At 72.7% G+C, this 113,434-nt stretch carries 99 protein-coding genes and 1 pseudogene; 66 read left to right on the plus strand and 34 right to left on the minus strand.

Annotated elements, in window-relative coordinates; translation table 11 throughout:
* The first annotated feature begins 132 nt into the window (after positions 1 to 132).
* From thiE to ACFVZH_RS03800, 3 genes are all read left to right on the plus strand, one after another.
* Entirely contained in the window at positions 133 to 786 is a 654-nt protein-coding gene (gene thiE, locus ACFVZH_RS03790; protein WP_384892638.1) for a thiamine phosphate synthase, read from the plus strand.
* An 84-nt stretch (positions 787 to 870) separates the two neighbouring features.
* Positions 871 to 1,788, plus strand: a complete 918-nt coding sequence (gene metF, locus ACFVZH_RS03795; RefSeq protein ID WP_384892641.1) for a methylenetetrahydrofolate reductase [NAD(P)H] — start codon at positions 871 to 873, stop codon at positions 1,786 to 1,788.
* A 54-nt stretch (positions 1,789 to 1,842) separates the two neighbouring features.
* The gene (locus ACFVZH_RS03800; RefSeq protein WP_384892643.1) at positions 1,843 to 2,700 is read left to right on the plus strand and encodes a hypothetical protein; all 858 of its coding nucleotides are present in this window, start codon (positions 1,843 to 1,845) and stop codon (positions 2,698 to 2,700) included.
* Between the two features lie 15 nt (positions 2,701 to 2,715).
* On the opposite strand, the gene ACFVZH_RS03805 is transcribed toward ACFVZH_RS03800, so the two are convergent.
* The 5 genes from ACFVZH_RS03805 to ACFVZH_RS03825 all read right to left on the minus strand — a co-directional run bounded on the left by ACFVZH_RS03805 (position 2,716) and on the right by ACFVZH_RS03825 (position 8,879).
* On the minus strand, positions 2,716 to 4,149 hold the full coding sequence (locus tag ACFVZH_RS03805; protein WP_384892646.1) for a phytoene desaturase family protein: 1,434 nt from the start codon (positions 4,147 to 4,149) through the stop codon (positions 2,716 to 2,718).
* A gap of 78 nt (positions 4,150 to 4,227) precedes the next feature.
* The gene (locus ACFVZH_RS03810; protein ID WP_384892648.1) at positions 4,228 to 4,878 is read right to left on the minus strand and encodes a DUF4126 domain-containing protein; all 651 of its coding nucleotides are present in this window, start codon (positions 4,876 to 4,878) and stop codon (positions 4,228 to 4,230) included.
* Between the two features lie 315 nt (positions 4,879 to 5,193).
* Positions 5,194 to 5,802, minus strand: coding sequence for a TetR/AcrR family transcriptional regulator (locus ACFVZH_RS03815; protein ID WP_384892651.1), 609 nt, complete (start codon positions 5,800 to 5,802; stop codon positions 5,194 to 5,196).
* 43 nt (positions 5,803 to 5,845) lie between these two features.
* Positions 5,846 to 7,933: a YhgE/Pip family protein gene (locus ACFVZH_RS03820; protein ID WP_384892654.1), complete on the minus strand. Its 2,088-nt coding sequence runs from the start codon at positions 7,931 to 7,933 to the stop codon at positions 5,846 to 5,848.
* Positions 7,905 to 8,879, minus strand: coding sequence for an ATP-binding cassette domain-containing protein (locus ACFVZH_RS03825; protein ID WP_384892657.1), 975 nt, complete (start codon positions 8,877 to 8,879; stop codon positions 7,905 to 7,907). The genes ACFVZH_RS03820 and ACFVZH_RS03825 overlap by 29 nt, the downstream gene beginning before the upstream one ends.
* Positions 8,880 to 9,042: 163 nt before the next feature.
* Here ACFVZH_RS03825 and ACFVZH_RS03830 point away from each other — a divergent pair, with 163 nt between their 5' ends.
* The 3 genes from ACFVZH_RS03830 to ACFVZH_RS03840 all read left to right on the plus strand — a co-directional run bounded on the left by ACFVZH_RS03830 (position 9,043) and on the right by ACFVZH_RS03840 (position 11,109).
* Entirely contained in the window at positions 9,043 to 9,573 is a 531-nt protein-coding gene (locus ACFVZH_RS03830; protein WP_384892660.1) for an SAV_6107 family HEPN domain-containing protein, read from the plus strand.
* Between the two features lie 67 nt (positions 9,574 to 9,640).
* Complete coding sequence (locus ACFVZH_RS03835; protein ID WP_384892663.1) at positions 9,641 to 10,429, plus strand: class I SAM-dependent methyltransferase; 789 nt, start codon at positions 9,641 to 9,643, stop codon at positions 10,427 to 10,429.
* A 272-nt stretch (positions 10,430 to 10,701) separates the two neighbouring features.
* Positions 10,702 to 11,109: a DUF3040 domain-containing protein gene (locus tag ACFVZH_RS03840; RefSeq protein WP_384892665.1), complete on the plus strand. Its 408-nt coding sequence runs from the start codon at positions 10,702 to 10,704 to the stop codon at positions 11,107 to 11,109.
* A 225-nt stretch (positions 11,110 to 11,334) separates the two neighbouring features.
* Here ACFVZH_RS03840 and ACFVZH_RS03845 read toward each other — a convergent pair whose 3' ends face one another.
* The 4 genes from ACFVZH_RS03845 to ACFVZH_RS03860 all read right to left on the minus strand — a co-directional run bounded on the left by ACFVZH_RS03845 (position 11,335) and on the right by ACFVZH_RS03860 (position 16,815).
* The gene (locus ACFVZH_RS03845) at positions 11,335 to 13,767 is read right to left on the minus strand and encodes a DUF3488 and DUF4129 domain-containing transglutaminase family protein (RefSeq protein ID WP_384892668.1); all 2,433 of its coding nucleotides are present in this window, start codon (positions 13,765 to 13,767) and stop codon (positions 11,335 to 11,337) included.
* Positions 13,764 to 15,113 (minus strand): DUF58 domain-containing protein, encoded by a 1,350-nt coding sequence (locus ACFVZH_RS03850; protein ID WP_384892671.1) that lies wholly within the window; start codon positions 15,111 to 15,113, stop codon positions 13,764 to 13,766. The genes ACFVZH_RS03845 and ACFVZH_RS03850 overlap by 4 nt, the downstream gene beginning before the upstream one ends.
* Entirely contained in the window at positions 15,113 to 16,132 is a 1,020-nt protein-coding gene (locus ACFVZH_RS03855; protein WP_384892674.1) for an AAA family ATPase, read from the minus strand. The genes ACFVZH_RS03850 and ACFVZH_RS03855 overlap by 1 nt, the downstream gene beginning before the upstream one ends.
* A 143-nt stretch (positions 16,133 to 16,275) precedes the next feature.
* A complete protein-coding gene (locus ACFVZH_RS03860; RefSeq protein WP_384892676.1) occupies positions 16,276 to 16,815 on the minus strand; it encodes a beta-class carbonic anhydrase in 540 nt (179 codons plus the stop codon).
* A gap of 322 nt (positions 16,816 to 17,137) precedes the next feature.
* Between ACFVZH_RS03860 and rsmH the strand changes: the two genes are divergently transcribed.
* The 16 genes from rsmH to ACFVZH_RS03940 all read left to right on the plus strand — a co-directional run bounded on the left by rsmH (position 17,138) and on the right by ACFVZH_RS03940 (position 34,866).
* Positions 17,138 to 18,094 carry a 16S rRNA (cytosine(1402)-N(4))-methyltransferase RsmH gene (gene rsmH / locus ACFVZH_RS03865; protein WP_384892679.1) on the plus strand — a complete coding sequence of 319 codons (957 nt, stop codon included), beginning with the start codon at positions 17,138 to 17,140 and terminating at the stop codon, positions 18,092 to 18,094.
* Positions 18,091 to 18,645 (plus strand): septum formation initiator family protein, encoded by a 555-nt coding sequence (locus ACFVZH_RS03870; protein WP_384892682.1) that lies wholly within the window; start codon positions 18,091 to 18,093, stop codon positions 18,643 to 18,645. Before rsmH ends, ACFVZH_RS03870 begins: the two co-directional genes overlap by 4 nt.
* Before the next feature lie 7 nt (positions 18,646 to 18,652).
* Positions 18,653 to 20,635: a peptidoglycan D,D-transpeptidase FtsI family protein gene (locus ACFVZH_RS03875; protein WP_384892685.1), complete on the plus strand. Its 1,983-nt coding sequence runs from the start codon at positions 18,653 to 18,655 to the stop codon at positions 20,633 to 20,635.
* Positions 20,636 to 20,651: 16 nt separating this feature from the next.
* On the plus strand, positions 20,652 to 22,340 hold the full coding sequence (locus ACFVZH_RS03880; RefSeq protein WP_384892688.1) for a UDP-N-acetylmuramoyl-L-alanyl-D-glutamate--2,6-diaminopimelate ligase: 1,689 nt from the start codon (positions 20,652 to 20,654) through the stop codon (positions 22,338 to 22,340).
* Positions 22,341 to 22,344: 4 nt separating this feature from the next.
* A complete protein-coding gene (gene murF, locus ACFVZH_RS03885; protein ID WP_384892691.1) occupies positions 22,345 to 23,769 on the plus strand; it encodes a UDP-N-acetylmuramoyl-tripeptide--D-alanyl-D-alanine ligase in 1,425 nt (474 codons plus the stop codon).
* Positions 23,766 to 24,836, plus strand: coding sequence for a phospho-N-acetylmuramoyl-pentapeptide-transferase (gene mraY / locus ACFVZH_RS03890; RefSeq protein ID WP_266890863.1), 1,071 nt, complete (start codon positions 23,766 to 23,768; stop codon positions 24,834 to 24,836). Before murF ends, mraY begins: the two co-directional genes overlap by 4 nt.
* Positions 24,818 to 26,263: a UDP-N-acetylmuramoyl-L-alanine--D-glutamate ligase gene (murD, locus tag ACFVZH_RS03895; protein ID WP_384892694.1), complete on the plus strand. Its 1,446-nt coding sequence runs from the start codon at positions 24,818 to 24,820 to the stop codon at positions 26,261 to 26,263. The genes mraY and murD overlap by 19 nt, the downstream gene beginning before the upstream one ends.
* Positions 26,264 to 26,318: 55 nt before the next feature.
* Positions 26,319 to 27,653 (plus strand): putative lipid II flippase FtsW, encoded by a 1,335-nt coding sequence (gene ftsW / locus ACFVZH_RS03900; RefSeq protein WP_384892697.1) that lies wholly within the window; start codon positions 26,319 to 26,321, stop codon positions 27,651 to 27,653.
* A 6-nt stretch (positions 27,654 to 27,659) separates the two neighbouring features.
* Complete coding sequence (gene murG, locus ACFVZH_RS03905) at positions 27,660 to 28,754, plus strand: undecaprenyldiphospho-muramoylpentapeptide beta-N-acetylglucosaminyltransferase (protein ID WP_329856714.1); 1,095 nt, start codon at positions 27,660 to 27,662, stop codon at positions 28,752 to 28,754.
* A gap of 27 nt (positions 28,755 to 28,781) precedes the next feature.
* The gene (locus ACFVZH_RS03910) at positions 28,782 to 29,585 is read left to right on the plus strand and encodes a cell division protein FtsQ/DivIB (RefSeq protein ID WP_384892700.1); all 804 of its coding nucleotides are present in this window, start codon (positions 28,782 to 28,784) and stop codon (positions 29,583 to 29,585) included.
* 277 nt (positions 29,586 to 29,862) lie between these two features.
* Positions 29,863 to 31,077 (plus strand): cell division protein FtsZ, encoded by a 1,215-nt coding sequence (gene ftsZ / locus ACFVZH_RS03915; protein ID WP_384892704.1) that lies wholly within the window; start codon positions 29,863 to 29,865, stop codon positions 31,075 to 31,077.
* Positions 31,074 to 31,850, plus strand: a complete 777-nt coding sequence (pgeF, locus tag ACFVZH_RS03920) for a peptidoglycan editing factor PgeF (protein ID WP_384892707.1) — start codon at positions 31,074 to 31,076, stop codon at positions 31,848 to 31,850. The genes ftsZ and pgeF overlap by 4 nt, the downstream gene beginning before the upstream one ends.
* Positions 31,850 to 32,569: a YggS family pyridoxal phosphate-dependent enzyme gene (locus ACFVZH_RS03925; protein WP_384892710.1), complete on the plus strand. Its 720-nt coding sequence runs from the start codon at positions 31,850 to 31,852 to the stop codon at positions 32,567 to 32,569. Before pgeF ends, ACFVZH_RS03925 begins: the two co-directional genes overlap by 1 nt.
* Positions 32,570 to 32,691: 122 nt before the next feature.
* The gene (locus tag ACFVZH_RS03930; RefSeq protein WP_352019006.1) at positions 32,692 to 33,312 is read left to right on the plus strand and encodes a cell division protein SepF; all 621 of its coding nucleotides are present in this window, start codon (positions 32,692 to 32,694) and stop codon (positions 33,310 to 33,312) included.
* Between the two features lie 80 nt (positions 33,313 to 33,392).
* Positions 33,393 to 33,683: a YggT family protein gene (locus ACFVZH_RS03935; RefSeq protein ID WP_190102598.1), complete on the plus strand. Its 291-nt coding sequence runs from the start codon at positions 33,393 to 33,395 to the stop codon at positions 33,681 to 33,683.
* Between the two features lie 55 nt (positions 33,684 to 33,738).
* Positions 33,739 to 34,866 (plus strand): DivIVA domain-containing protein, encoded by a 1,128-nt coding sequence (locus ACFVZH_RS03940; protein WP_384892713.1) that lies wholly within the window; start codon positions 33,739 to 33,741, stop codon positions 34,864 to 34,866.
* 158 nt (positions 34,867 to 35,024) lie between these two features.
* Here ACFVZH_RS03940 and ileS read toward each other — a convergent pair whose 3' ends face one another.
* A complete protein-coding gene (gene ileS / locus ACFVZH_RS03945) occupies positions 35,025 to 38,168 on the minus strand; it encodes an isoleucine--tRNA ligase (RefSeq protein WP_384892716.1) in 3,144 nt (1,047 codons plus the stop codon).
* A gap of 541 nt (positions 38,169 to 38,709) precedes the next feature.
* On the opposite strand from ileS, the gene ACFVZH_RS03950 reads away from it, so the two are divergent.
* From ACFVZH_RS03950 to ACFVZH_RS03975, 6 genes are all read left to right on the plus strand, one after another.
* Complete coding sequence (locus ACFVZH_RS03950; RefSeq protein ID WP_384892719.1) at positions 38,710 to 39,504, plus strand: TraR/DksA C4-type zinc finger protein; 795 nt, start codon at positions 38,710 to 38,712, stop codon at positions 39,502 to 39,504.
* A gap of 80 nt (positions 39,505 to 39,584) precedes the next feature.
* Positions 39,585 to 40,199 (plus strand): signal peptidase II, encoded by a 615-nt coding sequence (gene lspA, locus ACFVZH_RS03955; protein ID WP_384892722.1) that lies wholly within the window; start codon positions 39,585 to 39,587, stop codon positions 40,197 to 40,199.
* 53 nt (positions 40,200 to 40,252) lie between these two features.
* Entirely contained in the window at positions 40,253 to 41,194 is a 942-nt protein-coding gene (locus ACFVZH_RS03960; RefSeq protein ID WP_384892725.1) for an RluA family pseudouridine synthase, read from the plus strand.
* Entirely contained in the window at positions 41,191 to 41,661 is a 471-nt protein-coding gene (locus ACFVZH_RS03965) for a GNAT family N-acetyltransferase (protein ID WP_384892728.1), read from the plus strand. Before ACFVZH_RS03960 ends, ACFVZH_RS03965 begins: the two co-directional genes overlap by 4 nt.
* Positions 41,662 to 41,764: 103 nt before the next feature.
* Positions 41,765 to 43,351 carry a Na+/H+ antiporter gene (locus ACFVZH_RS03970; RefSeq protein WP_384892731.1) on the plus strand — a complete coding sequence of 529 codons (1,587 nt, stop codon included), beginning with the start codon at positions 41,765 to 41,767 and terminating at the stop codon, positions 43,349 to 43,351.
* Between the two features lie 36 nt (positions 43,352 to 43,387).
* Positions 43,388 to 43,957 (plus strand): dienelactone hydrolase family protein, encoded by a 570-nt coding sequence (locus tag ACFVZH_RS03975; RefSeq protein ID WP_384892734.1) that lies wholly within the window; start codon positions 43,388 to 43,390, stop codon positions 43,955 to 43,957.
* An 85-nt stretch (positions 43,958 to 44,042) separates the two neighbouring features.
* Here ACFVZH_RS03975 and ACFVZH_RS03980 read toward each other — a convergent pair whose 3' ends face one another.
* From ACFVZH_RS03980 to ACFVZH_RS04000, 5 genes are all read right to left on the minus strand, one after another.
* Positions 44,043 to 45,008, minus strand: a complete 966-nt coding sequence (locus tag ACFVZH_RS03980) for a zinc metalloprotease (protein ID WP_384892934.1) — start codon at positions 45,006 to 45,008, stop codon at positions 44,043 to 44,045.
* A 339-nt stretch (positions 45,009 to 45,347) separates the two neighbouring features.
* Positions 45,348 to 46,997, minus strand: coding sequence for an alkaline phosphatase D family protein (locus tag ACFVZH_RS03985; protein WP_384892737.1), 1,650 nt, complete (start codon positions 46,995 to 46,997; stop codon positions 45,348 to 45,350).
* A 142-nt stretch (positions 46,998 to 47,139) separates the two neighbouring features.
* Positions 47,140 to 47,955 carry a DsbA family protein gene (locus ACFVZH_RS03990; protein WP_384892740.1) on the minus strand — a complete coding sequence of 272 codons (816 nt, stop codon included), beginning with the start codon at positions 47,953 to 47,955 and terminating at the stop codon, positions 47,140 to 47,142.
* Between the two features lie 52 nt (positions 47,956 to 48,007).
* Positions 48,008 to 48,694, minus strand: a complete 687-nt coding sequence (locus ACFVZH_RS03995) for a hypothetical protein (protein WP_384892743.1) — start codon at positions 48,692 to 48,694, stop codon at positions 48,008 to 48,010.
* 86 nt (positions 48,695 to 48,780) lie between these two features.
* Entirely contained in the window at positions 48,781 to 50,130 is a 1,350-nt protein-coding gene (locus tag ACFVZH_RS04000) for a DUF2252 domain-containing protein (protein ID WP_384892746.1), read from the minus strand.
* A 191-nt stretch (positions 50,131 to 50,321) separates the two neighbouring features.
* On the opposite strand from ACFVZH_RS04000, the gene dnaE reads away from it, so the two are divergent.
* Entirely contained in the window at positions 50,322 to 53,861 is a 3,540-nt protein-coding gene (gene dnaE, locus ACFVZH_RS04005) for a DNA polymerase III subunit alpha (protein WP_384892749.1), read from the plus strand.
* A gap of 152 nt (positions 53,862 to 54,013) precedes the next feature.
* Here dnaE and ACFVZH_RS04010 read toward each other — a convergent pair whose 3' ends face one another.
* Positions 54,014 to 54,187 carry a hypothetical protein gene (locus ACFVZH_RS04010; RefSeq protein ID WP_384892752.1) on the minus strand — a complete coding sequence of 58 codons (174 nt, stop codon included), beginning with the start codon at positions 54,185 to 54,187 and terminating at the stop codon, positions 54,014 to 54,016.
* 241 nt (positions 54,188 to 54,428) lie between these two features.
* On the opposite strand from ACFVZH_RS04010, the gene ACFVZH_RS04015 reads away from it, so the two are divergent.
* The 4 genes from ACFVZH_RS04015 (at position 54,429) to ACFVZH_RS04030 (ending at position 58,554) form a co-directional block, all read left to right on the plus strand.
* On the plus strand, positions 54,429 to 55,901 hold the full coding sequence (locus ACFVZH_RS04015) for an NYN domain-containing protein (RefSeq protein ID WP_384892755.1): 1,473 nt from the start codon (positions 54,429 to 54,431) through the stop codon (positions 55,899 to 55,901).
* A 20-nt stretch (positions 55,902 to 55,921) separates the two neighbouring features.
* On the plus strand, positions 55,922 to 56,893 hold the full coding sequence (locus tag ACFVZH_RS04020; RefSeq protein ID WP_384892937.1) for an ABC transporter ATP-binding protein: 972 nt from the start codon (positions 55,922 to 55,924) through the stop codon (positions 56,891 to 56,893).
* Between the two features lie 160 nt (positions 56,894 to 57,053).
* On the plus strand, positions 57,054 to 57,881 hold the full coding sequence (locus ACFVZH_RS04025) for an ABC transporter permease (protein WP_384892758.1): 828 nt from the start codon (positions 57,054 to 57,056) through the stop codon (positions 57,879 to 57,881).
* 34 nt (positions 57,882 to 57,915) lie between these two features.
* Positions 57,916 to 58,554, plus strand: coding sequence for a DUF2567 domain-containing protein (locus tag ACFVZH_RS04030; RefSeq protein WP_384892761.1), 639 nt, complete (start codon positions 57,916 to 57,918; stop codon positions 58,552 to 58,554).
* Positions 58,555 to 58,637: 83 nt separating this feature from the next.
* Here ACFVZH_RS04030 and ybaK read toward each other — a convergent pair whose 3' ends face one another.
* The 4 genes from ybaK to ACFVZH_RS04050 form a co-directional block, all read right to left on the minus strand.
* A complete protein-coding gene (ybaK, locus tag ACFVZH_RS04035) occupies positions 58,638 to 59,135 on the minus strand; it encodes a Cys-tRNA(Pro) deacylase (protein WP_384892764.1) in 498 nt (165 codons plus the stop codon).
* A 39-nt stretch (positions 59,136 to 59,174) separates the two neighbouring features.
* Positions 59,175 to 59,912: an LON peptidase substrate-binding domain-containing protein gene (locus ACFVZH_RS04040; protein WP_384892767.1), complete on the minus strand. Its 738-nt coding sequence runs from the start codon at positions 59,910 to 59,912 to the stop codon at positions 59,175 to 59,177.
* An 11-nt stretch (positions 59,913 to 59,923) separates the two neighbouring features.
* Positions 59,924 to 60,955: a hypothetical protein gene (locus tag ACFVZH_RS04045; RefSeq protein ID WP_384892770.1), complete on the minus strand. Its 1,032-nt coding sequence runs from the start codon at positions 60,953 to 60,955 to the stop codon at positions 59,924 to 59,926.
* Positions 60,956 to 61,040: 85 nt separating this feature from the next.
* Positions 61,041 to 62,645 (minus strand): oxidoreductase, encoded by a 1,605-nt coding sequence (locus ACFVZH_RS04050; protein ID WP_384892773.1) that lies wholly within the window; start codon positions 62,643 to 62,645, stop codon positions 61,041 to 61,043.
* 194 nt (positions 62,646 to 62,839) lie between these two features.
* Here ACFVZH_RS04050 and hisD point away from each other — a divergent pair, with 194 nt between their 5' ends.
* The 10 genes from hisD (at position 62,840) to ACFVZH_RS04100 (ending at position 70,506) form a co-directional block, all read left to right on the plus strand.
* Complete coding sequence (gene hisD, locus ACFVZH_RS04055; protein WP_384892776.1) at positions 62,840 to 64,180, plus strand: histidinol dehydrogenase; 1,341 nt, start codon at positions 62,840 to 62,842, stop codon at positions 64,178 to 64,180.
* On the plus strand, positions 64,177 to 65,289 hold the full coding sequence (locus ACFVZH_RS04060; RefSeq protein WP_384892779.1) for a histidinol-phosphate transaminase: 1,113 nt from the start codon (positions 64,177 to 64,179) through the stop codon (positions 65,287 to 65,289). The genes hisD and ACFVZH_RS04060 overlap by 4 nt, the downstream gene beginning before the upstream one ends.
* Entirely contained in the window at positions 65,286 to 65,879 is a 594-nt protein-coding gene (gene hisB, locus ACFVZH_RS04065; RefSeq protein WP_384892782.1) for an imidazoleglycerol-phosphate dehydratase HisB, read from the plus strand. Before ACFVZH_RS04060 ends, hisB begins: the two co-directional genes overlap by 4 nt.
* Positions 65,880 to 65,881: 2 nt before the next feature.
* Positions 65,882 to 66,046, plus strand: a complete 165-nt coding sequence (locus ACFVZH_RS04070; protein WP_384892785.1) for a hypothetical protein — start codon at positions 65,882 to 65,884, stop codon at positions 66,044 to 66,046.
* Positions 66,043 to 66,690, plus strand: a complete 648-nt coding sequence (gene hisH, locus ACFVZH_RS04075) for an imidazole glycerol phosphate synthase subunit HisH (RefSeq protein WP_384892788.1) — start codon at positions 66,043 to 66,045, stop codon at positions 66,688 to 66,690. The genes ACFVZH_RS04070 and hisH overlap by 4 nt, the downstream gene beginning before the upstream one ends.
* Before the next feature lie 2 nt (positions 66,691 to 66,692).
* Positions 66,693 to 67,430, plus strand: a complete 738-nt coding sequence (gene priA, locus ACFVZH_RS04080) for a bifunctional 1-(5-phosphoribosyl)-5-((5-phosphoribosylamino)methylideneamino)imidazole-4-carboxamide isomerase/phosphoribosylanthranilate isomerase PriA (RefSeq protein ID WP_384892791.1) — start codon at positions 66,693 to 66,695, stop codon at positions 67,428 to 67,430.
* Complete coding sequence (locus ACFVZH_RS04085; protein ID WP_384892794.1) at positions 67,427 to 67,825, plus strand: RidA family protein; 399 nt, start codon at positions 67,427 to 67,429, stop codon at positions 67,823 to 67,825. Before priA ends, ACFVZH_RS04085 begins: the two co-directional genes overlap by 4 nt.
* Positions 67,822 to 68,577 (plus strand): imidazole glycerol phosphate synthase subunit HisF, encoded by a 756-nt coding sequence (gene hisF, locus ACFVZH_RS04090; protein ID WP_384892797.1) that lies wholly within the window; start codon positions 67,822 to 67,824, stop codon positions 68,575 to 68,577. The genes ACFVZH_RS04085 and hisF overlap by 4 nt, the downstream gene beginning before the upstream one ends.
* A gap of 109 nt (positions 68,578 to 68,686) precedes the next feature.
* Entirely contained in the window at positions 68,687 to 69,274 is a 588-nt protein-coding gene (locus tag ACFVZH_RS04095) for an ArsR/SmtB family transcription factor (protein ID WP_384892800.1), read from the plus strand.
* Positions 69,271 to 70,506: an MFS transporter gene (locus tag ACFVZH_RS04100; RefSeq protein ID WP_384892803.1), complete on the plus strand. Its 1,236-nt coding sequence runs from the start codon at positions 69,271 to 69,273 to the stop codon at positions 70,504 to 70,506. Before ACFVZH_RS04095 ends, ACFVZH_RS04100 begins: the two co-directional genes overlap by 4 nt.
* Before the next feature lie 125 nt (positions 70,507 to 70,631).
* Here the strand turns inward: ACFVZH_RS04100 and ACFVZH_RS04105 are convergent, their stop codons facing one another.
* Positions 70,632 to 71,267, minus strand: a complete 636-nt coding sequence (locus tag ACFVZH_RS04105; RefSeq protein WP_384892806.1) for a TIGR03085 family metal-binding protein — start codon at positions 71,265 to 71,267, stop codon at positions 70,632 to 70,634.
* Between the two features lie 84 nt (positions 71,268 to 71,351).
* Between ACFVZH_RS04105 and hisI the strand changes: the two genes are divergently transcribed.
* From hisI to lgt, 11 genes are all read left to right on the plus strand, one after another.
* The gene (gene hisI, locus ACFVZH_RS04110; protein ID WP_384892809.1) at positions 71,352 to 71,702 is read left to right on the plus strand and encodes a phosphoribosyl-AMP cyclohydrolase; all 351 of its coding nucleotides are present in this window, start codon (positions 71,352 to 71,354) and stop codon (positions 71,700 to 71,702) included.
* 11 nt (positions 71,703 to 71,713) lie between these two features.
* A complete protein-coding gene (locus ACFVZH_RS04115) occupies positions 71,714 to 73,204 on the plus strand; it encodes an anthranilate synthase component I (protein ID WP_384892812.1) in 1,491 nt (496 codons plus the stop codon).
* 14 nt (positions 73,205 to 73,218) lie between these two features.
* Positions 73,219 to 73,869: a TIGR02234 family membrane protein gene (locus tag ACFVZH_RS04120; RefSeq protein WP_384892815.1), complete on the plus strand. Its 651-nt coding sequence runs from the start codon at positions 73,219 to 73,221 to the stop codon at positions 73,867 to 73,869.
* A gap of 136 nt (positions 73,870 to 74,005) precedes the next feature.
* Positions 74,006 to 74,254 carry an HGxxPAAW family protein gene (locus tag ACFVZH_RS04125; RefSeq protein ID WP_384892817.1) on the plus strand — a complete coding sequence of 83 codons (249 nt, stop codon included), beginning with the start codon at positions 74,006 to 74,008 and terminating at the stop codon, positions 74,252 to 74,254.
* Positions 74,255 to 74,331: 77 nt separating this feature from the next.
* Entirely contained in the window at positions 74,332 to 74,937 is a 606-nt protein-coding gene (locus ACFVZH_RS04130) for a DUF2752 domain-containing protein (protein WP_384892820.1), read from the plus strand.
* 154 nt (positions 74,938 to 75,091) lie between these two features.
* Positions 75,092 to 75,901 carry an indole-3-glycerol phosphate synthase TrpC gene (gene trpC / locus ACFVZH_RS04135; protein WP_384892823.1) on the plus strand — a complete coding sequence of 270 codons (810 nt, stop codon included), beginning with the start codon at positions 75,092 to 75,094 and terminating at the stop codon, positions 75,899 to 75,901.
* Between the two features lie 7 nt (positions 75,902 to 75,908).
* Entirely contained in the window at positions 75,909 to 76,196 is a 288-nt protein-coding gene (gene trpM, locus ACFVZH_RS04140) for a tryptophan biosynthesis modulator TrpM (protein ID WP_384892826.1), read from the plus strand.
* A gap of 384 nt (positions 76,197 to 76,580) precedes the next feature.
* Positions 76,581 to 77,819 carry a tryptophan synthase subunit beta gene (trpB, locus tag ACFVZH_RS04145; protein ID WP_384892829.1) on the plus strand — a complete coding sequence of 413 codons (1,239 nt, stop codon included), beginning with the start codon at positions 76,581 to 76,583 and terminating at the stop codon, positions 77,817 to 77,819.
* Entirely contained in the window at positions 77,816 to 78,637 is an 822-nt protein-coding gene (trpA, locus tag ACFVZH_RS04150) for a tryptophan synthase subunit alpha (protein ID WP_384892832.1), read from the plus strand. The genes trpB and trpA overlap by 4 nt, the downstream gene beginning before the upstream one ends.
* A 63-nt stretch (positions 78,638 to 78,700) precedes the next feature.
* Positions 78,701 to 79,522: a DsbA family protein gene (locus ACFVZH_RS04155; RefSeq protein WP_384892835.1), complete on the plus strand. Its 822-nt coding sequence runs from the start codon at positions 78,701 to 78,703 to the stop codon at positions 79,520 to 79,522.
* 84 nt (positions 79,523 to 79,606) lie between these two features.
* Positions 79,607 to 80,617 (plus strand): prolipoprotein diacylglyceryl transferase, encoded by a 1,011-nt coding sequence (lgt, locus tag ACFVZH_RS04160; protein ID WP_384892837.1) that lies wholly within the window; start codon positions 79,607 to 79,609, stop codon positions 80,615 to 80,617.
* A 64-nt stretch (positions 80,618 to 80,681) separates the two neighbouring features.
* On the opposite strand, the gene ACFVZH_RS04165 is transcribed toward lgt, so the two are convergent.
* The 7 genes from ACFVZH_RS04165 to ACFVZH_RS04195 form a co-directional block, all read right to left on the minus strand.
* Positions 80,682 to 81,524, minus strand: coding sequence for an HpcH/HpaI aldolase/citrate lyase family protein (locus tag ACFVZH_RS04165; RefSeq protein ID WP_384892840.1), 843 nt, complete (start codon positions 81,522 to 81,524; stop codon positions 80,682 to 80,684).
* A complete protein-coding gene (locus ACFVZH_RS04170; protein ID WP_384892843.1) occupies positions 81,521 to 82,744 on the minus strand; it encodes a CaiB/BaiF CoA transferase family protein in 1,224 nt (407 codons plus the stop codon). The genes ACFVZH_RS04165 and ACFVZH_RS04170 overlap by 4 nt, the downstream gene beginning before the upstream one ends.
* Positions 82,741 to 83,661: a ribokinase gene (rbsK, locus tag ACFVZH_RS04175; protein ID WP_384892846.1), complete on the minus strand. Its 921-nt coding sequence runs from the start codon at positions 83,659 to 83,661 to the stop codon at positions 82,741 to 82,743. Before rbsK ends, ACFVZH_RS04170 begins: the two co-directional genes overlap by 4 nt.
* Entirely contained in the window at positions 83,658 to 85,031 is a 1,374-nt protein-coding gene (locus ACFVZH_RS04180; protein ID WP_384892849.1) for an ADP-ribosylglycohydrolase family protein, read from the minus strand. Before ACFVZH_RS04180 ends, rbsK begins: the two co-directional genes overlap by 4 nt.
* A complete protein-coding gene (locus ACFVZH_RS04185; RefSeq protein WP_384892852.1) occupies positions 85,028 to 86,224 on the minus strand; it encodes an ADP-ribosylglycohydrolase family protein in 1,197 nt (398 codons plus the stop codon). The genes ACFVZH_RS04180 and ACFVZH_RS04185 overlap by 4 nt, the downstream gene beginning before the upstream one ends.
* The gene (locus tag ACFVZH_RS04190) at positions 86,160 to 87,488 is read right to left on the minus strand and encodes an ADP-ribosylglycohydrolase family protein (protein WP_384892855.1); all 1,329 of its coding nucleotides are present in this window, start codon (positions 87,486 to 87,488) and stop codon (positions 86,160 to 86,162) included. The genes ACFVZH_RS04185 and ACFVZH_RS04190 overlap by 65 nt, the downstream gene beginning before the upstream one ends.
* Positions 87,489 to 87,760: 272 nt before the next feature.
* Positions 87,761 to 88,759, minus strand: coding sequence for an ADP-ribosylglycohydrolase family protein (locus tag ACFVZH_RS04195; RefSeq protein ID WP_384892858.1), 999 nt, complete (start codon positions 88,757 to 88,759; stop codon positions 87,761 to 87,763).
* Between the two features lie 252 nt (positions 88,760 to 89,011).
* Between ACFVZH_RS04195 and ACFVZH_RS04200 the strand changes: the two genes are divergently transcribed.
* The 3 genes from ACFVZH_RS04200 to ACFVZH_RS04210 all read left to right on the plus strand — a co-directional run bounded on the left by ACFVZH_RS04200 (position 89,012) and on the right by ACFVZH_RS04210 (position 96,319).
* A complete protein-coding gene (locus tag ACFVZH_RS04200; protein WP_384892861.1) occupies positions 89,012 to 89,740 on the plus strand; it encodes a VIT1/CCC1 transporter family protein in 729 nt (242 codons plus the stop codon).
* Between the two features lie 563 nt (positions 89,741 to 90,303).
* The gene (gene gltB, locus ACFVZH_RS04205) at positions 90,304 to 94,866 is read left to right on the plus strand and encodes a glutamate synthase large subunit (RefSeq protein WP_384892864.1); all 4,563 of its coding nucleotides are present in this window, start codon (positions 90,304 to 90,306) and stop codon (positions 94,864 to 94,866) included.
* Positions 94,859 to 96,319, plus strand: a complete 1,461-nt coding sequence (locus ACFVZH_RS04210; protein ID WP_384892867.1) for a glutamate synthase subunit beta — start codon at positions 94,859 to 94,861, stop codon at positions 96,317 to 96,319. Before gltB ends, ACFVZH_RS04210 begins: the two co-directional genes overlap by 8 nt.
* Before the next feature lie 127 nt (positions 96,320 to 96,446).
* Here the strand turns inward: ACFVZH_RS04210 and ACFVZH_RS04215 are convergent, their stop codons facing one another.
* Genes ACFVZH_RS04215 through ACFVZH_RS04225 form a run of 3 tightly spaced genes read right to left on the minus strand, consistent with a single transcriptional unit; the run spans position 96,447 to position 102,381 of the window.
* Entirely contained in the window at positions 96,447 to 96,905 is a 459-nt protein-coding gene (locus ACFVZH_RS04215) for a hypothetical protein (protein ID WP_384892870.1), read from the minus strand.
* Entirely contained in the window at positions 96,902 to 97,225 is a 324-nt protein-coding gene (locus ACFVZH_RS04220) for a hypothetical protein (RefSeq protein WP_384892873.1), read from the minus strand. Before ACFVZH_RS04220 ends, ACFVZH_RS04215 begins: the two co-directional genes overlap by 4 nt.
* Complete coding sequence (locus tag ACFVZH_RS04225) at positions 97,222 to 102,381, minus strand: caspase family protein (RefSeq protein ID WP_384892876.1); 5,160 nt, start codon at positions 102,379 to 102,381, stop codon at positions 97,222 to 97,224. Before ACFVZH_RS04225 ends, ACFVZH_RS04220 begins: the two co-directional genes overlap by 4 nt.
* 87 nt (positions 102,382 to 102,468) lie before the next feature.
* On the opposite strand from ACFVZH_RS04225, the gene ACFVZH_RS04230 reads away from it, so the two are divergent.
* The gene (locus tag ACFVZH_RS04230; RefSeq protein WP_384892879.1) at positions 102,469 to 103,188 is read left to right on the plus strand and encodes a VWA domain-containing protein; all 720 of its coding nucleotides are present in this window, start codon (positions 102,469 to 102,471) and stop codon (positions 103,186 to 103,188) included.
* On the opposite strand, the gene ACFVZH_RS04235 is transcribed toward ACFVZH_RS04230, so the two are convergent.
* Positions 103,183 to 104,091, minus strand: coding sequence for an aldo/keto reductase (locus ACFVZH_RS04235; protein ID WP_384892882.1), 909 nt, complete (start codon positions 104,089 to 104,091; stop codon positions 103,183 to 103,185). The genes ACFVZH_RS04230 and ACFVZH_RS04235 overlap by 6 nt on opposite strands.
* Before the next feature lie 70 nt (positions 104,092 to 104,161).
* Here ACFVZH_RS04235 and ACFVZH_RS04240 point away from each other — a divergent pair, with 70 nt between their 5' ends.
* From ACFVZH_RS04240 to ACFVZH_RS04250, 3 genes and pseudogenes are all read left to right on the plus strand, one after another.
* Positions 104,162 to 104,527 carry a MerR family transcriptional regulator gene (locus ACFVZH_RS04240; RefSeq protein ID WP_384892885.1) on the plus strand — a complete coding sequence of 122 codons (366 nt, stop codon included), beginning with the start codon at positions 104,162 to 104,164 and terminating at the stop codon, positions 104,525 to 104,527.
* Between the two features lie 51 nt (positions 104,528 to 104,578).
* A pseudogene (locus tag ACFVZH_RS04245) lies at positions 104,579 to 104,950 on the plus strand (VOC family protein); the annotation flags it as partial.
* Positions 104,951 to 105,023: 73 nt separating this feature from the next.
* A complete protein-coding gene (locus ACFVZH_RS04250; RefSeq protein ID WP_384892888.1) occupies positions 105,024 to 105,536 on the plus strand; it encodes a pyridoxamine 5'-phosphate oxidase family protein in 513 nt (170 codons plus the stop codon).
* Positions 105,537 to 105,561: 25 nt separating this feature from the next.
* On the opposite strand, the gene ACFVZH_RS04255 is transcribed toward ACFVZH_RS04250, so the two are convergent.
* The gene (locus ACFVZH_RS04255; protein ID WP_384892891.1) at positions 105,562 to 106,683 is read right to left on the minus strand and encodes an acyl-CoA dehydrogenase family protein; all 1,122 of its coding nucleotides are present in this window, start codon (positions 106,681 to 106,683) and stop codon (positions 105,562 to 105,564) included.
* Positions 106,683 to 107,828: an acyl-CoA dehydrogenase family protein gene (locus ACFVZH_RS04260; protein ID WP_384892894.1), complete on the minus strand. Its 1,146-nt coding sequence runs from the start codon at positions 107,826 to 107,828 to the stop codon at positions 106,683 to 106,685. Before ACFVZH_RS04260 ends, ACFVZH_RS04255 begins: the two co-directional genes overlap by 1 nt.
* Before the next feature lie 57 nt (positions 107,829 to 107,885).
* Between ACFVZH_RS04260 and ACFVZH_RS04265 the strand changes: the two genes are divergently transcribed.
* The 5 genes from ACFVZH_RS04265 to ACFVZH_RS04285 form a co-directional block, all read left to right on the plus strand.
* On the plus strand, positions 107,886 to 109,022 hold the full coding sequence (locus ACFVZH_RS04265) for an acyl-CoA dehydrogenase family protein (protein ID WP_384892897.1): 1,137 nt from the start codon (positions 107,886 to 107,888) through the stop codon (positions 109,020 to 109,022).
* Positions 109,019 to 109,810, plus strand: a complete 792-nt coding sequence (locus tag ACFVZH_RS04270) for an SDR family oxidoreductase (RefSeq protein ID WP_384892900.1) — start codon at positions 109,019 to 109,021, stop codon at positions 109,808 to 109,810. The genes ACFVZH_RS04265 and ACFVZH_RS04270 overlap by 4 nt, the downstream gene beginning before the upstream one ends.
* Positions 109,811 to 109,825: 15 nt before the next feature.
* On the plus strand, positions 109,826 to 110,458 hold the full coding sequence (locus tag ACFVZH_RS04275; RefSeq protein WP_384892903.1) for a TetR/AcrR family transcriptional regulator: 633 nt from the start codon (positions 109,826 to 109,828) through the stop codon (positions 110,456 to 110,458).
* Positions 110,459 to 110,476: 18 nt separating this feature from the next.
* Positions 110,477 to 111,634, plus strand: coding sequence for an acetyl-CoA C-acetyltransferase (locus ACFVZH_RS04280; RefSeq protein ID WP_384892906.1), 1,158 nt, complete (start codon positions 110,477 to 110,479; stop codon positions 111,632 to 111,634).
* 254 nt (positions 111,635 to 111,888) lie between these two features.
* Positions 111,889 to 113,434: DEAD/DEAH box helicase (locus ACFVZH_RS04285; RefSeq protein WP_384892909.1), on the plus strand; the 1,546-nt coding region annotated here is incomplete at its 3' end.

Below are 113,434 nucleotides of genomic sequence, written 5' to 3' on the forward strand. Positions count from 1 at the left end.
CACCACCCCCCTCTGCGGCGGGGTGGGGTCGTCTTTTTTTTTCTCAGCCCCCCGCGCGGGGGGGGGGGGGCCCCCGCCCCCGCCCCGCCCCCCCCCCCGCGGCCCCGTGACACCTACGGGGGGAACCCACCCATGCCCACGCCTCGTGAGCGGCTCGCCGACGCCCGGCTCTACCTGTGCACCGACGCCCGGAAGCGCCAGGGCGACCTGCCGGCCTTCCTCGACGCCGTGCTCTCCTCCGGCGTGGACATCGTGCAGCTCCGCGACAAGGGCATGGAGGCCGGTGAGGAGCTGGAGCACCTCGCCGTCTTCGCCGAGGCCGCCCGCCGGCACGGCAGGCTCCTCGCGGTGAACGACCGGGCCGACGTCGCCCACGCCATCGGCTCCGACGTCCTCCACCTCGGCCAGGGCGACCTGCCGGTGCCAGCCGCCCGCGCGATCCTCGGCGACGAGGTCCTGATCGGCCGCTCCTGCCACGCCGAGGGCGAGGCGGCCGCGGCCGCCGCCGAACCGGGCGTGGACTACTTCTGCACCGGCCCCTGCTGGCCCACCCCCACCAAGCCCGGACGGTACGCGCCGGGGCTCGACCTCGTGCGGTACACGGCCGGCCTGGCCCAGGACCGGCCCTGGTTCGCCATCGGCGGCATCGACGAGACCAACCTCGACGAGGTCCTGGACGCGGGAGCCCGCCGCATCGTCGTCGTCCGGGCGATCACCGAGGCCGAGGATCCGGCCGCCGCGACCGCCTCCCTCGCCAAGCGCGTCCGCGAGCGCGCGGGGGCCTGACCCGACCCGATCGGGTGTCCGAAAAGGTGTCCACCACTCGGACGCCGTTTACGCGGCCCACCGCGCCCCGTCTAACCTGCCCGTATGGCCCTAGGTACCGCTTCCGTCCGATCGGACCGCGCACGCACGGTGCGCGAGATCCTCGCCTCCGGCGGCACGTCGTACTCCTTCGAGTTCTACGCGCCCCGGACCGAGAAGGGCGAGCAGGTCCTCTGGAACGCCATGCGCCGCGTCGAGGCGGTCGGTCCCAGCTTCGTCTCCGTGACCTACGGCGCCGGCGGCACCACCCGCGGCGGCACCGTCAAGGCCACCCAGAAGATCGCCTCCGACACCACGCTCACCCCCGTCGCGCACCTCACGGCCGTCGACCACTCCGTGGCCGAACTGCGCAACATCCTCGGCCAGTACGCCGACGCCGGCATCCGCAACATGCTCGCCGTCCGCGGCGACCCGCCGGGCGACCCGCTGGGGGAGTGGGTCGAGCACCCGGAGGGCGTGAAGTACGCCGCCGACCTGGTCCGGCTGATCAAGGAGTCGGGCGACTTCTGCGTCGGCGTCGCGGCCTTCCCCGAGATGCACCCCCGCTCCGAGGACTGGGACACGGACATCCGGCACTTCGTGGACAAGTGCCGCGCGGGTGCCGACTACGCCATCACCCAGATGTTCTTCGACCCGGAGAACTACCTGCGGCTGCGCGACAGCGTCGTGAAGGCGGGCTGCGAGACCCCGATCATCCCCGAGGTCATGCCCGTCGTGAACGTCAAGACCCTCGACCGGCTGCCCCAGCTGAGCAACGCCGCCTTCCCGGCGGATGTGAAAGACCGCATCCTCGCCGTCAAGGACGATCCCGCCGCTGTACGCTCCATCGGTATCGAGTTCGCGACGGAGTTCTGCGCGCGTCTGCTCTCCGAGGGTGTCCCCGGACTGCACTTCATCACGCTGAACAACTCCACCGCGACGCTCGAGATCTACGAGAATCTCGGACTGCACCAGCAGTCGTGACCGGTCGTACCCGCCCCGACCCGCGGCGGTGACCGTGGAGAGGGGCGGCGGGGCATGGGGTGGACGGTCCTCTACATCGCGTTCGGCGTGGTCGCACTGTGGCTGCTGGGGGAGGTGCTCCTCCAGTACAAGGCGCGGCTGCGCTGGCGCGTGCTCGCCTTCTGCGGCTTCCTGGGCGTGGTCCTGGGCGTGTTGCTGCCCTCGGTCGCGGTCATCGTCGCCGGAGCCGTCGCCTTCGCCGTCGGCCAGACCTATGTGACGCTCTCCTTCCGCCGCGGCTTCTCCACCGGCTGGGCGATCGGCGGGAACCCGGGGGCGAGCCGCCGCCGCAGGTCCGGATCCGCGGCCCAGGCGGGACCCACCCTCCAGGTCACCGACCTGTCCTACGGCGATGACGACACCGCCTTCGCCGCACACGGGACCGACGACGCGGCGGCCCACCCGGCCGACACCGGGGCCGCCGCGGTCTACGAGCCCGAGCCGCTCCCCGAGGACACCGGCCAGTACGGGATCTACGACGGCGGCCACACCGCCGCCGCCGGCTACGGGACGGGGTACGACCCCTACGCGCCCGGGTACGACCAGCCGTCCCACGACCAGCCCGCCTATGACCAGACCGGGTACCCGCAGCCCTCCTACGAGCAGCAGCCCGCCTACGACTACGGCGCCGCCGGACAGCAGCAGTACGCCACCTACTCCGACCCGTACATCGGCCCCGGCGCGGACGGCCAGCAGTACGCCCCGTACTACGCCGACCCCTACGCCCCCTCGTACACCTACGACACCCCGCCCGGCGGGGTGTGGGTCCCGCAGCAGCGCGACAACGAGCCGGACCCCCACCAGCAGCAGCAGGCCCCGAGCCCGTACGGCTACGAGCCGCACCCGGACGACCAGCAGCAGTACCGGTACTGAGGGCCCGGCGGCTCCTTACTGGGAGCCGCGGAAGCCGTCGCCCTCCACGATCAGGCCCGCCACCAGGGCGCCGGACATGCCCGCGTGGGCGAGCCCGCCGCCCGGGTGGGACCAGCCGCCGGCGAACCAGAGCCCCGGCAGCGGCGAGCGGTTGGCGGCCGGCAGCAGCAGCCCGCGGGCCCCGGCCAGCGCGGGCCCCGGCACCTCGGCGGACCCGGTGTCCCGCCGGACGTCCTCCGGGGTGCGCACGTGCCGCCACAGCAGCCGCTCCCGCAGCCCCGGCACCGCCTGCCCGGCGGCCTCGGTCATCCGCCCGGCGAAGGACTCCCACTCCTCCTGCCCGGACGTGCGGACGGTCGCCGTCACCGTCACCGACTCGTGGACCGCGTCCGGGCGCAGCGCCGGGTCGTCCGGCCGCAGCACCGTCACGGTCGGCCGCCCGTCGGCCGCGTGCACGACCGTGCGGTGCACCGCGTCGGCCTCGCGGGGCCCGCGCAGGGCCAGACAGACCGTCACCCGGCCCGTGCCGTTGACCTGGTGGTGCGGCCAGTCGTCGCCGTGCTCCCACTCGACGACGTGGTCGCGGTAGAGCGCCGGCACCGGCGCCCCGGAGACGACGTGATCGGCCTCGACGGTCCCGCCGTCGGCGAGCCGGACACCGACCGCCCGGCCGTCCTTCTCCAGGACGTCCTCCACCGGCGTGCCGAAGACGAACTCCACCCGCCGCTTCCGGCACCGCTCGTACACCGCGTCGGCGAGCGCCCGCAGCCCCCCGCCCACGTACCAGCTGCCGAACGTCTGCTCCATGTACGGCAGGACGGCGGCCGAGGCCGGGACGGTGGCCGGGTCGAAACCGTACGACCACGCGTACGCGTCGAGCAGGGCGGCGAGCCGGGGGTCGCGCAGCTCCCGCGCCCCGATCTGCGCGAGCGTCGTCGTCGGGCGGCGCAGCAGGCCCGCCTTCAGGGCCGGGTACGGCTCGCGGGCGAGCGGCGCCGGGTCGGCCGGCTGCGGCTCCTCCAGGAGTGGGCGGCGGGTGCGGTCCCACGCCTCGCGGGCCCGCACCAGGAAGTCGCCCCAGCGCTCGCCCGCGCCCGCGCCGAGCGCCGCGTCCAGGGCGGCGGCCGTACCGGCCCGGGAGGCGTTCGGCAGGTCCACGCGCGTGCCGTCGGCGAACACATGACGGCTCGCCGGATCGACCTGCGTCAGGGTGACGCACTCCTCCAGCGGCTCCTTGCCCGTCTTCACGAACAGGTCCCGGTAGACGGCGGGCAGATGCAGCAGCCCCGGCCCCGTGTCGAAGGCGAACCCGTCGCGCTCGAACCGGCCGACCGCGCCGCCGTACGTCGCCCCCCGCTCGTACACCGTCATCCGGTGGCCCGCCACGGCCAGCCGGGCCGCCGCCGCCATGGCGCCGAGTCCCGCGCCGATCACCACAATCCGTGCCATGTCGGGGAGCCTATCCGGCCCCTCGGACACCGGCGGAGGCCCGGTCGGCGTCCCCGTCGGCGTCCGGGCCGTCAGCAGTCAGAAGTGGGCCGACCCGTCGTCGTCGGGCGGCGGATGGGCCCGTGAGCGGGTGCCCAGGGCGGCCAGTCTCCTCTCCTCGCGGCGCTGGGACCTGCGACGCAGGAAGCGGCGGATCCGCTGGGCGAGGAAGACCAGTATCGCCAGGCCGAGCAGGAGCAGTACGGCCGCGATGACCGCGGCCGTCACCGGGTGGAAGAGCGCGAAGGTGACGATCCCCGCCACCGCGAGGTCCTCCGCCAGGCTCAGCCCGACGTTGGTGAACGGCTCCGGCGAGGTGTTGACCGCCATCCTCGTCCCCGCCTTGACGAAGTGGCTCAGCAGGGCCGTCGTGCCGCCGACGGCGCCCGCCGCCAGCTCGGGCAGCGAACCGTTCTGCCCGGCGAGCAGGGCTCCGACGACGGCCCCCGCGATCGGCCGGACGACGGTGTGGACGGAGTCCCATATCGAGTCGACGTACGGAATCTTGTCCGCCACCGCCTCGCACAGGAACAGCACGCCCGCGACGACGAGGACGTCGGTGCGCTGGAGGGACTCGGGCACCTCGTCGGTCAGCCCGGTCGCGCCGAAGATGCCGAACAGCAGGACCACCGCGTACGCGTTGATCCCGCTCGCCCAGCCGCTGGTGAACACCAGGGGGAGTACGGACACGCCCGCGATCGTAACCAGGACTGAGTACGCGTACCTAGAGGGCGAGATGAGTAGGTGCGCGGATGGGCCCGGGGCCCCGCGGAAGGGAGAGTGGAGTCCACGGAAGGGGCGCGGCTCCGGTACCGCCGGCACGGGGCTGCGGAACGGGGTCGTGCGCCTGACGGCACGGGGGTGCACCAGGAAAGAAGCCGGTGCGGTGAGGCTCGGGGGGATCGAGCCTCGCCGCACCGGCCTTTCCGTTTCGTCGTCTCTCCGCCTCTCAGCGGTGCCGTCGTGCCGCGGTCCCCGTCCGGGTCCCCGCGCGCGTGTCCGGCGTCAGCAGCCGCCGACCCGGCCGTGCAGCAGCCGGGAGAGCGCCGCGTGCACGTCGTCGAGGGACCGCTCGCTCTGGAACGCCTGCCAGTCGAGCGCGGCCACCAGGACCATGCCGACCAGCGCGGCCGCCGTCAGCTGCACGTCGATCTCCTCGTTCAGCTCGCCGGCCGCGACCCCCTCCCGCAGCACCCCCTCGACCACCGCGACGGCCTCCTGGCGGACCACCAGGAGCGTCGAGTTCCAGGCCCGGTTGGTGCGCCAGAGCTCGGCCACGTACAGCTGGGTGAAGGCCGGGTAGCGGTCGATGAAGACCAGCCCCGCCCGGATCATCGCGTCGAGGGCGTCGATGCGGCTCCCGCCGCGCTCGGCGGTCTCCTCGGCCGCCGAGCGCAGGGAGGCGGCGAGCAGCGACACCCCGTGGCGCAGCAGCTCCTCGAAGAGCTCGGTCTTGCTCTTGAAGTTGTAGTACACCGTGCCCTTGGCCACGCCGGCCCGCTCGGCGATCTCGTCCACCGTCGTCGCCGAGAAGCCCTGCTCCGCGATGAGAGTGACGGCGGCCTCGTAGAGCTTCGCGCGCGTGGCCTGGCGTCGGGTGCTGCTGCTGTCCATGGGGTCGATTCTCACAGGTGTCGCGGGTGTCACCGGCCCGGTCTCACAGGGTCAGTTCGGGGTGGAGCCGGTCGAGCGTCCAGACCTGCCGCTTGCGGGCCGAGACGGCGGTCAGGGTCAGGGCGCCCAGGGTGAAGGCGGTCAGGACCGCGCACGCCTGCCAGACGGGGCCCGTCCCGCCGCCCGTGATCAGCCGGCGCAGCGCCTCGACCACGTAGCTCATCGGCAGGAACGGGTGGACGGCGTTGAAGAAGCCCGGGCTGGTCTGGACGGGGTAGGTGCCGCCCGCCGAGGTCAGCTGGAGCATCAGGACCGCGAGGACCAGGATCCGGCCGGCCGCGCCGAAGCGGGCGTTGAGCCACTGGATGATCGCGGCGAAGCAGCAGGTGACCAGCGCGAGGAAACCGACCGTGCCGGCGGCCCTGGCCATCTGGAGGCCGAGGCCCCAGTGCAGGACCGACATCAGGGCGGCGACCTGGAGGACGCCGATCGCCGCCACCGGCAGCCAGCCCGCCAGCGCGATCCGCCAGGCCGAGCCGCCGGCGGCGAGGGCGCGCCGGTTCAGCGGCTGGATGATCATGTAGGCCACCATCGCGCCGACCCAGAGGGAGAGCGGGATGAAGTACGGGGCGAAACCGGTGCCGTAGTTGGGCGCCTTGTGCAGCGACTGGGAGGCGAGCCGCACCGGGTCGGCCATGACCTCCGTACGCCGGTCGCGGTCCTGCTTGTCGTAGTCCGGGATCTGCTCGACGCCGTCGTGCAGGCCGCCGGCCAGTTCGCCGGAGCCGTCGGCCAGCTTGAACAGGCCGCCGTCGAGCGCGCCCGCGCCCTTCTTGAGCTTGCCGACGCCGGTGTCGAGGCTGACGGAGCCGGCCTTGGCCTCGGTGATGCCGGTGTGCAGCCGGTCCGCGCCCGCCGCGACCTTCTTCGCGCCCGCGTTGAGGTCGTTGATCTTCCTGATGGCGCCCTCGACGTCCTCGTCGAGGTGCGGGGCGCGGGCGGCCAGCTCGTCGGCCTGCTTCGTGAGCTTGGCCAGGCGCGCGTCCAGGGTCTTCAGGTCGTCGGTGTCGTTCTTGGTGAGCTCGTGCACGTCGTCGGCGATCGTGGCCACGTCGCCCGCGGTGACCGTGGCCTCCTTCAGCACCTCGCAGACCTTGGCGTCGGGGGCGGGGTCGTCCACGCACGCCTCGCGGTGCAGCTTGGCCAGACCGTCGTCGGCCTTGTGGGCGGCGGAACGCACCAGGGGCGCGCGCCGGACCAGGTCGTCCAGGTTGTGCCGGACCGCCGTCGCGGAGTCGGAGACCAGGCGGGCGGTGTCGCGGATCGACTTGCCGTTGTTCGCCAGGTAGGGGCGGACCTTGTCGGCGGTGCCGTTCACCTTGTCGGCCAGGGCCTGCGTGCCGTTCGCGACCTTCCGTGAGCCGCTCTCCAGGTCCTTGGCGCCCTTGTCGAGCTTCTTCAGGCCGGCCGCCAGGTCACCGCTGCCGGTCTTGGCCGTCGTGAGCCCGTCCGACAGGTCCTTGGAGCCCTTCTTGGCCTTGTCCACGCCCTGCTTGAGGTCGGCGGCGCCCTTGGCGGCCTTCGCGGTGGCGTCGTGGATGTCGGAGAAGGAGATGAAGATCTTGTCGAGGAACGTGCGCGAGGACTTGGTGGAGGCCGCGGTGCGGACCTCGGAGAAGACCGTCCGGGAGATCTGCCCGACGATGTAGTTGTTCGCGTCGTTCGTCCGCACCCGGAGCGCCCCGGTCTCGGGGGACTCGCCGGAGCTGGAGGCGATGCGCGAGCTGAAGTCGGCGGGCATGGTCAGGGACAGGTAGTACGTCCCGTTCTCGACGCCCTCGCGCGCCTCGGCGTCGCTCACCTCGTGCCACGCGAAGGTGTTGCTGTCCAGGAGCCCCTTGGCGAGGTCGTCCCCCGCGTGGATCGGCTTGCCGTCGGCGGTGGCGCCCCGGTCCTCGTTCACCAGGGCCACGGGGATCCTGTCGAGCCTGCTGTACGGGTCCCAGAACGAGTACAGGTACAGGGCGCCGTACAGCAGCGGCAGCAGCAGGATCGCGACGAGCGCGGCGCGCGGCAGCTTTCCCCTGCCGAAGCGCCTCAGCTCAAGCGCGGCCAGTTTCGGCGAGCGCATCGGCCGCCCCCTCCTCGGTCGTGGATGCGGTGGTGGTGTCGGGTGCGGCGTCGGCGGGTGCGGCGTCGTCGGAGGGCTCCTCGGCGGCGGTCCCCGCTTCGGCGGCGCCGTCGGCGTCGGTGTCTGTGCCGGTGCCTGCGTCTGCGTCTGCGTCGGCGGGGTCAGCGGCGGTTTCCCTGGTGGCCGATTCCGCGGCGGCGGGTTGCCTGGCGGATTCCCCGGTGGGCTTCGCCGCGCCCGCGAGCGTGGTGAGGCGCAGGGCGTCCGCGGGGGCCTCGCTGCAGACCGCGAGGACGGTCGTCCCGGAGGCGGCCACGGAGCGCAGCAGCGCCCACGCCTCGGCCCGGTCGGCGTCCGAGAGCTTCAGGTCGGTGTCGTCGACGCCGAGCAGCAGGGGGCGGCCGATCAGGGCCAGGGCGATCGAGAGCCGCAGGGCTTCCAGCCGCTCCAGGTCCCGTACGGAGGTCCGCTCGCCCTTCGGCAGGGCGGCGAGGTCGAGACCCGCGGCCGCCACGGCCTCCTCGATCCGGGCGCGGGACGTCGCCGCGCGCTCGGCGGGACGCCGCAGGAGGGCCCGTACGGAACCGTCGTAACGGCGCTGGAGCAGGGCCCGCTCGCGCAGGTGCTCGGCGACCGTGAAGGCCGGGTCGAGCTCGCTGACGCCGGGGACCTGCCCGAGCGCGCTGATCCGGCGCACGGCGGCCATCCTCCGGGGCAGCGCGAGACCCCCGACCTCGGCGTCGCCCTCGTGGGACTTCATCCTGCCGGTGAGCGCGAGCAGCAGGCAGGTGCGGCCCGAACCCGACGGGCCCTCGATCGCCACCAGCGCCCCGGGCTCCGCCCGGAAGGACACCTCGCGGAAGGCCCAGCCGCGCGGGCCCTTCAGTCCGAAGCCGTCCGTGACGACGGCGGCGCCGTGCGGATGCTCCTCGGCTTCCGTGCCCACGGACTCACCCCCCAATTCCCCTTTTTGAACTGACCAGTCAGTTCAAAAGTTACCCCCGAGTTGGATTCCAGGCAAAACCCCAGGTCAGCGTGATTGTCAGTGGGGGCGGGCACGATGAACACAGACGGCCACAGAGCCGTCACGCGACGGCAGGAGGTTCGTCATGGCCAGCCCTTCCGCATCCGCAGCGCCCCGGCGCCACCCCGCAAGCCGTCCCGCACCCGCGCAGCCGGGACCCGCGTCCGACATCCACCCCGTCCCGCGCCGCGCCACCGCCCCGCCCGCCGCCCTCGAACTCCTCGCCAAGGCCCGGGCCGGCCTCGTCGAGGCCGCCTCCCTCGACCGCCCCCACGAGCGGTACGCCGCCGCCCACCTGGCCGCCCTGCGCGCCGCCGCCGCCGTGCTCGCCGCCCGGGCCAGACCCGAGACCGGCCCCCGCCGGCGGCAGCGGATACGCACCGCCTGGGAGCTCCTCGCCGAACTGGCCCCCGAGCTGACCGAGTGGAGCGCCCTCTTCGCCGCGGGCGCCCCGCGCAGGGCCCGCGCCGAGGCCGGCATCGCCGGCGCCGCCACCCGGCGCGAGGCCGACGACCTGCTCAGGGACGCCGCGCTCTTCCTGCGCCTGGTCGAGCGGCTCCTCGCCCTCCGGCCGGTACGCCCGCGCAGGCCGTCGGCCGGCGAGTCCGAAGGATGATCCGAAAGGCGGGACCGAGGCCATAGGGTGGGGAGCGTCCGTACCCGTCACCGAGGAGTCAACAGCCGTGCCGGACCCTTCCCCTGTCTTCGGTCGAGAGGCGACGTCGCGCCCGTCGCGCGCCTCCCTGCGTACCGCCGTCGTCTGGGACGTCCTCAAAGACGCCCTCGACCGCCGGATCGAGGCCACCGGGAAGGACAGCCTCGACGTCCTCGACACGGGCGGCGGCTCCGGGAACTTCGCGGTACCGGTGGCCCGCCTCGGCCACCGGGTCACCGTCGTCGACCCCAGCCCCAACGCGCTCTTCGCGCTGGAGCGCCGGGCCGCCGAAGCCGGCGTCGCCGACCTCGTCACCGGCGTCCAGGGCGACATCCGGGGCCTCTTCGACGTGGTCGGCCGCGAAGGCTTCGACGCCGTGCTCTGCCACGGCGTCCTGGAGTACGTCGACGACCCCGCCGAAGGCGTACGGAACGCGGTCGCCGCGCTCCGGCCCGCCGGCAGCCTCAGCCTGCTCGCCGCCGGACTCGGCGGCGCCGTCCTGGCCCGCGCCCTCGCCGGACACTTCACCGAGGCCCGGCACGCGCTCTCCGACCCGGCGGGCCGCTGGGGCGCCGGCGACCCCGTACCCCGCCGCTTCAGCGCCGAGCAGCTCACCGAACTGGCCCACGAGGCCGGACTCCAGGTCGGCGCCGTGCACGGAGTCCGGGTCTTCGCCGACCTCGTCCCCGGCGCCCTCGTCGACACCGAGCCCGGTGCCGCGGAGGCCCTCCTCAAGCTGGAAGCGGCCGCGGCCGAGCTGCCTTCCTTCCAGGCCATCGCCACCCAGCTGCACGTCCTGGGCGAGAAGCGCGCCTGAACAGGACGGCCACCCGTTCGGCGGTGCGTGCCGCGGCACTCCACGGAGTACGCCACTGCCCGCCCGATGAGCGGTTCAGCCCCGTATGATCGGGGGACACCATCCGGCATGACGGACAAGGGGCTGGGGAATCAACGCCTCAGCAACCGATCCGCATGGCGGCCCGGATTGGCTATTCGGCATTGAGGGCGGGTTTCACGGGGGCGATTCCCTGCCTATCCTGAAAGGGCCGCAAACCGGTCGCCCCCGCGACCGACGACTAGGAGGACTCCGTGCCGCTCTCGGAGCACGAGCAGCGAATGCTCGAGCAGATGGAGCGAGCGCTGTACGCCGAAGATCCCAAGTTCGCGACAGCGCTCGAGGGAAGCGGACTGCGTACGTACACCCGACGACGGGTCTACCAAGCAGTCGCCGGCTTCCTGGTGGGTATCGCGCTCCTCATGGCCGGAATGGTCGCACAGCAGATCTGGATCAGCGTGGTGGGATTCCTCGTCATGCTGGGCTGCGCGGTCCTGGCCGTCACTGGATGGCGCAAGGCGCCCAAGCCGGGTGAGCAGCAGCAGGCCAGGGGCGGGATGGCGGCCGGAGGCCGTCAGGCCCGGCAGCGACGCTCCATGATGAACCGCATCGAAGAGCGGTGGCAGCGCCGCCGCGACGAACAGCAGGGCGGCGGCCACTGACGGCCCCCCGAGCGGCAGCCCCGCCCCCCTAACCCCCGAGCCCCGCAGGCCCCCTGCGGGGCTCACCCCATTCCCGACCCAGCCCGCGGGCCCCACGGCGGCCCCTCCCCGTGGCCCGCCCCCCCCGCGGGGCCCCTCCGTGCCCATCCCCAGACCGGGCCGTGCCCCGCGGGGCCGGTCGGCGTGAGGCCCCGCGGGTCCGGCCGACCGGCGTCGGGCCTGGGGTTAGGTGGGTTTGTGGGGGCGGAGGCGGGTGGTGAGGGTGCGGCGGTGGTGGGACCAGCGGGCGGTGGTGGCGGACCAGCGGGTGGAGGCGGCGGACCAGCGGGCGGACGCGGCCCAGCGGACGCGGACGGCCGACCGGGGCGCGAGAAGGGCGCGGAGGCGGGCGAGGCGGCCGGCGCCGGCGTGGAACCCGGCCCGGACGCGCCCGGCCTCTTCGGAGAGTCCGGCGACCGGCGTCGGCCGGGGCGCGTAGAGGACCTCTTCGACGGCCCGCGCCACCCGGTGCACCGCGTCGGCGGACTCGCCGCGCAGTTCACCCAGGCGGATGATCCGGGCCGCCGTCCTCCGCGGCGTCTGGGACTCGTCGGGTTCGACCCCGTAGTCCCAGGCGGTGTCGGTGATCTCCTGCCAGACGGCGAGTGTCCGCGCGGCCGTCTCCGCGGGGCCGCGGCCGCCGTCGGAGCCGAGCCGGCGGGCCCGGACGCGGGTCCGCCAGAGCAGCGGGAGCAGCGGGAGCGCGAGGGCGGCGAGCACTCCCAGGGAGAGCAGTGCCACGGTGAGCGGGTCCGGTCCCGAACCGTCCGACGAGGCGCCGCCGACGGCGGCGTCGGGGCCGCAGTCGCCGAGCCGCTTCATCTGCGGGGTGCAGCTCTCCGAGGCGCTGGGCGCGGCGGAGGGCAGGGCCGAGGCGCTCTGCTCGGGCTGTGCGGGGCCGGTGGCGGTGCCGGAGGGCGTGTTCTCCCGGGTGTAGGTGGGGGTGGTGCCGCGGGAGGGCGTGGGTTCGAACCGGGTCCAGCCGACGCCTTCGAAGTACAGCTCGGGCCAGGCGTGCGCGTCCCGGATGCCGACCGAGATCGAGCCGTCGGTCTGGGTGGTGCCCGGTGTGAAGCCGACGGCCACGCGGGCGGGGACGCCGAGCGAGCGGGCCATCGCCGCCATCGAGAAGGAGAAGTGGACGCAGAAGCCCTGCTTGTCCTTCAGGAAGCGGGAGATGGCCTGGACGCCGGTGCCGGATTCCACGTCGACGTCGTAGCGGAAGCCGCCGTCGCGGGCGAACCACTCCTGGAGCTTCACGGCCCGCTCATAGTCGTTGCGGGCACCCTTGGTCACGGTCAGGGCGGTCGAGCGCACGTCGTCGGGCAGCGAGTCGGGCACCTTGGTGTACTCGCTGCGGAGCTTCTCGGGCACGGGTCCTGCGGTGGCCAGCTGCTCGGGTGTCGGCTGGACGTCCAGGCTGGTGACCTGGTAGCGGGCGCCCTTGGTGGACTGCTTGTCGTCGCCGACGAGCATGCGTCCGGCCGGCTCGTACCGCCAGCGTCCGCTGATGTCGACCCGGCCGGCCGGGTACGGCATCGGCAGCCACTTCTGGTCGTAGGCGTCGGAGGCGACGAAGTTGCTGGTCACCTCGGTGATCCGGACGCTCTGGGAGAGTCCTTGGGGCCAGGGCAGCTGCTTGGGCACGTCCTCGATCGGGCGGACGGAGGACTTCCACGAGGTTCCGTCGAACTGGTCGAGGGCGACGAGCCGCAGGTAGAGGTCGCCGGTGTCGCGGGAGTTGGTCCGGTAGCGCAGGACCTCGCGGTCCTCCGGCTGGCGCAGGTTGTCCTGGAGGGAGACCAGCGGGTTCACGGCCGAGATCGTGCCGCCCTTGCCGCCGCCGGTACCGCCTTCGCCGCTGCCGCCGCCGAACAGCCCGCCGCTGAGGCCGGGCAGGGCGAGCGGCACCACCATGGCGATGCCCATCGCGACGACGCCGATGCGGCGTCCGGTGCGGGCCGGGGCGAAGGCGGGGGTGCCGGCGGCCGCGACGGCGGAGCCGGGCCGGCCGGAGCGCTGGGCGCCGCCGAAGACCCGCCCCCACTGGGAGAGCCGGTCGCGGCCTTCGGCGAGGAGCAGCAGCAGATAGCCGGAGGCGGCGAGGAGGAACCAGAGCCAGCCCGCGCCGCCGCCGGAGAGGCCGGCCGCGACCGAGTACAGGGCGAGCAGCGGCAGACCGGCCGGGGCGGCCCGGCGGAAGGTGACGGCGAGGGTGTCGACCAGGAGGCCGATCGCGACGACGCCGCCGACCAGCATGAGCCGGATGCCCTCGGTGTCCGGTGCGGGGATCGCGTACCGGCTGACGTCGTCGGCGCCGGCCCGGAACAGTTCGGTGGCGTGCGTGAGCGCCTGCGGGCCGGGGATCAGCCAGAGCAGGGCCTGCTCCCGCGTGAAGATCAGGGTCAGCGCGAGCAGCGCGGCGACGGTCTGCGCGAGGAGGGTGAGCGGCCGGGCGAGCGGTACCCGCCGGGCCAGGGTGCCGACCCCGCTCACCAGGGCGAGGACGAAGGCGGCCGTGAAGATCCAGGTCGCCGGCTTCACCAGGGGGAGCAGGGCTCCGGACGCCATCAGGGTGGCGCCCCAGGCGGCGAGTGTCAGCCGTGCGCGGCCGCTCATGACCAGCCTCCGTAGGTGTCGGCGGCGGATTCCGCGCGCGTTCCGGCAACCTGCTGCCACAGGTCGGCGAGCCGGGCCCCGGCCGGTACGGCCAGTGCCGTCCAGCCCGCTTCCTGGAGCTGCCGTACCCGGTCCTCGCCGGTTCCGGCGACGGCGCCGCCGGTGAGCCAGGTGCCGGAGTCGAGGACGAAGGCGACGGCCGCGCCGCTGCGGCCGCGCATCCGGGCGGTGAGGGCCGCCTGCTCCTCGTCGAGGTCGCCGACGAAGGCGATGAGCAGCCCTTCGTTGCCGCCGCGCAGCACGTCGGAGGCGCGGGAGAGTCCGGCGCCCTCGGAGTGGTCGACGACCGCGAGGGTGTCCATGAGGAGGCCGGCCGAGTCGGCCGGGTCCTGGGTCGAGCCGGCGAAGCCCTCGGAGCCCTCGCCGGGCACCGCGCTGCCGGTGTCGGTGAGCAGCCGGACCGCGTAGCCGCGCTCCATCATGTGCACCAGGGCGGAGGCGGCGCCGGAGACCGCCCATTCGAAGGCGGAGTCGGGGCCGGAGCCCTGGTAGGCGATCCGGCGGGTGTCGAGGAGGACGGTGCAGCGGGCCCGCTGCGGCTGTTCCTCGCGGCGGACCATCAGCTCGCCGTAGCGGGCGGTGGAGCGCCAGTGCACCCGGCGCAGGTCGTCGCCGTGCCGGTAGGTGCGCGGGATGACGTCGTCGTCTCCGGCGAGCGCGAGGGAGCGCTGCTGTCCGTCGCCGTACCCGGATGACTCGCCGGTGAGCTTCACCGGGGGCAGGGGCACGGTCCGCGGGATGACGGTGAGGGTGTCGTACGCGCTGAAGGCGCGGGTCAGCTCGCACATTCCGAAGGGGTCGTTGAGCCGCAGCTGGAGGGGGCCGAGGGGGAAGCGGCCGCGCAGGTCGGAGCGGACCCGGTAGGACACCTCGCGCCGGCCGCCCGCCTCGACCCGGTCGAGGACGAAGCGGGGGCGGGGGCCCAGCATGTACGGCACGTGGTCCTGGAGCATCAGCAGCCCGGTGGGGAGCTTGGAGACGTTCTCCATCCGCAGCTGGACCCGGGCCTCGGCGCCCGCCTCCACCCGCTGGGGGGTGAGCCGGCGGGAGGCCGCGACCCGGTAGCGGGTGCGGTGCAGCACGAGGACGCAGATCAGCGGCAGGGCGGCGAGGAGCAGCCCGACGCGCAGCAGGTCGGCCTGGCCGAGGACGTACGCGCAGACCGCGGCGGCCATGCCCGCGGCGAGGAAGGACCGGCCGCGGGTGGTGAGGCCGCCGAAGGCGGCCCGCAGACCGCCCCGGTCGTCTTCGCCCCACTGTCCGTCCGGCCCGGGAGCGCCTCCCATCACAGCCGCCGGGCGCCGGGCTGCTGCTGGCCGTAGAGCGGTCCGGCGGGCGGGGCCGCGGCCGGGACGGGCGTGCGCTGCAGGATGTCCTGGACGACCTGCTCGGCGGTGCGCCGGTTCAGCTGGGCCTGCGCCGTCGGCAGCAGCCGGTGGGCGAGGACGGGGGCGGCGAGGGCCTGGAGGTCGTCGGGCAGCACGTACTCGCGGCCGCTCAGCGCGGCGGATGCCTTGGCGGCGCGCAGCAGGTGGAGCGTGGCCCGGGGGGAGGCGCCGAGCCGCAGGTCGGCGTGGGTGCGGGTGGCGGCGACGATGTCGACCGCGTAGCGGCGTACGGCGTCGGCGACGTGGACCGCGCGGACGGCCTCGATCAGTTTCATGACGTCGTGGGCGTGGGCGACCGGCTGGAGGTCGTCCAGCGGGGAGGCCGAGCCGTGCACGTCGAGCATCCGGAGTTCGGCCTCGGCGTTCGGGTAGCCGATGGAGACCCGGGCCATGAAGCGGTCGCGCTGGGCTTCGGGCAGCGGGTAGGTGCCCTCCATCTCGACCGGGTTCTGGGTGGCGACGACCATGAACGGGCTGGGCAGTTCGTAGGTCTGGCCGTCCACGGTGACCTGGCGTTCCTCCATGGACTCCAGGAGCGCGGACTGGGTCTTCGGCGAGGCGCGGTTGATCTCGTCGCCGATCACGATCTGGGCGAAGATCGCGCCCGGCTTGAACTCGAACTCCCGACGCTGCTGGTCGAAGATCGACACGCCGGTGATGTCCGAGGGCAGCAGGTCGGGCGTGAACTGGATCCGGCGCACCGAGCAGTCGATGGACCGGGCCAGCGTCTTGGCCAGCATGGTCTTGCCGACGCCGGGGACATCCTCGATCAGGAGATGTCCCTCGGCGAGCAGCACGGTCAGCGAAAGCCGTACGACCTCGGGCTTGCCCTCGATCACGCTCTCCACCGACCTGCGGACCCGCTCCGCGGTGGTGGTCAGATCAGTGAGGCTCGCTCGATCGTCATAGGTCGTCACCCGGCCCTCCTCGGCCTTCCGGAACACGGACACCTGCCCCCGTGGGATCTTCGGGGGGTGTCACCCGAGCATTGTTGTTGCCGTGGCCGGGTCGTGTCACTTGCCGGTGGGCAAGTGCGGGGGAAATGCCGGGATTTGGATGTTTACGCCGGGTCGATCTCGCGCAGCAGACCCGTCGTCACGTCGAAGACGAAGCCCCGCACGTCGTCGGAGTGCAGCAGGAAGGGGGAGGTCCGCACCCGCTGCATCGACTGGCGGACGTCCTGGTCGACGTCGCGGAACGCCTCGACGGCCCAGGCCGGACGCTGGCCGACCTCGTCCTCCAGTTCGTGCCGGAAGTCCTCGGTGAGCGATTCCAGGCCACAGTTCGTGTGGTGCACCAGCATCACGCTGCGGGTGCCGAGGGCGCGCTGGCTGATGGTGAGGGAGCGGATCACGTCGTCGGTGACCACGCCGCCCGCGTTGCGGATGGTGTGGCAGTCGCCGAGTTCGAGGCCGAGGGCCGCGTGCAGGTCGAGGCGGGCGTCCATGCAGGCGACGACGGCGACGCGCAGCACGGGGCGCGCGTCCATTCCGGGGTTGCTGAAGTCTGCGGCGTAGTGCTCGTTGGCCTCGACGAGACGGTCGGTGACCGTGCCGCCGGTGCGTATGGCGTCGGCAGAGGGGTGCGCGGAGGTCGACATGGTTCCGACGGTAACGGTCACAGTGCGCCCGGGCCTGCTGTGAGAGGGGACAAAGAACGTCAATGAGCCTTGTTGTGAGCTAACCCACAGGCGCCGGGATCATGGCCCCGAACGAGTGAGCCGTCCGGAATGTCCGCCCCGCCCGCCGGCGCCGTGCGACGCGCCAGCCGGTTGATTGACCGGCGCGTCCGGTGGACTAAAGTGACGCGAAGTTAACGGAGACATCGAGCGATTTCCGCGGTTTCTCCCCGTGTGTGCGGCGGTACTACGGCTCGGCCTCCTTCCGCGGTACGTGCCTCCGCGCCGGCTCTGAGAGGGCGCATTGAGCAACGACCGACACGTCCCGGTGATGCTCCAGCGGTGCCTGGACATGTTGGCCCCCGCACTGGAGCGCCCCGGCGCGGTCGTCGTCGACTGCACCCTGGGCCTCGGCGGCCACAGCGAGGCCCTGCTCAAGAGGTTCCCCGAGGTGCGACTCGTCGCCCTCGACCGGGACAAGGAGGCGCTGCGGCTCTCCGGCGAGCGGCTCGCCCCGTACGGCGAGCGCGCCACCCTCGTCCACGCCGTGTACGACGAGCTGCCCGAGGTCCTCGACCGGCTCGGCATCCCGAAGGTGGACGGCGTCCTCTTCGACCTCGGCGTCTCCTCCATGCAGCTGGACGAGGCCGACCGCGGCTTCGCCTACGCCCAGGACGCCCCGCTCGACATGCGCATGGACCAGACGACCGGCATCAGCGCGGCCGAGGTCCTCAACACCTACCCGGCCGGCGAGCTGGTCCGCATCCTGCGCGCGTACGGCGAGGAGAAGCAGGCCAAGCGGATCGTCTCCGCGGTGGTGCGCGAGCGCGAGAAGGAGCCGTTCAGCAACAGCGCCCGGCTCGTCGAGCTCATCCGCGACGCCCTGCCCCAGGCGGCCAAGCGCACCGGCGGCAACCCGGCCAAGCGCACCTTCCAGGCCCTGCGCATCGAGGTCAACCGCGAGCTCGACAGCGTCGAGAAGGCGATCCCGGCGGCCGTGAAGGCCCTCGCCGTCGGCGGACGGGTCGCCGTCCTCTCCTACCAGTCCCTGGAGGACCGCATCGTCAAGCAGGTCTTCGCGGCCGGCGCGGCCACCACCGCGCCGCCCGGCCTGCCGGTCGTACCGGAGAAGTACCAGCCCCGCCTCAAGCTGCTCACCCGCGGCGCCGAGCTGCCCACGGAGGAGGAGGTCGCCGAGAACCGGCGCGCCGCCCCGGCCCGGCTCCGGGGCGCCGAGCGCATCCGGGAGGACGTGCTGTGACCACGGCGAAGGGGCCGCTCAAAGGGCGGGCCGCGCGGCTCGGACGGCTCATGCCGTCGGGGCCCAGCTCGGCCGCCCGCACCCCCTTCGTCCTGCTCGTCGTGGTCCTCCTCGGCGGCGGACTCATCTCCCTGCTGCTGCTGAACTCGGCGCTCAACCAGGGCTCCTTCCAGCTGAACGAGCTGAAGAACCGGACCACCGAGCTCACCGACGAGGAGCAGGCGCTCCAGCGGGACGTGGACGACTACGCGGCTCCCGACGCGCTGGAGCGGCGCGCCCGCGAGCTCGGCATGGTCCCCGGCGGCAGCCCCGCCTTCCTCGGCCCCGACGGCAAGGTCCTCGGCGAACCCTCGGAGGCCGTCGCCCCCAAGCCGAGCCCGACCCCGAGCGCGAAGCCGAAGCCGAAGCCGCCCCGGGCCCCGAGGACCACGCCCCCCGTTCCCACCGGCACAGGCCCCACCGGCTCGGCCTCCACCGGTCCGGGCCCCACCGGCCCCGGCCCCGCAAGGACAGCGCCCGCACCCGTCTCCCCTACGACCTCCGGCAGGTGACCGAGCAGTGCCCCCCAAGGAGCCCCCGCGCCGCCGCGTCCCCGGACCCGCACAGCCCGCGCGGCCCCGGCCCGCCTCCGCCGGAGCCCGCCCGTCCAGGCCCGCCCCGCGCCCGGCCGCGAAGCGGACCGCGCCCCGGCCGCCGGCCCGCCGGCCCCGCACCATCCGGCTCGGCAGCCCCCGGCCCCGGCTGCGCCTGGTCTCCCTCGGCCTGACCGTCGTCATGCTGGCCTTCGTGGTGCGGCTGCTCCAGGTGCAGGCCGTCGACGCCAGCGCGTACGCGGCCAAGGCCGACAAGTACCGCTTCCAGGAGTACACGCTCTCCGCCGACCGGGGCGAGATCACCGACCGCAACGGCATCGCGCTGGCCGCCAGCGTCGACGCCTACGACATCACGGCCGACCCCAAGCTCTTCACCCCCGAGGAGTCCAAGGTCCCCGACGCGCCCGAGCAGGCCGCCGCGCTCCTCGCCCCCATCCTGGGCAAGGAACCCGCCGAGCTCGCCAAGAAGCTCCGCACCCCCAAGTCCCGCTACACCCTCCTGGCCCGCAAGCGGACCCCGCAGGTGTGGAACCAGATCAAGGACCTCAAGCGGGTCTACGGGCAGAAGGCGCAGCGCTCCGCCGGCGGCAACGGCGTCAACCTCCTCGGCGGCGTCCTCAGCGAGCCCAGCACCAAGCGGGTGTACCCCAACGGCGAGCTCGCCGCCGGGATACTGGGCTACGTCAACGCCGAGGGCCGGGGCGCGGGCGGCGTCGAGTCCATGCTCGACCCGGAGCTGGCCGGCCGGGACGGCACGATCCGCTTCACCCAGTCCGGCGGCCGCCAGGTGCCGACCGCCGGCTCCCAGGGCACCCCCGCCGTCCCCGGCTCCGACATCGAGCTCACCATCGACCGGGACATCCAGTGGGCCGCCCAGCAGGCCATCACCGACCAGGTGAAGAAGTCGAAGGCCGACCGCGGCTACGTCGTCGTGCAGAACACCCGGACCGGCGAGGTCCTCGCCATGGCCAACGCCCCCGGCTTCGACCCCAACGACCTCTCCGCCGCCAACGCGGCCTCCATGGGCAACGCCGCCCTCCAGGACGCCTACGAGCCCGGCTCCACCAGCAAGGTCATGTCCATGGCCGCCGTCCTGGAGGAGGGCAAGGCGACCCCCGACACCCAGGTCACCGTCCCCAACCGGCTCCACCGCGGCGACCGGCTCTTCAAGGACGACATCGACCACAAGACCTGGCACCTGACCCTCAACGGCGTCCTCGCCAAGTCCAGCAACATCGGCACCATCCTCGCCACCGGCCAGCTCGGCGCCACCCAGCCCGAGTCCAACCGGATCCTGTACTCCTACCTGCGCAAGTTCGGCATCGGCAGCCCCACCGGCCTGGACTACCCGGGCGAGACCGCCGGCATCCTCGCCAAGCCCGAGGACTGGTCCACCTCGCAGCAGTACACGATCCCCTTCGGCCAGGGCCTCTCCGTCAGCGCGATGCAGGCCGCCTCCGTGTACTCGACCATCGCCAACAAGGGCGTACGCGTCGAGCCGACCCTCATCCGCGGCACCAAGGGGCCCGACGGGCGCTTCACCCCGGCCCCCACGCCCCAGGAGTCCCGGGTCGTCAGCGAGAAGACCGCCGTGACCCTCGCCCGGATGCTGGAGTCCGTCGTCGACGACCGGGAGGGCACCGGCAACAAGGCCGCCATCCCCGGCTACCGGATCGCCGGCAAGACCGGCACCGCCAACCGCGTCGACCCCGAGCTCGGCCGCTACAAGGGGTACACCGCCTCCTTCGCCGGCTTCGCCCCGGCCGACGACCCGCAGATCACCGTCTACTGCGCCATCCAGAACCCCACCAAGGGGAACTACTTCGGCGGCCAGATCTGCGGACCCATCTACAAGAAGGTCATGGAGTTCGCCCTCAAGACCCTCCACGTCGCCCCCACGGGCAGCGAGCCCGCCCGACTGCCGGTCTTCTCCGACCCCACCCCGTGACCCTCCGGGAGCACCAGTGACAACGATCACCCCCCATTCCGGGAACCGGAAACCGAACTCCGGCGACGCCCCGGGCTCTTTTGGCCCCGCAGAGGGTGCGCCCGGTACGCTCACCGCCGTGCCACACGCTGATCAGTACCGAACCACCCCGCCCCGGCCGGAGCAGGCCCGCCCGACACCCCTGGGCGACCTGGCCGCACACCTGGGGGTCGACACCCCCGGGGCCGCCGAGATCTCCGGCATCACCCACGACTCGCGGGCGGTGCGCCCCGGTGACGTGTACGCGGCCCTGCCCGGTGCCCGTACACACGGCGCCGACTTCGTCGCCCAGGCCGCCGGCCTCGGCGCCGCCGCGATCCTCACCGACCCGGCGGGCGCCGCGCGCGCCGCCGCGACCGGCCTCCCGGTCCTGGTCGTCGAGGACCCGCGCGGCCGGATGGGCGAACTCGCCGCCGAGATCTACGGGCGGCCCGGCGCCGGCCTCCTCCAGATCGGCATCACCGGCACCTCCGGCAAGACCACCACCGCGTACCTCGTCGAAGGGGGCCTGCGCGGCTCCGGACGGAAGACCGGTCTCGTCGGCACCGTCGAGATGCGGATCGGCGACGAGCGGATCAAGTCGGAGCGGACCACCCCCGAGGCCACCGACCTCCAGGCCCTCTTCGCCGTCATGCGCGAGCGGGGCGTCGAGGCCGTCGCCATGGAGGTCTCCAGCCACGCCCTCGTGCTCGGCCGGGTCGACGGCTGCGTCTTCGACGTCGCCGTCTTCAACAACCTCAGCCCGGAGCACATGGAGTTCCACTCCGACATGGAGGACTATTTCCAGGCGAAGGCCGGGCTCTTCACGCCCGCGCGCAGCCGCCTGGGCGTGGTCAACCTGGACGACGAGTACGGCCGCCGGCTCACCAAGGAGGCCACCGTCCCGGTCGTCACCTTCTCCGCCGAGGGCCGCGCCGACGCCGACTGGCGCGCCGAGGACCTCGTCCTCGGCTCCCACGACTCGACGTTCACCGCGGTCGGCCCGGACGGCGTGCGGATCCCCGCCACCGCCCCGCTGCCCGGCCCCTTCAACGTCGCCAACACCCTCGCCGCGATCGCCACCCTCGCCGCCGCGGGCCTCGACCCCCGGTCCGCCGCCGAGGGCGTCGCCGCCGTCCCCGGCGTGCCGGGCCGCCTGGAGCGCGTCGACGCCGGCCAGTCGTACCTCGCGGTCGTCGACTACGCGCACAAGACGGACGCCGTCGAGTCGGTCCTGCGCTCCCTGCGCGAGGTCACCGAGGGCCGGCTGCACGTGGTCATCGGCTGCGGCGGCGACCGGGACACCACCAAGCGCGGCCCGATGGGCGCCGCCGCGGCCCGGCTCGCCGACACCGCCGTCCTGACCTCCGACAACCCCCGCTCCGAGGATCCGCTGCGGATCCTCGCCGCCATGCTCGCGGGCGCCGCCGAGGTCCCCGCGGAGGAACGCGGCGAGGTGCTCGTCCTCGCCGACCGCGCCGCGGCGGTCGCCGCGGCCGTCGCCCGCGCACAGCCCGGCGACACCGTGCTCGTCGCGGGCAAGGGCCACGAGCAGGGCCAGGAGATCGCCGGAGTGGTACGCCCCTTCGACGACCGAGTGGTGCTGCGCGCGGCGATCGCCGACCGGCAGGACGCCCAGGCAGCCGCTCCGGGCGGAACAGACAGCCACCAGAACAGTCAGGGATGAAGCAGTGATCGCCCTCTCCCTCGCCGAGGTCGCCGAAATCGTCGGCGGGCAGGCGCACGACATACCGGATCCGGCCACCCGGATCACCGGGCCCGTCGTCATCGACTCCCGCGAAGTGCGGGACGGCAGCCTCTTCGTGGCCTTCGCCGGTGAACACGTCGACGGCCACGACTACGCGGGGCGTGCCGTCGAGGCGGGTGCGGCGGCCGTGCTGGCCGCCCGGCCCGTCGGCGTCCCCGCCATCGTCGTCGACGACGTCCAGGCCGCGCTCGGGGCCCTCGCCCGCGCGGTCGTGGAACGGCTCGGCACCGATGTCGTCGCCCTCACCGGCTCCGCCGGCAAGACCTCCACCAAGGACCTGATCGCCCAGGTCCTCGACCGGCACGCGCCCACCGTCTGGACGCCCGGCTCGCTCAACAACGAGATCGGCCTGCCGCTCACGGCGCTCCGCGCGAGCGACGAGACCCGGCACCTGGTCCTGGAGATGGGCGCCCGCGGCATCGGGCACATCCGCTACCTCACCGGCCTCACCCCGCCCCGTATCGGCCTCGTCCTCAACGTCGGCACCGCCCACATCGGCGAGTTCGGCGGCCGGGAGCAGATCGCCGAGGCCAAGGGCGAGCTCGTCGAGTCCCTGCCGGCCGCCGAGGAGGGCGGCATCGCGGTCCTCAACGCCGACGACCCGCTCGTCCGCGCGATGGCGAGCCGCACCAAGGCCCGCGTGATCTTCTTCGGCGAAGCGGACGAAGCGGCCGTACGGGCCGAGAACGTCCACCTCACAGAGACCGGACAGCCTTCTTTCAGGCTTCACACACCCACCGGGTGCAGCGACGTGACCTTGCGCCTGTACGGTGAGCACCACGTGTCGAACGCGCTCGCAGCGGCCGCCGTCGCGCACGAGCTGGGCATGCCCGTCGAAGAGATCGCCACCGCGCTCTCCGAAGCGGGAACCCTGTCGCGCTGGCGCATGGAGGTCACCGAGCGTCCGGACGGCGTGACGATCGTCAACGACGCCTACAACGCGAACCCCGAGTCCATGCGAGCCGCCCTGCGCGCGCTCGCGGCCATGGGCAGGGCCGCACAGGCCCGAGGGGCCCGCACGTGGGCGGTGCTCGGCAGGATGGCCGAGCTCGGTGACGCATCGCTCGTCGAGCACGACGCGGTCGGACGGCTCGCCGTCCGGCTCAACGTCAGCAAGCTCGTCGCGGTCGGGGACAGGGAAGCGTCCTGGCTGCAACTGGGCGCATATAACGAGGGTTCGTGGGGTGAGGAGTCGGTGCACGTGTCCGACGCGCAGGCGGCTGTCGACCTGTTGCGCAGTGAGCTGCGCCCGGGGGATGTCGTCCTTGTGAAGGCTTCCAGGTCGGTCGGTCTCGAACAGGTCGCCCTGGCACTGCTCGACACCGAGGGCGAGGTCACCGGCCGATGAGGCAGATCCTCTTCGCGGGGGCCATCGGGCTCTTCCTGACCCTGATCGGCACGCCGCTGCTGATCAAGCTCCTTGCCCGCAAGGGGTACGGGCAGTTCATCCGGGACGACGGCCCGCGCGGCCACGCCGGGAAGAAGGGCACGCCCACCATGGGTGGTATCTCCTTCATCCTGGCCACGCTCATCGCGTACGCCCTGGCCAAGGTCATCACCGGCGAGGACCCGACGTACTCGGGCGCCCTGGTGCTGTTCCTGATGGCCGGCATGGGCCTGGTCGGCTTCCTCGACGACTACATCAAGATCGTCAAGCAGCGGTCGCTCGGCCTGCGCGCCAAGGCGAAGATGGCCGGACAGCTGATCGTCGGCATCGCCTTCGCCGTGCTGTCGCTCCAGTTCGCGGACCTGCGCGGGCTCACCCCGGCCTCCACGAAGCTCTCCTTCATCATGGACTTCGGCTGGGCCATAGGCCCGGTGCTCTTCGTGGTCTGGGCGCTCTTCATGATCCTGGCCATGTCCAACGGCGTGAACCTGACGGACGGCCTGGACGGCCTGGCCACCGGTGCGTCGGTGATGGTCTTCGGCGCGTACACCTTCATCGGGCTCTGGCAGTTCCAGGAGTCCTGTGCGAACGCCATGACCCTGACCAACCCCAACGCCTGTTTCGAGGTGCGCGACCCGCTCGACCTCGCGGTCGTCGCCTCCGCGCTGATGGGTTCCTGCTTCGGCTTCCTGTGGTGGAACACCTCGCCGGCCAAGATCTTCATGGGTGACACCGGCTCGCTGGCCCTCGGCGGCGCGCTCGCCGGTCTCGCCATCTGCTCCCGTACGGAGCTGCTGCTCGCCCTGCTCGGCGGCCTGTTCGTGCTGATCACGATGTCCGTGGTCATCCAGGTCGGTTCGTTCAAGATGACGGGCAAGCGCGTCTTCCGGATGGCCCCCCTCCAGCACCACTTCGAACTCAAGGGGTGGTCCGAGGTCCTGGTCGTCGTCCGGTTCTGGATCATCCAGGGCATGTGCGTGATCGTGGGCCTGGGCCTCTTCTACGCGGGATGGGCAGCGGAAAAGTGACGGAACAGCTCGACTGGAACGGCAAGAAGGTCACCGTCGCGGGACTCGGGGTGTCCGGCATTCCGGCCGCCCGCGTCCTGCACGGCCTCGGCGCGCTCGTGACCGTCGTCAACGACGGCGACGACGAGCGCTCCCGGGCCCAGGCGGCCGAGCTGGAGGCGGAGGGCATCACCGTCCGCCTCGGCGACGGGGCGACCCTGCCGTCCGGCACCGAGCTGATCGTCACCACCCCCGGCTGGCGGCCCGACAAGCCGCTCTTCGCGGCCGCCGCCGAGGCGGGCGTCGAGGTCTGGGGCGACGTCGAGCTGGCCTGGCGGCTGCGCGGCCCCGGGGCCGCGCCCTGGCTCGCGGTCACCGGCACCAACGGCAAGACCACGACCGTGCGGATGCTCGCCTCCATCCTGGAGGCGGCCGGGCTGCGGACCGCCGCCGTCGGCAACATCGGGGTCTCGCTCCTCGACGCCGTCCGCTCGGAGGAGTACAGCGATCTCGACGTACTCGCCGTCGAGCTCTCCAGCTACCAGCTCCACTGGGCGCCCTCGGTCCGCGTCCACTCGGCCGCCGTGCTCAACCTGGCGCCCGACCACCTCGACTGGCACGGCTCCATGGAGGCGTACGCCGCCGACAAGGGCCGGATCTACGAGGGCAACCAGATCGCCTGCGTCTACAACGTCGCCGATCAGGTCACCGAGGACCTCGTCCGCGAGGCCGACGTCGAGGAGGGCTGCCGGGCGATCGGCTTCACCCTCGGCACCCCCGGACCCTCCCAACTGGGCGTCGTCGAGGGCATCCTCGTCGACCGCGCCTTCGTCGAGAACCGGCAGAAGAACGCCCAGGAGCTCGCCGAGGTCGCCGACGTCCAGCCGCCGGCCCCGCACAACATCGCCAACGCGCTCGCCGCCGCCGCCCTCGCCCGCGCCTTCGGCGTCGACGCGAAGGCCGTACGGGACGGACTGCGGGCCTTCCGGCCCGACCCGCACCGCATCGAACTGGTCGAGGAGGTCCAGGGAGTCACGTACGTCGACGACTCCAAGGCCACCAACACCCACGCCGCGGAAGCCTCGTTGGCGGCCTACGACCCGATCGTCTGGATCGCCGGCGGCCTCGCCAAGGGCGCGGCCTTCGACGAGCTCGTCCAGCGGTCGGCGAAGCGCTTGCGCGGCGCCGTCCTGATGGGCGCCGACCGCGCGCTGATCCGCGAAGCCCTGGCGCGACACGCCCCGGAGGTCCCGGTGGTGGACCTCGACCGGACCGACACTGGGGCGATGTCCGAGGCGGTCCGCGAGGCGGCCCGGCTCGCCCGCCCGGGTGACACGGTCCTCCTCGCCCCGGCCTGCGCCTCGATGGACATGTTCACCAACTACAACAAGCGGGGCGAGGCATTCGCGGACGCCGTCCGCGCCCTCGCCGCCACCGGGGACGCCTGACCCGACCAGCGGGAGGGTCCGGCCGGACCGGGCACGACTGGAGGGGGCAGCGACCATGCCGAGCAAGATCGCCGGGACACGCCGGCCCTCCGCCGTACGCGGCGGCGGGCGGGCCCCCGCGACCCCGCGGCGCGGTGGAGGCGTACGGCGGCTGTACAAGCGGGCCCAGAGGGCCTGGGACCGGCCCCTCACGGCGTACTACGTGATCATCGGTGCGGGGATGCTCATCACGACGCTCGGCCTCGTGATGGTCTACTCCGCCTCGATGATCACGGCCCTGACCTACGACCTGGTGCCCTCGTACTTCTTCCGGAAGCAGTTCTTCGCCGCGCTCCTGGGCACCGGACTGCTCCTGGCCGCCTCGCGGATGCCGGTGAAGCTGCACCGGGCGCTCGCCTACCCGATCCTGGTCGGCGCGGTCTTCCTGATGGTGCTCGTGCAGATCCCCGGGATAGGGCACGCGGTCAACGGCAACCAGAACTGGATCTCCCTCGGCGGCCCCTTCCAGCTCCAGCCCAGCGAGTTCGGCAAGCTGGCGCTGATCCTGTGGGGGGCCGACCTGCTCGCCCGAAAGCACGACATGCGGCTGCTGACCCAGTGGAAGCACATGCTGGTGCCGCTGGTCCCGGGCGCCTTCATGCTGCTCGGGCTGATCATGCTCGGCGGCGACATGGGCACCTCGATCATCCTCGCCGCGATCCTCTTCGGCCTGCTGTGGACGGCCGGAGCGCCCACCCGGCTCTTCGTCGGGGTGCTCACGGTGGCCGGCGCGATCGGCGTGCTGCTGATCAAGACGAGCTCGAACCGGATGAAGCGCTTCGACTGCATCGGAGCGACCGACCCCGGCGGCGAGGGCGCGCCCTGCCTGCAGGCCGCGCACGGAATCTATGCCCTGGCCTCGGGCGGATGGTTCGGTTCCGGACTGGGTGCGAGCGTGGAGAAATGGGGCCAACTGCCCGAGGCGCACACCGACTTCATCTTCGCGGTCACCGGTGAGGAACTGGGTCTCGCGGGGACGCTGTCGGTACTCGCCCTGTTCGCGGCTCTAGGCTATGCGGGTATCCGCGTGGCCGGAGGCACGGAGGACCCCTTCGTGAGGTTCGCCGCGGGAGGTGTGACCACGTGGATCACGGCCCAGGCCGTGATCAACATCGGTGCGGTGCTCGGTCTGCTGCCGATCGCCGGGGTCCCGCTCCCGCTGTTCTCCTACGGAGGGTCGGCCCTGCTGCCGACCATGTTCGCCGTCGGGCTCCTCATCGCCTTCGCGCGACAGGAACCCGCCGCGAAAGCGGCCCTGGCCATGCGCCGCCCCGGCTGGGGCAAGCGGGCCGGGGTGAGATGGAAGTCGATGCGACGGCGCGTCAAGAAGCGCCCGTCCGGAGAGCGGTGAATTTCGGTGCATGTCGTACTCGCCGGCGGGGGGACCGCCGGCCACATCGAGCCGGCGCTCGCCCTCGCGGACGCCCTGCGCAGGCAGGACCCCAGCGTGGGGATCACGGCGCTCGGCACGGAGAAGGGTCTGGAGACCCGGCTCGTGCCCGAGCGGGGTTACGAGTTGGCGCTCATCCCGGCCGTACCGCTGCCCCGCAAGCCCACCCCCGAGCTGATCACCGTCCCGGGGCGGCTGCGCGGCACGATCAAGGCTGCCGAGCAGGTCCTGGAGCGCACCAAGGCGGACTGCGTGGTCGGCTTCGGCGGCTACGTGGCGCTGCCCGGCTATCTCGCGGCCAAGCGGCTCGGGGTGCCGATCGTGGTCCACGAGGCCAACGCCCGGCCCGGCCTGGCCAACAAGATCGGTTCGCGGTACGCGGCCGGGGTCGCGGTCGCCACCCCGGACAGCAAGCTCCGCAACGCCCGGTACATCGGCATCCCGCTGCGGTACACGATCGCGACCCTCGACCGGGCGCGGGTGCGTCCCGAGGCGCGGGCCGCGTTCGGGCTCGACCCCAACCTGCCGACGCTGCTGGTCTCCGGCGGCTCGCAGGGCGCCCGGCGGCTCAACGAGGTCGTCCAGCAGATCGCGCCGGTGCTCCAGCGCTCCGGCATCCAGATCCTGCACGCGGTCGGCCCGAAGAACGAAATGCCGCGCGTCGACAACATGCCCGGTATGCCGCCGTACGTGCCGGTACCGTACGTGGACCGGATGGATCTCGCGTACGCCGCGGCCGACATGATGCTCTGCCGCGCGGGCGCGATGACCGTCGCCGAGCTCTCCGCCGTCGGGCTGCCCGCCGCGTACGTCCCGCTGCCCATCGGCAACGGCGAACAGCGGCTCAACGCCCAGCCGGTGGTGAAGGCCGGCGGTGGACTCCTCGTCGACGACGCGGAGCTGACGCCGCAGTGGGTGCAGGGCAACGTCCTGCCCGTACTGGCCGATCCGCACCGGTTGTACGAGATGTCCCGGGCCGCCGCCGAGTTCGGCCGCCGGGACGCCGACGACCTGCTCGTCGGCATGGTGTACGAGGCGATCGCCGCCCGCCGGCAGGCGTAGCGCGGCGGCGAGAGGCAGGAGCGCCAGGTGGCAGCCGGACCGACGACCGCGGAGAAGAGCGGCACCAGCAAGTCGAAGGGGTCGTCGGTCCGGTCGTCCGGCGCCGGCACCCGGAACCGTCGGTTCCGGGTGCCGGCGCCCCGGCTGCTGCTGGCCGCGCTCGGCCTGCTCGCACTGGTGGCCGGCGGGGTCTGGGCGCTCTACGGATCCACCTGGTTCCGTGTGGAACGTGTGAAGACTTCCGGCACCCGGGTCCTGACCGTGCGCGAGGTCGAGGCGACCGCCGCCGTCCCCCTGGGGGCGCCGCTCGTCACCATCGACACCGACGCGATCGAGGCCCGACTCAGGGCCGCCTATCCGCGGATCGAGTCGATCGACGTCGTCCGGTCCTGGCCGCACGGAATCGGGCTGAAAGTGACGGAACGGCAGCCCGTTCTCCTGGTCGAAAAGGGCGGAAAGTTCATCGAAGTGGACGTGACCGGACTGCGGTTCGCCACCGTCGACACCGCCCCGCGCGGTGTCCCCCGACTCGTCCTCGACAGCGCCGCCTCGCCGAGCCTGCGCCGCTTCGGCGCCGACCGGCTGCTCCGGGAGGCGGTCCGCGTCAGGGGTGAACTCCCGGCGGAAATCGCCCGGGACACTCGTGTCGTGCGCGTCACCTCGTACGACTCCGTCACTCTGGAGCTGAACAAGGGGCGCACCGTTTTCTGGGGCAGTGCCGAGCACGGTCCCGTGAAAGCCCGAGTCCTGACCGCTCTGATGAAGGCGACGCCCAAAGCGGGGCACTTCGACGTAAGTGCCCCCACGGCGCCCGCTTCGTCCGGGAGTTGACGGGCATCACCGCTGGCCAGCACCCTGGTTGGCCAGCGCTACGGGTGATCACATAGGGTGAAAAGAAAAACGGGAGGTTCGGCGTGTTCGTTGAACGTGCGCCACTTGTCGACTTAGTGTCCTGTTCGGAAGAGTCCAGCGAACAGGGACACTGGTAACCCTAAACTTCAACGTTAGGGTTCGGGTCGGCGTTTCGGACCGTCCCAATCGGCATCCGTCGGAGCGGCGCGATCAACGCGCGGCGACGACACGTAACTCGAGGCGAGAGGCCTTCGACGTGGCAGCACCGCAGAACTACCTCGCAGTCATCAAGGTCATCGGTGTCGGCGGCGGTGGTGTCAATGCCATCAACCGAATGATCGAGGTCGGTCTCAAGGGCGTCGAGTTCATCGCGATCAACACCGACGCGCAAGCGCTGTTGATGAGCGACGCCGACGTCAAGCTCGACGTCGGCCGTGAACTCACCCGCGGCCTGGGGGCCGGGGCCAACCCGGCCGTCGGTCGCAAGGCGGCAGAGGACCACCGTGAGGAGATCGAGGAGGTCCTCAAGGGGGCCGACATGGTCTTCGTCACCGCCGGCGAAGGCGGCGGCACCGGCACCGGCGGCGCACCCGTCGTCGCCAACATCGCGCGCTCGCTCGGCGCCCTCACGATCGGTGTGGTCACCCGGCCGTTCACCTTCGAGGGCCGGCGTCGCGCGAACCAGGCGGAGGACGGCATCGCCGAGCTCCGCGAAGAGGTCGACACCCTCATCGTCATCCCGAACGACCGACTGCTCTCGATCTCGGACCGCCAGGTCTCCGTGCTCGACGCGTTCAAGTCGGCCGACCAGGTGCTGCTGAGCGGTGTCCAGGGCATCACCGACCTCATCACCACCCCCGGCCTGATCAACCTCGACTTCGCCGACGTCAAGTCGGTCATGTCCGAGGCAGGGTCCGCGCTCATGGGCATCGGCTCCGCACGGGGCGACGACCGCGCGGTGGCCGCCGCGGAGATGGCGATCTCCTCGCCGCTCCTGGAGGCGTCCATCGACGGCGCCCGCGGCGTGCTGCTCTCCATCTCCGGCGGCAGCGACCTCGGTCTCTTCGAGATCAACGAGGCCGCGCAGCTGGTCAGCGAGGCGGCCCACCCCGAGGCCAACATCATCTTCGGCGCCGTCATCGACGACGCCCTGGGCGACGAGGTCCGGGTCACCGTCATCGCGGCCGGCTTCGACGGCGGCCAGCCGCCGGCCCGCCGGGACAACATCATGGGCTCGGTCTCGGCCAAGCGCGAGGAGCAGGCCCCGGCCCCCCGCAAGGTCGAGAGCTCCCGCCCGCTGGGCGGCCTCGGCACCGTGGCCCCCCGCGAGGAGCCCGTCTCCCTCCCGGTCGAGCCCGCCCCGGCCGTCAACGAGGTCCCGCTGACGCCCGTGCAGCCGGCCGTCCCCCCGGCCCGTCCGTACGCGGACAGCCAGGCCGAGGAGCTGGACGTCCCGGACTTCCTGAAGTGATAGGACATCGCTTCGACGCGAACGGCGCGCACTTCGCCTTCACCGACAGGTGGGGCGGGGTGAGCGCCGTTCCGTACGAGGAGCTCAACCTCGGCGGAGCGGTGGGGGACGACCCCGAAGCGGTACGGACCAACCGGGCGCGCGCCGCCGGCGGCCTCGGGCTCGACCCGGCGCGGGTGGTCTGGATGAACCAGGTGCACGGCGCGGACGTCGCGGAGGTCGACGGACCGTGGGGCACCGCCCCGGTCCCCTCGGTGGACGCCCTCGTCACCTCCCGTCCGGGACTCGGCCTCGCCGTCCTCACCGCGGACTGCGTGCCGGTGCTCCTCGCGGACCCGGTCGCCGGAGTCGCGGCCGCCGCCCACGCCGGGCGTCCCGGGATGGTCGCGGGAGTCGTCCCGGCCGCGGTCGCGGCCATGATCCGTCTCGGCGCCGACCCCGCCCGTATCGTCGCCCGCACCGGCCCCGCCGTCTGCGGGCGCTGCTACGAGGTGCCGGAGGCCATGCGGGCCGAGGTCGCGGAGACCGAACCCGCGGCCTGGGCCGAGACGAGCTGGGGAACCCCGGCCGTCGACGTCACCGCCGGAGTGCACGCCCAGCTGGAACGGCTCGGTGTCACGGACCGGCAGGCCAGCGCGGTCTGCACCCGGGAATCCGGTGACCACTACTCGTACCGCCGCGATCGCACCACAGGGCGACTCGCGGGATATGTCTGGCTGGACGCCGTGTCCAGCCGGGGGGAGACCCCCGGACCCCCGGCAGGAAAGAACTGATGACGGACCGCACGTCGGAACTGGCCGAGAACCTGGCCCGGGTGGAGGCGCGCATCGCCGCCGCCTGCGCCGCCGCCGGGCGCGCGCGGGAGGAGGTGACCCTCATCGTGGTCACCAAGACCTATCCCGCGAGCGACGTGAGAATCCTCCACGGACTCGGTGTGCGGGACGTCGCCGAGAACCGGGACCAGGACGCCGCCCCGAAGGCGGCCGCCTGTGCCGACCTTGATCTGACCTGGCATTTCGTGGGCCAGTTGCAGACCAACAAGGTCCGATCCGTGGTGGGTTATGCCGATGTGGTGCAGTCTGTCGACCGGTTGAAGCTCGTTTCCTCTCTCTCCGCGGCCGCGGAGAAGGAGGGGCGCGAGCTCGGCTGCCTGATCCAGGTCGCACTCGACGCCGAGTCCGGCGAGCGGGGCGACCGCGGCGGGGTCTCGCCGGACGGGATCGAGGAGTTGGCGGCCGCGGTGGACGCCGCTCCCGGACTGCGGCTCGGCGGACTGATGACCGTCGCCCCGCTCGCCGGACCGTACGAGGGCCGGCAACGTGCCGCTTTCGACCGCCTCATGGATTTGTCGACTGCCCTGCGCGCGACCCGTCCGGCTGCGAACATGGTGTCAGCAGGGATGAGCGCGGACCTCGAGGAGGCCGTCGCCGCCGGGGCGACACACGTACGCGTCGGTACGGCGGTACTCGGCGTCCGCCCGAAGCTCGGGTAACGTCGCGAAGCAAGTCGGACCACAGCAGAAAATATGGTCATTCCGCAGAACGGCGGGGTGCCCCGTGGATCGCCGGCACTTGGTGACGAGGCCGATCCACCACAGAGCGGAGGACTCAGAGAATGGCCGGCGCGATGCGCAAGATGGCGGTCTACCTCGGCCTCGTGGAGGACGATGGGTACGACGGCCGGGGCTTCGACCCCGACGACGACTTCGAACCCGAGCTGGAGCCGGAGCCCGAGCGCGACCGGCGTCACACCCCCCCGCGCCAGGTGGAGCGCGAGGAACCGGTGCGAGTGGTGCAGCCCCCGGCGCCCCGGGAGCCTCTCGCCCATTCTGTCCCTGTACTCGCCGAAAGCGGACGTCCGGCCCGAATTGCCCCCGTGGCATCCATCACACCCGAACGTCCGAGCCTGGAGAAGAACGCACCGGTGATCATGCCCAAGGTCGTGTCCGAGCGGGAGCCCTACCGCATCACCACGCTGCACCCCCGGACGTACAACGAGGCCCGTACCATCGGGGAACACTTCCGTGAGGGCACCCCGGTGATCATGAACCTCACGGAGATGGACGACACGGACGCGAAGCGACTTGTCGACTTTGCCGCCGGACTCGTCTTCGGGCTCCATGGCAGCATTGAGCGCGTGACGCAGAAGGTGTTCCTGTTGTCGCCTGCTAACGTCGATGTCACGGCGGAGGACAAGGCCCGGATCGCAGAGGGCGGATTCTTCAACCAGAGCTGAGAACAACAGAACCGGACGGACCGGTCGCCTAGCGGCCGGCCAAGCGAGAGCACGTAAGCCAGGGGAGAGGGAAACGCGGGATGGGCGTCGCACTACAGGTGGTCTACATCGTGCTGATGTGCTTCCTCGTCCTCCTCATCGTCCGGCTGGTCATGGACTACGTCTTCCAGTTCGCCCGTTCATGGCAACCCGGTAAGGCGATGGTGGTCGTTCTCGAGGCCACCTACACTGTCACCGATCCACCGCTCAAGCTTCTGCGGCGACTCATCCCGCCGCTGCGTCTCGGGGGCGTGGCACTCGACCTGTCCTTCTTCGTTCTGATGATCATCGTCTACATCCTGATCTCCGTCGTGAGCAGCTTCGCGAGGTGAATGTGGACGATACGGTCTTGCCGACTGCCGACGACTACGTAGAGGTGAAGAAGAGATGCCGCTGACCCCCGAGGACGTGCGGAACAAGCAGTTCACGACCGTCCGCCTTCGAGAAGGCTATGACGAGGACGAGGTCGATGCCTTCCTCGACGAGGTCGAGTCCGAGCTGACCCGCCTGCTCCGCGAGAACGAGGACCTGCGCGCCAAGCTGGCCGCCGCGACGCGCGCCGCCGCGCAGAACCAGCAGCAGCAAGGCATGCGCAAGCCCCCGGAGCCGCAGGATCGTCCCGTCGGTCCCGGCGCGCCCGTGCCCGCGGCCATATCCGGACCGCCGGTCCAGCAGCAGCCGCCGCAGATGGGCCCGCCGCAGCTTCCGTCCGGTGCCCCGGCGCTTCCCCCCGGCCCCATGCAGGGCGGCCCGATGCAGGGTGGCCCGATGCAGGGTGGCCCGATGCAGGGCGGTCCGATGCAGGGTGGCCCGATGCAGGGCGGTCCGATGCAGGGCGGTCCGATGCAGGGTGGCCCCATGGGTCACCCGCAGCAGCAGATGCCGCCGCAGATGCAGCAGCAGCCGCAGCAGGGCCCCGGTGGCGACAGCGCCGCGCGTGTCCTCTCGCTGGCCCAGCAGACCGCCGACCAGGCGATCGCCGAGGCCCGCTCCGAGGCCAACAAGATCGTCGGCGAGGCGCGCTCGCGCGCCGAGGGCCTGGAGCGGGACGCCCGCGCCAAGGCCGACGCCCTCGAGCGGGACGCCCAGGAGAAGCACCGCGTCGCGATGGGCTCCCTGGAGTCCGCCCGCGCCACGCTGGAGCGCAAGGTCGAGGACCTGCGCGGCTTCGAGCGCGAGTACCGTACGCGCCTGAAGTCGTACCTGGAGTCGCAGCTGCGTCAGCTGGAGACCCAGGCCGACGACTCGCTGGCTCCGCCGCGGACCCCCGCGACGGCCTCCCTGCCGCCGGCCCCCTCGATGGCCTCGGCCGGCGCCGGTGCCCCGTCCTACGGCGGCAACGGCGGCATGGGCGGCGCGCCGTCCATGGGCGGTGCGCCCTCGTACGGTGGCCAGCAGCAGATGTCTCCGGCCATGACCCAGCCGATGGCTCCGGTCCGTCCGCAGGCACCGCAGCCGATGCAGCAGGCGCCCGCGCCGATGCGCGGCTTCCTGATCGACGAGGACGACAACTGACGGCGCCTGGTCGCGCGATGAGCGCGTAGCCGTCGGCAGGCTGCAAGGGCCGGGCCCCGGATCTCCGGGGCCCGGCCCTTCGCCGTGCCCGGGCACGGCACACGCGTACGACGAAGGGCCCGGCTTCCTGGAGGAAGCCGGGCCCTTCGTCGTGGGGATCAGACCTTGCGCAGGTGGAAGGTGAGGGAGAGCGAGTCGTCGGTGAAGGCGGGCCCGTAGGTGGTGTCGGGGGCGCCCTGGGCGTGGTCCGTGGCGAGGACCTCGTCCGCGATGAGCGCCGCGTGCGCCGTGAGCGCCTCGACCGTCTCCGCGGAGCCGGACGTCCAGCGCAGCGCGATGCGGTCCGCGACGTCGAGGCCGCTGTTCTTGCGGGCCTCCTGGATGAGGCGGATCGCGTCCCGGGCGAGGCCCGCCTTGCGGAGCTCGGGGGTGATCTCCAGGTCGAGGGCGACGGTCGCGCCGGCGTCCGAGGCGACCGACCAGCCCTCGCGGGGGGTCTCGGTGATGATGACCTCCTCGGGGGAGAGGGCCACGGACTCGCCGTTCACGTCGATGACCGCCTCGCCGGTGCGGAGCGCGAGGGACAGGGCCGCCGCGTCCGCCGCGGCCACGGCCTTGGCGACGTCCTGGACGCCCTTGCCGAAGCGCTTGCCGAGGGCCCGGAAGTTCGCCTTGGCGGTGGTGTCGACGAGGGAGCCGCCGACCTCGGAGAGGGACGCCAGGGAGGAGACGTTCAGCTCCTCCGTGATCTGCGCCTGGAGCTCCGGGGAGAGGGCCGCGAAGCCCGTGGCCGCCACCAGGGCGCGGGAGAGCGGCTGGCGGGTCTTGACGCCCGACTCGGCGCGCGTGGCCCGACCGAGCTCGACGAGACGGCGGACGAGGAGCATCTGCTCCGAGAGCGCCGGGTCGATCAGGGCGGCCTCGGCCTCCGGCCAGGTGGCGAGGTGGACCGATTCGGGCGCGTCGGCCGTCACCGGGACGACCAGGTCCTGCCAGACCCGCTCCGTGATGAAGGGGGTCAGCGGGGCCATCAGGCGTGTGACCGTCTCGATGACGTCGTGGAGGGTGCGCAGCGCGGCCGCGTCGCCCTGCCAGAAGCGGCGGCGGGACCGGCGCACGTACCAGTTGGAGAGGTCGTCGACGAAGGCGGAGAGGAGCTTGCCGGTCCGCTGGGTGTCGTACGACTCCATCGCCTCGGTGGCCTCGGCCACCAGGGTGTGGAGCTCGGAGAGGAGCCAGCGGTCGAGGACGGAGCGGTCGGCCGGGGCCGGGTCCGCCGCGCTCGGCGCCCAGCCCGAGGTGCGGGCGTACAGGGCCTGGAAGGCGACGGTGTTCCAGTACGTCAGGAGCGTCTTGCGGACGACTTCCTGGATCGTGCCGTGGCCCACTCGGCGGGCCGCCCAGGGCGAGCCGCCGGCCGCCATGAACCAGCGGACCGCGTCGGCGCCGTGCTGGTCCATGAGCGGGATCGGCTGGAGGATGTTGCCCAGGTGCTTGGACATCTTGCGGCCGTCCTCGGCGAGGATGTGGCCGAGGCAGACCACGTTCTCGTAGGAGGACTTGTCGAAGACGAGGGTGCCGACCGCCATCAGCGTGTAGAACCAGCCGCGGGTCTGGTCGATCGCCTCGGAGATGAACTGCGCCGGGTAGCGGCTCTCGAACAGCTCCTTGTTCTGGTACGGGTAGCCGTACTGCGCGAACGGCATGGAGCCCGAGTCGTACCAGGCGTCGATGACCTCCGGCACGCGGGTCGACTCCAGGGAGCAGCCGTCCGCCGGGCAGGAGAAGGTCACCGCGTCGATGTACGGGCGGTGCGGGTCGAGCTCGGACTGGTCGGTGCCGGTCAGCTCGGTCAGCTCGGCGCGCGAGCCGACGCAGGTGAGGTGGCCCTCCTCGCAGCGCCAGATCGGCAGCGGGGTGCCCCAGTAGCGGTTGCGGGAGAGCGCCCAGTCGACGTTGTTGGTGAGCCAGTCGCCGAAGCGGCCGTGCTTGACCGAGTCGGGGAACCAGTTGGTCTTCTCGTTCTCCTGGAGCATGCGGTCCTTGACCGCGGTCGTGCGGATGTACCAGGACGGCTGCGCGTAGTAGAGCAGGGCCGTGTGGCAGCGCCAGCAGTGCGGGTAGCTGTGCTCGTAGGCGATGTGCCGGAAGAGCAGGCCGCGCGCGTCCAGGTCGGCGGTGAGGGCCTCGTCGGCCTTCTTGAAGAAGACGCCGCCGACCAGCGGGACGTCCTCCTCGAAGGTGCCGTCGGGGCGGACCGGGTTCACGACCGGCAGGCCGTACGCCTTGCAGACCTTGAGGTCGTCCTCGCCGAAGGCGGGGGACTGGTGGACCAGACCCGTGCCGTCCTCGGTCGTGACGTACTCGGCGTTGACGACGTAGTGCGCCTCGGCCGGGAACTCGATCAGCTCGAAGGGGCGCTGGTAGGTCCAGCGCTCCATCTCGGCGCCGGTGAAGGACTCGCCGGTGGTGACCCAGCCCTCGCCGAGGGCCTTCTCGAGCAGCGGCTGGGCGACGACGACCCGCTCGTCCCCGTCGGTGGCGACCACGTAGGTGACCTCGGGGTGGGCGGCGACGGCCGTGTTGGACACCAGGGTCCAGGGGGTCGTCGTCCAGACGAGGAGCGCCGCCTTGCCGGCCAGCGGGCCGGAGGTCAGCGGGAAGCGGACGTAGACGGAGGGGTCGACGACCGTCTCGTAGCCCTGGGCCAGCTCGTGGTCGGAGAGGCCGGTGCCGCAGCGCGGGCACCAGGGGGCGACGCGGTGGTCCTGGACCAGCAGGTCCTTGTCGAAGATCTGCTTGAGGGACCACCAGACCGACTCGATGTACGAGGGGTCCATGGTCCGGTAGGCGTCGTCGAGGTCGACCCAGTAGCCCATCCGGGTCGTGAGCTCGGCGAAGGCGTCGGTGTGCCGGGTCACGGACTCGCGGCACTTGTCGTTGAACTCGGCGATGCCGTACGCCTCGATGTCCTTCTTGCCGGAGAAGCCGAGCTCCTTCTCGACGGCGAGCTCGACCGGCAGGCCGTGGCAGTCCCAGCCGGCCTTGCGGGCCACGTGGTACCCGCGCATGGTGCGGAAGCGGGGGAAGACGTCCTTGAAGACGCGGGCCTCGATGTGGTGGGCGCCGGGCATGCCGTTGGCGGTGGGCGGGCCCTCGTAGAACACCCACTCGGGGCGTCCTTCGGACTGCTCCAGGGTCTTCGCGAAGACCTTGTTGTCCTCCCAGAAGCCGAGCACGTCGTGCTCGAGCGCGGGCAGGTCGACCTGGGCGGGCACCTGGCGGTACTGCGGCGGTGTCATCGAGTTCCTCCGGCGGAAAGTCGTCGTTCCGTCGGAGGGACGAGAGCCCGGCTCCCGCGGTACCACCCTCCTTGGCCCCGGGCACGCACGCCCTGAGCCCCCTCATTGGGGTCGCGACGCCGGGTCTAGTCACCGCGCTGTGCTGCGGCTTTCTTCCGACGGCTCCGGGGTGATGCTTCACATCGGGCTCGCCCCCGGGCTCTCACCGTCCCCGGGTCGCTCATGGCTGCGTACGACGTTACTCGTCCCCATCCAAGCCTTTCGCTGTGGCCAGTGTACGGGGCCGGGAGCGGGGCGGCAGACCGGTTTTCGCGTGACCCGAATGGCCATACGGGGCGGGCCGGAGTTCGGGTGCGGCCATGTGGGGGAGGGGTGGGACGGATAACCCGCCGGGGAGCTGGGCACAACGGAGGCAGGCCCGCCCCGCGGGGAGCGGGGGCGGGTGGGAACGGCGGCGTGCCCCGTTGCCGCGGGCCGTGGGCCGATTTATCGTCCCAGCACGATTCGCGAGCAAGATCACAAAATGTGAAGGGGCCGCGACATGGTGGCGAAGAAGACCGCCGCGAAGAAGACCCCGGCCGCCGGTGCGGCCGAGGTCGCCAAGGACGTGACCGGCAAGAAGTCGGCGGTCGCGACGAAGACGGCCGCCCGGAAGGCCGTCACCAGGAAGGCGGCCACCGGCAAGACGGTCACCGGGAAGACGGCCGTCGACGGGACGGCGGTCGTCGACGGGACGGCCCCCGCCCGCGAGACCGCGGCCCCGGCCGACGAGGCCGCCGCCGGGAAGACGCCGGCCGGGAAGGCCGTGGCGAGGAAGGCGGCGGCCGGGAAGACGTCCGCCGCGAAGAAGCAGACAGGAGCCAGGACGGTGGCAGCGAAGAAGACCGCGGGTGGCGTCACGACCGCCGGCAGTGAGGCCGCGGTGCCCCCGGCCCGTACCGGCGAGCTCGCGGTGCGTCCCGGCGAGGACCCCTGGACTCCGGAGGAGGTCGACGAGGCCCGCAGCTCGCTCCAGGCGGAGGTGCTGCGGCTGCGCAGCGAGCTCGTCCACTCCCAGGAGGAGCTCACCGGACTGATGCGGGACTCGGGCGACGGCGCCGGGGACGATCAGGCCGACACCGGCACGAAGAACATCACCCGGGAGCACGAGCTCGCGCTCGCCGCCAACGCCCGGGAGATGCTGGAGCAGACCGAGCACGCCCTGGAGCGGCTCGACGCGGGCACGTACGGCCTCTGCGAGGTGTGCGGCAAGCCCATCGGCAAGGCGCGGATGCAGGCGTTCCCGCGGGCCACGCTCTGCGTCGAGGACAAGCAGCGGCAGGAGCGGCGTGGCTGACGATCTCGGCTGACGGTCTCGTACGCCTGTGCCGTACCCTCGGTGCACGGTCAGGCATCGAGGTCGAGGGACTCACTCACGTGGCAGAGGCGGAGCGCATCATCGGTACGCCGGATTCAGCAGGGGCCGACGAGACGGCAGCCTCCGACGAGACGGCGGCCCCCGGCGCGCCCGCCGACGGGACGGCCGCTCCCGAGGAGCGGCCGCGGGGCAGGCGCCGGATCGTCGCGCTGTTCGTGGTGGCCCTGCTGGCCTACCTCCTGGACCTCGGCAGCAAGATGCTGGTGGTGGCCAAGCTGGAGGGCCACGAGCCGATCGACCTGATCGGGGACCTGCTGCGGCTCGACGCCATCCGGAACCCGGGTGCCGCGTTCGGCATGGGCGAGGCGTTCACGATCATCTTCACCTGCATCGCGGCCGCGGTGATCGTGGTGATCATCCGGCTGGCGCGCAAGCTCTACAGCCTGCCCTGGGCGATCGCGCTCGGCCTGCTGCTCGGCGGCGCGCTCGGCAACCTCACGGACCGGATCTTCCGCTCGCCGGGCGTCTTCGAGGGTGCGGTCGTCGACTTCATCGCCCCGGCGAACTTCGCCGTCTTCAACCTCGCGGACTCCGCGATCGTGTGCGGCGGCATCCTGATCGTCCTGCTGTCGTTCCGGGGCCTCGATCCGGACGGCACCGTCCACAAGGACTGAGCCCGAACGCGTGCGGACGACGGAGTGTCGTCCGCACAAGGCATACTCGACGGGTGAGTACGAGTCCCGAGATCCGCACGCTGCCCGTTCCCGATGGCCTGGAGGGCGAGCGCGTCGACGCCGCCATCGCCCGTATGTTCGGGTTCTCCCGTACGAAGGCGGCCGAGCTGGCCGCCGGAGGGAAGGTCCAGGTCGACGGCTCCGTCGTCGGCAAGTCCGAGCGGGTCAGCGGTGGCGCGTGGCTCGAGGTCGAGATGCCGGGGGCGGCCGCGCCCGTGCAGATCGTCGCCGAGCCCGTCGAGGGCATGGAGATCATCCACGACGACGACGACATCGTCGTGATCATGAAGCCGGTCGGCGTCGCCGCGCACCCCAGCCCCGGCTGGACCGGCACCACGGTGATCGGCGGCCTCGCCGCCGCCGGGTACCGCATCTCCACCTCCGGCGCCGCCGAGCGCCAGGGCATCGTGCACCGCCTGGACGTCGGAACCTCCGGTCTGATGGTGGTCGCGAAGTCGGAGTACGCGTACACCTCGCTCAAGCGCCAGTTCAAGGAGCGCGTGGTCGACAAGCGCTACAACGCGCTCGTCCAGGGTCACCCCGACCCGATGAGCGGCACCATCGACGCGCCGATCGGCCGGCACCCGAACCTCGATTACAAGTGGGCCGTCACCGCCGACGGCAAGGCGTCCGTCACGCACTACGACCTCATCGAGGCGTACCGCTCGGCGTCGCTGCTCGACATCAAGCTGGAGACGGGCCGCACCCACCAGATCCGGGTGCACATGTCCGCCCACCGCCACCCCTGCGTCGGCGACCTGACCTACGGCGCCGACCCGACGCTCGCCAAGCGCCTCGGCCTGACCCGGCAGTGGCTGCACGCCGTCCGGCTCGGCTTCGAGCACCCCGGTGACGGCTCGTGGGTGGAGTTCGCCAGCACCTACCCCGAGGACCTCCAGCGGGCCCTGGACCGGATCGCGGCGGAGAGCCAGTGACCACCACCGCGTACACCGTCCGCGAGGCGGCGGAGCCGGTCGACCGCGAGGCGTGCTTCGCGGTCCGCCGCGAGGTGTTCGTCGAGGAGCAGGGCGTCCCGCAGGAGCTGGAGTACGACACGTACGACGCGACCGCGGTGCACGTCGTGGCGGTGCGCGCGGACGGCGTGCCGCTGGGCACCGGGCGCCTCCTCCACGGCGCCGACGCGGCCGGGAAGACCGGCGGGGACGCCTCGGTGGGCTCGCTCGGCCGGCTCGCGGTCGCGAAGGCCGCCCGCGGTCTCGGAGTCGGCGCGGCGCTCGTCAGGGCCGTCGAGGTCGCCGCGCGCGAGCGTGGTCTGACCGCCGTCGACCTGCACGCGCAGACCCACGCGCTGGGCTTCTACGAGCGGCTCGGCTACGAGGCGTACGGCCCCGAGTTCCCGGACGCGGGCATGCCGCACCGGGCCATGCGAAGGGTCCTGTAGGAGCGTTCCCCGCCGTCGGCGGGCCGGGGCGCCGTATCCAGCTCCCCGGTACACAGAGGGGGGCAAGCGCTGTCAAAACGGACGTACGTGGCAGGGTGGGCCCGTGGATCAATTGGCCCTGCTGTTCTTGCTGCTCCTCGGCGCCCTGCTGACGGTGCCCCTCGGTGACCGGCTCGGTCTGCCCGCGCCCGTCCTGATGACGCTCGTCGGGATCGTGCTGGCCTTCCTGCCCTTCGTGCCGAACGTCGAGATCGAGCCGGAGTTCATCCTCCCGCTGGTGCTGCCGCCGCTGTTGTACGCCTCCGTGCAGCGGACCTCCTGGCGCCAGTTCACGGCCAACCTGCGGCCCATCTTCCTGCTCGCGGTCGCCCTCGTCTTCGTCACCACGGCGGCCGTCGGCGCGGTCGCCCACGCGCTGGTGCCCGGCCTGCCCCTGGCCGCCGCGATCGCGCTCGGCGCCCTCGTGGCCCCGCCGGACCCGGTCGCCGCGACCGCCGTGGCCGGCTCGCTCGGGCTGCCCCGCCGGCTGGTGTCGATCCTGGAGGGCGAGGGACTCTTCAACGACGTCACCGCGATCGTGCTGTACCACGTGGCGATCGCCGCCGCCGTCAGCGGCTCCTTCTCCTGGCCCGACGCGCTCGCCGAGTTCGTCCTGTCCGCCGTGGTCGCCGTGGCCGTCGGCCTGGCGCTCGGCTGGCTCTGCAACAAGCTGATCGGCCTCCTCGGCGACGTGACGCTGCAGACCGGCCTCACCCTCCTCGTCCCCTTCGTGAGCTACGTCCTCGCCGAGGAGCTGCACGGCTCCGGCGTCCTCGCCGTCCTGCTCACCGCGCTCTTCCTGGCCGAGCACGCGGTCGACGCCGACGACGTGATGGGCCGGCTGGCCGGACAGACCTTCTGGCAGATCGTCGACACCCTCGTCACCGGTATCGCGTTCGGCCTCATCGGCCTGGAGCTCACCCATGTCTTCGGGGTGGCCGAGGGGCACGGCCGGGAGATGCTCGGCTGGGGCGCCGCCGTGGTCGGCGTGGTCGTCGGCGTCCGGCTGCTGTGGCTGCTGCCCGCCACCTGGCTGGCGAAACGGCTGCACAACCGGCGGGACGTCGACGAGGAGATCCCGATGAGCTGGCGGGAGACCGTCGTCATGTGGTGGGCGGGGATGCGCGGCGTGGCCTCGGTGGCCCTCGCCCTCGCCATCCCGCTGCGCACCGACGACGGCGCGCCCTTCCCGGGCCGCGACGTGATCGTCTTCATCGCCTTCTGCGTGATCATCACCACCCTGGTCTTCCAGGGGCTGACCCTGCCGTGGCTGGTCAAACGGCTCGGCGTGCGGGCCGACACGGACGTCGAGCGGGCCCTCGAACGCGACCTGGCGGTCCGGGCCGCGAAGGCCGCAAGGCGGCGGCTCAAGGAGATCGAGGAGGTCGAGGAGCTCCCCGAGGAGGTCCAGGAGCGGCTGCTGCGCGGCGCGTACGACATCGGCGCCCGGATCAGTCCTGACATGGTCGACGAGGAGCGGCGGGCCGCCTACGCGGCGCGGGTGGACCGGCTCAGGGCGGTGCAGCGGATCCAGCGGGAGCTGATGTCCGCGGCCCGGCACGAGGTCCTCTCGGCGCGCAGCGAGCCGGGCGCCGATCCCGAGGTGGTGGACCGGGTGCTGCGGCAGCTCGACGTGCGCAGCATGCGCTGAGGGGTGCCCTGTGGGCCGGGTGGCAGGATGGGGCGCATGGACATCATGCTCTTCCACTCGGCCTACGGGCTGACCCCTTCCGTCGGGGCGGCCGCGGAGCGGCTCCGGGCCGCCGGGCACCAGGTCTGGACGCCGGACCTCTACGACGGGCGGACGGTCGGGACCGTCGAGGAGGGCGTGGCGCTCCGCGACGAGATCGGCAAGGACGAGCTGCTGAAGCGGGCGGTCCTGGCCGCGGCCCCCTACTCGGAGCGGGGCCTGGTCTACATGGGCCTGTCGCTCGGGGCCTCGATCGCGCAGACCCTGGCGCTCGGGGACGAGAAGGCGCGCGGGTTGCTGCTGTTCCACGGCACGTCGGACCTCGCGGAGTCCGCCTCGGTGGACGAGCTGCCCGTCCAGCTGCACGTGGCCGAGCCCGACCCGTTCGAGACGGACGACTGGCTGTCCTCGTGGTACCTCCAGATGCGCAAGGCCGGGGCTGACGTGGAGATCTACCGCTACCGGGGCGCGGGGCACGTGTACACGGACCCGGAGCTGCCCGACTGGGACGCGGAGGCGGCCGAGCGGACCTGGTCGGTGGCGCTGGGCTTCCTGGAGACCCTGTAGCCGCGGCGCGGATCGCGGTCACGCGACGCCCGAGGGCGCGGCGGGAGTCTCCTCCCGCCGCGCCCTCGGTCCGTTCGGGGGTGCGTCAGCTCGCGCGGTACGAGGTCCAGAACTGGTTCATCCGGGTCACCTGGCCGGAAGTGAACTGGTACATGCAGGCGTCGTACGTGTAGTCCATGAAGTTGTGGATCGGGTCCACGCCGGCCTTGGAGGTGCAGGAGTCACGGCCAGTCGGGCACTCGTACGCGGGGGTCTTCTCGGCCGGGGTGTCGGCGACGGAGTCACCGGCGCCGGTGCAGCCGCCCTGGAAGGTGTGGTAGAGGCCCATCCAGTGGCCGACCTCGTGGGTGGCGGTGTCGCCCTCGTTGTAGTTGGCGGCCGAGCCGCCCGGGAGCGAGGCGTCGAGGACGACGACGCCGTCCATGGACGGGTTCGAGGCGTACGAGGACGGGAAGGTCGCCCAGCCGAGGAGGCCGCCGCCCAGGTTGGCGGTGTAGAAGTTCAGCGCGCCGGCGCCGCCCTTGCGGAGGGTCTGCTTCATCTGCTTCTCGGCGGTGGAGCCGGAGGACAGGTTGTACCAGGTGGCGTTGTCCGTGTAGTCGGTACCGGCCAGCGTGAACTGGAAGTTGGTGTTCACGTTGCCGGTGCCCTGGCCGGCGTAGGCCGCGTTCAGGACGTTCAGCTGGTTGTTGACGGCGGTGGCGGAGAGCTTGCCCGTCGTGCCGCTGTGGATGACGTGGAAGTAGACGGGGATGTTGACCACGGCGGCGGCCCCGGCGGAGGCGCTGAGGCGCCCCTGGGAGGCGGCCGCGGCCAGCTTCTTCTTCAGGTCGTCGTCCATGGCCTTCGCCTTGGCGGCCGAGACCTCGTTGGGCTCGGCGGCGTGGGTGTCGGCGCCGCGCGCCTTGCGGGCGCCGGAGAGGGCGGTGGAGCCGTCCGTGGCGCACTCCTCGTGGCCGGCGCCGGCCAGGGTGGTGGCGGCGCCGGTGGCGACCGGGGCGGACAGCGGGGCCAGGGCCAGGGTTCCGGCCATGACGGCGGTGCCGAGCATCCGGCGCGTCATACGCGGGGATATGCGGACAAGAGCACGCACGGTGACTCCTCGTGGGGGGTGGTGGGGGAGGAACTTCCTCGCCACGCCGGGGAGATTACGCGTCCATGTCAGCCACCGTTGAGGAGTGATCAAGCCCAATCATTCGTAGGGCAATTCGGGTCTTCGGGAAGAAAATCTTGCGCCGATTCCGGAGTTTGAGACCTCGACGTAACGGGCGGGGTGACGAGGGCGGGTGGTGTGTCCGGATTCGATCTCCGAAACTCGCCACCCGCCGTAGCGATGTGATCTCCCGTTAACAGAGGAGACCATGGCTGAAAATCGCCGTTGAGGTGTCGGCTAGCGCACCGGCTGGTACACCCGCTCGACACGCTGCGTTCCGCTCAGCGTCCGGTACGAGCGCGCCCAGGCCGTCGTGGCGGCCGGATCCGCCTTGTCGGAGACCGTGTAGTAGTCCATCTGCGAACGCTCGGCGGTCACGTCGAGCACCCCGTAGCCGTGGTGGTCCATGTCCACCCACTTCACATGGCGGTTGGCCGCCTTGACCGCGCCCGCGGCCACCACCGAGAGCGTTCCCGGGGCCACGTGCAGCATGTCGTCCAGGTTGTCCGAGGTCACCGAGGTGACGACGAACTCGGTCGCCGCCGAGGCCGACACGGGATACGTCGCGGCCTTCACCGGCACGTCGTTGGCCCACGCCATGTGGATGTCACCGGTCAGGAAGACGGTGTTCCGGATCGCCCGCGAGGTCAGGTGCGCGAGCAGCTCCCGGCGGTCGTCGGTGTAGCCGTCCCACTGGTCGACGTTGACCGCGAGCCCCTCCTTCGGCAGGCCCATCAGCTCGGCCAGCGGCTCCAGGAGGTACGCCGGCAGCGCGCCGAAGGCGACCGGCGAGATCATCACCGAGGTGCCGACCAGCTGCCAGGTCGCGTCCGAGCCGGCGAGGCCGGACTTGAGCCAGTCCAGCTGCGCGCGGCCGGTGATGCTGCGCTCCGGGTCGTCGACCGATCCGCTGCCCGCCTTCGCCGGCGCGGAGCGGAACGAGCGAAGGTCGAGCAGGTGCAGATCGGCCAGCCTGCCGAAGCGCAGCCGACGGAAGACCGTGCCCTCCGTGGACGCGCGGACCGGCATCCACTCGAAGTACGCCTGCTTGGCGGCGGCCACCCGGGCCGCCCACTCGCCCTCGGCGCCGGGGGTGTGGTTCTCGGCGCCGCCGGACCAGGCGTCGTTGGCGAACTCGTGGTCGTCCCAGATGGCGACCACCGGGTGGGCCGCGTGCAGCGCCTGGAGGTCGGGGTCCGTCTTGTACTTCCCGTGCCGGGTGCGGTAGTCGGCCAGCGAGACGATCTCGTGGCGCGGCTCGTGCTGCCGGACGACGTACTTGGCCTCCGGATAGGCGCCGCTGGCGTACTCGTAGACGTAGTCGCCGAGATGGAGGACCGCGTCCAGGTCGGCGCGCCCGGCGAGGTGGCGGTAGGCGGAGAAGTGGCCGGACTCCCAGTTCGCGCAGGAGACCACGCCGAAGCGGACGCCGGGTGCGGCGGCGTCGGCGGCCGGGGCCGTGCGGGTGCGGGCGGCGGGCGAGACGGCGGCGCCCGCGGTGAAGCGGAACCAGTAGGCGGTGGCCGGGCGCAGGCCCCGGACGTCGGCCTTGACGGTGTGGTCGGACGAGGCGCTCGCCGTGGTCGTACCGGAGGCGACGACCCGGCCGAAGCCGCGGTCCTCGGCGAGCTCCCAGCCGACCTGGACGTCCGGGCCGAGGCCCGATCCGGGCACGGCCTCGGGGGTGGGGGTGACGCGCGTCCAGAGCAGGACGCCGTCGGGCAGCGGGTCGCCGGAGGCGAGACCGTGGAGGAATGCGGGCGCCCCGGTGTCGGCGAGGGCCGGGGAGGCCGCGCCGAGCAGGGCGGGCGCCGCGACGGCGGTGACGGCGGCGGCCTTGACGACCGTGCGGCGGGTGGGGGCAGGAGATATGAAACGACTGGTCACGGCCAGTCAGATTACTGACGAGTACGGCCGTTGGGCAGGCGAATTCCGGAAGTTCGCCGACTCGTCGCCCCCTGGTCGCCCCCGCCCCCCGGCCGACGGGCCGGGGGGCGGGGGCGAAGAGCGCGGGAGAAGGGCGCGGGCGTCAGCCCTTGAGGGCCGCGGTGATCGCCGTGCCGAACTCGGCCGCCGTCATCGGCGGGCTGTCCGTGCCCGCCGTCGTGACCGGCTTGCCGTCCATCTTCAGGGTGGGGGTGCCCGTCACCCCGCTCGCGTCGAAGGCCGCGGACATCTTCATCGCCCAGGCGTCGAAGGTGCCGTCCTCCACGTTCTTCTTGAACTCGGCGTTGTTCTTCAGCGCCGGCACCGAGTCCGCCACCTCCAGGAGGTAGGAGTCCTTGGCGAACTTGTCGTCGCTCTCCTCCGGGTGGAACTGCTTCGAGTACAGCGCCGACTTGTACGTCAGGAAGGCGTCGGGGCTCACGTTCAGGGCCGCGCCCAGCGCCGACAGGGCGTTCTTCGAGCCCTCGCCCGGGATGCCGTCGTCGATGAAGGTGGCGCCGACGTACTTGATCTTGTACTTGCCGGCCTCGACGTCCTTCTCGACCGTGGAGCCCACGGACTGCTCGAAGGTCGCGCACACCGGGCAGCGCGAGTCCTCGTACAGCTCCAGGGTCTTCTTCGCGGACGACTTGCCGATGACGACCGTCGTGCCGTTCGCGCCCGAGGTGTTCTTCGGGGCCGTCACGGTCTTCGCGTCCGCCGCCGCCTCCCAGTGGGACGGCTTGTTGGACTGCACCACCGCGTAGCCGATGCCGCCGGCGGCGGCCAGGACGGCCACGGCCGAGACGCCGACGACGACCTGCCGGCGGACGCGGTCCTTCTTCGCCTGGCGTTCGCGCTCGACGCGCAGCCGCTCGCGGGCGGCGGCCTTGTTGGACTGGGTGTTGCGTGCACTCATGATCGTGATCTCCGTGAAAGAGGGAAAGGCAGGGGGGAACCGCGGGACGCGCTCAGACGAGGGCGAAACCCGGGTTCGGCGGTCCCCGCCGCCCCACGGAGTGCACGAGCAGCCTGGTACGGGAGAGCCGCGGCCGTCCCGCCGGCCGGCCGGTGCGCAGCGGCGCCGGTCCGGCCGTGCGGAAGAAGGCCGCCACCAGGAGCAGCGGACGGAACGCGAACGCCTCCACCGCGCCGGCCAGCCGGGCCAGCGCCCGCTCGCCGCCGCGCAGCCAGCACGCCGCCGAGAGCCCCACGCCCACGTGGGCCAGGAGCAGCAGCCACGGCAGCGCCGGGTCGGGGGAGGCGAGCAGGGCGGCCGCGCCCCCGCCCTCGGGGCCCACCACACCGGGCAGCGGGGTCCCCACGGCGCCGCCGCAGAAGACCTCCACGCCCACCGCGCGCAGCGAACCGGCGACCGGGCCGCCGGCGGGGCCGTAGCAGACCGCCTGGCCGCTGGTGAAGAGCGTGTCGGCCGCCAGCTCCAGCGGGACCAGGAGCCCGGCGATCGGGCCGAGCCCCCGCTCGCGGCCGGCCAGCGCGTACGCCACGGCGAAGACGCCGGCCGCGACGGGGGCGACCGTCCCCAGCGGCAGCGGCACGCCCGAGAGCAGCACGTGGGACGCCACGGACAGCGTCACGACCAGGGTCGTGAAGAACGCCGCCCGCAGCGTCCTCAGCTGCGTCCCTGCCATGTCCATCGTCGTGGAGTGTGCCACGGGTGCCCGTAAGAGGTCCTTAAAGGCAGTCTGTGGACCGCCCCGCCGGCCCCTCGTGGCACTCCTTCCTACAGGCCCGGGATCCGGCCGTTGCGGAAGAGGTCCACGAAGATCTGGTGGTCGGCCCGCGCACGCGCCCCGTAGGAGTGCGCGAAGTCCACCAGGAGGTCGGCGAAGCCCTCCTCGTCGGCGGCGATCGCCGCGTCGATGGCCCGCTCCGTCGAGAACGGGACCAGGGAGTGGCCGCTGGAGTCGTCCGCCGCCGCGTGCATGGTCGCCGTCGCCCGGCCCAGATCGGCGACGGTCGCCGCGATCTCCTCCGGGTCGTCGATGTCCGACCAGTCCAGGTCCACCGCGTACGGCGAGACCTCGGCCACCAGCTGCCCGGCGCCGTCCAGCTCCGTCCAGCCCAGCCACGGGTCCGCGTGCGCCTGGAGCGCCCGCTGCGAGATCACCGTGCGGTGGCCCTCGTGCCGGAAGTACCCGCGCACCGCCGCGTCCGTGACGTGCCGCGAGACCGCCGGGGTCTGCGCCTGCTTGAGGTAGATCACGACGTCGTTCTCCAGGGCGTCGCTGTTGCCCTCCAGGAGGACGTTGTACGAGGGGAGGCCGGCCGAGCCGATGCCGACCCCGCGCCGTCCGACGACGTCCTTGACCCGGTAGGAGTCGGGGCGGGCCAGGCTGGACTCCGGGAGCGTCTCCAGGTAGCCGTCGAAGGCCGCCAGGACCTTGTACCGGGTGGCCGCGTCCAGCTCGATCGTGCCGCTGCCCGCCGAGAAGCGGCGCTCGTACTCGCGGATCTCGGTCATCGAGTCGAGCAGCCCGAAACGGGTCCGCGCCCGCGCCTCGCGCAGGGCGCCCAGCAGCGCCCCGTCGGCCGTCTCCAGGGTGAAGGAGGGGACCTCGTCGCCCTTGGCGCCGACCGCGAGGGCGTGGATGCGCTCCCGGTAGGCGGCGGCGTAGATCCGGACCAGCTCGGTGATCTGTTCGTCGCTGAGGGCCTTGGTGTAACCGATCAGGGCGAGGGAGGCGGCGAGCCGCTTCAGGTCCCAGGTGAAGGGGCCGACGTACGCCTCGTCGAAGTCGTTGACGTTGAAGATCAGCCGGCCGTTGGAGTCCATGTACGTGCCGAAGTTCTCGGCGTGCAGGTCGCCGTGGATCCAGACCCGGCCGGTGCGCTCGTCCAGGTAGGGGCCGCTCTGTATGTTCCCCTCCTCCCGCCCGGCGTCCTCCCGCTCCAGGTCCGCGTAGAACAGGCAGGCGGTGCCCCGGTAGAACGCGAAGGCGGAGCCGGCCATCTTCCGGAACTTGACGCGGAAGGCCGCGGGGTCGGCGGCGAGGAGCTCGCCGAAGGCGGTGTCGAAGACGGCGAGGATGTGCTCACCGCGCTCGGCTGCGGTGGGCTGGGGGACCGACATTCGAGGTGCCTCCTGGTACCGGACGTGCTGCAAGACTGTTCATGACAATTGGGACAGGCGTTCCAAGCCTCTCAACGCGCGACCCTAGCCCCGAGTGCCCGTCGTCTGTCAGTCGGCCGACGTAGACTTCCACGCTGTCCCCCCAGACTGTCCGCAGCCTGTCGCTCAGTGTTTTCCGGAGGCATCCCGCCGTGACCAAGCCGCCCTTCACGCACCTCCACGTCCACACCCAGTACTCGCTGCTGGACGGTGCCGCGCGGCTGAAGGACATGTTCGACGCGTGCAACGAGATGGGCATGACCCATATCGCCATGTCCGACCACGGCAACCTGCACGGCGCCTACGACTTCTTCCACACGGCCAAGAAGGCCGGGGTGACGCCGATCATCGGCATCGAGGCGTACGTGGCCCCCGAGTCCCGGCGCAACAAGCGGAAGATCCAGTGGGGTCAGCCGCACCAGAAGCGCGACGACGTCTCCGGCTCCGGCGGTTACACCCACAAGACGATCTGGGCGGCGAACGCCACCGGGCTGCACAACCTCTTCAAGCTCTCCTCCGACGCCTACGCGGAGGGCTGGCTGCAGAAGTGGCCCCGGATGGACAAGGAGACCATCTCCCAGTGGTCGGAGGGGCTCATCGCCTCCACCGGCTGCCCCTCCGGCGAGCTGCAGACCCGTCTCCGCCTCGGCCAGTTCGACGAGGCCCTGAAGTCGGCCTCCGAGTACCAGGACATCTTCGGCAAGGAGCGGTACTTCCTGGAGCTCATGGACCACGGCATCGAGATCGAGCGCCGGGTCCGCGACGGACTCCTGGAGATCGGCAAGAAGCTCGGCATCCCGCCGCTGGTCACCAACGACTCGCACTACACGTACGCGCACGAGGCCGGCGCCCACGACGCCCTGCTCTGCATCCAGACCGGCAAGAACCTCTCGGACCCGGACCGCTTCCGCTTCGACGGCACCGGCTACTACCTGAAGACCACGGACGAGATGTACGCCGTGGACTCCTCCGACGCCTGGCAGGAGGGCTGCCGCAACACCCTCCTGGTCGCCGAGCAGGTCTCCACCGACGGCATGTTCGTCGAGAAGAACCTCATGCCGAAGTTCGACATCCCGGAGGGCTACACCGAGGTCAGCTGGTTCCGCGAGGAGACCATGCGCGGCATGGCCCGCCGCTTCCCCGGAGGCATCCCGGACGACCGCATGAAGCAGGTCGAGTACGAGATGGACACCATCATCTCGATGGGCTTCCCGGGCTACTTCCTCGTCGTCGCCGACTTCATCATGTGGGCGAAGAAGCAGGGCATCGCCGTCGGCCCCGGCCGAGGCTCCGCGGCCGGCTCGATCGTCGCGTACGCCATGGGCATCACCGACCTCGACCCGATCCCGCACGGTCTGATCTTCGAGCGCTTCCTCAACCCCGAGCGCATCTCCATGCCCGATGTCGACATCGACTTCGACGAGCGCAGGCGCGTCGAGGTGATCCGGTACGTGACCGAGAAGTACGGCTCGGACAAGGTCGCCATGATCGGCACGTACGGCAAGATCAAGGCCAAGAACGCCATCAAGGACTCCGCGCGCGTCCTCGGCTACCCGTACGCCATGGGCGACCGGCTCACCAAGGCCATGCCCGCCGACGTCCTCGGCAAGGGCATCGACCTCAACGGCATCACCGACCCCTCGCACCCGCGGTACAGCGAGGCCGGCGAGATCCGGGCGATGTACGAGAACGAGCCGGACGTGAAGAAGGTCATCGACACCGCCCGGGGCGTCGAGGGCCTGGTCCGCCAGATGGGCGTGCACGCCGCCGGCGTCATCATGTCCAGCGAGCCGATCGTCGACCACGCCCCGATCTGGGTGCGCCACACCGACGGCGTCACCATCACGCAGTGGGACTACCCGCAGTGCGAGTCGCTCGGCCTGCTGAAGATGGACTTCCTCGGCCTGCGCAACCTGACGATCATGGACGACGCCGTCAAGATGGTGAAGTCCAACAAGGGGATCGACATCGATCTCCTCGCCCTGCCGCTGGACGACCCGAAGACCTTCGAACTGCTCCAGCGCGGTGACACCCTCGGCGTCTTCCAGTTCGACGGCGGACCCATGCGGTCCCTGCTGCGGCTGATGAAGCCCGACAACTTCGAAGACATCTCCGCCGTGTCCGCCCTGTACCGGCCGGGCCCGATGGGCATGAACTCGCACACGAACTACGCCCTGCGCAAGAACGCGCAGCAGGAGATCACCCCGATCCACCCCGAGCTGGAGAAGCCGCTCGAAGAGGTGCTCGCGGTCACCTACGGCCTCATCGTGTACCAGGAGCAGGTGCAGAAGGCCGCCCAGATCATCGCCGGCTACTCGCTCGGCGAGGCCGACATCCTCCGCCGTGTGATGGGCAAGAAGAAGCCCGACGAGCTGGCGAAGAACTTCGTCATCTTCGAGGCCGGAGCCAAGAGCAAGGGCTTCAGCGACGAGGCCATCAAGGCCCTCTGGGACGTCCTGGTCCCCTTCGCCGGCTACGCCTTCAACAAGGCCCACTCGGCCGCGTACGGCCTGGTCTCCTACTGGACCGCTTACCTCAAGGCCAACCACCCGGCCGAGTACATGGCCGGACTGCTCACCTCGGTCAAGGACGACAAGGACAAGTCCGCGGTCTACCTGAACGAGTGCCGCCGTATGGGCATCAAGGTGCTGCCGCCCAACGTGAACGAGTCCGAGTCGAACTTCGCCGCCCAGGGCGACGACGTGATCCTCTTCGGCCTCTCCGCCGTCCGCAACGTCGGCACCAACGTCGTCGAGTCGATCATCAAGTCGCGCAAGGCCAAGGGGAAGTACTCGTCCTTCCCGGACTTCCTCGACAAGGTCGAGGCCGTCGTCTGCAACAAGCGGACCGTCGAGTCGCTGATCAAGGCCGGCGCCTTCGACGAGATGGGCCACACCCGCAAGGGCCTGGTCGCCCACCACGAACCCATGATCGACAACGTGGTGGCGGTCAAGCGCAAGGAGGCCGAGGGACAGTTCGACCTGTTCGGCGGCATGGGCGACGAGACGAGCGACGAGCCCGGCTTCGGCCTCGACGTGGAGTTCTCCGACGTCGAGTGGGAGAAGTCGTACCTGCTCGCCCAGGAGCGCGAGATGCTCGGCCTCTACGTCTCCGACCACCCGCTCTTCGGCATCGAGCACGTGCTGTCCGACAAGACCGACGCGGCGATCTCCCAGCTCACCGGCGGCGAGCACGGCGACGGCGCGGTCGTCACCATCGGCGGCATCATCTCGGGCCTCCAGCGCAAGATGACCAAGCAGGGCAACGCCTGGGCGATCGCCACCGTCGAGGACCTCGCCGGCTCCATCGAGTGCATGTTCTTCCCGGCCACCTACCAGCTGGTCTCCACCCAGCTCGTCGAGGACACGGTCGTCTTCGTCAAGGGACGCCTCGACAAGCGCGAGGACATCCCCCGCCTCGTCGCCATGGAGCTGATGGTCCCCGACCTGTCGAACGCCGGGACCAACGCACCGGTGATCCTCACCATCCCGACGGTGAAGGTGACCCCGCCGATGGTCACCCGGCTCGGCGAGATCCTCAAGCACCACAAGGGCAACACCGAGGTGCGGATCAAGCTCCAGGGCCCCCGGACCACGACCGTGCTCCGGCTCGACCGGCACCGGGTCCAGGCCGACCCGGCGCTCTTCGGCGACCTGAAGGTGCTGCTCGGCCCGTCCTGCCTGGCCGGCTGACCTCCGGGCACCGGCCCGTCCTGCCCGGCCCGGCCGGCCTCCGGACACCGGCCCGGCCCGCCTCGGGACACCAGCCCGGGCGGCCGACCGCCGTACCCACGCGCAAGGGGCGCGCCCGTCGTCACGGGCGCGCCCCTTTGCCGTGGGTCGCGTCAGTTGTGGCCGAAGCGCTTCTGACGGCCCTTGCGCGCCATGTCACCCGGTGTGACCTGGGTGGCGCGCTGCTCGGCCTGGGATTCGAGTGCCGACTGCTGCGCCTGCTGGGCGCCGCGCTCGGCGGGCGACTGCTGCTTCTGACTGCGGTTCTGGTTGCGGTTCTTGGCCATGGGGATGCCTCCTCCAAGGGTCCTAGGGGCCAGTGCCGCTGTCAGACTCACATACGGCATGAACCGCCGCATGTTGGATCATTACAGAGCGTAAGGGGTGAGCGGACGTGATATTCGCCACGCCGATGATCCAGTTCCGGCCGTCAAGCTCCCGGCGGTCGGGCAGACTCGAAGGAAACCCGGAGCACCCTTCCGATCCCGTCCCACACCGAGCCCGACCCCCGAGGCTCTCTGAAAGAGGGTGGAACACGTGGACCGCTGCGTCGTCCTGGTGGACGCCGGCTACCTCCTGGGCGCCGCCGCCAGTCTCCTCGCCGGGGAACCGGCCCGCTCCCGGATCACCGTCGACCACGCCGCGCTCATCCGGCAGCTGCGCGAGCGCGCCGAGACCGAGACCGCGCTGCCCCTGCTGCGGATCTACTGGTTCGACGGCGCACCCGACCGGGTGCCCCAGCCCGAGCACCGCAGACTGCGCGTGATGCCCCGGGTCACCGTCCGGCTCGGCGCCCTGACCAGGAGCGACGGGCGCTGGGCGCAGAAGGGCGTCGACGCGGCCATGCACACCGAGCTGACCGAGCTCGCGAGGAACCGGGCCTGCTCCGACATCGTGCTCGTCACCGGCGACGGCGACCTGCTGCCCGGCCTCATGTCGGCCAAGGAGCACGGCGTCGCCGTCCACCTCTGGGCCGTCCAGGCCGCCGACGGCGACTACAACCAGTCCGAGGACCTCGTCGCCGAGGCCGACGAGCGGCGGGTCCTCGACCGGGCCTGGATCACCCGGGCCGTCCGCGCCAAGGACCTCAGCGGACTCTGCGCGCCCCCGCCCGCCCCGCGCCCCGAGATCGCGGCGATCCTTTCCGCGCCCCTGCCCGAGGCCGCCCTCGCCGCCTCGGCCGAACGGGCGGCGGAGGCCGCCGCGGCCGCGCGGAACGGCGTGCCCGTCCCCGTCGACGGGTCCGGCGCCGCGGCCGACGGCAGCCACGGGCACGGCCCCGACGGCCTCGTCCACGGCAACGGCAGCGGTCTCGCCCACGGAAACGGCCACGTCCGCGACGGCGAGCGCGTCCACGGCAACGGCCATCTGCGGGACGACGGCCACCTGCGCGACGACGCGCACCTGCGGGACGACGGCCGGCTCCGGACCGACGGGCACCTCGACGGCGCCGGTCTCTCCGCCCCGGCCCCCGGCAGGGGAGTCCCCACCCCCAAGGACCTGGCGGGCCTGCGGGGCCCCGGCGCCCCGGCGTCACCCGCCGCCGTCCCGCAGGGCGCGAGCGCCCTGCGCTGGTCCTCCGAGCGGGGCTGGGTCGAGCGCCCCGCGCCCTCCCTCGGCGAGCCGGCCGAGACCGCCTCGCTGCCCACCCTCGCCACTCTCACCAGCGCCGAGCAGCGCTGGGCCGACCGCGAGGAGGACATCACCACCGTCGGCGGCGACCCGTTCGAGGTCGGGCAGGTGTTCGCCCGCCGTTGGATGGAACGGCTCCCGGAGCAGAGCCACGTACAGAAGCTGTCCACCCTCTACCCCCGCATCCCGCACCGCATCGACGGCGAACTCCTCCGCTACGCCGCCCGTTTCGGCCTGCTGGCCCACAAGGACGACCAGATCGACGAGCACGACCGGTACGCGATCCGGGCGGGGTTCTGGCGGGAGATCGACGTCCGGGCGGCCGCCGAACACGCCCCCGCGCCCGGAGCGGGCCCGGCGACCCCGTAGGCTCTTCCCCCGTGAGTACGGTGTGCGTGGTGCGGGATCTGGTCAAGACGTACCCCGCCACGCGCGGCAGGCGCGGTGCGCCCGCGACACCCGAGGTGCGGGCCACCGACGGGATCAGTCTCGACGTGCGCGGCGGCGAGATCTTCGGCCTGCTCGGCCCCAACGGCGCCGGCAAGTCCACCCTCGTCCGCCAGCTCACCGGGCTCATGCGCCCCGACTCCGGCACCGTCGAGCTCCTCGGCCACGACCTGGTCCGCCACCCCGAGCGAGCGGCCCGGCTCCTCGCCCACCTCGGCCAGGAGTCCACCGCCCTCGACGAGCTGACCGTCTCCCTCGCCGCCGAGACCACCGGACGGCTGCGCGGCCTCACCGCCCACGACGCGCGCGCCGAGCGCGACGCCGTCCTGGCCGAGCTCGGCCTCACCGCGCTCGCCGCCCGGCCCCTGAAGAAGCTCTCCGGCGGACAGCGGCGGCTCGCCTGCGTCGCCGCCGCGCTCGTCGGCCGGCGGCCCGTCCTCGTCCTCGACGAACCCACCACCGGCATGGACCCCGTCGCACGGCGGGCCGTCTGGGCCGCCGTCGACCGCCGCCGCGCCGAGCACGGCACGACCGTGCTGCTCGTCACCCACAACGTCATCGAGGCCGAGACCGTGCTCGACCGGGTCGCCGTCCTCGACCGCGGCCGGGTCATCGCCTGCGACACCCCCACCGGGCTCAAGGAGCGCGTCGCGGGGGAGGTCCGCGTCGAGCTGGTGTGGCGGGAGTCCGCCCCCCTCCATCTGCCCGAGGTCGCCGCGCTGCGCGGGCTCGCCCAGGAGACGGGACGCCGCTGGAACCTCCGGCTCGCCCCCGACGCCGCCCGCGCGGCCGTCGCCACCGTCACCGGCGGGGCCGCCTTCGCCGCGCTGGACGACTTCACCCTGGCCACGCCCAGCCTGGAGGACGTGTACCTCGCGCTGGGCGGCGCGACCGAGGGACTGGTGAAGGCGTGACCCGCCCCCGGCCCCGCGACCGAGGGACTGGTGCAGGCATGACCCGCCCCTGCCCCCGGCCCCGCGACCGAGGTGCCACCGGAGGCGTGACCCGTCCCCGGACGTCCCCCGACCCCCGTGGTCCCCGCGTTCCGTACGTGACCGTCAGGAGCTGTACGCAGTGAGCACCGTGCCCGCCGAGGCCCTGCCGACCGTCGCGCCGAACGCCCGGCCCCGCGGCGACGAGGACACCGCCGCGCCCCTCGCCCCCCGCGCCCGGCTGCTGCCCTCCCTGGCCGCCGTCTACCGCGCCCAGCTCTCCCGGGCCCGGGTCGCCCGCATCCCGCTGCTCTTCGTCGCGACCTTCCAGTCGATCGGGATCATGATCCTGATGCGCGGGGTCGTCGACGGCGGCTCCGAGGCGCAGGCCGTCGTGGCCGGCTCCACCGTCCTGGTCGTCGCCTTCGTCGCGCTCAACCTGCTCGCCCAGTACTTCGGGCAGCTGCGGGCCGGCGGCGGCCTCGACCACTACGCCACCCTGCCGGTGCCGCCCGCCGCGGTCGTCCTCGGCGCGGCCGGGGCGTACGCCTCCTTCACCGTGCCGGGGACCGCCGTCACCGCCGTCGCCGGCTCCCTGCTCTTCGGTCTTCCGCTCGGCCACCTGTGGATCCTCGCCGCCGTCGTCCCGCTCTCCGGGGCGGCGCTCGCCGGCCTCGGCGCGGCCCTGGGGCTCCTCGCGCCCCGGCCGGAGCTGGCCACCCTCCTCGGCCAGCTCGGCATGTCCGCGGCGCTGCTCCTCGGGGTCCTCCCGGCGGAGCGGCTGCCCGGACCGGTCGGCTGGGCCCGGGACCTGCTGCCGTCGACGTACGGTGTGGAGGCACTGGCCCGGACCTTCGACCCGCACCCGGACTGGGCGATCGTCGCGCTCGACCTCGCCGTGTGCGGGGCCGTCGGCGTCCTCTCCCTCGCGGTCGCCACCTGGGCGTACCGGCGGGCCGCCGTCCGCTGAGGCGGGCCACAGGCACACCTGGCACGATGGCGGGGTGACCGCACCTCTGACTCCGCCCCACCAGCCGCCGCACGATCCCGACTGGCCCCCGCCGCCTCCGCCGCTGTCGGGGCCGGCCGGCGACCCGATCACGGCGGCCGAGGTCGGGCAGGGCGCCGTGGTGACCCTCGTCTCGGCGGTCGCGGGCGCGCTGCTCGGAGTCCTGTGGCTGACGCTGGCCCCGCGCATCCTGCTGATCTCGGACGGCAAGGGGGTCTACCTCCGCGACTCCGAGGGGGAGTCGGCGATCGGCGCCGACGGCACCTTCGTCCTCCTCGCCCTGGCCTTCGGCGCGGTCGCCGCGCTCGTGGTCTTCCTGCTGCGCCGCAAGGGCGGGATCCCGCTGGTGCTCGGTCTCGCCGCGGGCGGAGTCCTGGGCTCGCTCCTCGCCTGGGGCATCGGCACCCACTTCGGTCCCACGGCCGACGTCGTCGCGCACGCCAAGGCGGTCGGCCCCAACGTCACCTTCGAGGCGCCGCTCGAACTGAACCTCGGCGCCGCCGCGATGCTGGCCTGGCCGCTCGCGGCGATGATCGTGCACCTCGCGCTCACGGCCGTCTTCGGCCCCCGCGACCCGGAACCGGAGCCGTGGGACCAGCCGAAGCCGTACACCGCGGGCCCCACCCCGAGCTGACGCGGGCCGCCCCGGCCGCGCTCCGGCCGGGGCGAGGACCGCTCAAGGTCGGGCGAGCCGGCCGGGGCGGAGGCCGCAGGGCGTCACGCGCGGCCGATCGGGGCGACGACCGCCGAGGTGAGGGCCGCCAGGTCGGCGGGGGAGAGCTCCACCTCGAGGCCGCGGCGGCCCGCCGAGATGCAGACGGTCGCGTGGTCCGAGGCCGAGGCGTCGAGCACCGTACGGAGACGCTTGCGCTGGCCCAGCGGGGAGATGCCGCCCCGGACGTAGCCCGTGGTGCGTTCGGCGGCCGCGGGGTCCGCCATCGCCGCGCGCTTGCCGCCGACCGCCGAGGCCAGCGCCTTCAGGTCCAGCTGGCCGGCGACCGGCACCACCGCCACCGTCAGTTCGCCGTCGACGTCCGCGACCAGTGTCTTGAAGACCCGGTCGGGGGAGACCCCGAGGGCCTCCGCCGCCTCCTCGCCGTACGACGCGGAGGCCGGGTCGTGCTCGTAGGCGTGCAGGGTGAACGGGGTGCCGGCCACCGTCAGCGCCACCGTCGCCGGGGTGCCCCCGCTGTTCTTCTTCTGCTTCTTCGCCACGCGCTCTTCCTCGGCTCGGTCCGCCCGGCTGGGGACGGCTCAGTTCGGGTACGTCGGGCCCTGCGTGAGGTCCACCGCCGGCAGCGAGGGCAGGTGCCGCAGCACCGCCGTCTCCGCGCGCAGCAGCGTCAGCTCCTCGCGCAGCCGCGTCGCCGTGTCCGGCGCCTGGAGCAGCCGCTGCTTCGACGGGGTGTCGAGCACGGCCGCCGCCGCGACCAGGTACGACACCACCGAGGGGTCGTCGGGCAGCTCGCTCGTCGTCAGCGAGCGTTCCCGCGCCCCCGCGAGCCGCTTCTGGTAGCTCCGGAAGGCCCGCAGCACCCCCTCGGAGAGCGTCCCGGCCTCCTCGCCCCGCTCCTCCGGGATCTCCTCGACCTCGGCGGTCAGGAACGGCCCGCTCGCGTCGACCGACAGCAGCTTCACCCGGGTCGTGCCGGTGACCATCACCTCGAAGCTGCCGTCGGAGCGCTCCCGGATCGACGCCGCGTCGGCGATGCAGCCGACCCGGTGGAAGGACTGGATGGGGTCGGAGCCGAAGCCCGCGGACGGGCCCTTCTCCGGCAGGGCCGTCTGGTCCGGCATGCCCGGGGCGGTCGGCGCGACCTCACGGCCGTCGCGGATGGCGACGACGGCGAAGCGGCGCGGCTCCGACTCGTCGATCGTGAGCAGCGCGCGCATCATGGCGCGATAACGCTCCTCGAAGACGTTCAGCGGCAGCACGAGGCCCGGGAACAGCACCGCGTTGAGCGGGAAGAGAGGCAGGCGAGCGGTGGTCACAGCGGCCAAGCCTAATGGCCGCCGGGCGCGCCCCGTCCGCCTCTGGTGCCCCACAGCGGCGTCCGGCGGGCCAGCTCGGCCCGGACACGGTCCCGCGCGGCCAGGAAACCGCGCAGCGGATCCTCCGTCCCGGCACCCCGCGCGACGCCCCAGGGGAAGGAGGTCGCGTGCGGGCCGATCCGCCCGAACTCCTCCCGCGCCTCGCCCCACCGCGCCCGCTCCACCAGCACGTACGCCAGCAGGTTGCGCACCTCGGCCGGCCAGGGGTCGCCCACCGGGAAGACCGCCGACAGGGCCAGGGCCCGGTCCACGGCCCGGTCGACCCGCGCCACGGGCACGGCCCGGTCCTCCACCGGCTCCATGCGCAGCCGGTCGTAGGCCGCCCGGACCGGCAGAGCCCGGACGAGCGAGTCCTCGGCGGCGTCGTCCGCGGCCTGCTCGGCGAAGTCGAAGGCGGCGCGGTGGAAGCCGTACCACTGCGCGGAGAGGTACTTGAGGGCCGCGACATGGCAGCCGTAGTGGTGCGGGGAGCGGCGCACGGCCTGCTCCCAGAGCGACTCGAAGACCTCGGGCCGGGCGTGCGCCCCGCGCGCGTGGTCCAGGGCCAGCCGCCACGGCACCGGGTCCTGCGGCGCCTCCTCCGCGACCGCGCGGATCAGCGGGCCGAGCTCGCGCAGCCGCTCGCCCCGCGCCGGCGACCTCCAGGCCCTGCGGACGGCCAGCTGCGCCGTGACGAGGAGGGCGTCGGGGTCGCGGGGCGCGACGGAGAGCCAGTGGGTCAGCCAGTCGCCCCTGCTGTACGCGAAGGTGGCGAGCCGGGTGACGTACCGGTCGCGGTCCTCCCACTCGCCGGCGTCCCGGGTGGTGGCGAGCAGCTTCGCCGCGGGTTCCGGATCGGCGAGGGCGGCGGCGACCAGGGCGGGCGCGAGCCGCTCGTCCGGGGCGTCGAGCAGCACGTCGTCGTCCGGCACGAACCCCGCGGCGAACCGCGGCGCGTGCCGAGCCGAGCGGACGGCGCCGACCAGGGCGCGGAGCAAGGACATCGTGCGACGTATTTTTCCACCGCGTCCCCTCCCCGCGCGCCCGCCTGCCCAGCCCTTTCACCCTCACCTCACCGGGCCCCCACGGTCAGCCGCGCCGCAGCAGCCTGGTCGCGCCCGCCGCCACCGTCGTCGCCAGGATCCAGCCGAGCAGGATGAGCACCGCGGCCGCCCACTGCCACAGGCCCTCGAGGCGCCAGTAGCCGTCCTGGCCGAGATTGATCACCGGAAGCAGCAGGTCCAGCGCGAACAGCGGACCGTTCCACTCGGGTGCCTCGTCCCCCTTGAGCGCCGTCGGGCGGTAGTGGGTGAAGGCCACCGTGCCCGCCGCCCACAGCACCGCCATCCACAGCGCCGCCCGGCCCGGGCGGTAGCCGTACGCCACCGTCCAGTCCTGGAGGTACCCCCACAGCTTTCCGGCGACGGGGAGCGTCTCCCGTCTGCGCCGCTGCTTGGCGAGCAGCACCTCGCGGGCGTCGGCGTCCTCGCCGCTGTTGCGCAGGACCGTCGCGAGCCGCTCGTACGGCTCGGGGGCGTACTCCGGGGTCGCCGCCGCGACCCACTCCAGGCGCCGGGCCAGCGGGAACGGCCCGTACGGCACGAGGTTCTCGTAGGCGAAGCCGCCCATCGCGAGCCCGCCGGGCCCCGGCCAGCTGGTGGACAGGTCGATCAGGGTGACGACCTTGGCGCCGTTCAGCACGACCCGGCCCTCCTCCGGCCGTTCGCCGTTGAAGCGCAGCTCCGGGGTGACGATCCGGCGCAGCGACACCTCCTCCCGGCGTGCGCCGTTCAGCACGAACCGGGCGTGGTGCAGGTCCACGGCGTCGCCGAACCGGCCGTCGTCGAGCCGGACCCCGCCGTGGCACTCCACCGGCTTGCGCCGGGCGTCCTGGACGGGCGTCACCCCGTACGGCGGCGTGGCGGTGGAGTAGCTCGTCGCGTCGTCGTACACCCAGGCCGCGTTCAGGTAGAGCGAGCGCTCCACCGTCAGCTGCGGCGCGTTGAGCGCGCGGCGGCCCTGCGCCCCGCGCAGCACGCTGCCGCGCAGGCTGAGCGAGACCCCGACCTTCGCCCCGCGCAGGCTGAGCTCCCCGTGCGTCTCGATCAGCTCGGCCTGGAGGTCCTGGGCCACCACCATGCCGTCCGCCGTGATCGCCCGGCCCCGCCGGTCGGGCCACACCTGGATCTGGTTGACGAGCAGGTCCGTGCCGATCTGGGCGTCCGTCAGCCGGATGCCGTGCCGCACCCGGCAGCGCGGCAGGTGCAGGTCGCCCTCCGTGTGGAGCCGGGCCGCCTCCAGGCGCGGCAGCGCGCACCCCACCATCCGCAGCGTCCCGAAGCGCGCCTCGGGCAGCACGACCTCGCCGTCGAAACGGCAGCCGTGCAGCTCCACGTACGGCGCTATCGTCCCGCCCGCCAGGTTCAGCACGCCGGTGATCCGCACCCCGCGGAGCTTCAGCGCGGCCACCCGCCCGGACCGGGCCGGCGGCCCGGCGAGCAGCAGCAGCGCCACCACGTCGGCGCGGACGCTCCGCTCCTCGCCCCACTCCCATTCCCGCTCCCTGAACGGGTCGTCCCGCTCCGCGCTCCCCTCCGTCAGATCGCAGGTCCTGCCGATCCGGAACGCCCGCCACACGGCCCGCTCCGGGCCCGTGAGACCGTCCGGCATCCCGTCCTCGTGCGGCTCGGTCAATGCCGCCCCCTCGCTTTCCACGATCCGCTCCCACGACTCCGCCACCGGCGGTTCGTGGATTCGTACAGCCGTTCTTCCCGCTGAGTGACGGGCTGAACGCTAACGGTCAGGTGTGGCGACAAGACGCCACTGTGGCGTGTATCAGCCAGTGGGACGGGCGTCCGACGCTGTGGGCCGTCTGAGAGAATTGACCCGTGATCTCTCGAATCGATCTGCGCGGTGAGACCCTCCCCGAGGGTTCCGCCCTGCGCGACCTGCTGCCCCGTGCCGAGTTCGACGTGGAAGCCGCCCTGGAGAAGGTGCGGCCGATCTGCGAGGACGTCAGGCATCATGGCGCGGCAGCGGTGATCGACTACGGCGAGAAATTCGACGACGTCCGCGTCCCGAGCCTCCGCGTCCCCGCCGAGGCCATCGGCCGCGCCCTCGACGAGCTCGACCCGGCCGTCCGCGCCGCCCTCGAGGAGTCCATCCGGCGCGCCCGCCTCGTCCACCGCGAGCAGCGCCGCACCACCCACACCACCCAGGTCGTCCCCGGCGGCACGGTCACCGAGAAGTGGATCCCGGTCGAGCGCGTCGGCCTGTACGTGCCGGGTGGCCGGTCGGTCTACCCGTCCTCCGTCGTGATGAACGTCGTCCCGGCCCAGGAGGCCGGTGTCGAGGGCGTCGCCGTCGCCTCGCCCCCGCAGAAGGAGTTCGGCGGGCTGCCGCACCCCACGATCCTCGCCGCCTGCGCCCTGCTCGGCGTCGACGAGGTGTACGCGGCCGGCGGCGCCCAGGCCATCGCCATGTTCGCCTACGGCACCGAGGACACCGCCGCCGAGGCCGGCTGTGCCCCCGTCAACCTGGTCACCGGCCCCGGCAACATCTACGTGGCCGCCGCCAAGCGCCTCCTCAAGGGCCGCATCGGCATCGACGCCGAGGCCGGCCCGACGGAGATCGCGATCCTCGCCGACTCCACCGCCGACCCCGTCCACCTCGCCGCCGACCTCGTCAGCCAGGCCGAGCACGACCCGATGGCCGCCGCCGTCCTCGTCACCGACTCCGACGAGCTGGCCACCGCCACCGAGGCCGAGCTGAAGACCCAGGTCGCCGCCTCCAAGCACGTCGACGACAGGATCGTCCCGGCCCTGGCCGGCCGTCAGTCCGCGATCGTCCTCGTCCGCGACCTCGCCGACGGCCTCAAGGTCGTCGACGCGTACGGCGCCGAGCACCTGGAGATCCAGACCGCCGACGCCGCCGCCGTCGCCGACCGCGTCCGCAACGCCGGCGCGATCTTCATCGGCCCCTGGGCGCCCGTCTCGCTCGGCGACTACTGCGCCGGCTCCAACCACGTCCTGCCCACCGGCGGCTGCGCCTGCCACTCCTCGGGCCTCTCCGTGCAGTCCTTCCTGCGCGGGGTGCACATCGTGGACTACACGCGCGACGCCCTCGCCGACGTCGCCCACCACGTGGTGACGCTGGCGGAGGCCGAGGACCTCCCGGCCCACGGCGCGGCGATCAAGGCACGGTTCGGATGGAAGGTCCCCCAGCAGTGACCGAGATCCGGATCGACGACCTCCCCGTCCGGGACGAGCTGCGCGGCAAGTCCCCCTACGGCGCGCCCCAGCTCGACGTCCCCGTCCAGCTGAACACCAACGAGAACCCCTACCCGCTGCCCGAGCCCCTGGTGGCCCGGATCGCGGAGCGGGTCGCCGAGGCCGCCCGCGGCCTCAACCGCTACCCCGACCGCGACGCGGTCGAGTTGCGCACCGAGCTCGCCCGCTACCTCACCCGGACCGGCGGGCACCCGGTCGCCGTGGAGAACGTGTGGGCGGCCAACGGCTCCAACGAGGTCCTCCAGCAGCTGCTGCAGACCTTCGGCGGCCCGGGCCGTACCGCGATCGGCTTCGAGCCCTCGTACTCGATGCACGCCCTGATCGCCCGCGGCACCGGCACCGGCTGGATCTCCGGCCCGCGGAACGACGACTTCACCATCGACCTGGCGGCGGCCGAGAAGGCGATCGCCGAGCACCGGCCCGACGTCGTCTTCATCACCTCGCCCAACAACCCCACCGGCACCGCGGTCGACGCCGCGACCGTTCTCGCCCTGTACGAGGCGGCCCAGGCGGCCAAGCCCTCGATCGTCGTCGTGGACGAGGCGTACGTGGAGTTCAGCCACCGGGAGTCGCTGCTGCCGCTCCTGGAGGGCCGCCCGCACCTGGTGGTCTCCCGGACCATGTCCAAGGCGTTCGGCGCCGCCGGACTGCGCCTGGGCTACCTCGCCGCCCACCCGGCCGTGGTCGACGCCGTCCAGCTGGTCCGCCTCCCGTACCACCTCTCGGCCGTCACCCAGGCCACCGCGCTCGCCGCCCTGGAGCACACCGACACCCTCCTCGGGTACGTCGAGCAGCTCAAGGCCGAGCGCGACCGGCTCGTCACCGAGCTGCGGGCGATCGGCTGCGAGGTCACCGACTCCGACGCCAACTTCGTGCAGTTCGGGAAGTTCGCCGACACGCACGCGGCCTGGCAGCGGATCCTCGACCGGGGCGTCCTGGTCCGGGACAACGGCGTACCGGGATGGCTGCGGGTCACCGCCGGCACCCCCGAAGAGAACGACGCGTTCCTCGACGCGGTCCGTGAACTGATGAAGGAGCAGGAACGATGAGCCGCGTAGGCCGCGTTGAGCGCACCACCAAGGAGACCTCCGTCGTCGTCGAGATCGACCTCGACGGCACCGGCAAGGTCGACGTGTCGACCGGGGTCGGCTTCTACGACCACATGCTCGACCAGCTCGGCCGGCACGGTCTGTTCGACCTGACCGTCAAGACCGACGGCGACCTGCACATCGACTCGCACCACACCATCGAGGACACCGCCCTCGCCCTCGGCGCCGCCTTCAAGCAGGCCCTCGGCGACAAGGTCGGCATCTACCGCTTCGGCAACTGCACCGTCCCGCTGGACGAGTCGCTCGCCCAGGTGACCGTCGACCTCTCGGGCCGCCCGTACCTCGTGCACACCGAGCCCGAGAACCTGGCGCCGATGATCGGCTCGTACGACACGACGATGACCCGGCACATCTTCGAGTCCTTCGTCGCCCAGGCGCAGATCGCGCTGCACATCCACGTGCCGTACGGGCGCAACGCCCACCACATCGTGGAGTGCCAGTTCAAGGCCCTCGCCCGCGCGCTCCGCTACGCCGCCGAGCGCGACCCGCGCGCCGCCGGAATCCTCCCCTCCACGAAGGGCGCGCTCTAGTCGTGAACGGCCTCTCCACCATCCTCATCGTCGTCGGGCTCTTCCTGCTCGGCGGCATCTACTCCTTCGTCAAGCAGCAGATGCCCAAGGGCCTGATCCTGCTCGTCGGCTTCGGAGCCGTGATGTGCCTCGGCGCCGGCGTGCTCCGTCTGGACGTGTGGTCATGAGCGTGACCCCCGCGAAGAAGGTCGTCGTCTTCGACTACGGCTTCGGCAACGTCCGCTCCGCCGAGCGCGCGCTCGCCCGGGTCGGCGCCGACGTCGAGATCACCCGCGACTATGACAAGGCCATGAACGCCGACGGGCTCCTCGTCCCCGGCGTCGGCGCCTTCTCCGCCTGCATGAAGGGCCTCAAGGAGGCCCGCGGCGAATGGATCATCGGCCGCCGGCTCTCCGGCGGCCGCCCGGTCATGGGCATCTGCGTCGGCATGCAGATCCTCTTCGCCCACGGCATCGAGCACGGCGTGGAGAGCGAGGGCCTCGACGAGTGGCCCGGTACGGTCGAGCCGCTGAACGCCCCCGTCGTCCCCCACATGGGCTGGAACACGGTCGACGCCCCCGAGGGCAGCGAGCTCTTCGCGGGCCTCGACGCCGACGCCCGGTACTACTTCGTGCACTCCTACGCGGTGCGCGCCTGGGAGCTGGAAGTCGGCAACCCCCACATCCGCGCCCCCAAGGTCACCTGGGCCACGCACGGCGAGCCGTTCGTCGCGGCGGTCGAGAACGGGGCCCTGTGGGCCACCCAGTTCCACCCCGAGAAGTCCGGCGACGCCGGAGCCCAGCTCCTCACCAACTGGATCGGAACCCTGTGACTGTGTCGTCCGGAAGCCTGCTCGAACTCCTCCCCGCCGTCGACGTCCGCGACGGCCAGGCCGTCCGCCTCGTGCACGGTGAATCCGGCACCGAGACCTCCTACGGCTCCCCGCTCGAAGCGGCCCTCGCCTGGCAGCGCTCCGGCGCCGAGTGGCTGCACCTGGTCGACCTCGACGCCGCCTTCGGCACCGGCGACAACCGCGACCTGGTCCGTCAGGTCACCGAGGCCATGGACATCAAGGTCGAGCTCTCCGGCGGCATCCGCGACGACGCCTCGCTCGCCGCGGCCCTCGCCACCGGCTGCACCCGCGTCAACCTGGGCACCGCCGCCCTGGAGACCCCCGAGTGGGTCGCCAAGGTCATCGCCGAGTTCGGCGACAGGATCGCCGTCGGCCTCGACGTGCGCGGCACCACCCTCCGCGGCCGGGGCTGGACCCGAGACGGCGGCGACCTGTACGAGACGCTGGCCCGCCTCGACTCCGAGGGCTGCGCCCGCTACGTCGTCACCGACATCGCCAAGGACGGCACCCTCCAGGGCCCCAACCTGGAGCTCCTGAAGAACGTCTGCGCGGCCACCGACCGGCCCGTCGTCGCCTCCGGCGGCGTCTCGTCCCTGGACGACCTGCGGGCCCTGTCCGGTCTCGTGCCGCTCGGCGTCGAGGGCGCGATCGTCGGCAAGGCGCTGTACGCCAAGGCGTTCACCCTCGAAGAGGCCCTGGAGGCGGTGGCGTCGGCATGACCGATTCCGTACGCAAGGTCGTCACCGGGGCTCCCTGGGAGGAGCAGTTCGGCTACTCCCGCGCGGTGGAGCTGCCGAACGGTCTGGTCCTCGTCTCCGGCTGTACGTCGGTGATCGGCGGCCAGATCGCCGGCGGAGGCCCGTACGAGCAGGCGATCAACTCCTTCAACGTGGCCTTCGACGCGCTCAAGAAGCTCGGCCTGGGCCCGGAGGACGTGGTCCGCACCCGGATGTACCTCACCCACGCCCGGGACGTGGACGAGGTCGGCCGTGCGCACAAGGAGCTGTTCGACGCCGTCCGCCCGGCGGCCTCGATGATCATCGTCTCCGGCTTCGTCGACCCGAGCCTGGTCGTCGAGGTCGAGATCGAGGCATACAGGAGTGGTGCGGCATGAGCCTCGCCGTACGCGTGATCCCCTGCCTGGACGTGGACAACGGCCGGGTCGTCAAGGGCGTCAACTTCCAGAACCTCCGGGACGCCGGAGACCCCGTCGAGATGGCCAAGCTGTACGACGCCGAGGGCGCCGACGAGCTGACCTTCCTCGACATCACCGCCTCCTCCGGCAACCGGGAGACCACCTACGACGTGGTGCGCCGCACCGCCGAGCAGGTCTTCATCCCGCTGACCGTCGGCGGCGGCGTCCGGTCGGCGGAGGACGTCGACAAGCTGCTGCGGGCCGGGGCCGACAAGGTGGGCGTCAACACCGCGGCCATCGAGCGCCCCGAGCTGATCCAGGAGATCGCGGAGCGCTTCGGCCGGCAGGTGCTCGTCCTGTCCGTGGACGCGCGCCGCACCGAGTCCGGGTCCTTCGAGGTCACCACGCACGGCGGCCGCCGGGGCACCGGCATCGACGCCGTCGAGTGGGCGCACCGCGCCGCCGAGCTGGGCGCGGGCGAGATCCTGCTCAACTCGATGGACGCGGACGGCACCAAGGACGGCTACGACACCGAGATGATCGCGGCGGTGCGCACGCACGTGACCGTGCCGGTGATCGCGAGCGGGGGAGCGGGCAAGCTCGCCGACTTCCCGCCGGCCGTGGCGGCGGGCGCGGACGCGGTGCTCGCGGCCTCCGTCTTCCACTTCGGCGACCTGCGGATCTCGCAGGTCAAGGACGCGCTGCGGGAGGCGGGCCACCCGGTCCGCTGACCTGCCGTCATGAAGGGCCCCCTCGGGGGCCCTTCGCTTTCCCGGAATGCGCAGGATCTATTGCGCAATTTATGTTGTGCAACTTTTCCTTCGCATCTAAGGTCGTGTCATGACCTCGCCGGAGAACCGCCGGATCACCGATCTCGGCACCCTCAAGGCCATCTCGCACCCGCTGCGGATGCGCCTCTACCGCGCCCTCTTCGTGGCCCGCACCGCCACCGCCTCCCAGCTGGCCGACCAGGTCGACGAGGCCGTCTCGCTCGTCAGCTACCACCTGCGCAAGCTCGCCGACCACGGCCTCATCGAAGAGGCCGAGACCCAGTCGGCCGACGGGCGGGAGCGCTGGTGGCAGCCCAGCTCGTACGGCTTCAGCATCCACGACGAGGACCTCCGCGACGCCCCCGAACTGGCCGCGGCGAGCGCCGCCTTCGGCCGTACGGTCGAAGAACAGCGCGGCGGGATGTACGCCCGCTTCCTCGACGAGCGGCACACCTGGTCCGACGAGTGGCGCGCCGCCTCCATCAGCTCCGAATGGCTGCCCCGCCTCACCGCCGCGGAGCTCGCCGCCCTCGGCGCCGAACTGGACGCCGTCCTGCGGAAGTACGACCAGCAGGCCCGCGCGGCCGAGGCCGCCGGCGACACCGAGGGCCGCGAGAACGTCTCCGTCCACCTCCGCGGCTTCCCCTACCGCGCATGACCGCCACCCTCCTCGCCGCCGTGGAGCGGCCCGCCCACCGCGACCCCCAGGTCCTGCGCTGGCTCGGCGCCTACACCGCCTCCACCCTCGGCGACAGCGTCTACCACCTCGCCCTCTCCTGGGCCGCGGTCCGCGGCGGCAGCCCCGCCGAGGCCGGACTCGTCCTCGCCGTCAGCGCCGTACCCCGCGCCCTGCTGATGCTCGGCGGGGGAGTCGTGGCCGACCGCTTCGGCCCGCGCCGGGTCGTCATCGCCTCCGACACCGTCCGCTGCCTCGTCGTCCTCCTCGTCGCCGCGCTGCTCCTCGTGGCCTCGCCCACCCTCTGGACGCTGGCCGGCATCGCCCTCGTCTTCGGCATCGTCGACGCCCTGTTCATGCCCGCGGTCGGCGCCCTGCCGCCCCGGCTCGCCCCGCACGACCAGCTCGCCCGCGTCCAGGGCATGCGGGGCCTCGCCTACCGCTCCGGAGCCGTCCTCGGCGCCCCGCTCGGCGGCCTCGCGGTCGCCCTGGGCGGGCCCGGCATCGCGTTCGCCGTCGCCGGAGCGCTCTTCGCCCTCTCCCTGCCCCTGCTGCTCGGCCTCCGGCTCCGCCCGCTGTCCGGCGCGGCCGAGGACCGGAGCGGCACCGCCCTCGGCGACCTCGCCGCCGGCCTGCGCTACCTGCGCGGCCACCGGGTCCTCGGCCCGCTGATGATCGTCATCGCCCTCAGCGACCTCGGCTTCGTCGGCCCGCTCAACGTCGGCCTCGCGCTGCTCTCCGACGAACGCGGCTGGGGCGCCGCCGGCATCGGCTGGATCCTCGCCGGCTTCGGGGTCGGCGCGGGCGGCGCCTCGCTGCTGCTCAGCGTCAAGGGCCGGGTGCCGCGCGCCGGCGCCGTCCTCGGCTGGAGCATGGCCGTCGGCGCCGTCTCGATCGGCGCGCTCGCCTACGTCCCGCAGCTGCCCCTGGCCGTGGCCGTCGCCCTCTCCGTGGGCCTGCTCGCCGGGCTCTCCGGAGCCCTGTGCGGGGCCCTCGTCCAGACCGAGTGCGACCCCGCCTACCTCGGCCGCGTCTCGGCCGTCTCCGGCCTGTGCAGCCTCGGCCTCGCCCCGCTCGGCTTCCCGCTCACGGGCGCCGCGATCGGCCTGTGGGGCGTCGGCCCGGTCTTCACCACCAGCGCCGCGGTCTGCGCCCTGGCGGGCCTGTACGGCCTCTCGGTCCGCGCCGTCCGCCGCGCCGAGCTGCCCCGCTAGCGGGAGTCCTCCGGATCGGTCCTGTCCGGAGGACGTCCCGGCCCCGGATCCGCGGCCTCGGATCCGCGGCCTCGGATCCCAGCCTCAGATCCGCAGCCTCGGATCCCAGCCTCAGATCCGCGGCCTCAGATCCCCAGCTGCTTCGTCTCCCGCAGCCGCTCGATCGCGTCCGGCTCGCCGTCCAGCGCCACCTTGGCCACGTCCTGCCGCCCGTAGAGGTACATCACCAGCTCGCCCGGCTCCCCGGAGGCGGTCACCACCGGGGTGCCGCGGTGGGCGACCGCCGTCTGGCCGTTCGGGCGGCGCAGCACCAGGCCGACCGGGGCCTTGCGGCCCAGCAGCCGGGCCATCCGCTCCAGCCGCGACCAGAGGGCGTCGGCGAAGACCGGGTCGAGCTCGCGGGCCGACCAGTCGGGCTGGGCACGCCGTACGTCCTCCGCGTGGACGTAGAACTCGACGACGTTCGCCCCCTCGTCCACCTGCTTGATCATGAACGGCGAGAACCGCGGCGGCCCCGTCCGGATCAGCCGGATCAGCTCCTCGTACGGCTTGTCGGCGAACTCCGCCTGCACCCGGTCCTGCCGCTCCTTGAGCGCCGGTACGAGGGATCCGGCCGCCGCGTCCGGCCGTCGCTCGCGCACCACCACATGGGCGGCCAGGTCCCGGGTCCGCCACCCCTCGCAGAGCGTCGGGGCGTCCGGGCCCGCCGCCTCCAACAGATCGGCGAGCAGAAGCCGTTCACGTTTCGCATGGGTCGACATGCCCGCCAGCGTACGACCGGGGCGCGCGGTCCGCCCAGTGGACGCCCCACCGGACACCACCCCGGGGCGCGGCACAATGGCGCCATGAGCAGCAATCTCGACCCGGCCCTCTCCGCCCGGCTCAAGCGCAGCCCCGACGGGCTCGTCCCCGCCATCGCCCAGCAGTACGACACCGGCGAGGTGCTGATGCTCGGCTGGATGGACGACGAGGCCCTGCACCGCACCCTCACCACCGGCCGCGCCACCTACTGGTCCCGCAGCCGCCGCGAGTACTGGGTGAAGGGCGACACCTCCGGCCACGTCCAGCACGTCAAGTCCGTCGCCCTCGACTGCGACGCCGACACCGTCCTCGTCAAGGTCGACCAGGTCGGGGCCGCCTGCCACACCGGCACCCGCACCTGCTTCGACACCGACGTGCTCCCCGTATCCCAGTAAGGTCTGGCGCCATGGATCTCGAGACCTTCCGCAAGCTGGCGGCCGACCGCCGCGTCATCCCCGTCAGCCGCAGGCTCCTCGCGGACGGCGACACCCCGGTCGGGCTCTACCGCAAGCTCGCCGCCGAACGGCCCGGCACCTTCCTCCTCGAATCCGCGGAGAACGGCCGCTCCTGGTCCCGCTACTCCTTCATCGGAGTGCGCAGCGACGCCACCCTGACGGTGCGGGACGGCGAGGCCCACTGGCTCGGCACCCCGCCCGTCGGCGTCCCCGTGGACGGCGACCCCCTCCAGGCCCTGCGCGCCACCGTCGAGACCCTCCACACCCCCCGCGACCTCGCGTCCGGGATGCCCCCGTTCACCGGCGGCATGGTCGGCTACCTCGGATACGACATCGTCCGCCGCCTGGAGAGGATCGGCGACTCGACCCGGGACGACCTGGAGCTCCCCGAGCTCACCATGCTCCTCACCAGCGACCTCGCCGTCCTCGACCACTGGGACGGCTCGGTCCTGCTGATCGCCAACGCGATCAACCACAACGACCTGGAGACCGGCGTCGACGAGGCGTACGCGCACGCCGTCGCCCGCCTCGACGCCATGCAGGCCGACCTGGCCCGCCCCGTCGCCACCGCCCCCACCGCCCTCCCGGCCTCCGAACTGCCCGAGTTCTCCGCCCTCTGGGGCGGCCCGGCCTACCAGGACGCCGTCGAGGACATCAAGGAGCGCATCCGGGCCGGCGAGGCGTTCCAGGTCGTGCCCTCGCAGCGCTTCGAGACCCCGTGCGCGGCCTCCGCGCTCGACGTCTACCGGGTCCTGCGGGCCACCAACCCCTCCCCGTACATGTACCTCTTCCGCTTCGAGAACGGCTTCGACGTCGTCGGATCCAGCCCCGAGGCCCTCGTCAAGGTCGAGGACGGACGGGCGATGCTCCACCCCATCGCCGGCACCCGGCACCGGGGCGCCACCCCGCAGGAGGACCACGACCTCGCCGAGGAACTGCTCGCCGACCCCAAGGAGCGCGCCGAGCACCTCATGCTCGTCGACCTCGGCCGCAACGACCTCGGCCGGGTCTGCGCGCCCGGCTCGGTGGAGGTCGTCGACTTCATGTCGATCGAGCGGTACTCGCACGTCATGCACATCGTCTCCACCGTGACCGGCCGGGTCGCCGAGGGACGGACCGCCTTCGACGTCCTCACCGCCTGCTTCCCGGCGGGCACGCTCTCCGGCGCGCCCAAGCCCCGCGCGATGCAGATCATCGAGGAGCTCGAACCCTCCCGCCGCGGCCTGTACGGCGGATGTGTCGGTTATCTCGATTTCGCCGGGGACGCGGACACCGCCATCGCCATCCGCACCGCCCTGCTCCGCGACGGAACGGCGTACGTGCAGGCCGGAGCGGGTGTCGTGGCCGACTCCGACCCGGTCGCCGAGGACGACGAGTGCCGCAACAAGGCCGCGGCCGTACTCCGGGCCGTCCACACCGCCAACCGGATGAACGGCAACTGAGCACGTAGGGGATAGTGGGGTACGTGAGTGCCGTACCCGTACCCCAGCCCCGGGCCGCCCGCGCGGCCGTCCCCACCGGCGGCCGTCGCAGCCTGGCCGCGGCCCTCCTCCTCGGCGCCCTGGGCGCCACCGTCGTCCTGCTCTCCGCCGGCCAGATCTGGGCCGAGGGCACCGCGTCCGTCGGCGGCGGCAGCGTCCCCGTCGAGGCCGACGGCGGCGCCGTCACCGGCGTGCCGACCGCTCTCGCGATCGTCGGCCTCGCCGCCCTCTTCGCCGTCTTCGCCGTCCGCCGCACCGGCCGCACCCTCGTCGCCGCGCTCCTCGCGCTCAGCGGCGCCGGTGCCGCGCTCGCCGCGTTCCTCGGCGCCTCCGACAGCGCCGCCCTCGACGCCGAGGCCGCCCGCATCAGCGGCGACACCGCGGCCGCCGTGGCCGGCCTGACCCACACCGCCTGGCCGTACGTGACCGCCGCCGGCGCCGTCCTCATCCTGCTCGCCGGCCTCTTCGCCCTGCGCTTCGGCAAGAACTGGCCCGGGATGGGCGGCCGCTACGAGCGGACCGGAAACCCGCGCGCCGGGCGCGCCGCCGCCGCGGCCGACCCGGACCGGCCCGAGGACCTGTGGAAGGCCCTGGACCGCGGCGAGGACCCCACGCACGGAGGCTGAGCGCCGGGCCGGCCGCGACGCGTGATCGTCGCGGCACCCCCGATTCATCCCCGCGCGCCCGTGTGCGGGACAATGAGCGCAGAGTGTCCGCGCACGCGAGACCTCACCATCGAGCAACTGCAACGAGGAGCAACTCATGGCGGGCAGCGCCCACGGACACACCCCGGCCGCCTGGACCGGTGTCATCATCTCCTTCATCGGCTTCTGCATCGCCGGCGTCTTCATGGTGGCCGCCAACGTGCCCGGTTTCTGGGCCGGCATGGGTGTCATCGTCCTCGGCGGCATCGTCGGCGGCGGGATGAAGGCGGCGGGCCTCGGCATGCCGAAGGACTCGGCCGCCGTCGTCGCCGCCCGCGAGGCCGCGACCGCGCAGGCCCGTTCCTGACGCGACACGACGAACCCGAGGGCGCAGTCCGGCCGTGCCGGGCTGCGCCCTCGCGCGTCAGGGGCGAGAATCACCGGGTGGACACGCACCCGACGGCCGGAGCCGTGACCGACGATTCCCCCACCCGACCGGGTGAATCCACCCCGCCGGGGGACGCACCGCCGGGGCACGCGCCGGCGGTGTCCGGGCCGTCCAGGCCGCAGGGCCACGTACCTCAGGGCCACGTACCGCCGGGCCACGCACCGCCGGGGTACCCGCCACCCGGGTACGCGCCGCCGCCGCCCCGGTCGCTCGCCCGGCGGCTGCTCGCGCCGGTCGGGACGCTCGTCGGGGTCGCCGCCGCGTTCGCGTACGTGGGGACCGTCGACCCCAACGAACCCGGGCACTACCCCGTCTGCCCGCTGCTCCGCTTCACCGGCGTGTACTGCCCCGGGTGCGGCGGACTCCGCAGCGCCCACGCCTTCGTCACCGGCGACCTGCCGGCCGCCCTGGGCGCCAACGCCCTGGCCGTCGTCGGCTACGGACTCTTCGCCGTCGTCATGGTCGTCTGGCTGATTCGCGCCGCCCGCGGGCAGCCGATGCGCCTGGCGATCCCCCCGGTCTGGTGGTGGGGGATCGGGGCCGTCCTCGCCCTCTTCACCCTCGTCCGGAACCTTCCCTTCGGCTCCGTCCTGGCCCCCTGAGGGGCCGCTACGGGCCCTCGGGGACCCCGACGGGAGTCCCAGCAGATGGGACGCCGCTCCGGCCGATGCGAGTCCGGGGCCGTCCTGCGGATAGGATCGAAGTGGCTGAACCTGTTTCATCACCACCATCACCGTCCCGGAAGGGGGCCCTCGCGTGAGTGTGCTCGACGAGATCATCGAAGGCGTACGCGCCGACCTCGCAGAGCGACAGGCGCGGGTCACCCTCGACGAGCTCAAGGAGCGCGCCGCCAAGGCGCCGCAGGCCAAGGACGGCGTCGCCGCACTGCGCGGAGACGGCGTCAAGGTGATCTGCGAGGTCAAGCGCTCCAGCCCGTCCAAGGGGGCACTCGCCGCGATCGCCGATCCGGCCGGACTCGCCGCGGACTACGAGGCGGGCGGCGCCGCCGTCATCTCCGTCCTCACCGAGCAGCGCCGCTTCGGCGGCTCGCTCGCCGACCTCGAAGCCGTCCGGGCCCGGGTCGACATCCCGGTCCTGCGCAAGGACTTCATCGTCACCGCCTACCAGCTCTGGGAGGCCCGGGCGTACGGAGCGGATCTCGCGCTCCTCATCGTCGCCGCCCTGGAGCAGGAGGCGCTGGTCTCCCTCATCGAGCGTGCCGAGTCCATCGGGCTGACCCCGCTGGTCGAGGTCCACGACGAGGAGGAGGCCGAGCGCGCCGTCGAGGCGGGCGCCCGGATCATCGGCGTCAACGCGCGGAACCTCAAGACCCTCAAGGTCGACCGCACCACCTTCGAGCGCGTCGCCCCCGAGATCCCGGCGCACATCGTCAAGGTCGCCGAGTCCGGCGTCCGCGGCCCGCACGACCTCATCGCCTACGCCAACGCCGGCGCCGACGCGGTCCTGGTCGGCGAGTCCCTGGTCACCGGCCGCGACCCCAAGGCCGCCGTCGCCGACCTGGTCGCCGCCGGCGCCCACCCGGCCCTCCGGCACGGCCGGAGCTGACCGCGCCATGACCCTCGTCCGCGCCACGCCGACCGCCCTGGGCTTCGCCCCGGGCGGCCCGGTCGTGCCCGCGGACGCCTCGGGCCGCCGCGGCCGGCTCCGTACGGCCGCCGCTCCCGTCTCCAAGCACGCCCCGCTGGCCAGGGGCTGCCGACCGCGTGGCTGCCGCGCGCCCGCCCGCCGTGTCCACGGCCGCCGGGTCCGCTACGTCATCGGCTCCGAGCCCGGCCAGGTCAACGGCATGCGATGGCGCCCGCGCCTGGCGCGCACCTTCACGAACACCAGCAACGCCTAGCCGTTCAGGCCCTGGCCGTCAGCTCCGCCCCTCCGTTGTGCCCACCCGTTCCGCTGGGGCGGAACGGGTGGGCACAACGGAACGGCGCCCCGTGCCGGGCTTGGGCTTCCGCGCCTGAACCCGCCCCCCGTGCGCGCCGCAGTGCTTGCGCGGGTCGGTACAAGGGGCGGAGGCGCCCGCCATGGGCGCCGCCCCGTATGCCCACCCGTCCCGCACAGCGGGACGATTGCCCACCCGGGCGGTGGGCGAGGGCGGCAGGTGGCGGACTCGGCCAAGGCTGCGGCCCGGCGGCCGACCGTGTTGCCGTACGTGAGCGTGGCGCGCGCATAACGTGACCATCAACCACACGTATCCCGGGGCACCCGCCCCGCGAGGAGCATCCGCATGTCGAGCGAGTTCTTCATCCCGGACCTGGAAGGCCAGGTCCCGTCCGCCGAGGGCTACTTCGGCGACTACGGCGGCAAGTTCATCCCGGAGGCGCTCGTCGCCGCCGTGGACGAGGTCGCCGTGGAGTACGACAAGGCGAAGGCCGACCCGGAGTTCGCGCGCGAACTCAACGACCTGATGGTCAACTACACGGGCCGTCCGAGCGCCCTGACCGAGGTGCCCCGGTTCGCCGAGCACGCGGGCGGCGCCCGGATCTTCCTCAAGCGCGAGGACCTGAACCACACCGGCTCGCACAAGATCAACAACGTGCTCGGCCAGGCGCTGCTGACCAAGCGCATGGGCAAGACGCGGGTCATCGCCGAGACCGGCGCCGGCCAGCACGGCGTGGCCACGGCCACCGCCTGCGCCCTGTTCGGCCTCGACTGCACCATCTACATGGGCGAGGTCGACACCCAGCGCCAGGCCCTGAACGTGGCCCGGATGCGGATGCTCGGCGCCGAGGTCATCGCCGTCAAGTCCGGCAGCCGCACCCTCAAGGACGCCATCAACGAGGCGTTCCGCGACTGGGTCGCGAACGTCGACCGGACGCACTACCTGTTCGGCACCGTGGCCGGCCCGCACCCCTTCCCCGCCATGGTCCGCGACTTCCACCGGGTCATCGGCGTCGAGGCCCGCCGCCAGCTCCTGGAGCGCGCCGGGCGGCTGCCCGACGCGGCGATCGCCTGCGTCGGCGGCGGCTCCAACGCCATCGGCCTCTTCCACGCGTTCGTCCCGGACGCGGGCGTCCGCCTGATCGGCTGCGAGCCGGCCGGCCACGGCGTCGAGACCGGCGAGCACGCGGCCACCCTCACCGCCGGCGAGCCCGGCATCCTGCACGGTTCGCGCAGCTACGTCCTCCAGGACGAGGAGGGCCAGATCACCGAGCCGTACTCGATCTCGGCGGGCCTCGACTACCCGGGCATCGGCCCGGAGCACGCGTACCTCAAGGACAGCGGGCGCGGCGAGTACCGCGCCGTCACCGACGACGCCGCCATGCAGGCGCTTCGGCTGCTCTCCCGTACCGAGGGCATCATCCCGGCCATCGAGTCGGCGCACGCCCTCGCCGGGGCCCTGGAGGTCGGCAAGGAGCTGGGCAAGGACGCCCTGCTCCTCGTCAACCTCTCGGGACGCGGCGACAAGGACATGGACACGGCCGCCCGCTACTTCGGGCTGTACGACGGGGAGGGCTCCAAGTGACGACCGGAAACATCCAGCTGCTCGGTGACACCCTCGCCAAGGCGAAGGCCGAGGACCGTGCCGCGCTGATCGCCTATCTGCCGGCCGGGTTCCCGACCGTCGACGGCGGCATCGCGGCGATCAAGGCCGCCTTCGACGGCGGCGCCGACGTGGTCGAGGTCGGTCTCCCGCACAGCGACCCGGTCCTCGACGGGCCGGTCATCCAGACCGCCGACGACATCGCCCTGCGCGGCGGCGTCAAGATCGCCGACGTCATGCGGACGGTCCGCGAGGCCCACGAGGCCACCGGCAAGCCGGTCCTCGTCATGACGTACTGGAACCCGATCGACCGCTACGGCATCGAGCGCTTCACCGAGGAGCTCGCCGCGGCCGGCGGCGCGGGCTGCATCCTGCCCGACCTGCCGGTCCAGGAGTCGGCCGTGTGGCGCGAGCACGCCGACAAGCGCGGTCTCGCCACCGTCTTCGTCGTCGCGCCGAGCAGCAAGGACGCGCGGCTGGCCACCATCACGGCGGCCGGTTCCGGCTTCGTCTACGCCGCCTCGCGCATGGGCGTCACCGGCACCCGCGCGTCGGTCGGCGAACAGGCCGCCGACCTGGTCCGCCGTACCCGGGCCACCTCCGAGCTGCCGGTCTGCGTCGGCCTCGGCGTCTCCAACGCCGCCCAGGCCAAGGAGGTCGCCGGCTTCGCCGACGGCGTCATCGTCGGTTCCGCCTTCGTGCAGCGCATCCTCGACGCCGACGGCGACGAGGCCGCCGGGCTCGCCGCCGTAAGGGAACTGGCGGGCGAACTCGCCGAGGGTGTCCGCCGCGTTTCGTAACCCATTCGGGTGGACCTGCGACCGGGGAGGCGCGTACGCGCCTCCCCGGTTCGTTCCTGAGGCGTGAGCGAGAACAACCGTGGTGACGGTAACCGGAGCGCGCGGGAGCGCCTCCAGCAGCAGCGCGAGCGCGACAAGGCACGCGAGAAGCAGCGGCGCGTCCTGATCGTGTCCGCGGCGGTGGTCGGGGTCCTCGGCCTGGCCGCGGTCGTCGGGGTGATCGCCGCGAACAGCGACAAGGACGGCGGTTCCGACAAGGCCGGCCCGGTGGTCGCGCCGACCGGATCGATCGAGGGCGACAAGCCCGCGATCCCCACGGGCCGGGCGGACGCCCCGTCCACGCTCGCGATCTGGGAGGACTTCCGCTGCCCGGCGTGCGCCCAGTTCGAGAACGTCATGCGGGACACCATCCACGAGCTCGAGGCGTCCGGCGCGCTCAAGGCCGAGTACCACCTCGCCACCCTCATCGACGGGAACATGGGCGGCAGCGGCTCGCTGCGCGCGGCGAACGCGGCCGCGTGCGCCCAGGACGCGGGGAAGTTCACCGCGTACCACGACACGCTCTACAGCAACCAGCCGCCGGAGACGGACGACGCCTTCGGCAAGAACGACAAGCTGATCGAGCTGGCGGCGAAGGTGCCGGGGCTCGACACGCCGGAGTTCCGCGGTTGCGTGCAGGACGGCACGCACGACAGCTGGGTCGCGAAGTCGAACGAGGCATTCCAGAACGGCGGCTTCCGCGGCACGCCGTCGGTCCTCCTCAACGGCGAATCGATCTTCCCGACCAAGGGGAACGAGCAGATCTCCCCGGAGAACCTGAAGAAGTGGGTCGCCGAGGCCAACAAGGGCAAGAAGGCCGCCACGGCCTCGCCCTCGGCCGGCTGAGCCGCCTCCGGCGGGGTTAGTTACCCATACGTTGCCGGGTGGGCTGCCGTCCCGCCCGCCCGGCAGGGTAGCGTCGGTCCTGCCATGGACCTTGCCTATATTCCCAGCCCGTCGACCGGCGTGATCAACCTCGGACCGATCCCGCTGCGCGGCTATGCCTTCTGCATCATCATCGGTGTCTTCGTCGCCGTCTGGTACGGCAACAAGCGCTGGATCGCCCGGGGCGGCACTGCCGGCACCGTGGCCGACATCGCCGTCTGGGCGGTGCCCTTCGGCCTCGTCGGCGGACGCCTCTACCACGTGATCACCGACTACCAGCTGTACTTCAGCGAGGGTGAGAACTGGGTCGACGCCTTCAAGATCTGGGAGGGCGGCCTCGGTATCTGGGGCGCCATCGCGCTCGGCGCGGTCGGTGCCTGGATCGGCTGCCGCCGACGGGGCATCCCGCTCCCGGCGTACGCGGACGCCATCGCCCCCGGCATCGCCTTCGCCCAGGCCATCGGCCGCTGGGGCAACTGGTTCAACCAGGAGCTCTACGGCCGGCCGACCGACCTGCCCTGGGCCCTGAAGATCACCGAGGGGGCGAACCGCGAGGCCGGGCTCTACCACCCGACCTTCCTCTACGAGTCGCTCTGGTGCGTCGGCGTCGGCTTCCTCGTGATCTGGGCCGATCGGCGCTTCAAGCTCGGCCACGGGCGCGCCTTCGCGGTCTACGTGGCCGCGTACTGCGCGGGCCGTGTCTGGACCGAGTACCTGCGCGTCGACGAGGCGCACCACGTGCTCGGCCTGCGGCTGAACGTGTGGACGGCGATCATCGTCTTCGTGCTCGCGGTGGTCTACATCGTGGTCTCGTCGCGGCTGCGGCCGGGACGCGAGGAGATCGTGGAACCGAAGGCGGAGAAGTCCGAGACCTCCGAGGACTCCGAGGGCTCCGAGAAGTCGGCGAAGTCGGCGAAGTCGGCGAAGGACGAGGCGTCCGCGAAGGGCGAGGACGACGTCGCGGGCGGGGAGCCCGAGGACTCCGTCCGGGACGACGCCGCGGAGAACGAGGAACACGGTGCCGGCAACGGCGCCGGATCGGCCGCCAAGAGCTGATCCGTCCGCAGTCGAGGGGCCGCCGGGACCGAGAGGTACCGGCGGCCCCTTCGCGTATCCGGGCTCAGGCCGTACGGGACGCGAGGGCGAGGACCCGGTGGGCGCCCGCCACGACCGCGGCGTCGACGAAGCGGCCGTCGGGGAGGGCCAGCGCCCCCTGCCCGGCCGCGGCCGCCTCGATGACCTCCAGCGCCGCGTCGACCTCCTCGGGAGTGGGCCGATAGGCCCGCTCGATGACCGGGAGCTGGCGCGGGTGGATCGCAGCCCGGCCGAGGAAGCCCATAGCCCGGCCCCGGGCGCAGCCGGCGGCCAGGGCGTCCAGGTCGGCGATGTCGGGATGGACCGACTGGATCGGGGGCGGCAGGGCGGCCGCGCGGGCCGCGACCACCACACGGCCGCGCGGCCAGTCGAGCCCGCTGTCCTCCCGCACGCCCAGGTCGGCGCGGAGGTCGGCCTCGCCGAGCGCGAGGCCCCGGACGGCGGGGTGGGCGGTGGCGATGGCGTAGGCGTTCTCCAGGGCGAGGGCGTTCTCCAGGAGCGGGTAGAGGGGAAGACCGGGGGCCAGATCGGCGATCCGGTGGATGTCAGTGGCGTGTGTCACCTTGGGCAGACGGAGACCGCAGAGGCCGGGGAGGGGGGCCAGGGTGGGGATGTCGTGCGAGGAGTGGACGCGGACGTGCACCGGGACGCGGTGGATGTCGGCGAGGAGATCGGCCGTGGCGTCGAGGGCGTACGCCTTGCGGTGCGGGGCGACCGCGTCCTCCAGGTCGACGATGACGACGTCGGCCCCGGCGGACAGGGCCTTGGCGACGACCGCGGGCCGGTCGCCGGGGGCGTACAACCAGGTGAGGGGGGTGCGGGCCAGGCCGAGACCGTCGACCCCCGGCGCGCCGGTCACGGCGCTCATACCGCACCCCGGTCGCGGAGGGCGTCGATCTCGGCGGGTGTGAGGCCGAGTTCGGTGAGGACGGCCGTGGTGTCGGCGCCGTGGGGGCGACCGGGCCAGCGGATCGCCCCGGGGGTCTCGGAGAGCCGGAAGAGCACGTTCTGCATCTTGATCGGGCCGAGTTCGGGGTCCTGCACCTCGGTGACCGTGCCGAGGGCCTGGTACTGCGGATCGGCGACGACGTCCCGGACGTCGTAGACCGGGGCGATGGCCGCCTCCGCCTTCTCGAAGGCCGCCATCGCCTCGTCGCGGGTGTGGCGGGCGATCCAGGAGCCGACCGCCTCGTCCAGGACGTCCGCGTGCGCGGCCCGGCCCGCGCCGTCGGCGAACCACGGCTCGTCGATCAGCTCCGGGCGGCCGACCAGGCGCAGCACGCGCTCGGCGATCGACTGGGCGGAGGTGGAGACGGCGACCCAGGAACCGTCGGCGGTCCGGTACGTGTTGCGCGGGGCGTTGTTGCGGGAGCGGTTGCCGGTCCGGGGCTGGACGTAACCGAGTTGGTCGTACCAGAGGGGGTGGGGTCCGATGACGGCGAGCATCGGTTCGATGATCGCCATGTCGACGACCTGGCCGCGGCCGGTCGTGGTCCTCGCGGTGAGCGCGGTCATCACCGCGTACGCGGTGGCGAGGGCGGCGATCGAGTCGGCCAGACCGAAGGGGGGCAGGGTGGGCGGGCCGTCGGGCTCGCCGGTGATGGCGGCGAAACCGCTCATCGCCTCGGCGAGGGTGCCGAAGCCGGGACGATGGGCGTACGGGCCGAACTGGCCGAAGCCGGTGACGCGGGCGAGGACCAGCCGCGGGTTGACGGTGGAGAGCTCCTCCCAGCCCAGACCCCAGCGTTCCAGGGTGCCGGGGCGGAAGTTCTCCACGATCACGTCCGCGTCGGCGGCGAGCGCCAGCAGGGTGTCGCGGCCGCCCGGCGAGGACAGGTCGAGGGTGATCGTCCGCTTGTTGCGGCCGAGGACCTTCCACCAGAGACCGATGCCGTCCTTGGCCGGCCCGTGGCCGCGGGACGGGTCGGGCTTGCGGGGATGCTCGACCTTGACGACGTCGGCGCCGAAGTCGCCCAGCATCATGGCCGCGAGCGGGCCGGCGAAGAGCGTGGCGAGATCCAGGACGCGCAGCCCGTGGAGAGGAGCGGCGGGGGTCGCGGGCGCGGTGGCCGCTGCGTGGACGGTCATACGGCGTCGGCCTCCAGGATGTGGGGGGAGAGGAAGGCCGCCTCGATCTCGACGCGGTACGGCATCGAGGTCGACGCGCCCTCGCGCTGGACGGAGAGCGCGGCCGCGGTCTGGGCCCAGGCGAGCGCCTCCGGGGCCGGCCGGCCGTTGCCGAGGGCGACCGCGAGGGCGCCGACGAAGGTGTCGCCCGCCCCGGTGGTGTCCACGGCCCGTACCCGGGGGGCGGGCACGGTGACCGGTTCGGCGCCGCGCACGGCGTACAGGCTGCCGGCCGCGCCCAGGGTGATCACCACCTCGGGGACGTCCCGCAGCAGCGCCCGGGCGGCCGCGCGCGGGTCGGTGAACCCGGTGAGTGCGGCGGCCTCGTGCTCGTTGGGCACCAGCAGGTCGGTGGCGGCGAGGAGTTCGGGAGGCAGCGGCTGCGCGGGGGCGGGGGTCAGGACCGTGCGGACCCCGAGGCGGCGGGCGGTCACGGCGCCCTCGACGACGACGGAGAGGGGGAGTTCGAGCTGGAGGAGCAGGATGTCGGCGGTGCCGATGAGGGCCTCGTCGCCGTGGGTGAGGGAGGTGACGGTGCCGTTGGCGCCGGGGACGACGACGATCGCGTTGCCGCCCTCGTCGTCGACGACGATGTGGGCGGTGCCGGACGATCCCTCGACGGTGCGCAGCAGGTCGGTGTCGACCGCGCAGTGCTCCAGCGTGGCCCGGAGCCGCGCCCCGAAGTCGTCCGCGCCGACCGCGCCGATCATCGCCACCTCGGCGCCCGCGCGGGCGGCGGCGACGGCCTGGTTGGCGCCCTTGCCGCCGGGGATCGTACGGAAGGAACGGCCGGTGACCGTCTCGCCGAGGGCCGGGGCCTTCGGCACGTAGGCCACGAGGTCCATGTTCGTGCTGCCGAGCACGACGATGCTGGTCATGGGCGTACTGCCTCCGTGTGTGTCAGTTCGGCCAGGGTGTCGAAGCCGATGCCGTCGAAGGACGCGACCGAGGTCGCCAGGCGGTTCTTGAGAGGGGCGGTCCAGCGTTCCGGCAGCCGGTCGGGGTGCCCGGCCAGCAGCCCGGCGACCGAGCCGGCGGTGGCGCCGTTGGAGTCGGTGTCCCAGCCGCCCGACACCGCCGCGCAGACCGAGCGGGAGAAGTCGCCGTCGGCGTGGGTGAGGGCGGCGGCGAGCAGCGCGGCGTTGGGGACGGCATGCACCCAGTGGTACCCGCCGAGTTCGGCGTGCAGCCGGTCCACGACCGTGTCGAAGTCGGCCGTGGCGCGGGCGGCGGCGATGCCCAGCCGGACGCCCTCGGCGAGACGCGAGCGCGGGGGGATCACACCGAGGCCCGCGGCGAGCGCCCGATGGACGTCGGCGGTGCCGGCCGCCGCCTCGGCCAGGACGGCGGCGACGAACATGGCGCCGTAGATCCCGTTGGCCGTGTGCGTGAGCGCCGCGTCCCGGTATGCCTGCGCGGCGGCGCCGGCCGGGTCGCCCGGATGGGTCCAGCCGTGCACGTCGGCCCGGATCTGCGCACCGATCCACTCCCGGAACGGGTTGCGGCGGACGGCGGTCAGCGGCGGTTCGACGCCGTCGAGGAGATTGCGGTAGGCGACGCGCTCGGCCGTGAACGTCCGGCCGGCCGGGAGCTCGTCCAGCCACAGGCGGGCCACGTCGGCGGTCGTGAAGCCGCGGCCGAACCGCCGCAGGAGCAGCAGGTCGAGGAGGGGGTAGTTGAGGTCGTCGTCCTCGGGCATGCCGTCGATGTTCTCGGCGAGGGAGGTGGCGGCCGAACGGCGGTTCCACGGGTGCGCGTCGAGCAGCTCCCGGGGCACGCCGCGCGCGGTGAACCAGTCGGCGAGCGGCCAGTTGCCGGCGGCGCGGGCGAGTGCCCGGATCGCCGGAAGGGGCAGCTTCTCGACGGGCTTGCCGAGCAGACACCCGGCGGCCCGGCCCAGCCAGGCGGCGTGCAGCCGGTCGAGGAGCCCGGGATCCCGACCGGTGGGACGACCGCCCCGCGCCGCGGGAGCGGTCGCCGCCAGGGCCTGGATGCCGGGGAGGGAGGCCGGTTCGCGCTCCGCCAGGGGAGCGGGCAGGGAGGCCAGGGCGTCCAGGAGCTCCTCCGCCAGGCCGCGCAGGTCCGGGCGGGGGATCGCGGAGGCGCCCGCGGCCGCCGGGGCGAGCGGGCCGCCCGCCGCCGACCAGCGGGCCGCGACGGCGCGGGCGTCGCGGCCGTCCTCCGCGGCCTGGCGGAGTTCGTGGCCCACCAGGTCCTCCGGCTGGACCCAGGTGACGCGGAGGGTCACCGGTCCATGCCCGTCAGGGCCGAGAACGCCGACTCGTGCGTCCGGCGCAGGGCGGTGTCCCGGGCGAAGACCTCCCGGGCGACCGCGGTCAGGGCCGTCGCCGGGGCGTGCAGGTCGAGGCGGCTCGCCTCCGCCACCTGCTTCGCCCAGACGGCGGGGACGGCGGACTCGCCCCGCAGGGCGCCCACGATCGCCCCGGCCATCGTCGCGATCGAGTCGCAGTCCCGGCCGTAGTTGACGGCGCCGAGGACCGTACGCCGGAAGTCGCCCTCGCCGACGAGCAGCATGCCCAGCGCGATCGGCAGTTCCTCGATCGCGTGCAGCCGGGAGGGGCGGCGGGCGCCGAGGGACGGGGCCCGGTAGTCGGGGCCGACCGAGTCGAAGGGGGCCACCGCCCGGCGCAGGGGAGCCAGGGCGGACTCGAAGTCCGTGTGCCGGGCCGCGACTTCGGCGACCGCCTCGATCGCCGCCCGCGTCCCGTCCCTCGCCAGCGACAGGGCCGCGTCGACCACCGAGGCCGGAGTGGCCCCCGGGGCGCAGGCCGCCGCGACCGCCGCCGCGAAGACGCCCGCGGCCTCCCGGCCGTACGAGGACTGGTGCGCCCCCGCGAGGTCGATCGCCTCGGCATAGGCGGCCGCCGGGTGGGCGGCGTTGACCAGCCCGACCGGCGCCATGTACATCGCCGCACCGCAGTTGACGATGTTCCCGTTTCCCGCCTCGCGGGGGTCCACATGGCCGTAGTGCAGCCGGGCCACGATCCACTTCTCGGCGAGGAAGACGCGCTGGAGGGGGAGCGCCTCGGCCTCCAGCTCCGGGATCCAGACGGGGGAGCCCATGAGTTCGGGCACGAGGTGGTCCGCGACCGCGTACGCGTCCAGATGGCCGCGGACCTTCTCGTACACCCGGATCAGGGCGTGGGTCATCAAGGTGTCGTCGGTGACGTGCCCGTCGCCCTTGTGGTACGGCGCGATGGGGCGGGCGGTGCGCCAGTCGCCGCCGTTCCAGGGGCCGACGATCCCGGTGACCCGGCCGCCGTGGCGCTCCAGGATCTGCTCGGGGGTGTAGCCCTCGACGGGGCCGCCCAGCGCGTCGCCGACGGCGGCCCCGACGAGGCTTCCGGTGATCCGGTCATCCAGCGTGGGCACGTCCAGCGGGGGCACGTTCGCCGGCGAGACGTCCAGTGTGGGTGTCATGCCGGAATTGTCCACCCGGGGTGGCCGGTTCAGTGGCTCCGAGCAGCCCGGCGAGTTCCACCAGATCCGTCCCCGCGAGCCGCGGCAGCGCGCAGCCCGCCAGCGTCCGGCAGGCGTCCCGCCAACTCGCCGGCACCGAACGGCCGCCGCCCAGCGCGCCGGTGAGCGCGCCCGCCAGCGCCGGCGCCGAGTCGGCGACCCGGGAGAGACAGGCGGCGGCCGGCACCGCCGCCGTCATCTCACCCCCGGCGGCCGTCGCGAGGGCCAGCGCGACCGGGACGGTCTCGGCGGCGGCGATGCCGTAGCTGTACACGTGGTCCACGATCTGGTGCTCCAGGAGCGGGACCAGTTCGAACGCCGAACCGGCGGTCCGCGCCAGCTTCACCGCGTGCCGGGCGTTGCGGCCGATCTCCGTGACCGGCGGGAGTTCGGCGAGCGCCGCCCCCACGGCCTCGTCCACCGCCGCCCCGCCGAGCGCCGCCGCGATCGCCGCCGCCATGGCGCGCGCACCGTGCACACCGTCCCCGTCCTGCGTGTACCGGGCGTCGAACTCGGCCAGTTCGGCGGCGGCACGCGGATCGCCCGGATGGACGACCGCCAGCACGGCGGCCCGCACACAGGCGGCGTCGTCGAAGAAGTGCGGGTTGTCGTGGCCGGTGGCGGGCGGGCGCAGACCGGTCGCGAGATTGCCGAGCCCGGCACGCACCGAGATACGGGCGCGGAGCGGGAGCACGGCCGACTCGACCTCCGGCGCGCGGTCGGCGGCGGCGGCCACCTGGCCCGCGAGGGCGTTCCAGGCCAGGTCGACGGCGGCGCGCAGCCGGCGCTCCGGAGGGAGGCCGGCGAAGACGGGGCCGTCGGCCGCCAGCACCGCCTCCGCGGTGAAGACCGCCCACTCGGCGTCGTCGGACGGGCCCAGGCGGAGGGGCTCGGGGGGCTGGTTGAGGGCGATGGGGACGGGCAGGGTCGTCGTCGCGTTCTGCTCCGCGAAGGTGTCGAGTTCGCGGGTGAGGCGGCGCGTCCACTCCGGCATCCGGGCGGCGCGGTGCCTCGCCGCCGGCCACCCCGCGGCGTCGCCTGCGGCGAGGCCGAGCAGCAGGCCCTCGACCGCGTCACGGCCGGCCCTCCGCGGGGTCCTTGGCCGTGCGGCCTCCTGGGCGCCGCCCCAGGAACCGGTGCCGCGGACCGGGGCGGGGGCGGTGGCGGCGGCCGTCTGGTGGGCGAGGTCCGGCGGCGCGAGGTCCGGCCCGTCGGTGCCCGGCACCGGGGGGTGGCTCTGTGGGGCGTCGAGCTGTGGGGCGGCGCCCCGCACCGGGGGCTGTGCCCACCCGTCCCGCCCTGCGGGACGATTGCCCACAGCTGGGGGAGCTGGGGCAGCCGGGGCAGCTGGGGTCGTAGGGGTGGCGGGGGCAGCCAGGGCAGTCGGGGTTACCGGGGCAGCCGGGGCAGCTGGGGTGACCCGGGTGACCGGGGTGATCGGGAGGGCTGGGGGCGTAGGGGCGTCGGGGGTGGTGGGGTTGGGGGGTGGGGTGGGGTTCATGTGGGGGTGTCCTCCGGGGTGAGGAGGTCGGCTACGTCGAGGACGTGGTAGCCGCGCATGGAGGGGAGGCAGCTGCCGGTGACGGGGGCGATGGCGGTGGCCCACTCGTCGGGGATGGCGGAGGCGCCGGACATGGCGCCGGCGAGGGCGCCGGCCACGGCGGCGGTGGTGTCGGCGTCGCGGCCCATGTTGACGGCGGTGAGGACGGCCGTGCGGAAGTCGCCGCGGGCGGCGGCGAAGGCGCCGAAGGCGAGGCCGACGGCCTCGGGGGCGAGGTCCGTCCAGGGGTAGCCGCCGATGACGACGGCGGAGCGGACCTGGCGTTCGCGGGTGAGGGGGTCGGGCTGGACGCGTTGGGCGGCGACGACCGCGCGGCGCAGGGAGCGGGCGGTCCAGGAGTCCATGGGGACGACGGAGAGGGCTGCGGCGATGACCGAGGTGACGCCGGCGCCGGCCATCGCCGCGGCGACGCCCGCCGCGACCGCCTGGCCGCCGTAGATGCCCTCGCCGTCGTGGCTGACGCTGCCGTCGATGGCGACGAGCCGGGCGGCCTCGGCCGGGCGCCCGGCGGCGAAGACGCCGAAGGGAGCGGCGCGCATGGCGAGGCCGTCGCTCCAGGCGTGCCGGTGCTGGGCGGAGATGGGGGCGGCGAGGCCGCGGCGGAGGTTCTCCAGGGTGCCGCGTTCGGAGAAGCCCGCGCCGCGGAACGGGCCTTCGTCGAGGTCGGCGATCCAGTGGTGCCAGGCCCGTTCCACGTCGTGGACGGTGAGGGCCGAGCCGTGCCGGGCGAGGAGCAGGGCGGAGAAGATGGCGTACTCGGTGTCGTCGGTGCCGGCCGGGCTGTCCGTCACGAAGCCTTCGATGCGGCCCCAGCGGCGGCGGATCTCGGAGGGCCGCATGTTCTCGGCGGGCGCGCCGAGCGCGTCGCCGACGGCGAGACCGAGGAGCGCCCCTCTCGCCCGTTCACGCGTGTCGCCTGCCGTGGTGGTCACCATCTCGCGGCCCCTTCCTCGGATGGGGCGCACCGGTGGCGCCCCGATGCCTGGATCTGTGCCACCGCGGGCCGGGAACTCGCCGAAGAAACGTCTCTGTCACCCGGCTGACACCCCGCCAGAATCCGCTGCCCGGGTGAGGGGGGCCTTAGTAAGTACGGCCTGCCTTGCTGGCGGACCCCTTACATCGCGCGTATTTTCGAGGGAGTTGGGGGCGGCGGGTGCATCCCTGCCCGCCGGAACGAGGGGAGAGCCATGTCCATCATCGAAGCTCAGGCGCCACTGCACGAGGCCCACCGCGACAACCACACCCACCGTGACGTCAACGGCGGTTGGCTGCGGCCGGCGGTGTTCGGCGCGATGGACGGACTCGTCTCCAACCTCGCCCTGATGACCGGTGTCGCGGGCGGTTCGGTCTCCACGCAGACCGTCGTCATCACCGGCCTCGCCGGTCTCGCGGCCGGCGCCTTCTCGATGGCGGCGGGCGAGTACACCTCCGTCGCCTCGCAGCGCGAGCTCGTCCAGGCGGAACTGGACGTCGAGCGCCGTCAGTTGCGCAAGCACCCGATCGACGAGATGGAGGAGCTCGCCGCGCTCTACGTCTCCCGTGGCGTCGAGCCCGCTCTCGCCCGCGAGGTCGCGATGCAGCTGTCGAGGGACCCCGAGCAGGCGCTGGAGATCCACGCCCGCGAGGAGCTCGGCATCGACCCGGACGACCTGCCGTCGCCGATGGTCGCCGCGGTCTCGTCCTTCGGCTCCTTCGCGCTCGGCGCGCTGCTCCCCGTCCTGCCGTTCCTGCTCGGCGCGACCGTGCTCTGGCCGGCCGTCCTGCTCGCGCTCCTCGGGCTCTTCGCCTGCGGCGCGCTGGTGGCCCGGGTGACCGCCCGCGGCTGGCTCTTCAGCGGGATGCGCCAGCTCGTCCTGGGCGGAGCCGCCGCGGCCGTCACGTACGGGCTCGGCATGCTCTTCGGGGCGGCGCTGTAGGGGGTCGTCCGGCCGGACGACCCCCGTCGCGCCGGTTCCCCGCGACATCCGTGGCGGTGCGGATTCCGCATCCGCGCCGGAACGGATTCCGTACCCCCGCAGAAGACCGAGAGGCCCCCGAAAGGGGCCTTTTCGTCATTTCGGGGCGCCATTTCGGGACGTAGGGCGCGGATCGGCTGTGACGTATATCCCTGGTCGGATCCGTCGCGGCGGTGAGACACTATGCAGGACGCCACATATGTAGCCGGTTACCCAGCGGTTTCGAACTCGTGACCAACGGGAATGAGGCATGAGCGTCACTGGGCAACGAAGCCCGATCAGCGACGGACCACCGGATTCCGGAGAACGTCCGGACCCCTGGATCCGTCCCCGCGGGACAGTCACTGTCACCGCACCCCACAGGTGAACCCACACCACCGCTGCGTGTCGGCGGTGTCCGCATGCTGGAATGAGCTATCCACTTCGCGAGAAGCCAGCCATCATGTAACCTGCACGAAATTTCGCGGAGGGCCAACGTCGTCCCTCGGCAGTTTGCATATGCCACGACGACGACGGGAGAGCCGATGCGTTCCGACGCCTGGTCGCCCATGGACGGTCGCCCCGCTCCGCAGGGGATGTACGACCCCCGTAACGAACACGACGCCTGTGGTGTCGGGTTCGTGGCCACCCTCACCGGTGTAGCCAGCCACACGCTGGTCGAGCAGGCGCTGACCGTACTGCGCAACCTCGAGCACCGCGGCGCCACCGGCTCCGAGCCCGACTCCGGTGACGGCGCCGGCATCCTGCTCCAGGTCCCGGACGCCTTCTTCCGCGAGGTCGCCGGATTCGAGCTCCCCGAGGCCGGCGCGTACGCCGTCGGCATCGCCTTCCTCCCCGAGGACGGCACGGACGAGACGACCACGAAGATCGAGACGATCGCCGCCGAAGAGGGCCTGGACGTCCTCGGCTGGCGCGAGGTCCCCGTCGCCCCCGAGCTGCTCGGCGCCTCCGCCCGCTCCACCATGCCGGTCTTCCGCCAGCTCTTCGTGGCCGACGGACAGCACACCGGCATCGCGCTGGACCGCAAGGCGTTCGTGCTGCGCAAGCGCGCCGAGCGCGAGGCCGCGACCTACTTCCCGTCGCTCTCCGCCCGCACCATCGTCTACAAGGGCATGCTGACCACCGGCCAGCTGGAGCCCTTCTTCCCGGACCTGTCGGACCGCCGCTGCGCCACCACCGTGGCCCTGGTCCACTCCCGGTTCTCCACCAACACCTTCCCGAGCTGGCCGCTGGCCCACCCGTACCGCTTCGTCGCCCACAACGGTGAGATCAACACCGTCAAGGGCAACCGGAACTGGATGACCGCCCGCGAGGCCCAGCTCGACTCCAAGATCTTCGGCGAGGGCAAGGACCTCTCCCGGATCTTCCCGATCTGCACCCCGGACGCCTCCGACTCGGCCTCCTTCGACGAGGTCCTGGAGCTGCTCCACCTCGGCGGCCGCTCGCTGCCGCACGCGGTCCTGATGATGGTCCCGGAGGCGTGGGAGAACCACGAGACCATGGACCCGGCCCGCCGCGCCTTCTACCAGTACCACTCCACCCTGATGGAGCCCTGGGACGGCCCGGCCTGCGTCACCTTCACCGACGGCGTCCAGGTCGGCGCGGTCCTCGACCGCAACGGCCTGCGCCCCGGCCGCTACTGGGTCACCGACGAGGGCCTCGTCGTCCTCTCCTCCGAGGTCGGCGTCCTCGACATCGACCCCGCCAAGGTCGTCCGCAAGGGCCGCCTCCAGCCCGGCAAGATGTTCCTCGTCGACACCGCCGAGCACCGCATCGTCGAGGACGACGAGATCAAGGCCGCCCTCGCCGCCGAGAACCCCTACGCGGAGTGGCTGGAGACCGGCGAGATCGAGCTCTCCGACCTCCCCGAGCGCGAGCACATCGTGCACACCCACGCCTCGGTCACCCGCCGCCAGCAGACCTTCGGCTACACCGAGGAAGAGCTCCGCGTCATCCTCGCGCCGATGGCCCGCACCGCCGGCGAGCCCCTCGGCTCCATGGGCACCGACTCGCCCATCGCGGCCCTGTCGGCCCGCCCGCGGCTGCTCTTCGACTACTTCACCCAGCTCTTCGCGCAGGTCACCAACCCGCCGCTGGACGCCATCCGGGAAGAGCTCGTCACCTCGCTGCGCTCCTCCCTCGGCCCCGGCAGCAACCTGCTGGAGCCCGCCCCCGGCTCGTGTCGCAGCGTCACCCTGCCCTTCCCGGTGATCGACAACGACGAGCTGGCCAAGCTCATCCACATCAACGCCGACGGCGACATGCCCGGCATGAAGGCCGCGACCCTCTCCGGCCTCTACCGGGTCTCCGGCGGCGGCGAGGCCCTCGCCACCCGCATCGAGGCGATCTGCGCCGAGGCCGACACCGCCATCGAGGGCGGCGCCCGCCTCATCGTGCTCTCCGACCGGCACTCCGACGCCGAGCACGCGCCGATCCCCTCGCTGCTGCTCACCGCGGCCGTCCACCACCACCTCATCCGCACCAAGCAGCGCACCAAGGTGGGTCTGCTGGTCGAGGCCGGTGACGTCCGCGAGGTCCACCACGTCGCCCTGCTCATCGGCTACGGCGCCGCGGCGGTCAACCCGTACCTCGCCATGGAGTCCGTCGAGGACCTCGTCCGCGCCGGCACCTTCATCGAGGACCTGGAGCCCGAGCAGGCCATCCGGAACCTGATCTACGCGCTCGGCAAGGGCGTCCTCAAGGTCATGTCCAAGATGGGCATCTCCACCGTCGCCTCCTACCGCGGCGCCCAGGTCTTCGAGGCCGTCGGCCTCGACGAGACCTTCGTCGCCACCTACTTCAACGGCACGGCCACCAAGATCGGCGGCGCCGGCCTCGACGTCGTCGCCAAGGAGGTCGCCGCCCGTCACACCAAGGCGTACCCCGTCTCCGGCGTCGCCTCGGCGCACCGCGCCCTGGAGATCGGCGGCGAGTACCAGTGGCGCCGCGAGGGCGAGCCGCACCTGTTCGACCCGGAGACCGTCTTCCGCCTGCAGCACGCCACACGCAACAAGCGGTACGACATCTTCAAGAAGTACACGGAGCGGGTGAACGAGCAGTCCGAGCGCCTCATGACGCTCCGCGGCCTGTTCGGCTTCACCTCCGACCGCCCGTCGATCTCCCTCGACGAGGTCGAGCCGGTCTCCGAGATCGTCAAGCGCTTCTCCACCGGCGCCATGTCGTACGGCTCCATCTCCCGCGAGGCGCACGAGACGCTCGCCATCGCCATGAACCAGCTGGGCGCCAAGTCCAACACCGGTGAGGGCGGCGAGGACCCGGACCGCCTGTACGACCCGGCGCGCCGCTCCGCGATCAAGCAGGTCGCCTCCGGCCGCTTCGGCGTCACCAGCGAGTACCTGGTCAACGCCGACGACATCCAGATCAAGATGGCCCAGGGCGCCAAGCCCGGCGAGGGCGGCCAGCTGCCCGGCCACAAGGTCTACCCGTGGGTCGCCAAGACGCGTCACTCGACGCCCGGCGTCGGCCTCATCTCGCCGCCGCCGCACCACGACATCTACTCCATCGAGGACCTGGCTCAGCTGATCCACGACCTCAAGAACGCCAACCCGGTCGCCCGCATCCACGTGAAGCTGGTCTCCGAGGTCGGCGTCGGCACGGTCGCCGCCGGTGTCTCCAAGGCCCACGCGGACGTCGTCCTCATCTCCGGCCACGACGGCGGAACGGGCGCCTCGCCGCTGACCTCGCTGAAGCACGCCGGTGGTCCCTGGGAGCTCGGCCTCGCCGAGACCCAGCAGACGCTGCTGCTCAACGGCCTGCGCGACCGGATCGTCGTCCAGACCGACGGCCAGCTGAAGACCGGCCGCGACGTGATCATCGCCGCCCTGCTCGGCGCCGAGGAGTTCGGTTTCGCGACCGCGCCGCTCGTCGTCTCCGGCTGCGTCATGATGCGCGTCTGCCACCTGGACACCTGCCCGGTCGGCATCGCCACCCAGAACCCGGTCCTGCGCGACCGCTTCTCCGGCAAGGCCGAGTTCGTCGTCAACTTCTTCGAGTTCATCGCCCAGGAGGTCCGCGAGATCCTCGCCGAGCTGGGCTTCCGTACGATCGAAGAGGCCGTCGGCCACGCCGAGCTGCTCGACACCAGCCGCGCCGTCACGCACTGGAAGGCGCAGGGTCTCGACCTGGAGCCGCTCTTCTACGTGCCGGAGCTGCCCGAGGGCGCGGTCCGCCACGCCCGGATCGAGCAGGACCACGGTCTGGAGAAGGCCCTCGACAACGAGCTGATCCAGCTCGCCGCCGAGGCCCTGAACGCGGCCACCGCCGAGGAGGCCCAGCCGGTCCGCGCCCAGGTCGCGATCCGCAACATCAACCGCACGGTCGGCACCATGCTCGGCCACCAGGTGACGAAGAAGTTCGGCGGCGCCGGCCTTCCGGCCGACACCATCGACATCACCTTCACCGGCTCCGCCGGCCAGTCGTTCGGCGCCTTCCTGCCGGCCGGTGTCACCCTCCGCCTGGAGGGCGACGCCAACGACTACGTCGGCAAGGGCCTCTCCGGCGGCCGCGTCGTCGTCCGCCCGGACCGCGGCGCCGACCACCTGGCCGAGTACTCGACCATCGCGGGCAACACCATCGGCTACGGCGCGACGGGCGGCGAGCTCTTCCTCCGCGGCCGCACCGGCGAGCGCTTCTGCGTCCGCAACTCCGGCGCGCTGGTCGTCTCGGAGGGCGTGGGCGACCACGGCTGCGAGTACATGACCGGCGGTACGGCCGTCGTCCTCGGCGAGACGGGCCGCAACTTCGCGGCCGGCATGTCGGGTGGCGTCGCCTACGTCGTCGACCTCGACCGGGACAACGTCAACTCCGGCAACCTCGGCGCGATCGAGACCCTGTCGGACACCGACAGGACGTGGCTGCACGACGTCGTGCGCCGCCACTTCGAGGAGACCGCTTCCACGGTCGCCGAGAAGCTTCTCGCCGACTGGGACGCCGCGGCGGCCCGGTTCAGCAAGATCATCCCCACCACGTACAAGGCTGTGCTCGCCGCCAAGGACGCCGCTGAGCTCGCCGGTCTCTCCGAGGCCGAGACGACCGAGAAGATGATGGAGGCGGCGACCAATGGCTGACCCCAAGGGCTTCCTGACCACCGGGCGCGAAGTCGCCGAGACCCGGCCGGTGGGCGAGCGAGTCAGGGACTGGAACGAGGTCTACGTTCCCGGATCCCTGCTGCCGATCATCAGCAAGCAGGCCGGACGCTGCATGGACTGCGGCATCCCGTTCTGCCACAACGGCTGCCCCCTCGGGAACCTGATCCCCGAGTGGAACGACTACGCCTACCGCGAGGACTGGGCGGCGGCGTCGGAGCGGTTGCACGCCACCAACAACTTCCCGGAGTTCACCGGCCGCCTGTGCCCGGCTCCGTGCGAGTCCGCGTGCGTGCTCGGCATCAACCAGCCGGCCGTCACCATCAAGAACGTCGAAGTCTCCATCATCGACAAGGCGTGGGACGCCAACGACGTCACGCCGCAGGCGCCCGACCGCCTCTCCGGCAAGACCGTCGCCGTCATCGGCTCCGGCCCGGCCGGTCTCGCCGCCGCCCAGCAGCTGACCCGGGCCGGCCACACCGTCGCCGTCTACGAGCGCGCGGACCGCATCGGTGGTCTCCTCCGGTACGGCATCCCCGAGTTCAAGATGGAGAAGCGGCACATCAACCGCCGCATCGAGCAGATGCGCGCGGAGGGCACCAAGTTCCGCACCGGCGTCGAGATCGGCCGCGACATGCCGGCGACGGCGCTGCGCAACCGCTACGACGCGGTCGTCATCGCCGCCGGCGCCACCACCGCCCGCGACCTGCCCGTCCCGGGCCGTGAGCTGGCCGGCATCCACCAGGCGATGGAGTACCTGCCGCTCGCCAACAAGGTCGTCGAGGGCGACTTCGTGGCCCCGCCGATCACCGCCGAGGGCAAGCACGTCGTCGTCATCGGCGGCGGCGACACCGGCGCCGACTGCGTCGGCACCGCCCACCGCCAGGGCGCGGCCTCGGTCACGCAGCTGGAGATCATGCCCAAGCCGGGCGAGGAGCGGAACCCGGGCCAGCCCTGGCCGACCTTCCCCATGCTGTACAAGGTCACCTCGGCGCACGAGGAGGGCGGCGAGCGGGTCTACTCCGTCTCCACCACCCACTTCGAGGGCGACGAGGACGGCAACGTCCAGTTCCTCCACCTCATCGAGGTCGAGTTCGTCGAGGGCAGGCTGACCCAGAAGCCGGGCACGGAGCGCAGGATCCCCGCCCAGCTGGTCACGCTCGCGATGGGCTTCACCGGCACGGACGTGGAGAACGGCCTGGTCTCCCAGTTTGGTCTGGACCTCGACGAGCGGGGTAACATCGCCCGTGACGCGGACTTCGCCACCAATGTCGATGGCGTGTACGTCGCCGGCGACGCCGGCCGCGGTCAGTCGCTCATCGTCTGGGCCATCGCCGAGGGCCGCTCCGCCGCCCGTGGCGTGGACCGCTACCTGACCGGAGCCAGCTCCCTGCCGGCCCCGATCCGCCCGACGGACCGCTCCCTGGTGGTCTGATCCGGCCGGATCACCCCCTCGACGTCCCGTACAACGACGTACGGAACTGAGCGCGGCGCCCCCCGAATGTCCCCGACCGGACGACTGGGAGGGCGCCGATGCGCGTTCTCGGCCGCCTGGGTCGTGCTCAGCTCCTGCCGGGGAAGGCCCAGGTCACCAGCGAGGCCGCCGACACGGCCAGGACCCCCGCGAGCCCCATCCAGCGGGCCCAGGCCGTCATACGGCGGACCTTCTTCGCCCGCTTCCTCTCGTACCGCAGCAGATCCACCGCCCCCGACCGCAGCGTCCGGCCCGGCCGCTCGTGCACGGCCGAGACCATCAGCCACGACGCCAGCACGAGCAGCAGGAACGCCCCGGCGAGCAGCCCGATGACCCACCACCGCGGCCCGGTGGTCATCCTGCTCAGGTTCTCCTGACCCTTGAGCACGAACACGACCGTGAGCAGCCCGGTGAGGGTCGCCAGGAAGTTCCGGTACCCCTCCGCCTGCTGGACGGCGGCCCTCAGCTGCTCGGGCGGCGTCGCCATGGCCCGTACCCGTAGGTCGGCGTCCCGCAGCTCCTTCGCCGTGAACTCCTCCACGGTCACGCACCGAGCCCGTGCGGTGGCGGCGCGATCCAGAACGAGGCCCCGCACCCGTCCGGCACGCTCGCGGGCCGATCCACATGCCACGTCGCACACTGGCACATGGCGAACTTCGGCTCACCGAGGTCGAACACGCGCGGGCCGGGGCCCGGCCCCTTGGTGACGTACTGGATGTCCTCCCAGACCCGGGCGGTCACGCACCGGCACTCCGGGCACTCCCCGGTGGCCTGCACGCGCCCGCCGTCCCGGGTCTCCCAGAGGAAACCGGTGAGCGGCTGGGTGAGGGGACGGTCCGTCTCACGATAGGGGGTGGTGGAACTCATGCGCGCGGTCCTCCGGGGGCGGGAAGGGTCAGATCGAACAGACGCCGGTACCGACCGAGGCGGGCGAGCACCTCCTCCTCGCTTTCCTCCGTCTCCTCGGAACAGAGAACGACGTGCTCCGGTGCGACGGTTCCCGAGAGGGCGGGTGCGCGCCCGGTCAACTCCCGGGTGAGCACGATGACATCCCGCCAGTGCGGGACGGTGTCCCGGATCTCGTCCTCGGGTTCGCGGACGGTGACGTCGAGTCCGAGGGCGGCGAAGGGAGCGTAGCGGTCGTACGTCCTGCCGATCGTCCAGCCGAAGCGGCCGGCTACGAGGACGAGTTCGAGGGGGCCGAGGACGCCGGGGCCGAGCAGGCCGCTTTCGAACGCGGCGACGTCGAAGTCGGTGGGAACGAGTTCGGCGAGGGGAGCGGTGAGCTCGCCCGGGACGGGTGGCGCACCGAGGCAGTGGTAGGCGGCGAGGACTGCCGCGGCCTCTCCGAGAGTGCTGCGCCGGGCCTGAGCCGCCGAGAGGAGGCCGCGGCATGTCAACTCGCTCCGGAAGCCCTGCTGTCCGGTGCCGGCACTGATCAGGTGCACCAGGTCCGCCGGGGTCGGGGAGAGGCGTCGTGCCTCCTCGGGAACGCGGGGGAGGTGAAGCGGCAGCCGGGTGTCGACGCCGGTCAGTTCGTCGAGGACGGCGCCGAACGTGATGCGGCGGCCGGCCGCGTACGACAGGAGGAGGGGGACGCTGACCGTGCCGTCCGAGCCATGGAGATGTCGATGCCTCGTGCGAGGGCGGAACGCGAACTCCAGCAGGTGGACGAGTGTCGGGGGGTAGTGCTCGTACTGGTCCACGACGACGTCGACGGGATCGTCGAGGAGCCCGCACGCCTGCGCCAGGGTGAGCTCCCGGCGGAACTGCTCGGAAGTGGGACGAGGATCCTGGCGGTGTGCGTAGTTGACCAGCGCCCACGAGCTGAGCGGTGCCCCTGCGGAGAGTCGGCCGCTGCGGAGTGCAGCCAGGGCGGACCAGTGGGCGGGTATCCAGGACGCGCACTCGGCCGGGACGTCGGGCGCGGACACACCCGTCACGTGCGTCAGCGCGTTGATCTCCCGGACGACATCCCCGAGCGTCCGTCGCAGCTCGGCGCTCGTGTTGAGCAGCTGGCGCATGACCACCCGCCCGGACGGGAGCCAGGGTGGCGTCCCGTCCGAGTCCCGTGACAGCAGCTTGAGTTCGACGGAGGTGAGCGCCCGGTGGTCGAGTACCTCCTCGCCGACATCCGCGGCCAGTCGGAAACCGAGCGGTTCCAGGGACGTGATCCGCTCGGCGAGGCGATGTCGCTGGGACGGCCGGGGCGCCCGCACCAGGAGGTCGACCGGGTGGACCGTGGCCGGAAGCCACGGTTCCATGTCGAGGTCCTCCGTGGTGAGCAAGGCGGTTTGCGGAGCGGGGAACTTCGTGCTCAGGTCGACGGATTCCAGAGCTTCCGCGTCGGGGATGTCGACGCCGAGGCTCAGGAGTACGCGCAGATCGGGCAGGAGCTCGGCCGGTGCCACGTCATGGAGGGCGGCCACGGCCAGCAGAGCGGCGTGAGGAGCCGGACCGGTGGCATCCGGCCGCGACCGGACGGTCCTCTCGTACGCGCGGCAGAGGTCCAGCAGCGGCTCGCCGGGCCGATCGACGTCACGCAGGACGGCGTGGTTCCGTACGGCGGGCACACGCGCCCCCGCGATGGCGTAGCGGCGCAAGGCCCGGACGGTGTCCGCCAGGGGGACGTCGGCGAGCGCGGCCGCCTCCAGAGCGGGGATCCATGGCCTGACGAAGGCCGCGGTGGAGATGAGCACGGAGTCCAGGCCGACGGGACGGGGGTACTGGTCGGACGCGGGGATGCGCTTCTTGTGCATCTCCATTCCCAGCGAGTGGAGGCGCCAACGACGCAGCATCCTCCTTCCGGCCTCGTTGGTGAAGGACGCCGGGTTGGTCGCGTGCTGTTCGGTGTCGATGGCGAGAACACCCGCGTGTCGCAGGAGGGACCGAGCCGTGGAGGTGTCGAAGCCGTTGGGGTCGGGTCCGAGGACGCCGACGGTCTCGGGCGACAGGTGGTCGAAGAGGCGGACGGCGATCCGCGGCTCGCTCGTGGAGAGCCCCCACAGCCAGCGCACCGACACCTCGTCCATCGCGCGGGCCGCCTGTGGGATCCCGGCGAGGATCTCCTCCCGTACGGTGCTCTCGGCGTAGGACAGCAGGGAGTTCCGGTTCACGCTCGGCACCGGACGGTGCCTCTCGCGCAGGTTGAAGACGTAGCCCGTGACCTCGGCGGCGTCCTCCACCACCACCCCGTCGAGCAGGATCTGCCCCTTGCCCTGCACGATCCAGCTGTCCTCGCCCGCCCGTACGGGCGGGCCGAACCACGCGGCGGCCCGTTCCTTCGAGGACCGCAGCACGTCCGGCTCCCAGACCTCCGACCGGATCTCGTTGCCCTGCCGGTCGTGTTCCACCGCCGTCACCGGGAAGTCGCTCACCCACAGCAGCCGCCGGAGCGTCTCCACCACCGACGGCGGTGCCTCCTCGTCGGGTTCGGCGTTCAGGTAGAGGCGGACGGCCGTGCCGCTCAGGAGCGACACGGTGTCCGAGTCGCCGATCTGGAGAAGACCGGAGCCGGACTGGACCGTGGCCTTGAGCGGGGCGACGGTACGGGACGGGTTGCCGTACAGGTCGACGGCGGACGTGCTGACCACGACTTCCTCGGCCAGCATGAAGTAGCTGAAAACGCCGATGCCGAAACGGCTGTTGAACGGGAGCGGCTTCAGGCCGGCCCGCCGCCAGTTGCGGCGTTCCTGGACGAAGTCGGGGTCCTGCTCGTACCGCTTGCCGGCCCGGGCGAACATCGAGGTGAGCTTCTCGCGGCTCATCCCGGAGCCCTCGTCGCGGCATTCGATGTACGGCCGGTCCCCGTCGTACGCCTGGACGAAGTGGATCCGGGGCTTGTCGTCCGTGCCCCGGAACCGCCCCTGCTCACGCCCGTACTCCCTCCGCATCCACCAGTGGCGGCACGCGTCCAGGGCGTTCTGGTACAGCTCGCGCACGGCGAGCATCCGGTCGCCGTACAGCTGCGTGCCCATGAGCAGCGGGCGGATCTCGTCCTCGGCGAGGCGGAACCGCTCCAGCGGCTTGGTGTAGCTGCGGCCGGCCGGCTCCAGGAACTCGGTGGTCACCCGGCGCGGCACGCCCCGCAGCAGGTCGGGCGCGACGCGCCGTTCGTCGTACCAGCTGCGGTGCAGGGCGCGCACCGAGCCGTCGGCGATGGCCGCCAGCTCTTCGAGGGCCGCGTGCAGCGCGGGGTGCGGGCAGGTGAGGCGCATCGCGTACGTCGTGGTGTCGTCGCCCTCCGCGTCGAGCACCTCGCAGCCGAAGGCGCCGAGGGCGCCGACCACGGCCGCGGCGGTCAGCGGCTCATGGGCACCGAGATGGTCGACGAGCACGCTCGACATCCGGCGCGGATCGGCGGCGAGCAGAGCAGCCAGCCACAGGAGGAACGCGAGTTCCCGGCCGCGCCAGCTGTTGCCGGGCACCGGGCGGTCGTAGCGGCCCCAGTCCGGGCTGCCGGAGTCGTCGATGCGAGGGCTGGAGCCGGGGGCGACCGTCATGTGCGGCAGCACACGGCGGACGTGCCGGTCCACGATGGAGGGCTGGGGGAACGTCGTGCCCTCGGCGGCCGCGGAGACGGCGGTGACCACCAGGTCGAGGAGCCGGTTGACCGCCGGATAGTCGGGTGTGCGGTCCCACAGCCGGTCCCAGTCGGCGATGAAGCGATGGCGCAGCCAGTGGTCGGCGGCGAGGGCCGCGTCGGTGAGCTTCCGGCGCCGCAGTGTCGTGGCCGTGAGGTGGACCCGTGAGTGGGCTCGGCAGACATCGGCGGCGGCGTCGCAGACGAGCCGGGCGTGGCCTCCGTCCGGTTCGGTGCCCCGGCCGTTCTGCGCAGGCCGGTCGAGCCGTTCGGGGCGGAGCTCGGCGAGCTCGCTCAGGGCGACGGCCACGACGCCCTCGTGCAGCAGCGGCGCGGCGAGCAGGGCCGCCGTCTCGGCGGGGGAGAGACGTTCGGAGCCCGAGAGCCGGGCGCCCTCGACGAGCAGGCCGAGCGTGTTCACCACCCGCTCGGGATAAGAGGGGTCGTGCCATGGCGCGGTGAGTTCCGCGTCCTGCCCGACGCGGCTCCGGGCGACCTCGGCCGTCAGGACCGCGAGCGCCGTCTTCACCCGCTCATGGGCTTCGGGACCACCCGAGGTGTGCCGCCACAGAACCGAATCGGAAAGGATCCTCTCCCAGCGGTCGGTCTCCTCGGAGCCGTCGCACACGGGCAGTTCGCGCCACCAGTCGGCCCGTCCGAGGGAGGTCCTGAGCTCGACGGCAGGGGGCCGTCCGTCCAGATTCCGAGCGAACCGGTGGACGCGGGCCTGGACGAACTCCCGCACCTCGCCGAGGGTCTGCGGCGTATGGACGGGCGACAGAGCCTCGGACAGGGCGAGCCCGAAGTGACTGCCGCGTTCGGGGTCCGCGAACGCGGCCTCGCCCCGGCCGGTGGCGAACAGCCAGGCCACGCCGTCGTGAGCGTTGCCGACCATCGGCTGCACGGCGTTCGGAGCGGTACCGGGCGTGTCGGTGCGGCAGATGTCGAGACAGACGACGACGGACACTCCCTCGGGAACCTCGCCGAGGAGGTCGGGAACGGTCGTCTCGATCAGGGTTCTGGGGATGAGGGCGTCGTCGGCGGCCCGGTGGCGGGCGCTGGAGGGGAGGACGTAGTCGCGGTGGTCGATGGAGACGCCGTGCCCGGAGACGTAGACGAGGGCCGTGTCCCCCGGATCGCAGCTCCCGAGGAAGTCCTCCATGGCCTGCGTGATCATGTCCTTGGACGTGTCGTGGTGCCCTTCGAGCGGGTGGCCCGGGTGGAACGACGTCACCTGGTATCCCGAGCCGCGCAGGGCCTGTTCGATGCGCCGGACGTCGTCGTCGACGCATTCCAGGGATGGAAAGCGCTTCGACAGACGGGGGTTGCCGGCCAGGCTCGGTGTGTCACGGATTCCGATGAGCAGGGCCCTGCGGACGCCCGGCGCACGGTTCTCCGGCCCCGTGCCCGACTCCGTACCGTTCTCCGCCGTGGTGCTCACACGCCCCCGCTTCCGTCGCTCCGCCCCGGGCGGCCATGATTTCAGACCGATTAGGCTCGACGAGTCGTCGAAGACCGAGGGGGAACCATGGCACTGAGCCTGCGGAAGGTCGAGGAGACCGCGCCCGCGCTCGTGAACCTGTACAAGTCGGCGGGGGCCTCGCTTCAGCGGCACGGGATCAGCGGGCAGCGCGTCGCGGTCTATCTGGTCGTCGACTACTCGGGGTCGATGAAGCCGTACTACAACAACGGCAGCGTCCAGGCCCTGGCGGACCGGGTGCTGGGGCTCTCCGCGCACTTCGACGACGACGGCAGTGTGCCGGTCGTGTTCTTCTCCACGGACATCGACGCCGAGACCGACATCCGGCTCGACGACCACGCCGGCCGGATCGGCCGGATCGTCGCGGGCCTCGGCCACATGGGCAAGACCAGCTACCACCTCGCCATGGACGCCGTCATCGACCACTACCTGGACAGCGGCTCCACCGCGCCCGCGCTCGTCGTCTTCCAGACCGACGGCGGGCCGATCAACAAGCTCGCGGCCGAGCGGTACGTGTGCAAGGCGGCCCGGCTGCCGATCTTCTGGCAGTTCATCGGCTTCGGCGACCCCGGCAGCCGCCAGTTCGAGTTCCTGCGCCGGCTCGACGAGCTGGCCGTGCCGGCGAAACGGCCCATCGACAACGCGGGCTTCTTCCACGCGGGGCAGGACCCGAACCGGGTGCCGGACGCGGAGTTGTACGACAGGATCGTCGCCGACTTCCCCGCGTGGCTGGCCGCGGCCCGGGCCCAGGGCATCGTCCGGTCATGAACCCGAGTCCGCACCCGCCTCCTCGCCGAGGCGCGCGAACTGCTCCTCGGTCAGGGTGACGTCGAGCGCGCCCAGGTTCTCCACCAGGTGGGCCGCGGAGGACGTGCCCGGGATGGGAAGGATGTGCGGGGCCCGGTGCAGCAGCCAGGCCAGGGCCGTCTGCGACGGGGTGGCGCCGACCTCGCGGGCGACCCGGGCCACCGGACCGTCGGGACCCGCGTGCCCGCCCATGGCGACCGGGAAGAAGGGCACGAACGCGATCCCGCGCCCGGCGGTGTGCTCGACGACGTCCTCGTGGGCGCGGGTCGCCAGGTTGTACAGGTTCTGCACGGCCGCGATCGGCGCGACCGCCTCGGCCTCCTCCAGCTGGGCGACGGTCACCTCCGAGAGGCCGATGTGCCGGACCTTGCCCTCCTCCTGGAGCCGCTTCAGGGCGCCGACCTGCTCGGCGACCGGGACGTTCTCGTCGAGACGGTGCAGGTAGAGGAGGTCGATGCGTTCGGTGCGCAGCCGGCGCAGGCTCAGTTCGGCCTGCTGGCGCAGATAGGCGGGATGGCCGAGCGGCACCCACTCGGTGGGGGAGGGCCGGACCACGCCGACCTTGGTGGCCACCGCGACCCCGTCGCCGTACGGGTGGAGGGCGTCGGCGAGAAGCTCCTCGCCGGCCCCGAGGGCGTAGGCGTCGGCCGTGTCGAAGAGGGTGACACCGGCCTCGGCGGCGGTCCGCAGCAGGTTCACCGCGGCCGCCCGGTCGGCCGGCGCCGTCCAGATGCGGGCCTCGGGGCCCGTCGGGTCGCCGGGGCGGTCGGCGAGTCGCATCGTGCCGTAACCGACACGCCGGACCGGGAGGTCGCCGCCGAGCCGGAATATGGTCGTGTCCGAGGAGTTCGTGTGGTGCGTCATGCCCGGAACCGTAGGAGCTCACATGGATGTGAGCTTCAAGCGCTCACGGGCACATGTGAGGGGGGTCACAGTGAAGATCGGTGAGCTGGCGCGGGAGACCGGCGTGAGCGTACGGCTGCTCCGCTACTACGAGGAACAGGGCCTCCTCGGCTCGGAACGCACCCCCGGCGGTCAGCGGGTCTACGGCCCCGACGCGCCCGCCGTGGTCCGCCGCATCCGCGCCCTGCTCGGCGCCGGACTGCCGACCCGTGTCATCTCCGAGGTCCTGGACTGCGTCTGCGGCAGCGAGGCGGAGATCGAGCCCTGCCTCAGCCCGCTGCTCGTCGCGCAGCTCGACGCCATCGACGAGAGGATCCACGACCTCCAGGGCGCCCGCTCCTCTCTCGCGGCGCTCGTGGCGGTGACCGAGGGAAGGCAACTCGGCCCCGCCGGCTGACCGGTGGGAATCCGGTGGCCCGCCCGCGCGGGCACGGGCGATCATGAGGCCATGACCTCTCTCGTACGACACGTCACCATCGACTGCGCCGACGCCTACGCCCTCGCGGGCTTCTGGGCCGCCGCGCTGGACGCGCGGCTCGCCGACGACGACCACCCCGGCGACCCCGAGGCCACGGTCGAGTCGGCCGGCGCGAACCTCCTCTTCATCCAGGTGCCCGAGCCGAAGGCGGTGAAGAACCGCGTCCACCTCGACCTGCAGCCGCAGGACCGCAGCCGCGACGAGGAGGTCGAGCGGCTGATCGGCCTCGGCGCGACCCTGCTCGACGACCGCAGGAACCCGGACGGGACGGGCTGGGCGACCCTGGCGGACCCCGAGGGCAACGAGTTCTGCGTCGAGCGCAGCAAGGCGGAGCGCGCCGCCACCTCCTGAACCCCGAGGAGCATCCGGAGCAATCCGGACAGTAGATGTCGGGTATCCGGTGTCTCCTGGAGCCATGGGAGACACCGGAAGCACCTGGGCGGCCTTCGAGGCCGCCGAACCCGAGTTCGCCGCGACCGTGCGCGAGCGCTTCGGGCAGTACACGCACCACGCCCTGGCCACCGTCCGGAAGGACGGCTCGCCCCGGCTCAGCGGCATCGAGGCGGACTTCCGCTACGGCGAGCTCTGGCTCGGCATGATGCCGAGCTCCCGCAAGGCGCTCGACCTGCGCCGCGACCCCCGGTTCGCCCTGCTCGCCAATCCGGGCTCCGGCACCGACATGGGCGGCGGGGACGTACGCGTCTCCGGTCGGGCGGTCGAGATCACCGACCCCGGGACCGTCGATCGGTACGCGGCCGACGCGGGCGCGCCCCGGCCCTTCCACCTCTTCCGCCTGGAACCGGCCGAGATCGTCCGCACCTGGGTGGACGGCGAGGAGATCGTCTTCCGCATCTGGACCGCCGACGGCCCGACCCGGACACTCCGGCGCGGCAACGACGACAGCCCGCCGCGCGAGGACGCCTCCTGAGGGGTGTCCGGTCGATCGGGCCGGATCAGGGAGCGGTGTCGAGAACCAGCGCCCGGCACCGGGCGGGGTCGCCCCAGGCGTCCCGCAGGGGCCGGGCCTTGCGCAGCCAGAGCGACAGGTCCAGCTCCTCGGTGTAGCCGATGGCGCCGTGGACCTGGAGGGCGGTGCGGGCCGCCGCGTACGCGGCCTCGCCGGTGGTGACCTTGGCCGCGGCGAGGTCCGCGTCGGTGAGGGTGACCGCCGCGCCGAAGAGCAGGGGCCGGGCGAACTCCAGGCCGAGCAGGGTGTCGGCGAGGCGGTGCTTGACCGCCTGGAACGCGCCGACGGGGGTGCCGAACTGGACGCGCTGCCGGGCGTACCCGACGGTCCGGTCGAGCAGTGCGAGCCCGACGCCCAGGGACTGGGCCGCCGTCGCCAGCATCGCCCAGCGGCGTGCCTGCCCGGCCGCCGCGGCCACGGCGGGCCCGGCGGCGAGGAGTTCCCCGCCGGGCGCGGGCCGCGCGAGGCGCCGCACGGGGTCCGCGGACACCCGTACCGGCCCGTGGCCGGGCGCCTGCCACAGCTCCTCGCCCCGTACGACGAGCACGGCGTCGGCCCGATCGGCGTCGAGCGCGTACGGCACGACGTGCCGGCCGGGGCCGTACCCGCCGGGGCGGCCCGCACCGCGCCTGCCGAAGCCGGGGCCGGGGGCCGCGTCCGGGGTCGAGTCCGGTTCAGGGCCGGGGGCGTGCGGCCCGGCACGGCCGTCGGCGCCCGGCCCGTCCACGAGGGCCAGGGTCGCCGTCGCCGCGCCCGAGGCGAGGGCCGGGAGCAGGCGTTTGGCCGGGTCCTCGTCGCCGAGGCGGGCGAGTTCGGTGAGGAGGACGGCGGCGGCGACGGTCTCGGCCAGCGGGCCCGGTACCGCGTGTCGCCCCAACTCCACGAATGCGTGGGCGAGTTCGACGGGATGGAGGCCGAGTCCTTCGTACGCCTCCGGGGCGGCCAGCGCGAAGACGCCCGCTGCGGCGAGCCGCTTCCACAGGGCGCGGGCCGGGGCGGGGTCGCCGGAGGCCCAGGCGCGGGCCGCCGTCGGGGTGTCCGCGGCGGTGAGCATCGCGTCGAGGGAGCCGGCGAAGGCGCGCTGTTCGCCGGTGGGCAGGAAGGTCATCAGCGGCGGCCCTTCGGGAGGCCGAGCAGCCGCTCGGCGATGATGTCGCGCTGGATCTCGTTGGTGCCCGCGTAGAGGGGGCCGGCGAGGGCGAAGACGTAGCCCTCGGCCCAGGCGGTGTCGGCCAGTTCGGCGTCGGTGCCGAGGAGATCGAGCGCGGTCTCGTGCAGGGCGAGGTCGTACTCCGACCAGAAGACCTTGTTGAGGCTGGACTCGGCCCCGGAGGCGGCCCCCGCCGCGAGGCGGGCCGCGGCGCCCGCCGTGAAGAGCTGGTACGCGCGGGCCCCGATGGCCGCGTCCGCCACCCGGTCGCGCAGCGCGGTGTCGCCGGGGTCGGCCTCCGCCCGCCAGAGCCGTACGAGCCGGTCGGCGGCGGCGAGGAACCGGCCGGGGGAGCGGAGCATCAGCCCGCGCTCGTTGCCGGTGGTGGACATGGCGATCCGCCAGCCCTGGCCCGGCTCGCCGATCACGTCCTCGTCGGGGACGAAGACCTCGTCGAGGAAGAGCTCGGCGAAGGCGGGCTTGCCGTCGAGCCGGCCGATGGGCCGCACGGTCACGCCCGGGGCGCGCAGGTCGAACATGAGGTAGGTGAGGCCCCGGTGGGGCCGGTCGGCGGCCGGGTCGCTGCGGAAGATGCCGAAGGCCCGGTCGGCGAAGGCGGCCCGGGAGGACCAGGTCTTCTGCCCGGACAGCAGCCACCCGCCGTCCGTCCGCACCGCGCGGGAGGCGAGGGAGGCCAGGTCGGAGCCGGCCCCGGGCTCGGACCACGCCTGCGCCCAGACCGTCTCGCCGGTCGCCATCGAGGGAAGGACGCGGGCCCGCTGCTCCTCGGTGCCGTGGTCGAGGAGGGTGGGGGCGAGGAGCTGGATGCCGTTCTGCGAGACCCGGCCGGGCGCTCCCGCCGCCCAGTACTCCTCCTCGAAGACCAGCCAGCGGGCGAGGTCGACGCCCCGGCCCCCGTACCGCTCGGGCCAGGAGACCACCGACCAGCGGTCGGCGGCGAGCCGGGCCTCCCAGACGCGGTGGGCGGCGAAGCCCTCGGCGGTCTCCAGGGAGGGCAGCGGCGCCGGGGGCACGTGGGCGCGCAGCCATTCCCGCGCCTCCGCCCGGAAGTCGTCCTCGGCCCGTGTGTACGAGAGATCCATCGGTGACCCCGCCCTCGCCCGTTCCCTAACAAGTGTTTGGTAGGTTAACGTACGGCCATGAGCAGCGTCGAGGAGTTCAGGGCCGAGATACGGGGCTGGCTGAAGACCCACCTCAGCGGCTCCTTCGCCGCCCTCAAGGGCCGCGGCGGACCCGGCCGCGAGCACGAGGCGTTCGCCGAACGCCTCGCCTGGGAGCGGCACCTGGCCGCCCACGGATGGACCTGCGTCGGCTGGCCGAAGGAGTACGGCGGACGCGGCGCGAGCATCGAGGAACAGATCGCCTTCCACGAGGAGTACGCCCTCGCCGACGCCCCCGCCCGCGTGAACCACATCGGCGAACAGCTCCTCGGCCCCACCCTCCTCGACCACGGCACCGAGGAGCAGAAGGCCCGCTTCCTCCCCCCGGTCCGCGCCGTGGAGGAACTCTGGTGCCAGGGCTACAGCGAACCCGGCGCCGGCTCCGACCTCGCCGCCGTCCGCACCCGCGCCACCCTCACGGGCGGCCGATGGGTGGTGGACGGCCAGAAGATCTGGACCTCCCTCGCCCACGAGTCCCAGTGGTGCTTCGTCCTCGCCAGGACCGAACCGGGCTCACGGCGCCACGCCGGGCTCTCCTACCTCCTCGTCCCCCTCGACCAGCCCGGCGTCGAGATCCGGCCCATCGTCCAGCTCACCGGCACCAGCGAGTTCAACGAGGTCTTCTTCGACGGGGCGACGACGGACGCGGCCCACGTCGTCGGCGCCCCCGGCGACGGCTGGCGGATCGCCATGGCCACCCTCGGCTACGAACGGGGCGTCTCCACCCTCGGCCAGCAGGTCGGCTTCCGCCGCGAACTCGAGGCCCTCGTCACCCTCGCCCGGCACAACGGCGCCGCCGCCGACCCCGACATCCGCGACCGCCTCACCCGCGCCTGGAGCGGCCTCGAAGCCATGCGCGCGGGCGCCCTGCGCGGGACCGACCCCTCCGCCGCCAAGCTGTACTGGTCCCACTGGCACCGCGACCTCGGCGAACTCGCCCTCGAGGTGGGCGGCCCCGCCGCCGCCCTCGCCGCCGGAGCGCCGTACGAACTCGACGACCGACAGCGGCTGTTCCTCTTCTCCCGCGCCGACACCGTCTACGCCGGGTCCAGCGAGATCCAGCGGAACATCATCGCCGAGCGGGTGCTCGGCCTCCCGAAGGAGCCGCGCCCATGACCCGTACCCCACCGCCCCCCTACGTACCCGGCCACGGCCTCCTCATCGGCCGCACCGCCGTCGTCACCGCCGCCGCCGGAGCGGGCATCGGCGGCGCCACCGCCCGCCGCTTCCTCGAGGAGGGCGCCCGCGTCCTCGTCAGCGACGCCCACACCCGCCGCCTCAAGGAGACCGAGGCCGCCCTCGCCGCCGAGTTCGGCGCCGTCGCCGTCGCCTCCCAGCCCTGCGACGTCACCGACGAGAGCCAGGTCCAGGCGCTGTACGACACCGCCGAACGCCTCCACGGGCGCCTCGACATCGTCGTGAACAACGCCGGCCTCGGCGGCACCGCCGCACTCGCCGACATGACCGACGAGCAGTGGGACCGCGTCCTCGACGTCACCCTGGGCGGCACCTTCCGCTGCACCCGCGCCGCCCTGCGCCGCTTCCGGGACACCGGCGGCGGCGGCGTCGTCGTCAACAACGCCTCCGTCGTCGGCTGGCGCGCCCAGGCCGGACAGGCCCACTACGCCGCCGCCAAGGCCGGCGTCATGGCCCTCACCCGCTGTGCGGCCGTCGAGGCCGCCGCGTACGGCGTCCGCGTCAACGCCGTCTCCCCCTCCCTCGCCATGCACCCCCACCTCGCCAAGGTCACCACCACCGAGCTCCTCGACGAACTCACCGCCCGAGAGGCGTTCGGCCGGTACGCCGAGCCCTGGGAGGTCGCCAACGTCATCGTCTTCCTCGCCGGCGACTACTCGTCCTACATGACCGGCGAGACGGTCTCGGTCAGCAGCCAGCACGCTTAGGACCAGAATGGACGCGTGCCGAAGAATCCCCAGACCGCCAGCCCGAAGAAGACCCAGGTGAGCGCCGCGCCCGAGCGGCGCCGTGAACTCCTCGACACGGCGGCCGAGGTGTTCGCCGCCCAGGGGTACAACGCCACCACCGTCCGCAAGATCGCGGACGCCGCCGGCATGCTCGCCGGCAGCCTCTACTACCACTTCGACTCCAAGGAGTCGATGCTCGACGAGATCCTCTCCAGCTTCCTGAACGAGCTGTGGGAGGGGTACGACACCGTCCTCGACGCCGGCCTCGGCCCCCGCGAGACCATCGAGGCCCTCGTCACCGAGTCCTTCCGCGAGATCGACCGGCACCGCGCCGCCGTCGCCATCTACCAGAAGGAGTCCCGGCACCTCACCGACCAGCCCCGCTTCCGGTACCTCACCGACTCGCAGCGCAAGTTCGAGAGGGCCTGGCTGGGCACGCTGGAGCGCGGGGTCGCCGCCGGGGTCTTCCGCGCCGACCTCGACGTCCGCCTCACCTACCGGTTCGTCCGCGACACCGTCTGGGTCGCCGCGTCCTGGTACCGGCCCGGCGGCCTGCACAGCCCCGAGGAGATCGCCCGCCAGTACCTGTCCATGGTCCTGGACGGAATCGCCGTACGTCCCACCTGACCGACCGGAGGAGTCGCCATGCCCGAGGCATACATCGTCGAAGCGGTCCGCACACCCGTGGGCCGCCGAGGGGGCGGTCTCGCGGCCGTCCACCCGGCGGACCTCGGCGCCCACGTCCTCGCCGCCCTCGTCGCCCGCTCCGGAATCGACCCGGCCGCCGTCGACGACGTCGTGTTCGGCTGCCTGGACACCGTCGGGCCGCAGGCCGGCGACATCGCCCGTACGGCATGGCTGGCCGCCGGCCTCCCCGAGGAGGTCCCCGGCGTGACCGTCGACCGCCAGTGCGGCTCCTCCCAGCAGGCCCTCCACTTCGCCGCCCAGGCGGTCATGTCCGGCACCCAGGACCTCGTCGTCGCCGGCGGCGTGCAGAACATGTCGATGATCCCCATCGCCTTCGCCTCCCGGCAGGCCGCCGAACCCCTCGGCCTCACCGGCGGCCCCTTCCACGGCAGCGAGGGCTGGCGGGCCCGGTACGGCGACGCGCCGGTCAACCAGTTCCACGGCGCCGAGCTGATCGCCGGCAAGTGGCGGATCACCCGGAGCGACCAGGAGGAGTTCGCCCTCCGCTCGCACCGGCGCGCCCTGCGCGCCATCGACGAGGGCCGCTTCGCACGGGAGACCGTGGCCTACGGGGACGTCGCCGTCGACGAGGGCCCGCGCCGCGACACCAGCGCGGAGAAGATGGCCGGGCTGCGGCCCGTCGTCGAGGGCGGCACCATCACCGCCGCCTGTTCCTCCCAGGTCTCCGACGGCGCGGCCGCCCTGCTCCTGGCGAGCGAGCGGGCCGTACGGGAGCACGGGCTGACCCCCCGGGCCCGCGTCCACCACCTCTCCGCCCGCGGCGAGGACCCGATCCGGATGCTCTCCGCGCCGATACCGGCGACCGCCCACGCCCTCAAGAAGACCGGTCTGACCATCGACGACATCGACCTCGTCGAGATCAACGAGGCGTTCGCCCCCGTCGTCCTCGCCTGGCTCAAGGAGACCGGCGCCGACCCCTCCCGGGTCAACGTCAACGGCGGCGCGATCGCCCTCGGCCACCCCCTCGGCGCGACCGGCGCCAAGCTCATGACCACCCTCCTCCACGAGCTGGAACGCACCGGAGGCCGCTACGGCCTGCAGACCATGTGCGAGGGCGGCGGTCAGGCGAACGTGACGATCGTCGAGCGGCTGTGAGGAGGGGCGGCACTGTGAGGTCGCCCACGTCGACCGCCCCCTGGGCTGGTCTGATCCGTCCGGGCATCGGGCGGGCGGGGCGGGAAGGTCCTGAGGCGCACTATTGTTCCGGTAGAGACGTCCGGGACGCGTTGAGCGCGTTCCGGGAGAAACAGCCGGGGCCCGTATCGCGTGTTCCGGGTAGAGCAGCCGGGGCCCGCACCGTGCAGGTGCGGGCCCCGGCTGTGCCGCGAGCACCGGCCAGGAAGGCACGCATGACCCGCTCCGAGCGCCCCCACAAGCGCAGCCCCCGCAGCACCCAGGCGAAGTCCACGTCGCAGCCGAAGAGCTCCCGCGGCGGCCGCCGTCCCACGGCGCCCCCGCCGCCCAGCGAGTTCACGCCGCCGGAGACGGTGACGCCCGCGCTGCCCGCGGTGGCCGCGTTCGCCGACCTCGACATGCCCGAGGGCCTGCTGCGGATCCTCGGCGAGCAGGGGGTCACGGAGCCGTTCCCGATCCAGGCGGCGACGCTGCCGAACTCGCTGGCCGGCCGTGACGTGCTCGGCCGGGGGCGTACCGGCTCCGGCAAGACCCTCGCCTTCGGCCTCGCCCTCCTCGCCCGCACCGCCGGCCGCCGCGCCGAGCCGACCGCGCCCCTCGCGCTGGTCCTGGTGCCCACGCGCGAGCTCGCCCAGCAGGTGACCGACGCCCTCACCCCGTACGCCGGCGCCCTGCGGCTGCGGGTCACCACCGTCGTCGGCGGCATGTCGATCTCCCGGCAGTCGTCCGCGCTGCGCCGCGGCGCCGAGGTCCTCATCGCCACCCCCGGCCGGCTGCACGACCTCATCGAGCGCGGCGACTGCCGGCTCGACCAGGTCGCGATCACCGTCCTGGACGAGGCCGACCAGATGGCCGACATGGGCTTCCTGCCGCAGGTCACGAAGGTGCTGAAGCAGGTCGAGCCCGGCGGCCAGCGGCTGCTGTTCTCGGCGACCCTCGACCGGAACATCGACAAGCTGGTCAAGATGTTCCTGGACGACCCGGTCGTGCACTCCGTCGACCCGTCGGCCGGCGCGGTCACCACCATGGAGCACCACGTCCTGTACGTGGCCGACGAGACCGACAAGAAGGCCGTCACGCTGCGGATCGCGGCCCGCGACGGCCGGACGATCCTCTTCATGGACACCAAGCGGTCCGTGGACCGGCTGGTCAAGCGGCTCCTCGCCAACGGCGTACGCGCCTCCGGCCTGCACGGCGGCCGCTCGCAGCCGCAGCGCAACCGGACCCTCGACCAGTTCAAGACCGGCCAGGTCACCACGCTCGTGGCGACCAACGTGGCGGCCCGCGGCATCCACGTCGACGACCTCGACATGGTCGTGAACGTCGACCCGCCCATCGACCACAAGGACTACCTGCACCGCGGCGGCCGCACCGCCCGCGCCGGCGAGTCCGGCAGCGTCTTCACCCTGGTCCTGCCCGAGCAGAAGCGCGACATGGGCCGGCTGATGTCGAACGCCGGGATCAGCCCGCGCACGGCGCAGATCAAGTCCAGCGACGAGGAGCTCGCCGAGCTCACCGGCGCCCGGGAGCCCTCGGGCGTCCCCGTCGTCATCGAGACCCCGCAGCCGACCCCGCCGCGCAAGCCGGCCGGGGCCGCGGGCAGCGGCGGCGGCCGTCGCCGCCGCGGCGGGTCCGGCGGTACGGCGACCGGCGCGGGGCCTAAAGGAACGCTTGTCCATCCAGAATATCCGGCTTCTGTCGGTATTCGGCATTCCATTACAATGAGATTGTATAATGTCGTGCTAGGTGCTATTGGTAAGC

The sequence above is a fragment of the Streptomyces sp. NPDC059534 genome (assembly GCF_042743475.1).
Taxonomy (GTDB): Bacteria; Actinomycetota; Actinomycetes; order Streptomycetales; family Streptomycetaceae; genus Streptomyces.

Coding starts and splice junctions, on each gene's coding strand:
- ACFVZH_RS03800 (WP_384892643.1), top strand. CDS start 1,843: ATGGGGTGGACGGTCCTCTACATCGCGTTCGGCGTGGTCGCACTGTGG.
- ACFVZH_RS04125 (WP_384892817.1), top strand. CDS start 74,006: ATGGCGGGCAGCGCCCACGGACACACCCCGGCCGCCTGGACCGGTGTC.
- ACFVZH_RS04255 (WP_384892891.1), bottom strand. CDS start 106,683: ATGACCTTCCTGCCCACCGGCGAACAGCGCGCCTTCGCCGGCTCCCTC.
- ileS (WP_384892716.1), bottom strand. CDS start 38,168: ATGACACCGCCGCAGTACCGCCAGGTGCCCGCCCAGGTCGACCTGCCC.
- ACFVZH_RS04165 (WP_384892840.1), bottom strand. CDS start 81,524: ATGAGCGCCGTGACCGGCGCGCCGGGGGTCGACGGTCTCGGCCTGGCC.
- ACFVZH_RS03815 (WP_384892651.1), bottom strand. CDS start 5,802: ATGGACAGCAGCAGCACCCGACGCCAGGCCACGCGCGCGAAGCTCTAC.
- hisI (WP_384892809.1), top strand. CDS start 71,352: ATGAGCAGCAATCTCGACCCGGCCCTCTCCGCCCGGCTCAAGCGCAGC.
- ACFVZH_RS04000 (WP_384892746.1), bottom strand. CDS start 50,130: ATGTCGGTCCCCCAGCCCACCGCAGCCGAGCGCGGTGAGCACATCCTC.
- ACFVZH_RS03845 (WP_384892668.1), bottom strand. CDS start 13,767: ATGAGCGGCCGCGCACGGCTGACACTCGCCGCCTGGGGCGCCACCCTG.
- murD (WP_384892694.1), top strand. CDS start 24,818: ATGGGCAGCGGAAAAGTGACGGAACAGCTCGACTGGAACGGCAAGAAG.
- metF (WP_384892641.1), top strand. CDS start 871: ATGGCCCTAGGTACCGCTTCCGTCCGATCGGACCGCGCACGCACGGTG.
- ACFVZH_RS03975 (WP_384892734.1), top strand. CDS start 43,388: ATGGACATCATGCTCTTCCACTCGGCCTACGGGCTGACCCCTTCCGTC.
- ACFVZH_RS03995 (WP_384892743.1), bottom strand. CDS start 48,694: ATGGACATGGCAGGGACGCAGCTGAGGACGCTGCGGGCGGCGTTCTTC.
- ACFVZH_RS04100 (WP_384892803.1), top strand. CDS start 69,271: ATGACCGCCACCCTCCTCGCCGCCGTGGAGCGGCCCGCCCACCGCGAC.
- ACFVZH_RS04185 (WP_384892852.1), bottom strand. CDS start 86,224: ATGACACCCACACTGGACGTCTCGCCGGCGAACGTGCCCCCGCTGGAC.
- ACFVZH_RS03990 (WP_384892740.1), bottom strand. CDS start 47,955: ATGAGTGCACGCAACACCCAGTCCAACAAGGCCGCCGCCCGCGAGCGG.
- ACFVZH_RS04280 (WP_384892906.1), top strand. CDS start 110,477: ATGCCCGAGGCATACATCGTCGAAGCGGTCCGCACACCCGTGGGCCGC.
- ACFVZH_RS03930 (WP_352019006.1), top strand. CDS start 32,692: ATGGCCGGCGCGATGCGCAAGATGGCGGTCTACCTCGGCCTCGTGGAG.
- ACFVZH_RS03980 (WP_384892934.1), bottom strand. CDS start 45,008: ATGCTCGGCACCGCCGTCATGGCCGGAACCCTGGCCCTGGCCCCGCTG.
- ACFVZH_RS04250 (WP_384892888.1), top strand. CDS start 105,024: ATGGGAGACACCGGAAGCACCTGGGCGGCCTTCGAGGCCGCCGAACCC.
- ACFVZH_RS03830 (WP_384892660.1), top strand. CDS start 9,043: ATGGCCAGCCCTTCCGCATCCGCAGCGCCCCGGCGCCACCCCGCAAGC.
- ACFVZH_RS03850 (WP_384892671.1), bottom strand. CDS start 15,113: ATGGGAGGCGCTCCCGGGCCGGACGGACAGTGGGGCGAAGACGACCGG.
- ACFVZH_RS04105 (WP_384892806.1), bottom strand. CDS start 71,267: ATGTCGACCCATGCGAAACGTGAACGGCTTCTGCTCGCCGATCTGTTG.
- ACFVZH_RS04085 (WP_384892794.1), top strand. CDS start 67,427: ATGACCGATTCCGTACGCAAGGTCGTCACCGGGGCTCCCTGGGAGGAG.
- lgt (WP_384892837.1), top strand. CDS start 79,607: ATGGACCTTGCCTATATTCCCAGCCCGTCGACCGGCGTGATCAACCTC.
- ACFVZH_RS04230 (WP_384892879.1), top strand. CDS start 102,469: ATGGCACTGAGCCTGCGGAAGGTCGAGGAGACCGCGCCCGCGCTCGTG.
- ACFVZH_RS04095 (WP_384892800.1), top strand. CDS start 68,687: ATGACCTCGCCGGAGAACCGCCGGATCACCGATCTCGGCACCCTCAAG.
- ACFVZH_RS04235 (WP_384892882.1), bottom strand. CDS start 104,091: ATGACGCACCACACGAACTCCTCGGACACGACCATATTCCGGCTCGGC.
- ACFVZH_RS03805 (WP_384892646.1), bottom strand. CDS start 4,149: ATGGCACGGATTGTGGTGATCGGCGCGGGACTCGGCGCCATGGCGGCG.
- ACFVZH_RS03935 (WP_190102598.1), top strand. CDS start 33,393: ATGGGCGTCGCACTACAGGTGGTCTACATCGTGCTGATGTGCTTCCTC.
- thiE (WP_384892638.1), top strand. CDS start 133: ATGCCCACGCCTCGTGAGCGGCTCGCCGACGCCCGGCTCTACCTGTGC.
- ACFVZH_RS04220 (WP_384892873.1), bottom strand. CDS start 97,225: ATGAGTTCCACCACCCCCTATCGTGAGACGGACCGTCCCCTCACCCAG.
- gltB (WP_384892864.1), top strand. CDS start 90,304: ATGCGTTCCGACGCCTGGTCGCCCATGGACGGTCGCCCCGCTCCGCAG.
- ACFVZH_RS03940 (WP_384892713.1), top strand. CDS start 33,739: ATGCCGCTGACCCCCGAGGACGTGCGGAACAAGCAGTTCACGACCGTC.
- ACFVZH_RS04010 (WP_384892752.1), bottom strand. CDS start 54,187: ATGGCCAAGAACCGCAACCAGAACCGCAGTCAGAAGCAGCAGTCGCCC.
- ACFVZH_RS04170 (WP_384892843.1), bottom strand. CDS start 82,744: ATGACCGTCCACGCAGCGGCCACCGCGCCCGCGACCCCCGCCGCTCCT.
- ACFVZH_RS03925 (WP_384892710.1), top strand. CDS start 31,850: ATGACGGACCGCACGTCGGAACTGGCCGAGAACCTGGCCCGGGTGGAG.
- ACFVZH_RS04115 (WP_384892812.1), top strand. CDS start 71,714: ATGGATCTCGAGACCTTCCGCAAGCTGGCGGCCGACCGCCGCGTCATC.
- trpB (WP_384892829.1), top strand. CDS start 76,581: ATGTCGAGCGAGTTCTTCATCCCGGACCTGGAAGGCCAGGTCCCGTCC.
- mraY (WP_266890863.1), top strand. CDS start 23,766: ATGAGGCAGATCCTCTTCGCGGGGGCCATCGGGCTCTTCCTGACCCTG.
- ACFVZH_RS04200 (WP_384892861.1), top strand. CDS start 89,012: ATGTCCATCATCGAAGCTCAGGCGCCACTGCACGAGGCCCACCGCGAC.
- ACFVZH_RS04045 (WP_384892770.1), bottom strand. CDS start 60,955: ATGTCCTTGCTCCGCGCCCTGGTCGGCGCCGTCCGCTCGGCTCGGCAC.
- ACFVZH_RS03860 (WP_384892676.1), bottom strand. CDS start 16,815: ATGTCGACCTCCGCGCACCCCTCTGCCGACGCCATACGCACCGGCGGC.
- ACFVZH_RS04195 (WP_384892858.1), bottom strand. CDS start 88,759: ATGGTGACCACCACGGCAGGCGACACGCGTGAACGGGCGAGAGGGGCG.
- hisF (WP_384892797.1), top strand. CDS start 67,822: ATGAGCCTCGCCGTACGCGTGATCCCCTGCCTGGACGTGGACAACGGC.
- ACFVZH_RS04270 (WP_384892900.1), top strand. CDS start 109,019: ATGACCCGTACCCCACCGCCCCCCTACGTACCCGGCCACGGCCTCCTC.
- trpM (WP_384892826.1), top strand. CDS start 75,909: ATGACCCTCGTCCGCGCCACGCCGACCGCCCTGGGCTTCGCCCCGGGC.
- ACFVZH_RS04265 (WP_384892897.1), top strand. CDS start 107,886: ATGAGCAGCGTCGAGGAGTTCAGGGCCGAGATACGGGGCTGGCTGAAG.
- ACFVZH_RS04210 (WP_384892867.1), top strand. CDS start 94,859: ATGGCTGACCCCAAGGGCTTCCTGACCACCGGGCGCGAAGTCGCCGAG.
- hisB (WP_384892782.1), top strand. CDS start 65,286: ATGAGCCGCGTAGGCCGCGTTGAGCGCACCACCAAGGAGACCTCCGTC.
- ACFVZH_RS03820 (WP_384892654.1), bottom strand. CDS start 7,933: ATGCGCTCGCCGAAACTGGCCGCGCTTGAGCTGAGGCGCTTCGGCAGG.
- hisH (WP_384892788.1), top strand. CDS start 66,043: ATGAGCGTGACCCCCGCGAAGAAGGTCGTCGTCTTCGACTACGGCTTC.
- rbsK (WP_384892846.1), bottom strand. CDS start 83,661: ATGACCAGCATCGTCGTGCTCGGCAGCACGAACATGGACCTCGTGGCC.
- ACFVZH_RS03950 (WP_384892719.1), top strand. CDS start 38,710: ATGGTGGCGAAGAAGACCGCCGCGAAGAAGACCCCGGCCGCCGGTGCG.
- ACFVZH_RS04260 (WP_384892894.1), bottom strand. CDS start 107,828: ATGGATCTCTCGTACACACGGGCCGAGGACGACTTCCGGGCGGAGGCG.
- ftsW (WP_384892697.1), top strand. CDS start 26,319: ATGCCGAGCAAGATCGCCGGGACACGCCGGCCCTCCGCCGTACGCGGC.